At 34.7% G+C, this 115343-nt stretch carries 111 protein-coding genes and 1 other RNA gene (2 of these 112 only partly in view); 42 read left to right on the top strand and 70 right to left on the bottom strand.

The features are described from left to right. A protein-coding gene (locus NO995_RS02645) for a hypothetical protein (RefSeq protein WP_258226171.1) crosses the window boundary here: on the top strand, positions 1-628 show its 3' portion. It extends 101 nt beyond the left edge of the window; 628 of the gene's 729 nt are visible here — the last part of the coding sequence; its start codon lies off the left edge, out of view; the stop codon is at positions 626-628. A 6-nt stretch (positions 629-634) separates the two neighbouring features. Here NO995_RS02645 and NO995_RS02640 read toward each other — a convergent pair whose 3' ends face one another. Then, a complete protein-coding gene (locus NO995_RS02640; RefSeq protein ID WP_240571807.1) occupies positions 635-769 on the bottom strand; it encodes a 30S ribosomal protein THX in 135 nt (44 codons plus the stop codon). A 177-nt stretch (positions 770-946) separates the two neighbouring features. Between NO995_RS02640 and NO995_RS02635 the strand changes: the two genes are divergently transcribed. Together NO995_RS02635 and NO995_RS02630 are read left to right on the top strand one after the other, a co-directional pair. Further along, positions 947-1540: a hypothetical protein gene (locus NO995_RS02635; protein WP_258226170.1), complete on the top strand. Its 594-nt coding sequence runs from the start codon at positions 947-949 to the stop codon at positions 1538-1540. 52 nt (positions 1541-1592) lie between these two features. Beyond that, positions 1593-2150 (top strand): hypothetical protein, encoded by a 558-nt coding sequence (locus tag NO995_RS02630; RefSeq protein WP_258226169.1) that lies wholly within the window; start codon positions 1593-1595, stop codon positions 2148-2150. A gap of 75 nt (positions 2151-2225) precedes the next feature. Here the strand turns inward: NO995_RS02630 and NO995_RS02625 are convergent, their stop codons facing one another. Both NO995_RS02625 and NO995_RS02620 read right to left on the bottom strand, forming a co-directional pair. Then, positions 2226-3032, bottom strand: coding sequence for a hypothetical protein (locus NO995_RS02625; RefSeq protein ID WP_258226168.1), 807 nt, complete (start codon positions 3030-3032; stop codon positions 2226-2228). A 78-nt stretch (positions 3033-3110) separates the two neighbouring features. Beyond that, positions 3111-3461 carry a potassium channel family protein gene (locus NO995_RS02620; protein WP_258226167.1) on the bottom strand — a complete coding sequence of 117 codons (351 nt, stop codon included), beginning with the start codon at positions 3459-3461 and terminating at the stop codon, positions 3111-3113. Between the two features lie 399 nt (positions 3462-3860). On the opposite strand from NO995_RS02620, the gene NO995_RS02615 reads away from it, so the two are divergent. From NO995_RS02615 to katG, 12 genes are all read left to right on the top strand, one after another. Beyond that, complete coding sequence (locus NO995_RS02615) at positions 3861-4418, top strand: RNA polymerase sigma factor (protein WP_258226166.1); 558 nt, start codon at positions 3861-3863, stop codon at positions 4416-4418. A gap of 85 nt (positions 4419-4503) precedes the next feature. Then, complete coding sequence (locus tag NO995_RS02610; protein WP_258226165.1) at positions 4504-5703, top strand: FecR family protein; 1200 nt, start codon at positions 4504-4506, stop codon at positions 5701-5703. A 148-nt stretch (positions 5704-5851) separates the two neighbouring features. Beyond that, the gene (locus tag NO995_RS02605; RefSeq protein ID WP_258226164.1) at positions 5852-9460 is read left to right on the top strand and encodes a SusC/RagA family TonB-linked outer membrane protein; all 3609 of its coding nucleotides are present in this window, start codon (positions 5852-5854) and stop codon (positions 9458-9460) included. Between the two features lie 13 nt (positions 9461-9473). Further along, positions 9474-10910, top strand: a complete 1437-nt coding sequence (locus tag NO995_RS02600; RefSeq protein WP_258226163.1) for a RagB/SusD family nutrient uptake outer membrane protein — start codon at positions 9474-9476, stop codon at positions 10908-10910. A 12-nt stretch (positions 10911-10922) separates the two neighbouring features. After that, positions 10923-12050, top strand: a complete 1128-nt coding sequence (locus tag NO995_RS02595) for a hypothetical protein (RefSeq protein WP_258226162.1) — start codon at positions 10923-10925, stop codon at positions 12048-12050. Between the two features lie 15 nt (positions 12051-12065). Continuing rightward, the gene (locus tag NO995_RS02590) at positions 12066-13553 is read left to right on the top strand and encodes a hypothetical protein (protein ID WP_258226161.1); all 1488 of its coding nucleotides are present in this window, start codon (positions 12066-12068) and stop codon (positions 13551-13553) included. Between the two features lie 118 nt (positions 13554-13671). Beyond that, the gene (locus tag NO995_RS02585) at positions 13672-16329 is read left to right on the top strand and encodes a M16 family metallopeptidase (RefSeq protein ID WP_258226160.1); all 2658 of its coding nucleotides are present in this window, start codon (positions 13672-13674) and stop codon (positions 16327-16329) included. 168 nt (positions 16330-16497) lie between these two features. Further along, positions 16498-17742, top strand: a complete 1245-nt coding sequence (locus NO995_RS02580; protein WP_258226159.1) for a thioredoxin family protein — start codon at positions 16498-16500, stop codon at positions 17740-17742. 19 nt (positions 17743-17761) lie between these two features. After that, positions 17762-19102 (top strand): thioredoxin domain-containing protein, encoded by a 1341-nt coding sequence (locus NO995_RS02575; RefSeq protein ID WP_258226158.1) that lies wholly within the window; start codon positions 17762-17764, stop codon positions 19100-19102. Positions 19103-19120: 18 nt separating this feature from the next. Then, entirely contained in the window at positions 19121-20452 is a 1332-nt protein-coding gene (locus NO995_RS02570) for a thioredoxin fold domain-containing protein (protein WP_258226157.1), read from the top strand. An 86-nt stretch (positions 20453-20538) separates the two neighbouring features. After that, on the top strand, positions 20539-23343 hold the full coding sequence (locus NO995_RS02565) for a pitrilysin family protein (RefSeq protein WP_258226156.1): 2805 nt from the start codon (positions 20539-20541) through the stop codon (positions 23341-23343). A 250-nt stretch (positions 23344-23593) separates the two neighbouring features. Next, positions 23594-25861, top strand: coding sequence for a catalase/peroxidase HPI (katG, locus tag NO995_RS02560; RefSeq protein ID WP_258226155.1), 2268 nt, complete (start codon positions 23594-23596; stop codon positions 25859-25861). A 61-nt stretch (positions 25862-25922) separates the two neighbouring features. Here the strand turns inward: katG and NO995_RS02555 are convergent, their stop codons facing one another. From NO995_RS02555 to NO995_RS02440, 24 genes are all read right to left on the bottom strand, one after another. Beyond that, complete coding sequence (locus NO995_RS02555; RefSeq protein ID WP_258226154.1) at positions 25923-26309, bottom strand: hypothetical protein; 387 nt, start codon at positions 26307-26309, stop codon at positions 25923-25925. Between the two features lie 91 nt (positions 26310-26400). Further along, positions 26401-26826 carry a hypothetical protein gene (locus NO995_RS02550; RefSeq protein ID WP_258226153.1) on the bottom strand — a complete coding sequence of 142 codons (426 nt, stop codon included), beginning with the start codon at positions 26824-26826 and terminating at the stop codon, positions 26401-26403. Positions 26827-26975: 149 nt separating this feature from the next. After that, positions 26976-27593 (bottom strand): alpha-ketoglutarate-dependent dioxygenase AlkB, encoded by a 618-nt coding sequence (locus tag NO995_RS02545; RefSeq protein ID WP_258226152.1) that lies wholly within the window; start codon positions 27591-27593, stop codon positions 26976-26978. A 3-nt stretch (positions 27594-27596) separates the two neighbouring features. Beyond that, on the bottom strand, positions 27597-28100 hold the full coding sequence (locus tag NO995_RS02540) for a GNAT family N-acetyltransferase (protein WP_258226151.1): 504 nt from the start codon (positions 28098-28100) through the stop codon (positions 27597-27599). 8 nt (positions 28101-28108) lie between these two features. Continuing rightward, positions 28109-28507: a hypothetical protein gene (locus NO995_RS02535; RefSeq protein WP_240571786.1), complete on the bottom strand. Its 399-nt coding sequence runs from the start codon at positions 28505-28507 to the stop codon at positions 28109-28111. Positions 28508-28667: 160 nt separating this feature from the next. Further along, positions 28668-29207, bottom strand: coding sequence for a dihydrofolate reductase family protein (locus tag NO995_RS02530; RefSeq protein ID WP_258226150.1), 540 nt, complete (start codon positions 29205-29207; stop codon positions 28668-28670). Next, the gene (locus tag NO995_RS02525; RefSeq protein ID WP_258226149.1) at positions 29200-30498 is read right to left on the bottom strand and encodes an APC family permease; all 1299 of its coding nucleotides are present in this window, start codon (positions 30496-30498) and stop codon (positions 29200-29202) included. Before NO995_RS02525 ends, NO995_RS02530 begins: the two co-directional genes overlap by 8 nt. A 3-nt stretch (positions 30499-30501) precedes the next feature. Then, the gene (locus tag NO995_RS02520) at positions 30502-31539 is read right to left on the bottom strand and encodes an HAD family phosphatase (protein ID WP_258226148.1); all 1038 of its coding nucleotides are present in this window, start codon (positions 31537-31539) and stop codon (positions 30502-30504) included. An 88-nt stretch (positions 31540-31627) separates the two neighbouring features. After that, the gene (locus NO995_RS02515) at positions 31628-31978 is read right to left on the bottom strand and encodes a DUF2200 domain-containing protein (RefSeq protein ID WP_258226147.1); all 351 of its coding nucleotides are present in this window, start codon (positions 31976-31978) and stop codon (positions 31628-31630) included. A 4-nt stretch (positions 31979-31982) separates the two neighbouring features. Beyond that, a complete protein-coding gene (locus tag NO995_RS02510; RefSeq protein WP_258226146.1) occupies positions 31983-32624 on the bottom strand; it encodes a YdeI family protein in 642 nt (213 codons plus the stop codon). Between the two features lie 90 nt (positions 32625-32714). Next, positions 32715-33335 carry a hypothetical protein gene (locus tag NO995_RS02505; RefSeq protein ID WP_258226145.1) on the bottom strand — a complete coding sequence of 207 codons (621 nt, stop codon included), beginning with the start codon at positions 33333-33335 and terminating at the stop codon, positions 32715-32717. A gap of 268 nt (positions 33336-33603) precedes the next feature. Beyond that, positions 33604-33948: a hypothetical protein gene (locus NO995_RS02500; RefSeq protein WP_258226144.1), complete on the bottom strand. Its 345-nt coding sequence runs from the start codon at positions 33946-33948 to the stop codon at positions 33604-33606. A gap of 119 nt (positions 33949-34067) precedes the next feature. Then, complete coding sequence (locus NO995_RS02495) at positions 34068-34934, bottom strand: alpha/beta fold hydrolase (protein WP_258226143.1); 867 nt, start codon at positions 34932-34934, stop codon at positions 34068-34070. 123 nt (positions 34935-35057) lie between these two features. Then, entirely contained in the window at positions 35058-35486 is a 429-nt protein-coding gene (locus NO995_RS02490; protein WP_258226142.1) for a lipocalin family protein, read from the bottom strand. Positions 35487-35579: 93 nt separating this feature from the next. Next, the gene (locus tag NO995_RS02485) at positions 35580-36206 is read right to left on the bottom strand and encodes a hypothetical protein (RefSeq protein ID WP_258226141.1); all 627 of its coding nucleotides are present in this window, start codon (positions 36204-36206) and stop codon (positions 35580-35582) included. Positions 36207-36470: 264 nt separating this feature from the next. Next, a complete protein-coding gene (locus NO995_RS02480) occupies positions 36471-36995 on the bottom strand; it encodes a porin family protein (RefSeq protein ID WP_258226140.1) in 525 nt (174 codons plus the stop codon). A 116-nt stretch (positions 36996-37111) separates the two neighbouring features. Next, positions 37112-39475, bottom strand: a complete 2364-nt coding sequence (locus tag NO995_RS02475) for a PDZ domain-containing protein (protein WP_258226139.1) — start codon at positions 39473-39475, stop codon at positions 37112-37114. Between the two features lie 157 nt (positions 39476-39632). Further along, positions 39633-40478, bottom strand: coding sequence for an endonuclease/exonuclease/phosphatase family protein (locus tag NO995_RS02470; protein WP_258226138.1), 846 nt, complete (start codon positions 40476-40478; stop codon positions 39633-39635). After that, positions 40469-41782, bottom strand: a complete 1314-nt coding sequence (locus tag NO995_RS02465; RefSeq protein ID WP_258226137.1) for a sulfatase-like hydrolase/transferase — start codon at positions 41780-41782, stop codon at positions 40469-40471. The genes NO995_RS02470 and NO995_RS02465 overlap by 10 nt, the downstream gene beginning before the upstream one ends. Before the next feature lie 87 nt (positions 41783-41869). Further along, positions 41870-42220, bottom strand: a complete 351-nt coding sequence (locus NO995_RS02460) for a hypothetical protein (RefSeq protein ID WP_258226136.1) — start codon at positions 42218-42220, stop codon at positions 41870-41872. A 5-nt stretch (positions 42221-42225) separates the two neighbouring features. Continuing rightward, on the bottom strand, positions 42226-42453 hold the full coding sequence (locus tag NO995_RS02455) for a hypothetical protein (RefSeq protein WP_258226135.1): 228 nt from the start codon (positions 42451-42453) through the stop codon (positions 42226-42228). A gap of 22 nt (positions 42454-42475) precedes the next feature. Then, entirely contained in the window at positions 42476-42916 is a 441-nt protein-coding gene (locus tag NO995_RS02450) for a hypothetical protein (protein ID WP_258226134.1), read from the bottom strand. Between the two features lie 146 nt (positions 42917-43062). Beyond that, positions 43063-43455 carry a DUF302 domain-containing protein gene (locus NO995_RS02445; RefSeq protein ID WP_258226133.1) on the bottom strand — a complete coding sequence of 131 codons (393 nt, stop codon included), beginning with the start codon at positions 43453-43455 and terminating at the stop codon, positions 43063-43065. Between the two features lie 43 nt (positions 43456-43498). Continuing rightward, positions 43499-44065 carry a hypothetical protein gene (locus NO995_RS02440; RefSeq protein WP_258226132.1) on the bottom strand — a complete coding sequence of 189 codons (567 nt, stop codon included), beginning with the start codon at positions 44063-44065 and terminating at the stop codon, positions 43499-43501. 330 nt (positions 44066-44395) lie between these two features. Here NO995_RS02440 and NO995_RS02435 point away from each other — a divergent pair, with 330 nt between their 5' ends. Together NO995_RS02435 and NO995_RS02430 are read left to right on the top strand one after the other, a co-directional pair. Next, the gene (locus NO995_RS02435) at positions 44396-45712 is read left to right on the top strand and encodes a hypothetical protein (protein WP_258226131.1); all 1317 of its coding nucleotides are present in this window, start codon (positions 44396-44398) and stop codon (positions 45710-45712) included. Beyond that, complete coding sequence (locus tag NO995_RS02430) at positions 45705-46340, top strand: CPBP family intramembrane glutamic endopeptidase (RefSeq protein WP_258226130.1); 636 nt, start codon at positions 45705-45707, stop codon at positions 46338-46340. Before NO995_RS02435 ends, NO995_RS02430 begins: the two co-directional genes overlap by 8 nt. Positions 46341-46465: 125 nt before the next feature. Here NO995_RS02430 and NO995_RS02425 read toward each other — a convergent pair whose 3' ends face one another. From NO995_RS02425 to NO995_RS02400, 6 genes are all read right to left on the bottom strand, one after another. After that, on the bottom strand, positions 46466-47512 hold the full coding sequence (locus NO995_RS02425) for a hypothetical protein (RefSeq protein WP_258226129.1): 1047 nt from the start codon (positions 47510-47512) through the stop codon (positions 46466-46468). A gap of 146 nt (positions 47513-47658) precedes the next feature. Beyond that, entirely contained in the window at positions 47659-48963 is a 1305-nt protein-coding gene (nhaA, locus tag NO995_RS02420; protein WP_258226128.1) for a Na+/H+ antiporter NhaA, read from the bottom strand. Between the two features lie 192 nt (positions 48964-49155). Then, positions 49156-49347 (bottom strand): hypothetical protein, encoded by a 192-nt coding sequence (locus NO995_RS02415; protein WP_258226127.1) that lies wholly within the window; start codon positions 49345-49347, stop codon positions 49156-49158. Positions 49348-49652: 305 nt separating this feature from the next. Then, a complete protein-coding gene (locus NO995_RS02410) occupies positions 49653-50303 on the bottom strand; it encodes a DUF2238 domain-containing protein (protein WP_258226126.1) in 651 nt (216 codons plus the stop codon). 212 nt (positions 50304-50515) lie between these two features. Further along, on the bottom strand, positions 50516-51247 hold the full coding sequence (locus NO995_RS02405; protein WP_258226125.1) for a DUF2846 domain-containing protein: 732 nt from the start codon (positions 51245-51247) through the stop codon (positions 50516-50518). A gap of 705 nt (positions 51248-51952) precedes the next feature. After that, positions 51953-52474 carry a hypothetical protein gene (locus tag NO995_RS02400; protein WP_258226124.1) on the bottom strand — a complete coding sequence of 174 codons (522 nt, stop codon included), beginning with the start codon at positions 52472-52474 and terminating at the stop codon, positions 51953-51955. A gap of 433 nt (positions 52475-52907) precedes the next feature. Between NO995_RS02400 and NO995_RS02395 the strand changes: the two genes are divergently transcribed. Continuing rightward, positions 52908-53552 (top strand): DUF6266 family protein, encoded by a 645-nt coding sequence (locus NO995_RS02395; RefSeq protein WP_258226123.1) that lies wholly within the window; start codon positions 52908-52910, stop codon positions 53550-53552. 281 nt (positions 53553-53833) lie between these two features. Here NO995_RS02395 and NO995_RS02390 read toward each other — a convergent pair whose 3' ends face one another. The 6 genes from NO995_RS02390 to NO995_RS02365 all read right to left on the bottom strand — a co-directional run bounded on the left by NO995_RS02390 (position 53834) and on the right by NO995_RS02365 (position 61904). Next, on the bottom strand, positions 53834-54166 hold the full coding sequence (locus NO995_RS02390; protein WP_258226122.1) for a GIY-YIG nuclease family protein: 333 nt from the start codon (positions 54164-54166) through the stop codon (positions 53834-53836). A 286-nt stretch (positions 54167-54452) separates the two neighbouring features. Beyond that, complete coding sequence (locus NO995_RS02385) at positions 54453-54668, bottom strand: helix-turn-helix domain-containing protein (protein ID WP_240571758.1); 216 nt, start codon at positions 54666-54668, stop codon at positions 54453-54455. 204 nt (positions 54669-54872) lie between these two features. Beyond that, entirely contained in the window at positions 54873-56387 is a 1515-nt protein-coding gene (locus tag NO995_RS02380; protein WP_258226121.1) for an arylsulfatase, read from the bottom strand. 347 nt (positions 56388-56734) lie between these two features. Then, a complete protein-coding gene (locus NO995_RS02375) occupies positions 56735-58306 on the bottom strand; it encodes an arylsulfatase (protein ID WP_258226120.1) in 1572 nt (523 codons plus the stop codon). 250 nt (positions 58307-58556) lie between these two features. Beyond that, the gene (locus NO995_RS02370; protein WP_258226119.1) at positions 58557-60110 is read right to left on the bottom strand and encodes an arylsulfatase; all 1554 of its coding nucleotides are present in this window, start codon (positions 60108-60110) and stop codon (positions 58557-58559) included. A 255-nt stretch (positions 60111-60365) separates the two neighbouring features. Beyond that, positions 60366-61904 carry an arylsulfatase gene (locus NO995_RS02365; RefSeq protein ID WP_258226118.1) on the bottom strand — a complete coding sequence of 513 codons (1539 nt, stop codon included), beginning with the start codon at positions 61902-61904 and terminating at the stop codon, positions 60366-60368. Positions 61905-62229: 325 nt separating this feature from the next. On the opposite strand from NO995_RS02365, the gene NO995_RS02360 reads away from it, so the two are divergent. Together NO995_RS02360 and NO995_RS02355 are read left to right on the top strand one after the other, a co-directional pair. Further along, positions 62230-63504: a DEAD/DEAH box helicase gene (locus NO995_RS02360; RefSeq protein ID WP_258226117.1), complete on the top strand. Its 1275-nt coding sequence runs from the start codon at positions 62230-62232 to the stop codon at positions 63502-63504. Between the two features lie 6 nt (positions 63505-63510). After that, a complete protein-coding gene (locus NO995_RS02355) occupies positions 63511-63738 on the top strand; it encodes a VF530 family DNA-binding protein (RefSeq protein ID WP_240571753.1) in 228 nt (75 codons plus the stop codon). 55 nt (positions 63739-63793) lie between these two features. Here NO995_RS02355 and NO995_RS02350 read toward each other — a convergent pair whose 3' ends face one another. The 12 genes from NO995_RS02350 to NO995_RS02295 all read right to left on the bottom strand — a co-directional run bounded on the left by NO995_RS02350 (position 63794) and on the right by NO995_RS02295 (position 74326). Next, on the bottom strand, positions 63794-64204 hold the full coding sequence (locus NO995_RS02350; RefSeq protein WP_258226116.1) for a DUF805 domain-containing protein: 411 nt from the start codon (positions 64202-64204) through the stop codon (positions 63794-63796). Between the two features lie 102 nt (positions 64205-64306). Then, the gene (locus NO995_RS02345; RefSeq protein WP_240571751.1) at positions 64307-64714 is read right to left on the bottom strand and encodes a DUF805 domain-containing protein; all 408 of its coding nucleotides are present in this window, start codon (positions 64712-64714) and stop codon (positions 64307-64309) included. Positions 64715-64821: 107 nt separating this feature from the next. Continuing rightward, positions 64822-66345: a carbon-nitrogen hydrolase family protein gene (locus NO995_RS02340; protein WP_240571750.1), complete on the bottom strand. Its 1524-nt coding sequence runs from the start codon at positions 66343-66345 to the stop codon at positions 64822-64824. 177 nt (positions 66346-66522) lie between these two features. After that, entirely contained in the window at positions 66523-67254 is a 732-nt protein-coding gene (locus NO995_RS02335; RefSeq protein ID WP_258226115.1) for an SIMPL domain-containing protein, read from the bottom strand. Between the two features lie 157 nt (positions 67255-67411). Continuing rightward, the gene (gene trpA / locus NO995_RS02330; protein ID WP_258226114.1) at positions 67412-68176 is read right to left on the bottom strand and encodes a tryptophan synthase subunit alpha; all 765 of its coding nucleotides are present in this window, start codon (positions 68174-68176) and stop codon (positions 67412-67414) included. Positions 68177-68217: 41 nt separating this feature from the next. Further along, entirely contained in the window at positions 68218-68502 is a 285-nt protein-coding gene (locus NO995_RS02325) for a GIY-YIG nuclease family protein (RefSeq protein WP_258226113.1), read from the bottom strand. Positions 68503-68542: 40 nt separating this feature from the next. Then, positions 68543-69724 (bottom strand): tryptophan synthase subunit beta, encoded by a 1182-nt coding sequence (gene trpB / locus NO995_RS02320; RefSeq protein WP_258226112.1) that lies wholly within the window; start codon positions 69722-69724, stop codon positions 68543-68545. Positions 69725-69807: 83 nt separating this feature from the next. Next, on the bottom strand, positions 69808-70482 hold the full coding sequence (locus tag NO995_RS02315; RefSeq protein WP_258226111.1) for a phosphoribosylanthranilate isomerase: 675 nt from the start codon (positions 70480-70482) through the stop codon (positions 69808-69810). 30 nt (positions 70483-70512) lie between these two features. Next, the gene (trpC, locus tag NO995_RS02310) at positions 70513-71298 is read right to left on the bottom strand and encodes an indole-3-glycerol phosphate synthase TrpC (RefSeq protein WP_258226110.1); all 786 of its coding nucleotides are present in this window, start codon (positions 71296-71298) and stop codon (positions 70513-70515) included. Further along, positions 71298-72290: an anthranilate phosphoribosyltransferase gene (gene trpD, locus NO995_RS02305; RefSeq protein ID WP_258226109.1), complete on the bottom strand. Its 993-nt coding sequence runs from the start codon at positions 72288-72290 to the stop codon at positions 71298-71300. Before trpD ends, trpC begins: the two co-directional genes overlap by 1 nt. A 23-nt stretch (positions 72291-72313) precedes the next feature. After that, positions 72314-72880 carry an aminodeoxychorismate/anthranilate synthase component II gene (locus tag NO995_RS02300; RefSeq protein WP_258226108.1) on the bottom strand — a complete coding sequence of 189 codons (567 nt, stop codon included), beginning with the start codon at positions 72878-72880 and terminating at the stop codon, positions 72314-72316. A gap of 42 nt (positions 72881-72922) precedes the next feature. Beyond that, the gene (locus tag NO995_RS02295; protein ID WP_258226107.1) at positions 72923-74326 is read right to left on the bottom strand and encodes an anthranilate synthase component I family protein; all 1404 of its coding nucleotides are present in this window, start codon (positions 74324-74326) and stop codon (positions 72923-72925) included. Between the two features lie 358 nt (positions 74327-74684). Here NO995_RS02295 and NO995_RS02290 point away from each other — a divergent pair, with 358 nt between their 5' ends. From NO995_RS02290 to NO995_RS02270, 5 genes are all read left to right on the top strand, one after another. Beyond that, the gene (locus NO995_RS02290; RefSeq protein WP_308813188.1) at positions 74685-75233 is read left to right on the top strand and encodes a TlpA disulfide reductase family protein; all 549 of its coding nucleotides are present in this window, start codon (positions 74685-74687) and stop codon (positions 75231-75233) included. A 6-nt stretch (positions 75234-75239) separates the two neighbouring features. Beyond that, positions 75240-75860: a thioredoxin family protein gene (locus tag NO995_RS02285; protein WP_258226106.1), complete on the top strand. Its 621-nt coding sequence runs from the start codon at positions 75240-75242 to the stop codon at positions 75858-75860. Between the two features lie 113 nt (positions 75861-75973). Continuing rightward, on the top strand, positions 75974-76291 hold the full coding sequence (locus NO995_RS02280; RefSeq protein WP_258226105.1) for a rhodanese-like domain-containing protein: 318 nt from the start codon (positions 75974-75976) through the stop codon (positions 76289-76291). A 16-nt stretch (positions 76292-76307) separates the two neighbouring features. After that, positions 76308-76703 carry a rhodanese-like domain-containing protein gene (locus tag NO995_RS02275; RefSeq protein WP_258226104.1) on the top strand — a complete coding sequence of 132 codons (396 nt, stop codon included), beginning with the start codon at positions 76308-76310 and terminating at the stop codon, positions 76701-76703. A gap of 183 nt (positions 76704-76886) precedes the next feature. Next, positions 76887-77153, top strand: coding sequence for a hypothetical protein (locus tag NO995_RS02270; RefSeq protein WP_240571738.1), 267 nt, complete (start codon positions 76887-76889; stop codon positions 77151-77153). Between the two features lie 18 nt (positions 77154-77171). Here the strand turns inward: NO995_RS02270 and NO995_RS02265 are convergent, their stop codons facing one another. Further along, positions 77172-78056: a carbohydrate kinase family protein gene (locus NO995_RS02265; RefSeq protein WP_258226103.1), complete on the bottom strand. Its 885-nt coding sequence runs from the start codon at positions 78054-78056 to the stop codon at positions 77172-77174. Between the two features lie 240 nt (positions 78057-78296). Here NO995_RS02265 and NO995_RS02260 point away from each other — a divergent pair, with 240 nt between their 5' ends. Then, positions 78297-79745, top strand: a complete 1449-nt coding sequence (locus tag NO995_RS02260; RefSeq protein WP_258226102.1) for a sulfatase-like hydrolase/transferase — start codon at positions 78297-78299, stop codon at positions 79743-79745. Between the two features lie 12 nt (positions 79746-79757). Here NO995_RS02260 and NO995_RS02255 read toward each other — a convergent pair whose 3' ends face one another. Continuing rightward, complete coding sequence (locus NO995_RS02255; RefSeq protein WP_258226101.1) at positions 79758-80117, bottom strand: hypothetical protein; 360 nt, start codon at positions 80115-80117, stop codon at positions 79758-79760. A 30-nt stretch (positions 80118-80147) separates the two neighbouring features. Continuing rightward, positions 80148-81191 (bottom strand): LacI family DNA-binding transcriptional regulator, encoded by a 1044-nt coding sequence (locus NO995_RS02250; protein WP_258226100.1) that lies wholly within the window; start codon positions 81189-81191, stop codon positions 80148-80150. A 217-nt stretch (positions 81192-81408) separates the two neighbouring features. Here NO995_RS02250 and NO995_RS02245 point away from each other — a divergent pair, with 217 nt between their 5' ends. The 6 genes from NO995_RS02245 to glmM all read left to right on the top strand — a co-directional run bounded on the left by NO995_RS02245 (position 81409) and on the right by glmM (position 88983). Further along, a complete protein-coding gene (locus tag NO995_RS02245) occupies positions 81409-82326 on the top strand; it encodes a sugar phosphate nucleotidyltransferase (protein ID WP_258226099.1) in 918 nt (305 codons plus the stop codon). Further along, positions 82301-83416, top strand: coding sequence for a phosphotransferase enzyme family protein (locus NO995_RS02240; RefSeq protein ID WP_258226098.1), 1116 nt, complete (start codon positions 82301-82303; stop codon positions 83414-83416). The genes NO995_RS02245 and NO995_RS02240 overlap by 26 nt, the downstream gene beginning before the upstream one ends. A gap of 47 nt (positions 83417-83463) precedes the next feature. Continuing rightward, a complete protein-coding gene (locus NO995_RS02235) occupies positions 83464-85278 on the top strand; it encodes a sodium:solute symporter family protein (protein ID WP_258226097.1) in 1815 nt (604 codons plus the stop codon). A gap of 31 nt (positions 85279-85309) precedes the next feature. Beyond that, a complete protein-coding gene (gene nagB / locus NO995_RS02230) occupies positions 85310-87238 on the top strand; it encodes a glucosamine-6-phosphate deaminase (RefSeq protein ID WP_240571730.1) in 1929 nt (642 codons plus the stop codon). A 71-nt stretch (positions 87239-87309) separates the two neighbouring features. After that, the gene (locus NO995_RS02225; protein WP_258226096.1) at positions 87310-87582 is read left to right on the top strand and encodes a hypothetical protein; all 273 of its coding nucleotides are present in this window, start codon (positions 87310-87312) and stop codon (positions 87580-87582) included. A gap of 15 nt (positions 87583-87597) precedes the next feature. Then, positions 87598-88983, top strand: a complete 1386-nt coding sequence (glmM, locus tag NO995_RS02220; protein ID WP_258226095.1) for a phosphoglucosamine mutase — start codon at positions 87598-87600, stop codon at positions 88981-88983. Between the two features lie 332 nt (positions 88984-89315). Here glmM and NO995_RS02215 read toward each other — a convergent pair whose 3' ends face one another. From NO995_RS02215 to ssrA, 4 genes are all read right to left on the bottom strand, one after another. Further along, positions 89316-92549, bottom strand: a complete 3234-nt coding sequence (locus NO995_RS02215) for a glycoside hydrolase family 2 TIM barrel-domain containing protein (RefSeq protein WP_258226094.1) — start codon at positions 92547-92549, stop codon at positions 89316-89318. A gap of 62 nt (positions 92550-92611) precedes the next feature. Then, positions 92612-93253 (bottom strand): class I SAM-dependent methyltransferase, encoded by a 642-nt coding sequence (locus NO995_RS02210; RefSeq protein ID WP_258226093.1) that lies wholly within the window; start codon positions 93251-93253, stop codon positions 92612-92614. A 4-nt stretch (positions 93254-93257) separates the two neighbouring features. Further along, positions 93258-93578: an antibiotic biosynthesis monooxygenase gene (locus NO995_RS02205; RefSeq protein WP_258226092.1), complete on the bottom strand. Its 321-nt coding sequence runs from the start codon at positions 93576-93578 to the stop codon at positions 93258-93260. A 57-nt stretch (positions 93579-93635) separates the two neighbouring features. After that, positions 93636-94031: a transfer-messenger RNA gene (gene ssrA / locus NO995_RS02200) on the bottom strand. Positions 94032-94247: 216 nt separating this feature from the next. On the opposite strand from ssrA, the gene NO995_RS02195 reads away from it, so the two are divergent. Then, a complete protein-coding gene (locus tag NO995_RS02195) occupies positions 94248-95453 on the top strand; it encodes an NAD(P)-dependent oxidoreductase (protein ID WP_258226887.1) in 1206 nt (401 codons plus the stop codon). Positions 95454-95491: 38 nt separating this feature from the next. Beyond that, positions 95492-96277, top strand: a complete 786-nt coding sequence (locus tag NO995_RS02190) for an SDR family oxidoreductase (RefSeq protein ID WP_258226091.1) — start codon at positions 95492-95494, stop codon at positions 96275-96277. Here NO995_RS02190 and NO995_RS02185 read toward each other — a convergent pair. From NO995_RS02185 to NO995_RS02150, 8 genes are all read right to left on the bottom strand, one after another. Then, on the bottom strand, positions 96274-96942 hold the full coding sequence (locus NO995_RS02185) for a DUF1361 domain-containing protein (RefSeq protein ID WP_258226090.1): 669 nt from the start codon (positions 96940-96942) through the stop codon (positions 96274-96276). The two genes, NO995_RS02190 and NO995_RS02185, sit on opposite strands and share 4 nt — an antisense overlap. Before the next feature lie 84 nt (positions 96943-97026). Then, a complete protein-coding gene (locus NO995_RS02180) occupies positions 97027-97470 on the bottom strand; it encodes a hypothetical protein (RefSeq protein WP_258226089.1) in 444 nt (147 codons plus the stop codon). 109 nt (positions 97471-97579) lie between these two features. Then, positions 97580-97873 (bottom strand): transcriptional regulator, encoded by a 294-nt coding sequence (locus NO995_RS02175; protein WP_258226088.1) that lies wholly within the window; start codon positions 97871-97873, stop codon positions 97580-97582. Positions 97874-97904: 31 nt separating this feature from the next. After that, entirely contained in the window at positions 97905-98195 is a 291-nt protein-coding gene (locus NO995_RS02170; RefSeq protein ID WP_258226087.1) for a hypothetical protein, read from the bottom strand. Between the two features lie 17 nt (positions 98196-98212). After that, a complete protein-coding gene (locus tag NO995_RS02165) occupies positions 98213-98821 on the bottom strand; it encodes a hypothetical protein (RefSeq protein WP_258226086.1) in 609 nt (202 codons plus the stop codon). 181 nt (positions 98822-99002) lie between these two features. Next, positions 99003-99866 carry a hypothetical protein gene (locus NO995_RS02160; RefSeq protein WP_258226085.1) on the bottom strand — a complete coding sequence of 288 codons (864 nt, stop codon included), beginning with the start codon at positions 99864-99866 and terminating at the stop codon, positions 99003-99005. 15 nt (positions 99867-99881) lie between these two features. Beyond that, complete coding sequence (gene kdsA, locus NO995_RS02155; RefSeq protein ID WP_258226084.1) at positions 99882-100700, bottom strand: 3-deoxy-8-phosphooctulonate synthase; 819 nt, start codon at positions 100698-100700, stop codon at positions 99882-99884. 43 nt (positions 100701-100743) lie between these two features. Continuing rightward, on the bottom strand, positions 100744-101103 hold the full coding sequence (locus NO995_RS02150) for a hypothetical protein (protein ID WP_240571703.1): 360 nt from the start codon (positions 101101-101103) through the stop codon (positions 100744-100746). Between the two features lie 186 nt (positions 101104-101289). Here NO995_RS02150 and typA point away from each other — a divergent pair, with 186 nt between their 5' ends. From typA to NO995_RS02120, 6 genes are all read left to right on the top strand, one after another. Next, positions 101290-103089: a translational GTPase TypA gene (typA, locus tag NO995_RS02145; protein WP_240571702.1), complete on the top strand. Its 1800-nt coding sequence runs from the start codon at positions 101290-101292 to the stop codon at positions 103087-103089. A 130-nt stretch (positions 103090-103219) separates the two neighbouring features. Beyond that, complete coding sequence (locus NO995_RS02140; RefSeq protein ID WP_258226083.1) at positions 103220-103447, top strand: uroporphyrinogen decarboxylase; 228 nt, start codon at positions 103220-103222, stop codon at positions 103445-103447. An 85-nt stretch (positions 103448-103532) separates the two neighbouring features. Continuing rightward, positions 103533-104843 (top strand): O-antigen translocase, encoded by a 1311-nt coding sequence (locus tag NO995_RS02135; protein ID WP_258226082.1) that lies wholly within the window; start codon positions 103533-103535, stop codon positions 104841-104843. After that, positions 104844-106133, top strand: a complete 1290-nt coding sequence (locus NO995_RS02130) for an O-antigen translocase (protein WP_258226081.1) — start codon at positions 104844-104846, stop codon at positions 106131-106133. Positions 106134-106386: 253 nt separating this feature from the next. Beyond that, complete coding sequence (locus tag NO995_RS02125; RefSeq protein WP_258226080.1) at positions 106387-107649, top strand: phosphoethanolamine transferase; 1263 nt, start codon at positions 106387-106389, stop codon at positions 107647-107649. A gap of 7 nt (positions 107650-107656) precedes the next feature. Further along, positions 107657-108718 (top strand): glycosyltransferase, encoded by a 1062-nt coding sequence (locus tag NO995_RS02120; protein ID WP_258226079.1) that lies wholly within the window; start codon positions 107657-107659, stop codon positions 108716-108718. On the opposite strand, the gene NO995_RS02115 is transcribed toward NO995_RS02120, so the two are convergent. Genes NO995_RS02115 through NO995_RS02100 form a run of 4 tightly spaced genes read right to left on the bottom strand, consistent with a single transcriptional unit; the run spans position 108682 to position 111911 of the window. Continuing rightward, on the bottom strand, positions 108682-109596 hold the full coding sequence (locus tag NO995_RS02115; RefSeq protein ID WP_258226078.1) for a glycosyltransferase family A protein: 915 nt from the start codon (positions 109594-109596) through the stop codon (positions 108682-108684). The genes NO995_RS02120 and NO995_RS02115 overlap by 37 nt on opposite strands. Further along, positions 109596-110486 carry a glycosyltransferase gene (locus NO995_RS02110; protein ID WP_258226077.1) on the bottom strand — a complete coding sequence of 297 codons (891 nt, stop codon included), beginning with the start codon at positions 110484-110486 and terminating at the stop codon, positions 109596-109598. The genes NO995_RS02115 and NO995_RS02110 overlap by 1 nt, the downstream gene beginning before the upstream one ends. Next, positions 110487-111224, bottom strand: a complete 738-nt coding sequence (locus NO995_RS02105; protein WP_258226076.1) for a methyltransferase domain-containing protein — start codon at positions 111222-111224, stop codon at positions 110487-110489. It lies immediately after the preceding gene. 3 nt (positions 111225-111227) lie between these two features. Next, positions 111228-111911, bottom strand: a complete 684-nt coding sequence (locus NO995_RS02100) for a cell division ATP-binding protein FtsE (protein ID WP_258226075.1) — start codon at positions 111909-111911, stop codon at positions 111228-111230. Between the two features lie 220 nt (positions 111912-112131). On the opposite strand from NO995_RS02100, the gene NO995_RS02095 reads away from it, so the two are divergent. Beyond that, positions 112132-115158, top strand: coding sequence for a tetratricopeptide repeat protein (locus NO995_RS02095; protein ID WP_258226074.1), 3027 nt, complete (start codon positions 112132-112134; stop codon positions 115156-115158). A 32-nt stretch (positions 115159-115190) separates the two neighbouring features. Next, positions 115191-115343, top strand: partial view of a TonB-dependent receptor gene (locus NO995_RS02090; RefSeq protein ID WP_258226073.1) — the start only. 1578 nt of this gene lie beyond the right edge of the window; only the first 153 of its 1731 coding nucleotides appear in the window; its start codon is at positions 115191-115193; its stop codon lies off the right edge, out of view.

Below are 115343 nucleotides of genomic sequence, written 5' to 3'. Positions count from 1 at the left end.
GGTGTTGGGGAGCATAATTTATTTGGTTACCCAAGTGTATAACAGGAGGGATGCCGAAAAAATTCAGGATGGTATTGTGTCGATTATCAATCCAACCAAAAAAATAAAAGATTTAGAGAAACGGCTTCGTTTTTCAGAAACATATCAGAATCGGGTAAATCTTGCAGATGCTTATTTAGCAAACAAAGATTTTTATAGTGCCATAGCACAATATGAAGAAGCTTTAAAAGATAAATCTCAAAATCACTTTTATATCATTACTAAGCTTATAGATGCTTATTTTAAAGTTGAAGATTATAATAAAGTTATTGCTTACGCCAAAATGATAAAAGATAAGCATGAGTTTGATAAGTCGAGAGCACAGTTTGTATTTGGTTTGGCCCAGGACAAATTGGGGAATTTTGAAGCTGCAGAAGCTAGCTTGAAACAAATAGATATTCGATATTCGTTTTATGAAGAACGATTGCAGCTGGCTAAACTTTTAATAGAACGTCAAAAGGCAGATGAAGCCAAAGAGATACTTCAGGATATTGTTAACGAATCTCAGAACATGACAGCTCCCAACAAACGCATGTATAGAAATACGGTGAGTGAAGCCACCAAAGTTTTATCTGAAATAGAAGTTTAATAAATTTTATTTAGCAATCGCCTTTTTGTTGATGTCTATTTTAGTTTCAACCGAAGGTTTCTTTTTTATTCGAGGGCGTCTTGCTCCAAAAGTGCCTCGGTTAATTTTGCCACGTTTTGTTTTTTTATCCCCTTTTCCCATAATATTATTTTTTTTCGATAATTTATAATACAAAAATTAACCTTAATTTCCAAAGTAGATTTGTATGCAGTTGTAATAAAAGTTTTATTTGTGTGTGATTAGATGTTATATAATGTGTATATTTAATACAGATAATTTGTTGCAAATTAAATTAATACATTAGTCGAGTTACATCTTATGGCAAAATTTAAACCACCTTCCAGTTCGCTTATAGTAGGAGGACTTTTTTTCTTAACTCCCGTATTATTTATTATTCTTTTAGGGTCAAAAGCCATTGCCTTATTAACACCAATCGCAGTTAAAATATCTGAAGCGTTTGGTTTACATTCTGTATTTGGCGGAGCCGCCGTTTTAATTGTATGCGTATTAATTATTGTTGTAATCTGTTTAATTAGTGGCTATTTTATTCAGCGGGGTGTTTTTAGTAAATGGAGTAATAATATAGAAGAAAAACTCTTTGTGCATTTCCCGTCTATTCAAATTTTAAAATACCGGATGATTGGTGATCAGGAAACGGTAATTAATGAATTTTGGGAGGCCATTATTTTAGAGGAAGAAAAGGATCGATATAATATTGCCTTTATAACAGAACGAACTAATGAATTTATCACGCTATTTATTCCTGATGCGCCAAGACTTGATGCGGGAGAGGTGAGGTATGTGCCTAAAGAATCAATAACTTATTATCCGATAAGTATGAAGCAGGCCATGTCTGGTTTATATAGTTTTGGTAAAGGTATGGGGATTGAAAATATTGTTCATAAGAAGTAGTTTATAGCTCTGTTTTTTTATTGAAAAGTATAACCACTTAAAATGAAATAGTATGAAAAGAATATTACTTTTTTTAAGCTTAGCCCTTTTCTTGTCTACTTGTGTTTTTGCTCAAGAGGAATCATTTGAAGGCGAATCAGAAGAAACATTAAAACATCAGGTTGGTTTTTTGTTGGGACATGCACATGTGCCAAGTGTCTATGCTGAAGGAAAAAAGGAATGGAAAGCGTTACCATCATTTACACTTTACTATAACTATTGGTTGAATGAAAAATGGGCTGTAGGGTTACATACCGATATTATCATAGAGAATTTTGTTGTTGAAAAAAACCTGTCATCAGAGGAGGGTGAAGCAGCATTTTTAGAAAGAGAAAAGCCGGTTGCTCCGGCATTAATGGCGGTTTATAAACCTGGAGAGCATTTTAGTTACTTGTTGGGTGTTGGAGAAGAGTTTGCTAAGGGTGAAAATTTATTTCTAATTCGAGCTGAAGCTGAGTATGCTATTGAGATGCCAAAGGAGTGGGAATTTGAAGTGTCTTTAGGTCATGATTTTAGATGGGATGCATATAATACCATTAATTTAGGATTAGGGGTTTCAAAGAAGTTTTAGTATTTTAGGTAAGTATAATATAAAAAAAGCACCTGATTTTGTCAGGTGCTTTTTTAATAGATGAAAGTCTATAATTTATGATTTTGTAGGGAATAATAAAGTGATTCCTGCGCGAATTCCCCATTCAGCGGCATTACCACTTCCGTAGTGTATTCTTGGCCCTGCAAATATTTGTGTCATTTGCGAACCAAATGAAACGACTTTAGAAGCAACTATATGAAATGTTCCCGAAGTTAAATCGTAATCCCAGTTTTGTGTTAACTCAGTATTAAATGTTAAAGCATATCCTCCGGAGAAGTTTTTAGCAACAAAAGGTTGAAAGAATGTAGCGTTAACGTCGGCGCGATCGTCCTTTCCTGCAACCGACCAAATATGATTTATTAGACATCCAACAGTAACGGAATTTATTTGTTTTAATGCTACAGCAGTCGGACCTAAACCAAATTTTTCAGAACCCAATTCGTCTTTAGTTGCTGTAGGAGCTAAAATTACAGGGCCAACACCCCAGATAAGTCCGCCCTTGGTAGGAGCTTTAGGGGAGAAAAAACCGCTAATTACGGCATCTCCTAATCCGCTTTGTTTTCCGCTATTTCCATTAACATCGCATTGCTTTATGATAGGGATAATGGCACGTCCAATTAAATTCCAGTTTTCACTTATGCTTATAGGAATAACTGGTTGTACGTTAGTTAAAAATTTTGTTCCGTCGTTTGGACCAACATTTAAATCGTAATTGGCTTGAAAAGGAACACTAATTAAATTAGCTACAGGATTTTGTAGTTGTTTTGCTAATGCATCAGCACCATCGCCATCTTGAGCGATTAAGTTTAGTGAGCATAATGAAAATGCAGCAATAGTTAAAATTTGGTAAAGACTTTTCATATGATTTAAAATTAAAAGTGTTTCTGGTTTTTGTAAATGGTTTATTACTAAGGTAATGAAAAAAAACGTTGTAAAATGTTAATGTGCAGCCTTCTCCTTTTTTTTACGTTTGTTATAAAACATAATGGTTACAATTTTAGCAGTAAAAGCAACAAAGGATCCAATGGCCATAAAGGAATAAATCATAGTGAAAATTTTTCCCATAGTTGTTGTTGGGGTAAGGTCGCCGTAGCCAACGGTAGACATAGTCATGACTGAAAAATATAAAGCATCTAAAATGTTCCAATGTTCCGTCTGGTTATAAAAAAGTGTTGCTCCAATTAGTAGAAGGAGGATGGTAAAAAGTAAAAATCTAAACTCCTGGTCGTGTTTTACACCTTTGTACAGAATTTTGCTTAACCGAAATATATTTACAAAGAAAGCTATCATAGATTTATGAATTAAATTAGAAGTAATACTGACGTATGTTAAATGATAATTACTTTAAATTTAATAAATTATTTTATTGAAATTTGAGGTTTATTCAGGAGGTTTTAGTTTAATAATTTTTAAATTTTTGTTGGGATATTAATATTTTGTAAACTTGTGTTTGTAAGATTTTTTATTTGTTTAAATAGGATTATTCGGAATGATTAAAAGTGTTGTTTTTGAGTGATTTAGTTTTAAGATAAACTTCACAAATTGTCATGATATTCTATATAACTTTGCTAAACTTGCAATAATTTTACACAGAGATAATAAAGAAATAAAGAAATAAAACAAAGAATGAAGTTAAGTTTTTGTTTTTGAGTGGTTTAGGTCTGTGTAAATTGTTGGAAAAGAACAATAATGAGGGTTTCAGGTATAACGATTCAGTATAACAGTAAGGAGTTCAAAGCTATTTTTGAGCGTCTTTTTCCGTCAATGTATATGTTGGCCTCTCGTATTTTGAAGAGCGAGGAGAAGGGAAAGGATGTTGCTCAAGAGGCTTTTGTGAAACTTTGGCAAAAGGATACTGAAGAATTTGCCAGTGAAAAGGCCCTGCAAGCTTATTTGTATGTTTTGGTAAAAAACGCTTGTATAAGTGTGTTACGAAAAGAGAAAAATATCAGTAATACTTCCCTGGATGAAGGTCTAACAATTGCTCAAAAATCATTTTTAAACGAAATTTTAAGAGAAGAAACCTACAAATTATTACACGAAGCCATTAAAGAATTGTCTCCCCAGGCGGAACGTGTTGTCATGCTAACTTTAGAAGGTTATCGGAATCAAGATATCGCTTCGGAATTAGAAATAACTATAAATTCTGTTAAAACTGTAAAAAAAAGAGCATATAATAAACTTCGTAATATGCTTGGAAATCAATTTGTTGCAATTCTTCTTGGGAATTTTATTCAATTTTTTTAGTTTTTTTTAACAAAACTGTCACTCTCCTTTAAAAAAACAGCGTCCTTACTATATACAACACCTTCTTTGTTGTAAATTTAAGGATATGGACGATATAAATAAACAAATAGAGCACTCTAAACTTTTAGCTAGTAAAGTTTTAAATTCTTTATCTGAGGAACAAAAAGAGATTTTGCTGGATTGGGAGCAGCAAGATGATAATAAGAATATTACTGAAGATATTTTGAATGCATATTCCTTCAAGGAGTGGCAGGAAAAGTTAAAATCTATTGACACGAAGGAGGAGTGGGCGTCTTTTTTAGAAGTCATGGAGAATACTTCCGAAAAGACAAGTAAAGTTATAAGACTAAAGTATGTTAAGTGGATGTCTGCTGTAGCAGCTGTTTTGGTTGTAGGTTTTTCTGTTTTAACTTTTATGAATTCCGATAATGATCGTTTAAAAGCTGTAGATGCCTCTAGTATTGCTCCTGGGACCTCCCATGCTGAGTTGGTATTGTCAAATGGAGAAGTAATAGACTTAGAAAATTCAAAAGATAGTAAAATGCAGGAAGGAACGCTTAATGTAGAGAACGTTAAGGGTGTACTTCAATATAAAGATGCTAAGTCTAGAAGAGGAAGTGGTAATAAAGTAAAAACTAATACCTTAAAAGTGCCTAGAGGTGCCGAATACCAGTTGGTGTTGTCTGATGGAACCAAGGTGTGGTTGAATTCGGATACAGAATTAACTTATACGGTTCCTTTTGTTGGGACTGAGCGTCGTGTGGCTTTAAAAGGAGAGGCCTATTTTGATGTAACACCTAATAAAGAGTTACCTTTTATTGTTATGACGGGTAATCAGGAGGTTCAGGTTCTAGGTACAGAGTTTAACGTGTCTGCCTATCGCGATGATGAAACCATTACCACAACTTTAGTAGAGGGTAAGGTGCAGGTAACCGATAATATTTCAAACGAGGAAAAATTCTTGCTTCCAAACGAGCAATCTGTTCTAAACAAAAAAAACGATGCTATAAAGAAAAGCGAAGTCGACGTGTATCCATACATAGCATGGAAAGAAGGTCGTTTTGTATTTAATAATGTAACATTAGAAGAATTTTTGTATAAGGTATCTAGATGGTATGATGTTGAGGTGTTTTATGATAGTGAAAGTTTAAAAGCCTTAAGCTTTACTGGTGACCTTCCTAGGTATAGCGATATGACAAGTATTTTAAAAATTATTGAAGCAGAAATGTCTGTTCGAATAAAAATTGAAGATAACAAAAAGATTTACGTATATAAGAAAAATTAGCAATACTGTTAGTATTGTTTTAACCGGCTCAAGTTCGCTACTAGGGCCTTTGGGATTAATTAATCAACTTGAAATTATTATGAAAAAAACGATTTTATTAACTAATGCTTATCAGTTTACTGAGGCTCAAAAAAAACAATGGTAAAATATGAGGTTATCCATTATTTTAATTTTTAGTGCCGTATTATCAATTAACGCGGCCACTTATTCACAGTCGAAACGTGTGAGTTTAAGTTTAACTAACGTTAGTTTTTCAAAGTTATTTGAGGAAATAAGAAAACAAACTGATTATAGTTTCTTTTTTAATGACGAAAAAATTAATGCTTTAGCAGATATATCTGTTAAAAAAACAAATGCTCCAGTTGAGGAGATTTTAGACGAGGTTTTAAAGGGGACAGACCTGTCTTATAAAGTAGTAGATGGCGTTATTGTTATTGTAGAAAATGGGAAAGTTGCTCCAATTCAAAGTATTACTGTTGATGGAGTAGTACTTGATGAAGCCACCAATGAAGCTATTTTAGGAGCCAATGTTTTGGTAAAAAATAGTGTACTTGGAGTAGTTACAGATTTTGACGGTAAATTTAAAATTGTTTTACCACAAAGTTCAACTTTAGTTGTGTCATATTTAGGGTACGAAACTCAGGAAATTACAGTCGAGAGTTCAACGACCTTAAAAATTAAATTGAAACCAACTGTAGAGAACCTTGACGAGGTGGTTATCAATACAGGTTATACTAAAATTGATAGAACAGAAAATACCAGTTCTGTAGCTACAATACAAAATGAAGAGTTAGAAATTCAAGGGGCTATCACCATCGATAAAATGATAGATGGTAAAGCAACAGGGCTTTCTGTTACAAACTTAAGTTCTACACCTGGTGCTGCAGCAAAAATTAGAGTACGTGGCGGTAGTACCTTTACAGGAAACCAAAGTCCGCTATGGGTTGTAGATGGTGTTATTTATGAAGATCCAGTGCCATTATCGGCGAGCGAGATTAACAGTTTCGATAATGTAAATATTATTGGTAATGCGTTAACGGGAATTAATCCAACAGATATAGCCAAAATTGATATTTTAAAAGATGCATCGGCAACTGCTATTTATGGTACGCGTGCTGCAAATGGGGTAATTGTTATTACAACAAAACGAGGTAAACAAGGTAAGCCTCAACTAAATTATTCTACAGGACTTAGTTTTGTACAGGCACCTCAATATTCAGACTTAAATTTGATGAACTCTCAAGAACGTATTGATGTTTCTAGAGAAATGTATCACAGAAATTTAGGGTATGGACAGTCTTACGATAATATCGATCGTATTGGTTATGAAGGAGCATTATTAAACTTATGGGATGGTACTTATACACAACAAGAGTTTCAAAACCAGGTAAGTTATTTAGAAACGTTAAATACCGATTGGTTTGGTGAATTATATCGAGATTCTTTTGTGCAAACACATGCTTTAAGTGCTTCAGGTGGTAGCGAAAATGCAAAATACTACTTCTCTTTAGGATATGATGATCAAAATGGAGCTGAAAATAATGTGGGATTAAATCGTATTACTGCACGTTCTAATATCGACTTAGATGTTAGAGATAATGTAAAATTATCTTTTAGAATGAATGGGTCAGTTCAGGAAGCAACGTATAACCATGGTTCTATAAATACATTTAATACAGCCTATTATACAGCTAGAACGATTCCTATTTATAACGAAGATGGAAGCTATTTTAAGCAAAGTCAAAATATTGCAGTTTATAATGGTGAGCGTATATATGCAGGATATAATGTGTTAAACGAAATGAACGAATCTGAAAGAAATATCACAAATAAAGGATTAACGCTGGCAGCGGCCTTAAATTGGGAATTTTTAAATGATTTTAGATTTAATAGCCAGGTAAGTTATAGAAATACGACGAATTTAACTGAAGAGTGGATTACGGAAAATACATTCTATGCAGCAAATTTACGTACTTATGATGCTTTTGAAGACTTAATAGAAGGATTACAAACAGGATCTGGTCTGTTACCTTTTGGTGGTGTTTATAATGGAGGTATGGTAAGCCAGGATACATATTCGATTACCAACCAGTTAAACTATAACAAAAAGTTAGGTAAGCATCAGTTTAACATTAATTTATCTCAAGAGGCACGTTCTATAAATTATTGGGGTGCCACTGGTTTTAATGTGCCAGGTTATAATCATTATCAAGGTAGAGGTTTCGTGGCATTGCCAAGAGCAACTTCTTTTGTTGGTCAAGAAAATACTTATGATTATGGAAATATGATTAATTGGTTGACAACCAGTGATGGTGTAAGTGTATATCCAAACATAACTGACAGAGTAAGTAATTCTATGTCCTATTTTGGAATTTTTAATTACGTATACGATTCTCGTTATATTCTTAATTTTAATATGCGTAGTGATGGTTCTAACCAGTTTGGACAATACGAACGTTATAAATTTAAGCCAACATATTCGGTTTCTGGACGTTGGAATATGCATAATGAGAAATTTTTAAGAAACTCTAAAAGTTTAGACGAATTAGCTCTTAGAGCCTCTTATGGTGTACGTGGTACCATGCCAAATACAAGCCCGTATTTAATTATTTCTAATTACGGAAAGAATAATGCTATCTATTATCCAGAAACTACAGCAAGTTTAAGCGCGTTTCCTAATGCAAATTTACGTTGGGAAAAAACAACGACAACCGATCTTGGACTTAACTTTAGTTTTTGGGGAGGTCGTTTAAGTGGAGCATTAGATTATTCGTATTCTAAGAGTGAGGACTTGTTACAAAACAGACCAATTTCATTAGTTAATGGTTCAGCTACTCAGTTGTTTAATTCAGGAAGTAAGGATGTTAGTAACTACGAGTTAAGCTTAAGAGGGGTATTACTAAAACAAAAAGATTTAGGAATAAGTGCTAACTTAAACTTTTCTTACAGTAAAGATCGCGTGTTAGAAGGTTTTGAAGATGGAGCTCGTTTAGCACTTACTGTTAACGATTATTTAAACGGAAGTATATACAGATCAGGGTTTCCAACTAATGGATTCTTCGCATACCAGTTTGATGGTTTAAACGAAAACGGATTACCAACCTTTAAGAATTTAGTTATGGAAGGTGCTTCTCCAGAAAAACAACTGGAAGCTGCTTTATCATACCAAGGTAGTCGTATACCTCTATACTATGGTGGTTTTGGAACACAAATTAGATCGGGAAGCTTTACACTATCAGCGAGTTTTACTTATAAGTTAGGTTATAAAACCAGATTATTAAGTTTATATAATGGTAACCAAAACTTACCGTTACCATACGAAAATATGTCTGGCGAGTTTAATAATCGTTGGAGACAACCTGGAGATGAATTAACTACAAACATCCCTGCAATATCAAACTATAATCAATCATTTAGCAATGTTGCATCTTCAGATGGTTTAGACGATGTTTATGTAACAAATTATGGCTATGTGGTGCCAACAGGAACCAACGCTTGGTGGATGTACGATAGAAGTGATGCCAGAATTGTAAATGCTGACCATATTCGTTTTCAATCTTTAACATTATCATATAATTTACCTAAAGTTATCTTAGAACCAATAGGTATTAAATATGTAAATGTTGGTGTTCAGGGTAGTAATTTAGGCTTTATAGCTTTCGATAAAGATCTTAAGGGGCAAGATCCAGAGCAAGTTTCTGGAATTGGTATGCCAACCTTACCTACATATAGTTTAAGTCTAAATGTTAGTTTCTAATTAAAAAATAGATATGAAAAAAATAATATATACATTATTACTAATCCCAATTTTTGGATGTAGTGATTTTTTAGATGAAGTCGATCAGGATAAACTTATTCCAGAAACGACCGATCATTATGCGGCCTTATTACTAAATGAGTTTAACTACAATTATCCTATTTTTAGTTCTATTGACCACATGACCGACAATATGACTGAAGATCCAAAGGCGAAGTCTACATTAAAATGGAATAGAAAGCCAACTTACACTTGGCAACGTGAAGTAGAGATCGATGAAAATGGAAACGAATTAGGTTCCATTAATAATGCTTGGGAGAATACTTATGAAGATATTGCTATTGCGAATTATGTAATTGAGTTAATCGATGAGGCGTCGGGAGACCAAAGTGAAATTGATAATATTAAAGGAGAAGCCTATTTTATTCGAGCTCTTAGTTATTTTAACCTTGTTAACTTATATGGTAAACCTTATAATGCGACATCTGCCGATGTAGATTTAGGAGTGCCGCTTAGAGATGATATTGGAGTTGAAACTACGTATAATAGAAATACAGTAGCAGAAGCCTATGCTTTAATAGAGAGTGATTTATTAAAAGCTATCGAACATATGGAAGCAAGTGGAATTACAAAAAGTAAATGGCACCCTAATGCTGCAACTTGTAATTTATTAATGTCGAGAGTTAAATTATATGAGCAAAAATGGGATGAGGCTATAGCCTATTCAGATAAAGTTATCGAAGCTGGATCATTAACTAAAATATCTACTACGGTACCTTTTGTAAGAGATAGTAATAAGGAAATTCTTTATTCGTATTATGCCTTAAGCCCGATTCATAGATTATATAATATCGGAACTACTTTACAGGATGCATATTATAGAGCAAGTAAGGAATTAATTGATCTTTATGATGACAACGACCTTAGGAAAGACGTATTCTTTTTAGGAATTGATGATGGAACAGGGAAACCTTATTATAGAACGAAAAAATACGCAACAGATGTGTATACCGATTTAGGTTTTGCTAACTTTAGAGTAGGAGAAGCTTATTTAAACAGAGCTGAGGCTTATGCTCATAAACAAGAGTATGGTAATGCTTTAAATGATGTTAAAACTTTACATAATAATCGTTATAGTAATGTTTCAGGTATTGTTTACCCAAGCGACGATAGCCAGGTTTTAGCTTATGTTTTAAACGAAAGACGTAAAGAACTTTGTTTTGAAGATCACCACCGTTGGTTCGATTTAAGACGTATGGAAAATCGTCCGGAAATTAAGCACGTATATACAGTGATTGAAGACGATAATACAGTAACTTCAGTAGAAACCTACACGTTATTATCAGACGATTTAAACTATACATTGCCTATTCCATTAAAGGAAAGAGAGAACAATCCGCTGATTTATAATAATGAGCGTTACGAAAAAATACCTACAATAGAAGACTAAAAAATTAAGTATATGAAAAATAATATATTAGTATACCTTGCCCTTATAGTGTGTTCTGTAGTGGCTTGCGATGTTGATGAGTATGTAAAAGCATCAAATGCAGATGAGGATAGAGTCTTGTCTCAAATAGACTTTTCTAATTCCGATATAAAAATGTTATACGACGATTATAACATGGGATTATTGTTTGAATACGATCAAATCTTAGATTTCGCTTACGATGCTGGTTCTGAAGACCGAACTAGTCTATGGGGAAGTATAGATATGCCTCAAATTCAAACTAAATTTGAGGTAGATAGTGTTTTAACAGCCGAAGGGAAAGTTGAATACGAAGCTTACAAACAAGAGGTAACCACCTTTTTAGTAGAGAATTTATTTAATTACTTTAAACCTAATACGACTATAGCTACGTTAATGCCATATAAAGTGTTAGTAAGTAATAGTCTTTTTAGCGAAAGAAATGTTCCAGATGATGCCGGTGATGTGTTAACCGAAAGTGAAGAAAGATTATCAAGTTCTGCTCGATATAATTTACGTACTGTCTTCAATAAACACTCTATTGTATTTTCTATCGATTTAGATGAGCTTACTACATCATCAAGAAAAGAAGAGTTTACAAAAGATAATTTCTATATTTTATTGAGTAGAATTATGGGGATGCATAATCTTTACGACCAAGTACCAGAGGAGTTTTATGGAGATAAAGCAGACTATTATGGTTTGGAAATGGAGGAACCTTTCATTACAGAAACAGGAAAAGAGGATTATGAAAGAATAGATTTTATTGATAAGGACTGGTTCTATGAGAAAGGATTTATTGATGCCAGATATTTTTATGGGTCTTCATCTGGATTAGGGAATTATACGCAGCGTTACGACCAGGAAACTGGAGAAAGATTTTCTTCTAGTTCAGAATATGTATATCATAAAAAAACTCTATTACCTTATTACGATTTTGTAGCAAGTAAAGAATACGATGTTAGAGCGTATGTAAATGAATTAATTTTTAGAGATGCAGATGAGCTTTTAGCGTTTCCACAAAATATTCAAGATAACTTGAAAATTATTTTCGACCTGTTAACCGAATGGGGTGTAGATATTTTAGCTATAAACCCAGATTTGGAAGTGTTAAATCAATAATTAATTAAAAAGTAAATGATGACAAAGAATTTATTATACACGGTATTGATGGGTGTGTTTGGACTTTTAATGTTTCAAGCCTGTCAAGATGATCCATCCTTTCCAGATCCAGGTTTCGAAATTTCAGAGCAACGTGTTGAGGTACGTCGTGATACTATAGATTACTATAATGTACACATGCGAATGACGGTACCTAATAAAGTAAAAGAAATCCTGATTTTAGATGGCCTAGATTATAGTGTAGTGGAGACTATTACAGACTATAACGGTCAAACTAATTTTGATTTTGACTATGTAGTTGACTTAACAGAAATTACCGAAGAAACTATTTTAAATTATATTATAAAAGTAACTGATGAAGACGGTCGTAGTTTTAACAGAGGTGTTAGAATTCATGTACAACCATTCTCGTTTCCTGAAATAGATTTAGTAGGAGGTAGTAACGTGGCAATTGTGGCGCCAGCGTATTATGTAAAAGGTGATATTTCTACAGGATTGAATACCATTGCCTTAGTTCAGGTGATTTATAATGGCGAAGTTAGGTATGAATACAAGCCAATCTCTGGAGAAGAGCTTAATGAGATGTCATTAAAAGCCTTAGTTTTAATGGGAGAGTTAGAAGCAGGTCAGGAATACCCTATCGAAATTTATATCAAAGATAGTGAAGGGCAAGAATCTACTACAGTTGTAACAGTAACAAAAACAGATGTTCTTAAAAAGCCTACAAGAATAAATTACATTAATTATTTAGGAACTATTTTTTATATTATTCCAACCTATGATGCAGATGGTAATATTATCGAATTAGATTATCATTCGCCTTCTAAATCTGTATGGAATGTATGGGAGTTCACGTATAATGATATGGGTATGGTTGAAACAATTGTTCAAAATCCGTTGTATAGCGATGGAAGCCCTCGTGATTATAAAAACTTTACCTACATTAATTATGTGCCAGCGAGTTCACAAATTAGTTCTATTCAATCCAGAAGTAATGATTATGACGAAAACGGGGAGTTAGTTACTGAAGGCGATCTTGAAGATGAACGTTTCAATATTGTTTACAATACATCTAATGAAATAGAATCATTTGGTTATAGTCGCTATAGTGTAGATGAAGTGGTATACGATGATCCATTTGGTTTAGGAGAAAGTGTATTTGCTATGTATTGGCAGTCAGAAACCTATATGAGATATAGTAATAGAAGACAAAAAGTAAAATCGTTCGATCCTGTATTGATGCCAACATATATGGCTGGTTTCCCGCCATTATGTAACCATATTAGTTTAGATGATATAGCTAACGATATTTTATGGTATAAATATGTGCCTTCAACAGTCGTATCTACAGATGATGAAGAAAATCCTTATCAGTACCTAAATTTACCGAAATATACCTACGAGACAGATGAAGAAGGTAATGTTATAGAAATAACAAAAGTATTTACTGGTTATAATGAAGGAAGATTAGATACTTACTTATTCTTTTACGACGAAGAATAACGAATTAAATTTTTAAAACAATAAGAAAGTGAAAAAAGGTGTTTTTACCTTAAAACGATTAGTAAACTTTCTAAGCATTATTATAATTTCTGCCCATTCTTATGGGCAGAATTTTTTTATGCCAGAAGGAATTACATATAAACAATTACCAAACGGGTTTAGATATTACATTATTCCAAATGGTGAACCAGGGAAAATTGGGGTATATCTGCTATCTGATACTGGTTGTTTTGTAGAGAAAAAGGAAGAGCGTGGCGTAGCACACTTTTTAGAACATATGGTTTTTAAAGGGAGCAAAAACTACCCTGGTAATGAAACTTCAGAAGCTCTAGAACGTATGGGGTTACGAATTGGGCGGGATTATAACGGCTCTGTAAATGATACCCATACCGAGTACCGTATTTTTATTCCGGAAAACAATGATGCTACTCTAAAAGAAACACTGCGATTAATGAACGATTGGTGTTATAATCTTCAAATGGATTCCACCGATTTAGAAGTAGAGAAGAAAGTAGTTATCGAAGAAATTAAACTTCGAAAAGGAGGAGGCACACCCTTTGTTATTGGTACGTATTTAGAAGGGCATAATGGTTTGGGGTCTGAAGAACAGATAAGAAGTGTCACCTCAAAAGATGTAAAAGATTTTTATAATAAGTATTACACTCCAGACCAATTAGCACTTGTTGTTTATGGTAAAGTAGATGAGAAAAAAGTATCGAAATACATTGATAAATTATATGGTAAACTTCCTCAGGCAACTGATAAAAGCGATAACAAATATTTAGACCTAAGCCAGGAAACTATTGTTAATTGTGATTACGAAAATAAAAACTCCGAAATGCTGGTTTTAGGGTTTAAAACCAGAGATTTTCCTGTTGTCGATTTTGATTCGTATAAAAGAGATTTGATTTATAAAGTGTTTTGCGAAATGCTTCAAAATAGATTAAATCAATTACCTGATTCAAATATTGAGAAAGTTACTGCTAATGTGGCTTATCCTTTTACAGGAAATTTGTGGTTTAATTTCAGGCTTGAAGCCAAAGACAATGCTTCATATAAAACCATGCTTAATAACTTTAATTATGTTGTGGGGCAGGCAAGGCGTTTTGGGTTTCTACAGGAGGAAATTAATTTTTTTGTAGATAAATTATTAAAACGTTATCAAAGTAATCTGGGTAATCCTGATAATTATTTTGCGGCAGTACAAATGCATTTCTTTAAAGGAGAAATGCCTTTATCTACATCAGATAAGGTAAAATACATGCAGGAAATTACTAATACCATTACCCCTAATGATTTTACTGAAGTTCTTAATGGCTTCACAGATTTAAACAAAACCATTTTGTTTGATAAAAAAGCCAAAGCTTTTGATGCAGGATTTAATGAAACTTATATTTTAGGAGCCATTAAGCTTATTAACAAAAATGCGAAGGTTGTACCGTATAAATTTTCAGAACCATCTAATCAATTTGAAATTAGAAGTAATGCAAACTTACCTGAAGTTAGAATTCAGAATTTAAATCCGAAATCAATTAAAAAGAAGGTAAAGCTGGGTGATTATTTATACTTGTTAAAGTATGATAACGGCATTAAAGTTGTTGTAAATAATGCTCCAAATTCAGATACTCAGATAAAGATTGTAAGTAAACATGGTTTAAACAATATTCCTGAAAAGGATAGAACTTTGTTTAAGTTTGTAGCCGATAATTTTGATGAGTCTTTTGGTGATTATTCAGAAAAAGAAGCCAAAGATTTATGCCGAAGCACTAGAGTATATAAAAGTGTTACTTTTAATAATTACGATTATGAGTTCCATCTGAAAGGGACTAATAACAACTTTTCAGAATTGGTGAAAATCTTTAACCTTATGGTTAATAATGAAACTTTACCAAAAGGAGACCGTATTTCTGAAAGTTATAAACGTTATTTAAAGCGATCAGGAAATTCTAAAGATGAGTATGCCGATTATGTAAATGAAATTTTAGGAAAAGGCTTAAATGTACCAACAGTTACAGATACAACTATTACCGAAGAAACTGTAAATCGATACTTCCACTATTATTCCATGTTTAAGCGTAGTTTTAGAGATTCATATATTTATGTTGGAGGTGCATTACCTGAGAATGTTGATGAGTTAATTTCAACATATATTGGTACTTTAAAACCAGTTGATTTTAATACATCTGTAAATGAAACCAGACCACCTTTATTAGCAAAATCAAATATTGTAGAGACAATTGACTGGGGGAAAAAGTCTTCAAAATCAAGCTTTATATTTTCAAGTGTAGATAATAAGGCAATTTCGTTTAAAGATAAATTGATTAGTGAAGGTATAGCAGAATATGGTTATAAACGCATGTTTCATATTTTGAGAAAGAAGTATGGTTATATTTATTCTTTAGGAGTCTCTGGATATGCCAATGTATCTCAAAATTTAAATGCAGTTAGTATTCGTTATATTGTGGAGGATCTGGCCAATGTAGAGGCAGCACAAAAGGCAATGCAGGAAGAGGTCTTGCCATCTATGAGTCAAGGTATTTTGACAGACGACCAGGCAATTGGAATTAAGGCCCTTTTGGAAAAAGATTATGTGGCTTCTTTTTACGAAACCGATCGTGTGAGTTCTGATTATTTAAAATGGGGATTAGATTATGGGAAATTATATACCATGAAGGATTTCCAAAAGATGATTCGTAAAATTTCAAAGGAAGATATCGAGCAACATATGAAACGCTTAATCAATCTGGATAAGTATTTTATTCTAATTCAGAATTAAAGCTTACCAATATGTAATAGCATACTAATCAAGTTTGTAAAGAAATCGAAAAGCTGTTATCTTTATAGGTAACAGCTTTTTTTGTTGTTCTGTCACTCTAAACGTTAAAAAATGCGTCTTTATAATATGTAGCCGGCTTTGGCTATTTCCTAAACTTAATGAAAAAATATGAAAAGAAATGTTTTAACCCTTGCTGTTATCTTCTTAATAGGGTTTTTAAATTTATCTGCACAAGGCATCGAATTTCAACACATATCTTTAGAAGAAGCGCTTGAAAAGGCTAAATCTGAAGATAAATTAGTGTTTATTGATTTTTACACCACTTGGTGCGCGCCTTGTAAATCAATGGCAAAAAATGTATTTACCTTGCCGGAAGTTGGTGCAGTATATAACAAAGAATACATTAACATTAAGCTTGATGCCGAAAAGGAAGGATTACCTGCGGCTAAAAAATATTTGGTAAATAGTTACCCTACTTACGTTTATTTAAATTCAAATGGTAATATAGTTTATAAGGAATCAGGAACACGTATGCCTGATGATTTTATTCAATTAGGACGTGATGCTGTAGCTTCAGAAAACAGTCAGTTTAGTCTGGAGAAATTACAGGCTAAATTTCCAAACAAACAAGATGATGCCGATTTTTTAAAAGTTTATTTTACTAAACTCTTAGAGTATGGGCAAAACCCAACTGAAGGCATTAATGCCTGGTTAAAAGTACAGAATGAAATAGAAGAGGCCGATGTAGACATGATGGAGTTTTTGTTAAAGTACAAAGACTATATTTTACTTAACTCTAGAGGTGCAGAAATCTTGATGGCTAATTTCGATGAATACATGGATATCGCAACCAGAAAAGAAGAAGAGGAATTAGAAGTTTTTAAGGAAGTTCGTTTAGCAAAAAATACAAGAGATTATGCTTTTCAAACTAAAAACCCCGAGTTGTGGTTAATCTTTATGGAAGCCTTCAATGAATTACCAGAAAAATATAAGAAAAGAGGGAATTACTTAGACTATAAAATAACCTATTATGCGTTACTTAAAGATTCTAAGTCTTATAAAAAAGAGGTTGAAAATTACGTAGATAGCTTAATGGTTGAAAACACTTCAGGTAAAACTAAATCAGGAGTAATTGTCCAAGACCTTAGCAGCAAAGGAGAAGCATATTTAAAATATGCCGATTCAAAAAGTGATTATAAAAAACTTGAAGGTTGGGTAGAATATGGTTACAAGTTGCAAAGCAGCCCATATTTAATGGATAATCTTACGAGTAATCTCTTTTATAAAAAAGGAAAAACAAAGAAGGCTATAGAGTACAAAGAAAAAGCCTTAGCTAATTGGCCTGCAGACGATAAAAAACTATCGGCTAAAAAGTACGAATTAGAGCAAATGAAAAAAGGTGAATTAATCTAAATACTTCATTGTACAGACTATGATAAACAAAAAAATATTAGTATTCATTCTTTTGCTGATGCCCTTTTTAGGGATTGCACAGGGAATGAATTTCGAACATATAACCTTAGAAGAGGCATTAACCAAAGCTAAAGCCGAAAACAAATTAGTGTTTATCGACTTTTATACGGTTTGGTGTGGCCCTTGTAAAAAAATGGCTCGAGATATATTTCCACTATCAACAGTAGGAGAGATGTATAACAAAAACTTTATAAACTTAAAGTTAGATGCCGAGAAAGAAGGCGAAGCTGTTGCCAAGCAATATAACGTAACAGGGTACCCCACTTTATTGTATTTAGATACAGACGGCAAAGTACTTCTTATGGATACGGCTTACAAACCAGAAGACGTTTTTTTAGATATGGCAGAAAGAGCGATATCATCTATAAATAGTGAGTATAGCTTAGAAAACCTTCAAGACATGTTTGTTGATAAGCAAAACGATGAACAGTTTCTTAAGATGTATATCAAAAAAATGGATGAATTCGGACAGGATATTTCAGTTGGAGTTGATGCTTGGTTAAAAGTGCAAACTGAAATTGACGAGTCGAGCCCTAAGATGTTAAAATATTTGCTTAAAAATTCGAGAAATATTTTAATAGGAGGAAAAGGTGAACAGATTCTTGATGAAAATTACGAAACATTTATGAAACAAGCTTCTTCTTTTGAAGCTAAGATGTTACCAAGAATTAAGACTCAAATTCTTAATGGAACCTTCGATACTGCTGTCCGTAACAAAGACCCTGAGTTAATGCAAACTTATATTGAAGCTTATAAAAGTCAGCCGGAAGATCGTATTCGCGAAGATTATTTAGTCGAAGCAGAATTAATATACTTTGATATGTTAGATGATGATCCATCATATAAAGCCACTACAGCGAATTATATTAACATGCTTATTACTAAAACCTCAATTGAAGACATTCATCAGGAAGATAAAAAAAGCTATGAAATGTATAAAAAAGCTTATGATAGAGATCCTAAACCTGAAAGAGTATCTATGTTAAATGCTTCAAAAGAAGGGTTAAAAGCTTCAAAACTTCTTAAGGAAATTGACGAAAAAGGTAAAGGATATTTAAAACGTGTAACTTCTAATTCAGAGTATAAAGATGTTAAAGTATGGATTAAATATGGTTACGAGTTAAAAGCAGATAATTGTTTTACAGACGATCTTAAAGCTGAAATGTATTATAAAAAAGGTAAGACTAAAAAAGCAATTCAGCTTAAAGAAAGGGCCATTAAAAACTGGCCAACTTCTGATAAAAAGTTTGTAAATAAGGCATACGAACTGGAACAAATGAAAAAAGGAGCATCAATTTAAACAACTAAAGACATATTCATGATTACTAAAAAATCAATCTTATATACCTTACTTCTATTACCTGTTTTAGCAATTGCACAGGGTATCCATTTCGAAAAAGGAAGTTTTCAACAAGCGTTCGATAAAGCAAAAAAAGAAAATAAAGTGTTGTTTGTAGATGGTTACGCCGATTGGTGTGCACCATGTAAAAAAATGGCAAAAACTGTTTTCATGGAAGAAGAGGTAGGCGCTTATTTCAACGAGCATTTTGTATCCTATAAATTAAACATTGAAAAAGGTAACGGACCAAAACTTAAGGAAAAATACGGAATTCAAGGTTTACCAAGTTATGTGTTTATAGATGCAAATGATGAGGTGGTATACAGATCTTCAAGTGCGATGCCTGCTGAAGAGTTTTTAAGTGAGGCAAAAGCAGCTATGGCTTCAGCTAATAATCCTAACAGTATAGCACGCTTATCAGAACTTTACAATAAAAATAAAGAAGACGAAGCTTTATTAGCAAAATATTTAGATAAGTTATTAGAAGTAAAAACAGATAAAAACTACACAGATATTCTGGAACAGTATTTAAAAGTTCAAACTTCTATTGCAGATTCAAGTCAGGCTATGGTAAACTTATTAGCTAACCATAATAAACAACTTGTGTTTGGAGGAGAGGCAGATCGTATTATTAACGAGAATTTAAAAACCAAAGCTTGGAAAAAGTACGTTAGAAAAGACATTAGAGAAATCTATCAGGGTTTGCCAAAAAAAATGATTACGGCAACCACAGAGTATGCTATTGTTAAACGTGATACAACGTACCTGGAGTTAACTTTTCAAAGAGCAGGTGAAGCTGGTTTTACTGCTAATGATGCGCAAAGAAAGCGAATGTATACGTACTATTATTTAAACTCTGGACAAGGCGAAAAATATAAAGCTTTAGTGCATGACGATATAGTAAAGTATGTAGCAGCAATAGATAAAGAAGGTTCCAGAGCCTTTTATTTAGATTGGTTGCAGAAACGGGCAGAAGGTGATCAGGAAGCCTTAAGAATGGTTAGACCAAATGCTGTTAAGTATAGCGAGGATCTTTACAGAATGTTAAAAGATTATGTCGGTTTTGTAAATACCCAAGAAGAGAAGAAAGAAGTGTTATCATGGATGGAAGTAGCTTATTATATTCGTCCTAATTCAGCTGAAAACACCAGTAACTATGCCAATATTCTTTATGTTGCTGGAGATAAAAATAAGGCAATAGAAGTTAAGGAGGAGGCCTTTAAATTAGGACAGGAAGAAAACCTTAAAAGATTATCGGCTATTAAAGGAGAATTAGACTTAATGAAGGCAGGCGAAGACATTTTGCTTTAAGCTTTTAAATTTATAGAATTATAAAAAATCAAAAGGCAATATGTTTATTTCAACCATAAACATGTTGCCTTATTTTATTCAAAAACATGCGTAAATTTTTAATATTCATTTTAACAGGATTCATTTCCTTTTCAGGGTTTTCACAAAACACTTTAGATTTAACTCAAGAGGTTCCGTTCGATAAAACGATTCGAACCGGAGTCCTTCCAAACGGATTGACGTATTACATTAAACATAACGAAATACCGAAAGATAAAACCAGTTTTTATTTGTATCAAAACGTAGGTGCTGTTTTAGAAAGTGATAAGCAAAACGGTTTGGCCCACTTTTTAGAGCATATGGCTTTTAACGGAACTACCCATTTTCAGGGGAATTCAGTAATAGACTGGTTAGAAAAAAAGGGAGTGAAGTTTGGTAAAGAAATTAATGCCTATACATCAACCAACGAAACGGTATATAACTTGAGTGAAGTGCCTTCAGAAAATGAAAAAGTTATCGATTCCTGCTTGTTGATTTTAAGCGACTGGTGTAACGAATTATCATTAACCGATGAAGAAATCGATGCCGAGCGTAACGTGATTCAGGAAGAATGGCGCCAGCGTTATAATGCCAATTACCGTTTAGAAAAACAGCTTAAAGGTGTTAAATACAACAACAGTGTGTATTCTAAACGTGATGCTTTAGGCAGTATGGATGTGGTTAAAAATTTCAAATATAGAGCATTAAGAGATTTTTATCACGATTGGTACCGTACCGATTTACAGGCAATTGGTATTGTGGGTGATTTTGATGTCGATATCATGGAAGAAAAAGTTAAAGCGTTGTTTTCTAAAATTTCAGCTATTAAAAATCCTAAGGAACGTAAATATGTAACTATTCCAGATAATGAAAAAACGCTGTATAAAGTCGCTACAGATAAGGAAGTTAAAAATGTAGGATTGACTTTAGAAATCAGACAGTTTTATAGAAAAGATAATTCACTGGCACAGCAAAGAGAAAATTTTGTGCATACTATTTTTAATAGTTTAATGAATGCGCGTTACAAAGAAGCTATAATGAAAGGTAAAACATCCTTTAAATCGGCTCGAGCATTGTATACCGATTTTGAGAAAAATTACAAGGCTTTTAATTTAAGTCTTTCAGCCAATGAAAGTGAAGTGGAAAATGCCTTTAAAGCAGTATATACCGAATTGCAGCGTGTAGTTCAGCATGGTTTCACTCAAGGAGAAATAGATCGTTTAAAATCTAAAATGCTTCAGAATAACGACATCTGGTTACAAAGAAGTAAAAACAGTAGCTCCGATAGTTATGCAAAGAGTATTAAAAGTGCGTATTTAGATGGTTTAGCTGTACCATCACATGAGTTTAGTTACAATTTTGCTAAGTCGGTTATTCCAACCATTAGCAAAGAAGAAGTATCGGCTTTAGCAAAACAATACTTAACTGAAAAGAACCGTGTATTTACAATTACAGCACCAGAAAAGGAAAATTTACAAGTACCTACGTTGAAACAAATTCAGTCTATTATGGCTGAGGTTGAAAAAAGTAAACTGGAGCCTTACGTCGATCAGTTTCCTGTTGATATGGCCCTATTAGATTCCATTCCTGAAGGTGGAAAAATTATTAGCGAGAAATTAATTAAAGATTTTAAAGCCGTAGAGTGGCAATTGTCTAACGGAGCTAAAGTGGTGTATAAATTCAGTAATGCACAAAAAGGACATCTTGAACTTAATGCGGTTAGTCAAGGAGGTGCTTCTGTGTACGATATTAAAGATATTCCGTCGCTACAGGCAGTAAGTTTGGTAAACAGGTTTGGTATAGGAGATTTAGATCCGTTAACCTACAGTAAGGTCATGGCCGATAATTCAGCAAAATCTAATGTGAGTTTAGAAACCTACAACGAGCGTATTACTGCCAGTGCATCAACTAAAGATATAGAATCGATGTTTCAATTAGTTTACATGCGTTTTGAAACTCCTAGATTTGATGAAGCTAAGTTTAATGAATTGATGACTGGTAATTACAACAGTTTGAACAATGCTGTTCAAAATCCGAATACGGTAATGAGTAATACCTATAAAACATTAGTGGCAAATGGAGATCCAAGATATTTTGAATTTGATAAAGCTTATCTCGATCAAATTAATTTCAACAGAATGAAAGAAATCTATGGTGAGCGATTCAGTAATGCCAGTGATTTTACATTTTATTTAATTGGAGATGTACCTTTCAATACGGTGAAGTCGATGGTTGAAAAATACATCGGTGCTCTTGAGGGTGAAGATGCAAAGGAAACCTATAACGCATTAGATGATTACTTTCCGAAAGGATTAAATAAACATCGTGTTGAGATACCAATGGAAGCGCCAAGAGCCATGGTAGTCATTAAAATGGAAGAGAATGTCGATTACAATCGAGAGACTATTGTACATCACAATATTTTAGGAGATATTCTTAACATTCGTTTTATTGAAAACATTCGTGAAAAAGAAGGTGGTGTATATACCATTTCTGTTAATGCGAGAGATGTGCGTGTACCAACCTCTAAATTAAATATGGATATATCATTTAGTTGCGACCCGAATAATGCCGAACATTTAAATGATTTGGTGTATAATGAATTAAAACAAATTCAAAAGGATGTAAAACAATCCGATTTAGCTAAGGTGGTCGAGAATTTAAAGAAAACCAGACCACTTATGACGCAGTCTAATTCGTATTGGATGGCGACTTTAGAAGCCTATTACAATTATGATGAAAACATGATGGCTCCGGAGTATTATGATGCCATTTTAGATAAAGTAACAACCGAAGATATAAAGAAAGCAGCGCAAAACTTTTTTAATAGTGCTAATACTTTAGACATTATTTTTCTTCCTAAAGCTAAATAATTCATACAAAGAAATTTAATAACAAAAGGGAGTGGTTTTTTAAATTACTCCCTTTTTTATTGGGGTTTCAACGACTTTTAGTTTCGTTTCTTTAAGTTGTTGTTTGTTAGATGCTTTCTATTGAAATACTTTTTTTAATTGATAAAATTTATGTTCGAATAAAAACTATCAATCCTGTTTCTGGATTTGGTTTCGCTTTATACGTTTTTTTTGCAGTCAAGATTTAAGATAATTAATCATATAAAAGACGATGAAAAAAACACTATCACTTTCTTTGCTTGTAGCCATATTAATGCTATCGGCATGTCAAAAAGGTAAAGAGCACGATGCTCAGGTAGATGCCAGTTCTGGTGCTACAAAAAGTAAATCAAACAAAGCAGCTACGAGTAACAGCGATTGGTGGCCAAACCAATTAAACTTAGCTATTCTGCGTCAGAATTCTTCATTATCAAACCCGATGCATGAAGACTTCAACTACATCGAAGAATTCAACAGCTTAGATTACGAAGCGCTTAAAAGTGATATTAGAAAAGTGTTAACCGAATCTCAGGACTGGTGGCCAGCAGATTTCGGTCACTATGGAGGTTTATTTATTAGAATGGCATGGCATAGTGCAGGTACGTATCGTTCTGCTGATGGTCGTGGTGGTTCGCGTGCCGGACAACAACGTTTTGCACCGCTTAACAGCTGGCCAGATAATGCTAATTTAGATAAGGCTAGACGTTTAATCTGGCCGATTAAACAGAAATACGGAAATAAAATTTCTTGGGCAGATTTAATGGTGTTAACCGGAAATGTTGCTTTAGAAGATATGGGCTTCGAAACGTTTGGTTTTGCCGGCGGTAGAGAAGACGTTTGGGAACCGGAAATAGATGTGTACTGGGGTGCTGAAAAAGAATGGTTATCTGACGAAAAGCGTTACTCAGGAGATCGCGAGTTAGAAAGACCTTTAGCTGCTGTACAAATGGGATTAATTTATGTAAATCCGGAAGGTCCAAACGGCGTTCCAGATCCATTATTAGCTGCCGATGATATTCGTGCAACCTTCGGAAGAATGGGAATGAATGAAGAAGAAACAGTTGCTTTAATTGCAGGAGGACACACGTTAGGAAAAGCACATGGTGCTGCTTCTGCCTCTCACGTAGGAGCAGATCCTGAGTCAGCGGGAATTGAAGAGCAAGGTTTCGGATGGAAAAGCAGCTACAAATCTGGTAAGGGTGCAGACGCTATTACTTCTGGTTTAGAAGTAACATGGACGGCAACACCAACACGTTGGAGTCACCAATTCTTCTTTAGTTTATTTGAAAACGAATGGGAATTAACAAAAAGCCCAGCAGGTGGTCACCAATGGGTAGCTAAAGGAGAACCAAAAATGTTAGTGCCTGATGCTTTCGATCCTGAAAAACACCACAAACCAAGTATGTTTACCACGGATTTATCGTTAAGAATGGATCCAAGTTTCGAGAAAATTTCAAGACGTTTTTATGAGAATCCAGAATTATTTAACGAAGCATTTGCTCGTGCATGGTTTAAGTTAACTCACCGTGATATGGGGCCTAAAACTACCTATTTAGGACCTGAAGCTCCAACTGAAGATTTAATCTGGCAAGATCCTATTCCAGCGGTAAATCACGCATTAATTAATGCTAATGATGTAGCTTCACTTAAAGCAAAATTATTAAACTCAGGTTTAACCATTAGTGAAATGGTAACAACGGCTTGGGCATCGGCTTCAACCTACCGTCATTCAGACAGAAGAGGAGGAGCAAACGGATCAAGAATTAGATTAGCACCACAAAAAGACTGGGAAGTTAACAATCCTGCTCAGTTAGCAAAAGTGTTAGCGGTTTATGAAACGATTCAGAATGATTTCAACAGTAAATCTGGAGCTAAAAAAGTATCATTAGCAGATATCATCGTGTTAGCAGGTAATGCAGCAGTAGAAAAAGCAGCAGCTAATGCTGGATACTCTGTAAATGTACCATTCACGCCTGGTCGTATGGATGCTACACAAGAGCAAACTGATGTTGAGTCTTTCGGATTGTTAGAGCCAATGGCTGATGGTTTCAGAAACTATTTAAAAACACAATATACGATTCCAACGGAAGAGTTGTTAATTGATAAAGCACAGTTATTAACACTTACAGCACCAGAAATGACTGTTTTAGTAGGAGGTATGCGTGCTTTAGGAGCAAATTACAACGGTTCTAAACACGGTATTTTCTCTGATGCTACAGATGAGTTAAACAACGATTTCTTCGTTAACTTATTAGATATGAGTACTGAGTGGAAAGCGACTTCAGATACTAAAGAAGAGTTTCAAGGTTTAGACAGAACTACTGGAGAAGTAAAATACACTGCTACTCGTGCGGACTTAATCTTCGGATCGAATTCAGAATTAAGAGCACTTGCTGAGTTATATGCGAGTTCAGATTCTAAGGAGAAATTTGTCCAGGATTTCGTTAAGGCCTGGGAGAAAGTAATGAAATTAGATAGATTCGATTTAATCTATAAATAAATCGTTTAATTGTAGTCGACAAAAAAAGCCAGTGTATTTGCACTGGCTTTTTTTTTATTTGTTATTCAGCCGAAATGCTTTCTTTTTTCAAGGCTTTATTTGCTGCTTTGAAACTTAATCCAACAAATATTAAAATAACTCCAAAAGTTAAATAATCCCAGTTAGCAGGTAAACGCTTTCTTCCCATTTCTAAAAATAATACGTTTAAAACATTTCCTATGATAAATCCAAACCCGGAAATAAAAAACAACTTATTTAATAGTATTAGTAGCAAATTGATTTCTACTTTCTGAGAGTTATCGACTTTGTTTATAAACTTATCTTTTAAGAAGTTGATTATAAGAATAATGGTGTAAATTAAAATTACGGTAATAACAAGTTTTACAAAAAGTAGAGAATAGTTGTTTAAGATATTACTGCTTAGATTGAATGTTTCCGTGGTTTTCATTAGTTGTATTAAAATTTCATGATTGGTTAAACCATCTAATATATAATAATTTTAAGATGTGAGAAATATTTGTCTTGTAGAAAGAGAAAACCTATTTCTTAAAAAGACTTTTAATGATATTTATTGGGTAGACTATTTGACTAAAAAGTACAATAAATGAAACCAGATAAATGGCATTAGTTAAATGGTCACTGGTATTGTATTGCATAATGGAAACTCTAAGGCAAATGGATATAATCCAAACGGTAAATATGCCTCCAAATGTTAAAGTTATGTGCAGAATACTTAAGGGTTGACACAAGCATTTTTCAGCTTTATGCATAATCCAGTAACCTAAACCCATAAAGGCAAAAGTCACAGTTATTGATAGAAATAAATGAAAGCGACTAAAAATGTAATAGGTGTCGTATACATTAAATTGCATAGTATCGTTTCTACTATATGCTGCATTTAGTATTATGATAGGGATAGAAATCCAAAATATCAGATAGGGTCTGTCTAATAGTTTGTACAACATGTCAAGTAAGTTTTGGTTTAAGTTAGGGGCGTGTATGATTTTACGCATTCACAAACCAAAAATAGAAAATGCGACAGTATTTTCGTATAGCACGTTAACTTTTTCGTTAAACGGTAGATAGTTAAATCGTTAAGATGTAATTTGTAGAATTACTTCTGGTTTTCAACAATGGTACGAAAGGTTAAATTAACTCTGGGTGTTTTAATGAGTTTAGTCGGTGGAAGTCGGTGCAACCAGTGAGTTTGGGTTTCATCTTTCATAATGAGTAAGCTACCATGTTCTAAAGCCAATTCAACCTTTTCTTTAGTGTCCTTGTGTTTAAACGCAAATTTACGTTCGGCTCCAAAACTTAGTGAGGCTATGGCACCGTTTTTTTTTAAATCTTTTTCACCATCGCTGTGCCATGCCATGCCTTCGCTGCCATCATGATAGAGGTTAAGCAGGCAGGAATTAAAGGTTTCGCCTGTTTTTTGTTCGATTAGATTTTTTAAGTCTAATAAACTTTTAGTCCAAGGTAAGGCATGTTTGGTGGTATTCGAATACGTGTACGAGAATGTTTTTTCACCGTACCAGGCCACTTTCCGTTTGGTAATAATTAGTTTTCCGAAGATAATTGCTTCATCGTTACGCCATTCAATTTCATTCAGAAGGTTGTTAAAATAAAAATCTGCCTCTTTTTTATTGAATAACTTTCCATAATAATTAACTGTACCATCATACGGAAGCCAGTTTTTCAAAGGGTCGATTTCGGGTTCAAAAAGATTCATGTGTTATAAGATTTCCTTTTGATAGAGATTGTAAGTTGAGATTGTTAATGTTTTTTCTCCTACTTTTTTAAATCCTAAACTTTCGTAGTAATTACAAAGTCTAGGGTTTTTAGAATCGGCATCAAGTCTTAAATACTCACATTGCTTCATTTTAGCCTGATGTTCTATGGTGTCGAGAATTAATTTACCAATACCCTGACCGTTATACTCTTCCTTAACTGTTAATGAATGCACATATAAGGCAGACGCTTGCTGTTGGCCCCAGTATAAAATATCTTCATTTAAAATACGAACCATGCCAATTGTAGCATGGTTCGTATTTTTTATAAAGAAATATTCGTTATTGTTAATACCGTCTTTAACCCACTTAATTTTATCTGCCGGTGGATTTTTCCAATATTGCCAATGGTCAATTTTCATTTTAGCAATCTTTTCGGCAGCTTCTTTAAATAAGCTTAAAACGGTTGGTAAATCATCGTTATGAATTTGATGAAAAGTTAAAGTCATTAAATCTATTATTTCTTATTGCCTTTTCCGGGATTATTTTTTTTGTCGTTTCCTGAGCTGCTTTTAAACTTTTTACCTTTATATTTTACCATATGGTCGTTGTTGTATTTCTGTGGCGAATCGCTATTTAAGTCCAGTTCTATTTTTGCAGCTCTTCCTAAATCGAAACTCGCATAGATAGAAGGGAGCTTAGCACTTACTTGCCACCTGTCTCCACTTAAATAAATATATGAACTCTTTTGAAGATCGTAATAGAAATTACGGTCTGGGAAATATATGTGTCTTGTTTTAGCATTATAGCCGTGTGCCGGAGCCCATTTTGGTGGCTGGCTGTATCCTTCAAACGAGAAGGAGAGGGTTAAAGCTAAAAAGAAGAAAATTGTAAGTAATCCGTGTTTTGTTTTCATTGTCTGTTAATTTATGGGTTAAAATGATTTTTGTGGTTGTAATACTGCGCTATTACTTTACCTAAACATCTAAATTTGGGGCTTTAAATGAAAAAACTAAGATAATCATTTTAGAAGGATTTTATTAATGCTTCAGGAAATATCAAATTAGTTTATTGTATTATATACGTACAAAATGATTCTGAACGATGTAATCGAGATATATTTTTGTATCGATACATTTAAAATGAAGTTGTTGTGAAGTATTCGAAAACAGTGGGATGCCTTTACCCAAGAGCACTGGAATGGTAGTGATAATCATCTGGTCTATTAAATCGTCATTTAAAAAACTTTGAATCACTTTACCACCGTCAATATATAATTGATAGTGCCCCTGGCTATGTATATAATTCAGGATCTTTTTCAAATCACCTTTTAACAGAAATGCTTTACCCTTATAGATTTCAGGAATCGAATTCAGACTATTACTTAACACAAACACAGGTTTATCGTATGGCCATTCTATGTCAAAACTCATAACAGTTTCAAATGTGTTTCTACCCATAACCAAAGCATCGATTCCTGTCATAAAAGTCAGGTAACCCATATCGTCCTGATCAGGGTTTGGGATTGATGTTAACCAGTCGATACCATTTTGTTCGTCGGCTATATATCCGTCCAGGCTAGTGGCAATAAATACTTTGTTTTGTTTTTTATCCATCGATCTGTGCCCTTTCAGTTTTTTTATAGATATATTCCATGATAAAGCACATGATTATTATTCCGATGGCAATAACAACACCTGCAAGATTGGATTGGTATTGTTGGCTGATTAAGATAAATAAGGCAATTAGGCATAAAATAAAGCCAGCATACGGAATAACTTTATTTCCATTAATGTCTTTTGAAAGTTTATAACCTACAAAATTAACCACACCGAATATAAGCAGAAAACCGACACTTCCAGCAGTTGATATGCTTTCCAGTTTTAACAGGTTTACTAAAACTAAAGTGCTTATAGAGGTAATTAATAACCCTATAGGTTGATTCCAGAATTTTGATAAAAAGTGATGCGGTAATTCGTCGTCTTCAGCAATTTCATAATTCACTCGGCTACCCCCATAAAGCGATGCATTAATTGCAGAAAACGTAGAAATTAATGCCGCTACGGTAATAATACTAAACCCAAGTTTTCCAAGCATAGGTTTTGCTGCTTCGGCTAAAGCATAATCCTGGGCGTCTGCAATTTGTTTAAACGGTAACGAGCCTACTGTTACAAACGCAATAATGATGTATAAGATAATTACAAAAACTACAGAGTAATAATAAGCTTTAGGTATGTTTTTAATGGGATTGACAATGTCTGGTGCTGCATTGGCAATAAGTTCAAAACCTTCGTAGGCTACAAAAATAACCATCCCGCCAGCAAATAATTTGACTGGAGTTTCCCATTCATTTATGGCTAATTGTTCCATGTTAGGGTTTCCGAACAAACCATAAGCACCGATGCCAATAAAACTAAGAAGAATTATTAGTTTTATAATAACTGCATAAGATTCTATTTTTCCAACTATGGTAATGCTGTAATAATTAATTGCTGTCGCAATAACAATAATGGCACTGGCATAAATATGAAAATCGATAGTTTTGTTACCTGTTAACACGATGAGGTTTGGCGCATACGAACCAAATGCCGAAGCGTATAACGATAACATAATAATATAACTAACCCAGAGCAAATTATTTATGGCGCCACTAAAAACTGATTTGCCAAAACCTTGATTAATAAATTTAACGGTTCCACCTCGGTCAGGATAAGATTTTGAAAGGTTTACATAACTATACGAAGTGATTAAGGCTAACAGTCCGGCGAGTAAAAAAGCAACAGGAGTACCACCTTTAGCTAAAGATACAGCTAAACCTAATACTGCGAAAATACCACCTCCTACCATGCCTCCAATACCTATGGAAATAGCTTCCTTAAGTCCAATGCTTGCCTTAGATTTACCCATTAATTACTCGTTAGGGTAAACTTTGTTCCATTCTGTTTTCATGTCAATAATGGTCCACCCACGTCTAAGTGCAACATCCATTCCTTTTTTTAGAGTTCCCATGGCGGTATGTTCATCGTATAAAAACTCACGGTCACTATCGGTATGGTTTACATAAATGAGTAGATGAGGTAGGGGATTGTTAGTATCGCAATATTGCATCATTTCTAAATCTCCGTCAGAGTTTCCTCCAATAAGAATAGGTTTTTTGCCAATAAATTTACTAATAGCAAGTACCTTTCCTTCATGATCGTCATTAAAGTCAAATTCTGTATTTTGAGTAATCGTAATTGAATCGCCCTGGATAATCACTTCTCTTTTAAATGTAGAGCCAATGATTTGTTCTTTGGGAATCCCATAGACCTCAGGAGCCCAGGCTCTCATAAATTCCTGACTTCCTCCGGAAACAATGTAGATTTTAAATTGGTGTGCTCGTAAATAATCTAGTAGTTCAAGCATGGGTTGATAAACCAATTCGAGATATGGCTTTTTCATGACCGGATGTTTTGCCGTTGCCAGCCAGTCTGTAACTACACTGTCAAACTGGTCGACATTTTCAGAGGCTTGAGCTGTACCCACCAGTTTAAGGATATCTCCAGTATGAAGGGTTTTGATAGTTTCTAAGTCATCTTCAATAACCGCTTTAAAAGGCATCTCATTAGCCCACTCCGGGTGGTCTTTAGCCAAGCTTTTTATTCTTTCGAACACAAAAAATATCTGTGAAGGTAAAGGTTGTTCTACCCAAAGGGTGCCATCGTTATCAAAGCAGGCTATGCGATCTTCTGGTTTTACGAAACTATTACTTGTAGAGTCTGAAATGGTTTCAACGAATGTAATAATATCGGTTTTAGAAGTCCCTTCGTTAAATGATGGTAATACATCAATTTTTTCTGTTACTCCAGTTGTTTGCTGGTTTTTGGCTTGTTCTTTACAAGACCAATAAAGATGTGACGTCGTTAATAAAATGAAAAGTAATATGGCATTTTTAGAAAATGATTTCATGACTTTTATAGTTTAGGTATTCTATAAAGATAATAGAAAAATAAGAATTAACCTATACACTTTGAGGACTATACATTGTATACTTGGATTAAGATCTTAATATTTTTTCCATAGACTTTCCTTTAGCCAGTTCATCAATAAGTTTATCTAAATATCTGATTTTTTGCATCAGGGGATCTTCGATGTTTTCTACGCGGTAACCACAAATAACTCCGGTGATTTTAGAAACATTAGGGTTAAGCTGAGGAGCTTCATTAAAGAATGTTTCAAAGTCGGTTTTGTTATCTAATATTTCTTGAAACTGTAATGCGTTGTATCCCGTTAACCAAAAAATAATAGTATCAACTTCCGTTTTGGTACGTCCTTTTTTCTCAGCCTTATTTATGTAATGTGGGTATACGCTGGAAAAAGCCATAGAGAATATTTTATGCTTGTTCATGGTTTTATCTTTTTTTTGAAGAGTATTTTTCGTGTAGACCAATACCATTTAGAATGTTATCGGTACATTTTTCTATGCGGGATAATCTGGTTTTCGACTGCTTAGGTGCTGAAAAAAACAGAATATAACCACGTTGTCTTCCAGGTGTTAGCGCTTCGAATGCCGATTTTAAAACCGGATCTTCATTAAATTTTTGTTCTAGCTCTTCGGGTAGTGGTTCCAGTTGTTTCTTAGCAGGAAGGCTTAAACCTTGTTTTTCAATTTCAATGGCTTCAAATATGCAGGCTTTAATATCAGAAATCAGGGGTTTTATGTCTTTCGTATTGGTGAATTTCAATTGACGCACAGCTTGAGAGTTTGCTCCTGGAGCTACCAAAAGTCCTTTATTATTACTGAGTAATACACCTTTAAAAAAGTTTAGTGAGCAGTAGTTTTTAAAAGCACTAAGCATAAGGATATTGCTGTTGTTGTAGGTGTAGCAGGGCACGCCCCATTTGCAGGTTTCTGTTAAGCCGCATTCCAGGATGATGGTCCGTAAGATGTGTAGTGCTTCATCCCAGTTATGCACTTTGCAATCGGCTGTGCCTCCAAGGGAACAGCGACCACAGCCTTCTAAAAAATAGGTTTCTACATTGGTAGTCATCATGATTTGTAGTCTTAATAATACTAAGATACTAACTTAATTAAAAAGAAAAACACCCTAATTAGGGTGTTAGGAATATATGGTAATAGTTATTTATTTAACGTTTAATTTTAAGGCATCATGATGAAAGGTTTTTATGCCTGTTAATCCATATTTAGATTCTCCCTGCTTTATAACTTGTCCGTTGAGATTGTATTGTTCTAATTCTGTTTTAAATTTTTTGTTAGCTGAGCCAGATTGAATCATATTTCCTATGGCAAGACCTGGGCCGACAACTAATCCTATTGGGGTAGAACTGGTTTGTTCTTCAACACCATACGAATTGGTTGTAGAGGTGTAAAAGTTTAAAGGCGTTAATAATAAGTATAATAAGTAAAGTGGTGTTTGTTGTTTTAATGTTTTAAAGGTCTGTTCTGGTCGTAGAACGTTAACCGCTTCACTATTGGCATAGTTTAATGTTACATCGTCACCAAAAACAATGTCTTTGTCTGAATTGTTGGTAATCTTAAACGAAACTACTTTTACACCTTTTTTAGTTTCCTTTTTAGCGTATTTCTTTTCCAGTAAACTGTATTGATATTCTAACTTAATATTGTTTTTTTCGGTTTGTGAAACATACTTTACAGAAGTAGGATTAATGTTATTATAGCGCGATGCACAGTTTGTTAAGCTTAATGTGGTTAATAGAATTAAGGAAAATTTGAATAATTTCATTTTGAAAGGTTAGTGATTATTATAATGTTGATTTTGTAATTAGACTTTTGTGTTATTTATTTAAAGGAATAGCAACGCCTATGGCCATGGCACCAGAAAACTGTTCTTGATTAAAGTGGTCGTAAAAAAAGAAAGCAAAAGTTGTTTTACGGTCTTTCCCTAGTTCTAAACCTAATGTAATCGGGATATGAAAGCTTAGTCCGGTATGATTAATATCGGTATAAGGGGTGTAGGTTCTGAATTTTCCAATCGATGTTCCAATCCCTAATTAAATAAAAGGAGCGAAATAAGGAATAGGAATGGTTAGTCTGGCTTTACCTCCAAGCAAAAGTGCTTTTGTTGAAGAGGTATATATGCTCCGGTTTCCATCTAAATCGGTTGCTTTATTTCCAGTTATAAACAAGCCGGCATAAGGACGTACATCAAACCATTTAGAGGCTTCAAGAACATATTCGCCTTGCGCATAAAATCCTTTAGTTGAAATATCGATGTCGTCGTATGGAATGGTTGAAGCATAGCCAATTTTAGCATCGATAGCCGTAGGTTTAAAAAATTGAGCATGCAATTCTACTGTGGTTATTATAACCAAAAGAGCAAAAAGTCGTTTTTTCATGAGTCGTTTAGTGGTAAGATTGTATGATATTTTTCGGACTCAAATATAGATGATATTCTTTCGGAATTAATGAGGGTTTTCCGTAAAATTTTATTGAAAAAACTATTTATTTTTTTAGGTTAATCCCATTCTGAGGTTGGACGTGTAAAGGGTTCTGACAGAAACTTTTCAATGATAGCATTAAAATAGTTTGGATTAGAACCAGGTGTATAATGCGTTTCGCCTGGCATGATGCAAAGTTGGGCTTTTGGGATATTCTGATATATTTCAACTGCATGTTCATTTTTTATAATGTCGCTATCGCCATTTACAACCAAAACGGCGGCTTCTATTTGTTGTAGTTCTTCATGACTAATATTAGGCTGAAACAATACTAATTCATCTAATTGTTTAAATTTTTCCCAGTCTCTGGATTTATCATTTAAAGAAATCATACGCTTTACATAATCTAAATCTTCCCTAACACTTTTTGGTGCCCAGCTATTCACAGCAGTGGTATCTGGTCGCAAATTAGCACCCATGGTTATAATTTTTTTAATGTTGGCTTGTCGGTTAATGCCCATTTTTAAACTTATAATACCACCGTCGCTCCATCCAAGAATATTTATAGAATCTAATTTTAAATACCGAACCAAGCCTTCCCAGTCTTTTGTCATCTGGTCATAGGTTAGTGAGTCTGTTTTTAATTCCGATTTTCCTTGGCCTCGGCTGTCGGCAACAATCACATGGTATTTATTTTTAAAATATTCAATCTGGTTTTCCATAGATTTTATGTTCGCACCACAACCATGAATAAGAAGTAATGGTTCTCCAGTGCCATAGGTTTCGTAGTATATATTGGCTCCATTAATTTCAGCAAACTTTCCGGTAGTTGTGTTGTTGCCATAAGGTGTATCGAAATTGGGTTGCATCATGGTTTGAGCATCCATAAAACCCAATGATAGACTTATACATGTAAGGAACAGTGTTTGAAAAACTTGTTTCATAGATTGACTTCGTTAGTCATAAGCAGGGAGCTAGAAAGGGCTTTACAATATAATGATAATCTGTTGATTTTTAAGAATAAAAAACGCCCTTATTAGAGCGTTAAAATGTAGATTGATAAGAAACTATAATTTATTAAATGTTCTAACAATCTTTTCACCTTCGATGGATTCTTCGGTTAATTTTAATTGTGTTTCGTTTATGCTGTTTATTATCCAGTGTTCATCTTCTAAATCCATAGATGCATCGTACTTTAGAATAAGTACATTTTCTTCTTCAGACCAATCTCCATATTCATTCCCATCTTCATTACAAGTATCATTATTGAAATAAAATCCGTAGGAATTGAAAGTTCCAGATGCTGTAATGTTTAAAATGTCACCACCACAGCTACCGTATTCTGTAGCTAAACCATCAACAGTTTCAGATTCAATTTTCCATTGTCCAATAAGTAACAGAGGGTCTTCAGTAGTTGTTTTTTCGTCATCAGAACATGATGAACCAAATAATGAAATTAAGGTTGCTAAAGTTAATAATGTTTTTTGTTTTTTCATTTTTGTAAGATTTGGGTTATTTCTAATTTAAAATAATTTCTTACAAAAAAAAACATTTTTTTTTTTAAAAGCAAACCTTAAATAATAAAAATGCTATTTATGATATATTTGAGATAACAAACTATCTATAAACTGTTGTTCTATATGCTTTTGTTCTGTTGGCGAAAAAGTTTTAGAAATATAAAGGTAGGGTATAGAATCATTATCAAAGTGGTATTTACCGATATTTTGAAATCCGCCTTTCCAGCTTTTTGGTGGAAGAATACGAATGTCATCGTCAAGGTAAAGAGATGGATTTAAATGTATCACATTTTCGTTTAGTTTTAATTCCTTACTAAAGAGGTCGGTTTTCTTAAAGTTATTCATAGAATTCTCTTTAGCATTGTAGATTACTAAAATATAATCTTCGTTAGTGTTAACATGAATATCGTTGGTGCCATTCATGTATTTAAAACCAACATATCCACCTGTGGATAATATTAATTCTATGACAAAGATGATGTAGTAAGGCGTGCTTTTAATAAAGAATCGATCTAAAACATACATAACAAAAATAAAGACCACAATGGGTATAACCATAATGGGATAAAGAATCATCGGACTTTCATAAGTGAGTCCGATGTAAATGGATTGTATGGCGATTACAATGCCTAAGATGGTAACGATGGTAAATGGGGTAACCGGGTAAAACCAGGATTTGAGTTTTTTCAAAGTTGCCATGATTTCTAAACTTAGTATTCAGTCAACCCCATTTATAAAGGTACGAAATAGGAAGGTATTTATATGTGAATGAATGAAATATTTATTAGGTATAAATTATTATAAAAATATTCTATTGGGAGTGTTTTTTTATAATTTGTCAAATACCTTCTGTACAGAGATTTCAGTTTCTTTAGGTTTGTTGTACAATAGTTATTAGAGTTTATGTCTTCGCATGTTTGGTGTAATTGGGGTAGTATTTAGGGGCTATTTTTAAAGTTTTGGCTAGAACCAGAAATTTACACCTAAACTTAAGGAAGCTGCTTTGTAATTTTTTTGGTTGATATGTGTATAGGAGGCTATCAAGGCTAGTTTTTCCTTGAAATAGTAGCCGACCACTGGTCGCAAATAAATACCTCCGGTACTATCTTCTTCAAACCCGCTCCCAAAATAAGTTCCAAGATTACCGTCTATAGCGTAGCCCAAATCGAAACCAGCTGCCCAGTTTGTATTTAGTTTAACCCTTCCACTGGCAGCAATTGGAATATAAAAAGCCGGTAAGGAATCAAAAGATCCAGTCGTGTCCTCTTCAAATAAATACATAATACCGACTGTTGGTCCTATATAAACCTTATCAGATACCTTCCAGGAATAGTAGAAGTTACCCTGAAGAGCAAATGAGTAAAAATCGCCGGAATCGGCTAAAGGAACCCCAACATTAGCTTCAAATCGAAAGCCTTCTTGTGCGTTAAGGCTTGGTGAAGAACAAATCAGGAAAAAGACAGCAAGAAATAGCCACTTACTTTTCATTATAGTCGTTTTAAAAGTAAGAAGTCATACAGTTAAGGCTAGTTTAAAGATACGATAAAAAAGATTATAATAAAAAACGCCCTCTGTAGGGAGTTTTGTTTTAAGGTTTTATAAGTTTATTGTATGTTTATTATTAGATCTGTTGGTTTTTGATTGCGAACAATACGTAGCTTAATCTTTCCGTTTAAATTTTTGCTGTTGTATTTGTTCAGGAAATCTGCAATATGCTTCACTTTTTCTTCTTCCATTCCAACAATAACATCACCTTCTTTTAATCCGGAATGAATCAGTTTACTATCGCTATTTACTTTTAAAACAATTACACCATTCATGTCAAATAATCCTGATGCCGATTGCTCCTCTGGCGTTTCAATATTTTTAAGTGTAGCCCCAAGCCATTCTTGAGTTTTACTGTTTGTTTTGTAAATTGATTTAATCTTTAATTGAGGAATATTCGGTTGCTTAGCCAGGGCTTTTAGTTTTGGTTTTTGAACTCCAAACTGATCCATAGGAAAGTTTTTGAAGCCTACTTGTAATGCAATTGAGTTCTGTGACACGTTAAAGTCTCCCTGTCCGGGATTCATAAACATGGGATTACCATAAACACTATGTTCGTCGGTGTGGTTTTGCTTAGCTAAAGCCAAGGCTGTACTATCAGGAAACACATTGTAATCAACTTCTTTTCCCCAGCCTTTAAGGCGAATCGGGAAATGTTTGGTCATAGAAATGTTGTGTTTAAATACGTCTTCACTGTTATCAAACCAAACGTGAGGATGAAATCCGTTATTTACCATGATATTGTTTTCTACTACTCGATAAAAACCTTCACGAAGTTTTATACCTCCGTTTAAACACAGGTTGTTGTATATGTGATAGTTTGAAGAACCATCATCTAAGTCAATATCCCAGCCATGGTCACAGCGAAAACGGTTGTTTCGAATTACAGTCGTATACATCGCGTCCCAGTAGGGAATTTCAGGATTGGCATGTACAAGGCTATCAATAACGTTATAGGTAGGATGCCAGAAACGGTCACGTCCCCAAGAGTTAAATGCGCCATGATCACTGGTTTCTAAAACGGTATTAAATACATCGTTGTACTCAATAATGTGTCCTCCCCATGTGCCTTCATTAGCATTTATTCCGGCACGCGGTACATCATAGATACTATTATTTTTAATATGAATTTTCATTGACATAGACAATTGTACCCCAGCAACTTGTTTTTCTATTGTGCCTATATCATGAATAAGATTGTTTTCAACAATGCATTTTGAAGGATATAAGTTGTTGGCAGGTCCTTTAATAGTATCTATGTCTTTTGCAGGAACAAATTCCTCATATTTAAAAGAAGGTGATCGTACTGCCGAAGCATCGCCGACAAAACTTATTGCCGAAGCCCCGCAATTATAGATGTGGTTCCCACTGAAATTATTCGACAGGTTATAACCATTCACGAAAATAACATTACCACCAAGGTTCGTAAATGTGCGATCTTCGATGCTGCAATGTTCGGTGCCGTTCATTGTTATAGCCCCACCACGATAAATCGTCCAGTCACTGCGGAGTAAGGGTTCGTACTCTTCCATAAAAGTACGTTTGGCATGTTGAAAGGTAATATCAGAAATAAGAATGTTTTTGACAGGATGTTCTAAACTTCCTTTTATGTCAATCAAGTGTTTTAGAACAGAAACTTCAACTTGGGCAGTATTTAAATCTATATCTGGTTGAATCCATAAGTAAAGTTTTTTATCTTGTTTGCTATAGTACCATTCATTTTCACTATCTAATTCCTCGAATATATTTTCAACCATGCGCAATTTTTGATGCATGGCAGAAGGGCGATTGTTTTGGTGGCCGCCGGTAAGTTGTAGGTCTCCATCCTCAGATATACTGGTAATTTCATAATGGAATCCACCCCATCGTCCGTTGTGCATGGCATGTACAAAACCGCCAATAGGATTACTCCAACCATTTACACGTTCTTTAGAAATAGCATCGGCCGCATGACCTTGCCATGCACCACCTTGTTTATTGTAATTAGGATATCGAGCTAAAATCTGCTGTTTACCATTAATGAAAAGTTGGTTAAATTCAATGTTTTCATTGAGCTCGGTTACCCAGATATTATCTTTATAAATACTCCATTTGGTTTTTATAATTTTCGAACCTTTAACATTAACCTTATTAGTGCCTTCTCCAATAATTTCAAGATTATTTAATTCTGGAGTTATGGTTAAAGGTTCAGTTAAGTAATAATCACCAGCTAATAATTTAATAGTAACTTTATCATCAGCACGAGTTTTGGCTGCTTTTGCTAAATCAAGTGCTTTTTGTATAGTTTGTATAGGAGATTGTTTAGAGCCTCGATTAGTGTCATTTCCGTTAGGACTGACGAAAATTTCATTGGGTTGTTTATGACAACTAGTTAAGGTAAGTAGACATAGAATAAATAACGGTGTAATGTGTTTTTTAATCATTTGGTAATATTGCAGTGTGCTGGAGCACATATTTGTTTAGGTGATTTTAATTTGGCACAAGATATCATGTTTTTTACAACTTCAAAATACTTTTATATTTAATAATAGGTATAAAAAACGCCCTTTTTAGGGCGTTTTTTTATTGTAATTAAGAGTCTTATTTCAACTTGACAAAAACAGGGAGATGATCTGAAACACAAAGTCCGTTGATGCGTCGGTCGTCTATGTGTCGGTAGCGAAGCACTGTGGCGTTTTTGGTAAAAATATAATCGATACGTTTGTTTAACTCAGCCATAGGGTCGAAATTATTAAAGGTACCCAAAGGTCCATAAAACGGACTTGAGGTTGTTTCTAAACCATCGTTCAGTTTTGTTTTTAAGGTTTGTATCGGAGGGCTTTTAGGTTCACTGTTTAAATCGCCCATAACCACCAGCTTTTCTTTAGTAATACCTAATTGTTCAATAGTTTTTAAAATAAGTTTTGAAGATTCTTCCTGAGCTTTAGGACCAATATGGTCAAAATGCGTATTGAATATATAAACAACCTCTCCGGTATTTCTGTTTTTAAATAACCCGTAGGTGCAGATGCGTTCCATAGAAGCATCCCATCCTACAGATATTTGTTCAGGCGTTTCCGAAAGCCAGAACGTATCCTGTTTTAATACGTCGTATTTACTACTATCGTAGAACAACGCTGAATATTCGCCTTTGGTTTTTCCATCGTCGCGCCCAACGCCAATAAAGTCGTAATTTGTCATGTGGTCTTTTATAAAAGTAACCTGATGGTGCAACCCTTCCTGAATACCTAAAAAGTCAGGATGGTAGTAGTCTATAAGTTTAGCGACTTCCGTTTTACGGTATTCCCACCAGTTGGCTTTATCGCTAGCGTTGTCGTAACGAATATTAAACGACATTACGGTAGTTTGTGCCTGTATTGCCAGACTTGAAAACACAATGCTTAAAAGAAGGTATTTAAAATCTGAAAACATATTGTTTATTTCCATTTTGGATGTTTCTCTAATTCTTTTTCTAAGGTGTTTTTAATGTCTTGCTCGCTGCTGTCAAGGGAATCTAATGCTAACGGATGTTGTTCCAGTTTATCGTTATTGAGATTATAGAAGTTGTTATTAGGGTATAATTTATAATCTAAAGAACGTACAAACTGGTTTCTATACTTACTAACATTAGCTCCCCATTGCGGATCGTAATGCACAAAAGCGGTTTCTCTTGGTTGATACTCTTTACCTGTTAGCAGGGGATAGAAACTTTTACCATCTGATACAGCTTTCGATTCTGTTAATTCGGCCAGAGTAGGGAAGAAGTCACTGAATTCAATAAGGTGATTGTAAACCGATTTTTCCTTTATTTGTTCCGGCCAGTATACGATAAGTGGAACATGGGTTCCGGCATCAATGGTGTTACCTTTTCCACCAACAATAAGTTCATTGTTAATATGCGATTGAATAGTAGGGTGGGTACCGTTATCACCGGTAAAGATTAAAATAGTGTTATCTGTCAATTTTAACTCTTCCAGTTTATGGGTTATTTTACCGACTATTTTATCGGTATAGGCTACCATATCTTTAAAGTAGGTTGTGTCGTTTTTATAACGGTTTTCTCGGTCATTCCAGGTGTTAGAATCTGGTGTTGGTACAAACGGATCGTGAACTAAAACCATAGGGTAATACACAAAAAATGGCTGGTCTTTTTTTCGCTCTATAAAATCTAAAATATAATCTGAAAAAATATCAGGGCCATAATCGTCTGCGTTTCGTTTCAGGAATTCACCATTCTGTTCAATTAACGGGTCACTGTATCGGCCACCATCGGCTCTGGTTTTGGTAAGTTGCCATAAACAATACTCGTCGAAACCAAATTTGTTGGGACGGGTATTGTCATTCCAATCGCTAATACTGTCTTTAAAAGACAACCCGTTTAATTGCCATTTGCCGGCAATACAGGTTTCGTATCCTGCATCCTGCATCAGGTTCCCAAAGGTGTATTCCGAATTGTTTAAATGCCCGAAATAATCATAGTTTCGGTAGTTGTATTTCCCTGTCATGATTTTTACTCGCGATGGGGTACATAAGGGTTGTGATACACAGTTTCCAAACAACATACCCTTTTCTGCTAATTTATCAATATTAGGCGTGTTATAAGAAGTGGAACCGTATGCACTCAGACATTCATAGCCCATATCGTCAACCATAATAAGTACGACATTGGGCTGTTTTTTTTCTTCTTGTTTTACACAGGAAAAACTAAGGGAAGCTAAAAGTAGTAGTAGCGTTTTTTTTATAAGTTTCATCTAATTTGGTTTGCAGTAAATTTGAAATATCGATAAAACTACATATAAAATTTAAATCTCTAGTTAAATTATTATTAGGCGAAATGCTTAGTTAACCATGTTTAGTTCTTTTTCCAATTCTAATTTTCTGGTGTGTAATTGTTTTAACTTTTTTCCATCCTGGTATTTTATACTGTAATGGGTAAGAACGCAAATTACGGTGAACACAATGGCTGTAAGTAAAACCAATTCATAATAACTCAGGTTACTAATATCTAAAGCCGATTTACGTCTGCTTAAAGAATGACGATTAGAATATGTAGGTGCCCATAAAGACACTATTATTCCAAATCCTATAACCTTCCAGATGTTTTTTTGAATGAAGTTAGATTCTCTTATTATGGTTTCTATTTTACCATTAACTGCACTCAGCTCTTTTTCTTTGTAATAATGGGGCATGCTAATTAATCGTTTCTGAAAAGCTTAAATCCAAATTTTAATAAAAAATAATCCAGAATACCAATGGGAACATATATGGTTAGTAACCCTGCAAAGGACCCCCAGTCGCCACCTTGTTGATTTATCATGGCCTTGCTAAAAGCAGAAATGATTAAAGGGATTTTTGGAATTAATGAGATCAGAAGGCTTATGCCTATAAAGATTAATACAACACTTAATAGTTTTTTTAACATGTTCGTTATTATGAAGGTTAAACTACAAATTCTGATAATATATTTTAGCAGATTCTGCTAGTTCTTCCGAGATGTTTGTATCAAAACTAAAAGAGTAAATAACCCATTTATCTTTTGGTTTATAAAACTGAAAAACAAAGCGAATGGGTTGACGGTCGTACTTTGCCATATAGCTCAAGTGTACAAAGCTACTTCCTAAAGATTTACTATTTATTTTTTCATAACCATAATATTCACCAACATAATCAATATTCAAGCCTTCCATTTGGCTTTTTAAATTAGTAATAGCGTCAGCATTTCTCGAAATCCAAGAGTTACTTGAGTATAATTCATCAAGCGCTTTTGAAGCACCTTCTTTTTGAAAGGTGTTAAAAAATACATCTGTCAATTCTTGAGGTGTATTTTGTGCAAATGCAAATGTCATTGATGTTAAGAAAAGTAATGCGCTTAAGTAAGTTTTCATAAATATTGGTTTTTTTGGGTTGTAATTTTTCTCACAATATAAATTGCTTTTTTCGAACTTCAAAACGGAAATCTTAACAAAGTTTAATTCATAAAAAAAACACCCTAAAAGGGTGTTGAGGTTATTCATATTTTTCACTTTTAGCTTTAATCCAGATGTTTAATAACACGTTTAAGCTTTTGCTGAATCTCGATAGCCACGCTGCCAAGATTTTCATTTTTTACAGCCATCATAGACGCGACCGGATCGACTGCTGCCACTTCAATATCGCCGTGGTCATTCTCCATAACCACGACATTACAGGGTAAGAAGAGCCCTATTTTATCTTCATTACTTAATGCCTGATAGGCGTATGGCGGATTGCAGGCGCCCAGTATGCGGTACTTCTTAAAATCGACATCCAGTTTGTTTTTCAAGGTTTGGGTTATATCTATCTCGGTAAGGACGCCAAAACCTTCTGTTTTTAAGGCGGCCGCTACTTGTTCAATAGCTTTATCGAAGTCTTTTTCTTTTAAAACGGTACTAAAATAATAACTCATAAGTCGCTTAATTTATAGATGGTTATTTGCCTCTATAAGATACTTATTTTTTAACATATATCAAGTCCGATGCTTCAACCGTCATGGAAGGGAGAAGTATTGGAATGTTTTTTCCCTTTTCTTTCAGTTCATTATATTTTTCAAATCCTCTTACAATAACATCGGCCATTTCTAATTGTAGAGCGTCTAATTCATCCTTTTCAAATATTTCGGCATCCTTTTTTTCTAAAAGTTTTTGAATAGGCTTTAATTTATAATTGTTTTTATCAACAGGAGTTAATATAACACTTGCTTTTAATCCTCCTAAGGTTGGTATAACATCAATGATGTATGTTTTTCCACCTAACAGTTCTGCTTCAACAAATGATTTGTTTTCTGATCTTGCCCAAAACAGATGCTTGCCTGGTTCGCATTCATACTTCATATACTTCGAACCATTAAACTTCCCTATGACTTTTTTGCCGTCAAAGTAAGTGAAGTTTACTAAGCCTCCCAATCCACTTGATCTGGTGAAATAAACTGCTGCCCGCCCTTCAGAAATAGAATCTGTTTGCGAAAATAAAAGAGTGGTCTGTGCCAATAACAATAATAAAAAGACGCGTTTCTTCATGAGTTGATTTTTTAATTGGTTAATGCCTTTAGGGGCGCATACTTTAGTGTTAAGTTAATAAAAAGATAGGTGTAAAAACGATAAATTTATTAAGATAAGAATTTTTAAAAAGTAGGCGAGAAAGAGTTATGAGTTAAGGCTATTGTTAATAATAAGTATTAAGTTGTTGGTAAAACCATAAATGGTATTTCGTATGCCACATGGTTTATTTAATAAATCAAGCTAAGGCTTTATTTCGTATCTTTAATAGGATCAAGGAAAAAATCCTGAGAAGACGTTATGTTATTTAGAAAAAGCATTAGTCGATTTGTTCTTTTAATTGTCATAATCATGTTTTGGCAATGCAAGGAACAGGAGAATGAGGACATCCGGTTGATGTCTTTTCAAGGCTCCAAGATAGGACGTTTCATAGACATCAGGACGCGTTTTTCTGCCTTAGATAGTCTTGATTATATTAATCTTTTAACTTACAATGGCGACTGGCTTAATACAGACGAATTTTTATTCTCTGTTCACAGGGATTTCGAAGATACCCTGCACATCCGTGAATTAGATTCAGTCATGTATATCAACGGAAATTTAGTCGCAATTTCCATCTCAAAAGACAGTCCGTCAATTCCCTTTTTTGATCAACTGACTTCAGAAGACATTTCCCGACTTCGAACCATTCAATTTAAGGAGCCTATTGCAGATGCCATTAAACCTTATTTAGAAAACATTGGTCGTATAAATCCTGGGCTTGACATCGTTTTTTTTCCTGAAATAGACTCCGTAAATCTATTAAATAGAGATTTGCGCTGGCTTTCACAATATTTTCAACCCAGAGCCTTAGTCTTTCAGAATGAAATAGATTCTGTTTCTGTATCCAGTCTTGCAAATTTCCCTTCCTTAGAAACGCTCTTTGTTGGCTTGCCTGTACATGGAGCAGGTGCTTTTCCTCATCTCCCGCATTTAAAAGAAATCATTCTGTATAATGAAGAAGATAGTACTTTTATTGGTGATGCGTTTTTTGCGCAAAATCCTAATATAGAATCTTTAACCATACTTAATGAAAGTGAAGCACATGTAGACTGGACTGCTTTGAATACCTTGAAAAAGCTTCAAAATCTTTATATCGAGTCAGATAGTATAATTCTAAACGATTTATATGTACATCATCCTGATTTGAAAGCTCTGCACTTAGGATTCAATGAGAATAAAGTAGCTTCCATTTCAGATGTTTTTAAGAAAAATAAACTTAAAAGGCTTTCTCTTTATTCAATTGGAGACTCCCTTATGGGGTTAAATTCTAAAGTGGTACCGGATGCTTTTCCTGAACTGGAATCTCTTGAGTTTAAAAATAATGACAGCCTGCTGGATTACAGTGATATTAAAAACTTTAAAAAATTAAAGTATCTCACGGTCTTTGGTAAAGTAGGATTAGATTCAACGCTTTATCATTTAAAGCAGCTTCGTTACCTTTCGCTTTCTGAGGAATTTTTAAAGGATTCTATCAATGTGTTGAAATTACAGAAGGCATTGCCCAATACGGTTATTGCTCCAAATTCAGGCGCTTGTCTGGGGTCAGGCTGGTTGTTGCTCATCATGCCTTTGGCGGGTCTCTGGTTTTATTTTTTAAAGTCCAAAAAGGCTAGGGGTAATGATTGAAAAGTCTAATAATGTCTTATTAAAACCGCTTGCCCTTACCGGAACCTTATGGCTTTTTTCGTTGCTTATCAATTTTGAATTTCCTTTAAAAGCAGTTGCCTTATTGGCTTTAATTCTGGCAGGTTACTGGATGAGTGCAATACATAGAGATATACCAGAGTCTGTTTTTACTCCTGACTTATGGCGTTTTAAGAAATCGCGGAACTGGATTGTTATAGCCTTTGTTTTTTCTTTGGCTCTTTCGGTTTATTCACGAATAGAGGATGGCTTGCCGGCCATACCATCTAAAATAGGCGTATTTGTAATCGTTGCTGTTTTTATAGGTTTTGTAGAAGAAGTTGTCTTTAGAGGATTTGTGCAGGGAGCTGCGCAACGATGGAGTACAACAGGAGCTGTTGTATTGGCTTCCGTGTCGCATGCCGGTTATAAAGGACTGTTGTTTGTATTCCCTTCGCAACTTCTTAATAATAGCGCTTTAGAGTTATTTGGATATACTTTTCTGGCAGGACTGATTTTGGGTTATTCCCGCAAAGCAACAGGATCGTTATGGCCTGCTATTTTAGCACATTGTTTTTTTGACTTTTGGTTATACATGGAACAATCTTCTGCTCCCTGGTGGGTATGGTAAATTCGTTGGCATAATTTTATCGAACTGTCTAGGTTATGTATGCCATGATAATTTGAATTCTGGTTCAATTCAAAAACGAAGTTACGCACAGTTTTTCAGAGTTATTAACAAAAGGAGTTACCCTTTTATTTAATATTTACCAGCTTAAAACTATGCCACACCCAAAGCAAACGATCCTGCAGGGTAGAGAAGTTATGCAACTCGTTAGGTAGGCCACGTTCAGACAGGTACATACTAGCTGTGTTGCCTTTGCCTTTTTCGTCGGTCCAGAAGAATACAATATGAACAGAGCGCATAAGTAGTTCAGTAGTTTCAGGCAGCATGGCACTCGTATTCTTGTTTTCAATAGCCAGCATTCGGGCATAGCTTATACCCTTTGGTAAAGATACCGGCGTTAGAGTGATGCCGGTTAAGGTGTCGTGTTGTTTGTCTAAAATGGTTTTTATAAATGTTGTGTTGCAGTAGTTATCGAAGGCTTCAATAGTTGCGCATTTTTTTAAGGATAAACTCGTAATACCACCAGCTTCAGAATAGGTGTTTGAAATTAAAGGGTTTCTGAATGCAAATGCCGTATTTGGGCTATCCTGACCCAGTATTTCCCAGGAAGGTAAAGGTCTAAAAAGGTAGTTGTGTGTTTTGTCGGCATACCAGGGTATGGTATCGTTGTATATATTTTCACGGAAGTCATAATTACCAGTCATAGGAACAATGCAATACCGGTCTTGAATATGGCCGGTGTAGGCCTGTAGTCTGGCCTTTCCTTCGGCGTTATCCAATAGTTTTAAAGATCCTAATAGTCCCTGAGTGTTTTGTTCAGGCTTTAGCGAGACGTAGTAGTCATTACCAGGTTGCAGGATAAGATTTAATTCGATGTATGCATTCTTAATTTTTGTGTGCAGTTTTGTCGTGTCTGTTAGTTTGGTATGAACCCGATACACGTGATTCATTTTAGCTTTTACACAAAATCCGGCATCATCATTAAGTATTACGGCTAACCAGTTATCGGGGAAATCATCATCCTGTTCTCTCAAAAAATAAATATGCGCAAAAGTGTCGGGGTTCAGGTTTGCAGGACCTGGTGTATAGACCAAAGGTTTTTCCTGTGCTATTAGTATTGGTATAGCAAAAAGGTAAAAGAATATGAGGGTTATATGCGTTGAATTCGGCTTCATATTCGTTGGAAGGCACACTTGAATGCACTACTTTAAATTACGCATTTTTTTGTCAATAAGCTAAAAGGGGGAGGTAATTTGTAATAATAAACCAAGGGATATTGAGCCATCCTTCATTTAAAAATAGTGTTACCATGTCATTTTGTTTAGGCTTTTCTTAAAGTTAAATACCCGGCAATACCACACAAAAGTGAAGCTGCAAAAATGCCTATTTTGGCTTGCAGAATATAGGCTGGATCGGCAAATGCCAGATCTGTTATAAATAAAGACATGGTAAAACCAATACCTGCCAGTAAAGCTGTTCCATAAATTTGCCTCCAGTTAACACCTTCGGGAAGTGTTGCTAATTTCAGTTTTATTAAGATTTTAGAAAAACCGACCACTCCAATAAATTTCCCAAACGCCAGGCCAAATATGACACCCAGGCTAACATGACTACCCAAATTATCGAAAAAACTTCCGGAAAACGTTATACCAGCATTGGCAAGCGCAAATATGGGCATAACCACATAACTAACCAATGGGTGCATACCGTGTTCAAGACGTTGAAGCGGAGTCATAGCTCCTTTCGAGTAACGACTTATTTTTTCTAAAATATGAAGCTGGTCTGACGTAATAAGAGAAACATTGTTAGGCGCACTTCTTTCAAACTCATTAGTAAGTTCATTCATTTTTTTTACAAATAAAGTGTCTCCAATTTTAACATTTCCAGGAATTGTAAGAGCTGCAATTACACCAGCAATGGTAGCATGAATTCCAGAGAGCAAAAAAGCCATCCATAAGCCACCAATGCCAACAACTCCATAAAATACAGTGCTTCTAACCCCTAAAATATTAGCTAATAAAAGCACAGCAAAAAAACCGGCCCCTATCAATAGGCTAATTGTGGAAATATCGGAAGTGTAGAAAAAGGCTATAACCAATACTGCTCCCAAATCGTCAACAATAGCCAAAGCCGTTAAGAATATCTTAAGTGATATGGGTACTCTATCTCCTAACAAGTAGAGGATACCTAATGCAAAAGCAATATCTGTTGCCATTGGAATCCCCCATCCATTGGAAGCTTCGCCTGATGAATTCCATAACCAGTATAGTAATGCAGGAACCACCATACCGCCTAAGGCTGAAAAAATAGGTAGCATTGCATTTTTAGGTTTCGAAAGTTCGCCAGCCATAATCTCTCTCTTTAGTTCTAAACCCACTACAAAAAAGAATATCGACATCAACCCGTCATTAATCCAGTGATGCAAAGATTTAGAGACTTTAAAATCACTAAAACCAATAGTAAATGTATGCTCCCAAAAATGATGGTAGGCATCTTTAAGAGGCGAATTTGCAAGTATTAATGCCAGTATAGCAGATGCAAATAACAGAATGCCACTGGTTGTTGAATTGCTAATAAACCGATTTATTGGAATTAACAAATACTTATCTATGGGATCTAGTCTCATTAAGGCCGTTTTTTATTTTGAATTATTCAATTAAATATGAGTTGGTAAGCATAGTGATTAACAGCTTATAAGGTCGGGTTACATGAATATCCAATAGGATATCTGGTTTATTAACTAAGATAGTGAAATTGCGAGGATTTTCCGAGAAGAAAATTAGAAGTCATGAACTTTATGGGGCGTTACAAATCGTTTTTATTTCATTTTATTCCTGGCAATTGGTATAACTATCCCTATTAATATCGCTAAGAAAAATGATGTTCCCCAATCAACTATTGCTCCATTTTTTTCGATTAACAAATTCCATAACAATGTAACTAGGCTAGCCGCCACAAAGGCAATTAGAAATGCAATCACTACTTTAAAAAACATGCCGTTTGTTTTCATACTTGCCGGGTTTAGTTTAGTGAATGTTTACTTTTATATAGCTTTATCATTAGTTATTTAGTGCTTATCATTTTTTGGGTAAAGGTTCTAAATTTCTTCAATGTTATGCTTCACCCTTACACTCCTTTCAATGGTGCTCTACCTTTGTGATATTAGGTCGAGGCAATCATTCGATTAGCCTGAATGTCAATCTGTAGTACGGAAATTTAATTGCGATACTTACAAGCGATAAAGATTGTGGTTATGCCTTTTACCACGTGTTGTCGTACGCTTTTTTTCTTTTTTTTTGATTCGTCTTAAACGTTCTATGTTTTGCTTAACGGATAGTTATTATCATTTTTATTAAGATAATATCCCAATATTATAAACACTGATATCGCACCAAGAATATCTAAAAACATATCTTTTTGTGCATCCCATATATCTCCCTGTGATCCAAGGAAAGCAGCACCAGAGTTACCTCCTTTTAATACTGCGTAATACATTTCTATTACCTCATATAGAGCACCCCAGAATCCCATAGCAAGAATTCCAAGAATAATAGCAGTCGTTTTATTATTAACCCAACCTTTTCTTAAAAAAAGTTCGGCAATAGGATAGGCAAGAATACCAACTAAAAAATGGCCAACTCTGTCAAAATTATTTCGATCACTTGGAAATAAGAAATCCATATTGAGATTAGCTAATATTTTATTTCCTAAATTGAAGGGAGCTAGTTCAAAAGTGTAATGGCCCCCATATGTATGAAACATGAAGAATAAAGTTATTAAGAAGTATGATAAATTCGAAAACCTAAATTTCTTAAAAGTAAAAACCAAGAGCACTACAGGTACTATAATGGGTAAATTTTCAGCAAACCATACGGCTCTGTCAATTGGGTTTATTGCTAATGCAATAAATTCGATAATGTAGACTAATAATAAAACATATGGGAGATACTGCTTCAGTTTCGTCATATTATAGATGTATTATAGTTTGTTCCGATTTAATTTTCCTTTAAATGTATTTATCCTCCTTTTCTAAAATACACTACAGCCGTTTTGCTTACGTTTGTTGCATGAAAATCCGATAGGATTCTCAGATTGCATAACTAATATAATAAAATTGCGAGGACTTTCCGAGAAGAAAATCCGATTCAACAAAACTTATATAATACAAGGAAAAGTTTTTATTTTATTTGTTCATACTCTCGAATCCCTATCTTATTATCAATTAAATACATATCTGGTCTTCCAATAGCTATACCCATATTTATTCCGCATTTTACAAAATATTCCTGACCTTTTTTAATGTTTATAACTACAGAGTCTTTTGCTTCAGTAACTCCCCAGAAGGTATGTTTACCATAATTTGATGTTCTATATTCAAATTTTTCACCACTACGAACTCTTCCAATTATGGAATCGTTATTAAGTTTAATTTTATATCCGATTAATGAACCATTAAATTTCTTTGGTCTATAAAAATAGACAACCGAATAGTTTACACTGTCAGGTAATCTGGATTTATTTCTCCTTTCATCTTCATTAATTAAATCTATTAGTTTTTCGGTTTGTATATTTCTGTACATTTTGGCTTTTATGCGATAACATGTGCTTTCAAAACCTGGTTTTTTAATCTCAACTAATTGTACCAAATTAGCTCCGGATTTTTTGGCTGTTAGCTTGGCATTTTCAATAACCGTTTCGTATCCACAATCTGTAGTAAACCCAGAATCTCCAATTTTTAAATCACCAACAAATAGTGAGTTTTCTGGAATATCATCCTCACGGCCTAAAAGAAAAACCTGTTCGGTATCTTCTAATTGGGGGAATTTAGTATCGGTTAAGCTACTTCTAATTTTAGGAGAGCATGAATGTAGAAAAAGTGCAATTAATAAAATAATTGGAGTTTTATTCATTTTTAAGTTTTTAATGGTTTTTATAACCGTAGGTTATCGGTTTGGTTTAATTAGTTTTTTTGTTAACAATTAACACACTCAAGCAATAAGCTTTATATGGTGTTGGATTTTTGTTTTATAAATTTATATTTCTTTTCGGCGTTATTGTATCAGGGATATTAAAATTTCTTAATACTTCTCTTAATAATTTATTTACCAAAGTACCTCCAGAGTAAAAGCAAAATTACACTTATGATTAAGTGAAATATTGGAAGAATTGAAATAATTAGATTTTTCTTTTTTCTATTTGTCCAGCTATATAGAAAAGTCAATGGGTAAAGAGTTGAAAAAATTAAGAAAGAATATGGTAAAAGAATTTCTGAAAATGACGCATTTCCAGATCTGTGTCCAGCGAGCGACATTAGATTTACTAAAAGTAAAATAGGATAAATTCCAAGTGGAATAATTGATAAAACAATTAAAATTGTGTGCGGTAAATTGGATTTATTCAAAAATTGAAATTTCATTCTTAATTTAATTTATTTCGATTACTTTTTTCAATCATTTTAAAGCTTAACTAAGAAACAGAAGGTTGATTTTTAAAGGCTTCGACAAATGAAACGGTTTGTGTATGGCTTGTTGCGGGGAATCCGAGAGGATTTTCCGCCGTAGCCGAAAGATATCAAACTACAAGGAATTTTCGGAAGAAAATTCAGCTGCAATGAGCTATACATGGTGTTCGGCACTGGCTTTTATTTTTTCTAGTATCTTTTTTCCTTTTTTATTCAAATTCAATATAGCGGCTCCAGAATTATGGCTCCAAGGATGCTGTATTAAATTCCACTGTATTTCTTTTTTTTTGAATCTCAAGATTAGCATATCAGAGCTAAATAATTTTCCTTGAGATGAAGCAACTATGAAATTCTGATTATCATTTTCAATTCGCCAATTATTTTCCGTCAAAATAGTTCGAGCATTTTCCTTAAAATCCTCTAGTTTTTGAGCAAGTTCAAATGATTTGAAATTCAGTCTTTTTAACTGCAATAGGTATGTCGAAATTCCAATTAGTAAGGTTGAAACTGATACAATTAGAAAATCTGTTGCTTTAAATGAATTCATATCTTTTAGATAGAAAAATCCGCTTATTAGTCCATTAGCTATCAATGCTATCGGAATTCCAAAGAAAGTAAGCCATTCCAATGAACCAATTTTGAAGTGTATTTTGTTTGGCTTAATATTTTCTTTCATTGTTTTTTTAGCTTGTGCCTAACTTGTTTATATGCGTTATTATTTGTTTGATAATATCCTAACGGGGTAGGATAACAACATATTTCAGATTTTAAATATAACGCTTATTCTTACATTTTTAAACGGAAGTTACGCACAGTTATAACGACTTATTAACAGTTGTGTATAGTGTGTATCCCTGTTTAACAGCAGTCTTATACCACCCATGTTCAGCTAAAGTCGATTTTAAAAAAATAACCCTGAGCGAGAGCTGAACAAACCTCGAACAAAACTGCAACAAAACCCCTGTTTTTTTGGCTTCAGTCTCAAATCGTCCCAAACCGTCTCAAATGGTCTCATGCTGTGTCAATGTGTGTCAAATGGTGTCATAGATTTGTAATTCAGTGTGTTGTGTGCTAGTTTCGAACTGTTTAACCCCTAAAAATCATATATCATGGGAAAATTTAGTAAAGGCATCCTTGGAGGGTTCTCCGGAAAAGTAGGTAACGTGGTGGGTGCACGTTGGCGCGGACAAGATATTATGCGCAGTTTACCGCAACGCGGTAATTATGTGCCAACAACGGCACAGCTCGATCAGCGTGTGCGGTTTAAAACGGCTATAGGTTTTGTAACGCCTATAAAAAATATCTTGTCGTCGTATTATGGAAAACAGCAGGGAGACAAAAGTGCTTTTAATCTGGCTACGGGTTATGTGTTAAAAGAAGCTTTGTTACCCGATGGGTTGGGCGACTATACCATAGATTACCCGAAGGTACTTATTGCCAAAGGTGATTTACGCGGACTGGCGAATGGGGCCGTGGTAGCTGCTGCCAGTCAGGAACTCACCATCACCTGGGATGATAACAGTGGGCAGGGTAATGCCGCCACTACCGACGAGCTGGTGGTGGTCGTGTATTGCGAGGCGCTCGATTTGTTTGAAACAGCTAACCCGGCAGGAACCAGAGACCTTACCACGGTACAAATGCCACTGCCAGCATACTGGGCAGGCCAGCAGGTTCAGGTATGGGCGACTTTCGTAACAGCCGATAAGCAACTGGCTGCGACGAGTACGTTTTTAGGTGCGGTTACGGTATCGTAAGGTGTAAGGCGTATGTCGTGAGACGTGAGTTTTAAATAGTGAGGGGTGTTGTGCTTCTCACTTTTTTTGTGATATGCCTGTTCAAAAGAGATGAACTTTGTCACCCTGAACTTGATTCAGGGTCTGGCCACAAGAGGTAGAGATGCTGAAATCAAAGATTCAGCGAAGCTAAATAAATTCAGTATGACAGTTGTAGTGGTGTCACCCTGAACTTGATTCAGGGTCTAGCTGCAAAGGGGGTATAGATGCTGAATCAAGTTCAGCATGACAGGGAGATTTTGTCATTCCGAACTTGTTTCGGAATCTCCATCTTCAGTGCCCAAGGGTACCCATAAATCTTCCCAATTCGGATTGTTTTGTTCTATTAAGTTAATCTTCCATTGTCGATGCCAATTCTTCAATTGCTTTTCTCGTTTTATAGCATCATTTATAAATTGAAACTCCTCGAAATAAACCAGTCGTTTTAGTTTATATTTCTTAGTAAATGCTGAACCTTTTCCTAAAACATGTCGTTCCATTCTATCATCGATACCACCGGTTACACCTATATAAAGTGTACCTCGAGGTTTGTTGGTTATGATATAAACCCAGTAGTTGTGATATGTACGTTTCATAGTTAATTAGTTTAATTTTGCGTGAGATATGAGATGCTGAAATCGAAGATTCAGCGAAGCTAAATAAGTTCAGCATGACAATAGGGAGTTTGTCATTCCGAACTGGTTTCGGAATCTATTAGATAAAGCACTATGTGTTTGCTAACTAATGCGGTTATTTTGCTTGGTTCGGGGGCTGGGTTCTGTAGATGCTGAAACAAGTTCAGCATGACAGGATAAATATGATAAACAAATATTGTCATTCCGAATTGGTTTCGGAATCTCCATCTTTAGTTTCCACAGCTACCTACAAATCTTCCCAACGCATATTATGCTGCATCAAATTCAGGGTAAAATACTTCGGGTAGTAGCGCGTGCCTCCCATAGTGGTGTAGGGCAGTTGTTTTTGTTTGCACCAGCGGTACAGGGTGCTTCGACTAATTTTAAAGAAACGTTGTACTTCGTCGGCGGTCATCCAGTGCTCATCTTTAAAGGCACTACTTTTAGGGTGTTCAGGTTTCATAATAGAGGGGTTTGGGTGCTGTTATGTTGACGATTAGTTCATGGATACATGGATTAATAAATTGTAAATCACATAGTTAATAAAAATCTTACAGATAAAAAATACTTACTTCTACGTATTTTTTCATCTCATGTTTTAAGGATATAAAAAAAACACCCGAACCAAAAGGCCGGGTGTTTCGTAATTATTTGTGTGGTAAAGTGATTATTGCCTGGTGTCCGATTTTAAAATGGCATCAATAGCCTTGTTAATATCTAACGATGCAGCTGCCTGACGTGGCGGAAACTCTTTAAATGTTGCCAGATGCTCGCTTAATAAACCTATGGCAGGTTGCATAACCCAAGATTTCTCCATAATTAAATGGAAACCAGTAATATCGTCGTATTTTTCAAATGGATCTTTTCTTAAGTTAAACAACTGCGGCATGGTGTGACTAACCATATCGTCAAAATAACGCTCTTTGGTAGCAAAGTGCATTTTCCAAGGGCCTACACGCATTGCTGTTAAACCTGATTCGTAGTAATAAAAGAAATAGTTTCTGGAAGATTCATCTGTTTTACCAGTCCAGTAGTCTAAATTCTGGAAGCCGTCTACATAAACTTTATAAGTCATATCGCCGGCTTTATAGCCTTTCTTTAAGTCGTCTTTAATGTTTTCTTTTCCAACGGCAGCCATAAGGGTTGGTAACACATCTTCGTGAGCTGAGATACCATTTCTAACTAAACCAGCAGGAATGTTTTTAGGCCAGCGTACCATAAAAGGCGAACGTACACCGCCTTCGTAAGTGGTCATTTTTTCGCCTCTAAACATCGTTACACCAGCGTGTGGGAAGGTACTTTGTTCCGGGCCGTTATCGGTGGTGTAAATTACAATGGTATTTTCATCGATACCTAAATCTTCCATATAATCTAACAGTTGCCCTACATGCCCATCATGCTCCATTAAACCAGAACCAAATAAGTCCATATCGGTACTAATAGGTGTAGCCAGATTTCTTGATGCTTCTTTTAAGTGGGTGTACACGTGCATACGGCTGGTGGCGTGCCAGATAAAAAACGGCTTTTTAGCATCTTTAGCACGTTTCATGAAGTCTTTGGTTTTAGCTACCAATTCTTCATCGAAGGTTTCCATTCGCTTAGACGTTAGTTTACCAATATCGGTAACTTTTTGTTTTCCTATAACGCCAAAACGCGGATCTTCGGTGCTGTCATATTTGTCTGTTGCGTAAGACTCAATAATACCACGAGGCCCATATTTTTCGTAGAAGGCTTCGCTTTTTGGGTAATCTTCCTGTTCTTCTTCTTCCGATACGTTTAAGTGATACAGGTTACCAAAGAACTCATCGAACCCGTGAACCGTAGGTAAATGCTCATTACGGTCTCCTAAGTGGTTTTTACCATACTGAGCCGTCATGTAGCCCATAGGTTTCAATAATTCCGCCAGGGTAGGGTCTTCTTTTTTAAGTCCCAGAGGATTACCTGGTTGCCCTACAGTGGTTAATCCGGTACGTACTGGTTTTTGTCCGGTAATAAAGGCGGCACGCCCGGCGGTACAACTGGGTTGTGAGTAGTGGTCGGTAAATATGGCACCTTCTTTAGCGATGCGGTCGATATTTGGCGTTGGATATTGCATACCTAAACTATAGCACCCTAAGGAGTTAGGCGCCACGTCATCCACCATAATAACTAAAATATTGGGTTTGTCTTGAGCGAGTGCCAAGAAAGGGAATACGAATGCTGAAACAATATTCGTTTAAATAGTGGTTTGGTTTTAATCATAATTATAGAAATTAAAGTTTAATATTTAAGTGTTACTCTATACTTGTAAGATAATGCTTTGAAAATACGTAAAAGAATATTTATCGACAAAGTAAATTAGGCGTCTATTTTGTTAAAATTCAGGATACTTTGTAACCGATTGTATGACCTGATTAGCTTAAAAATGTAGGGTTTCTTTTAATTATTATGTTTTGCAGGGAGTGAAAACTGATATTAAATTGGTGCCATTAGCAAACAAAAAGGTCCGGATTATATCCAGACCTTTTTAACTTGTTTATGTGTGTTGTGTTACTGATGGCCTTTTTTAACTACAGCATCCATAACATTCGACATATCAAAACTTTTACCACCTTGTACCGGAGGATAGTCGAGTAAGGTTTTAATATGCTTGTTCATTTGTTCTCCCATTGGAGCCATAAGCCAGGATACTTTTTGCATTAAGTGACCGTAAGCGTCTTCAGATTTATAGCTTTCAAATGGATCCATTCGAAGATTAAAGATAATTGGCGCTGTTCTTGGTTCTATATTACTATAATACGTTTCTTTCCAGTTAAAATGGAATTTCCAAGGCCCCATACGAACCGCATTTAATTTGCTTTCGTAATAGTAGTAGAACATATCTCTCTCAGATTCCTGAGTTTCGTTTTTCCAGTATGGTAAGTTGTTAACCCCGTCTATATATTGTTTTTTCTCTTTCATCATTTTGTCTGCAACGTTATCAACACCCGCAGCAGCTGCTAAAGAAGTAAACATGTCCATATGTGCCTGAATACCATTTTTAACCTGGTTAGGTTCGATAACGCCAGGCCATTTTACCATACTTACAACACGAACACCACCTTCGGTAGTTCCCATCTTTTCACCACGGAATGGTGTAGTACCACCATGAGGCCATGAATTGTGTTCTGGTCCATTATCGGTAGAATACCAGATAATCGTGTTTTTATCTAAGCCTTGATCTTTTAACCATTTTAATACGGTTCCTATATCGTAATCGTGCTGTAACATACCACTGCCGTAATAATCGGCTTCTGAAGTGAAGTTTTCTGCCGCATAGCGCCATTTATCATTTAAACGGGTGTATAAGTGCATTCTTGACGTATTTAACCAAACAAAGAAGGGTTTCTTATCGTCCTTGGCTTTTTTCATGAACTTTTCTGCCATAGGGATAACTTCAGAACCGTCAAAATCTTTCATGCGTTCCTGTGTTAACGGACCTGTGTCTTCAATACGTTGTTTCCCTACTTTGCCAAAACGCGGATCATCTGTACTGTCTTCTGAATTGGTTGCCCAGGAGTGGATCACACCGCGCGTACCAAATTTCTTTTCGTACGCTTCTAAATCACCAGAATAAAGCTTTGCAAAATTCTGATAGTCACGTTGTTCTGATTCTTCCTGAGTATTTAAATGATAAAGATTGCCGTAGAATTCATCGAAACCATGAGCGGTTGGAAGGTGCTCGTTACGGTCGCCCAGGTGGTTTTTACCAAAGTGTCCGGTGGCGTAGCCTTCTTCTTTTAATACTTCGGCTAAACAAGGTGATGCGGCCTGAAGTCCTAAAGCATCTCCGGGTTGTCCTACGGTAGTCATACCACTTCTTATAGGGTATTGCCCGGTAATAAACGAAGCTCTACCAGCAGTACAGCTGGGTTGTGCGTAATGATCGGTAAATCGGATACCGTCGTAGCCAATCTGGTCAATGTTAGGTGTGGTGTAACCCATGGTACCCATACCATAAGCACTTACATTTTGCCAGCCAATGTCGTCACCCCAAATAACTAAAATATTGGGTTTGTCCTGAGCGAATGCGCCCATAGTCACACTTAAAATTAGTGTAGTAGCAATAGTTTTTAAATTCATAATTTAAAACAAGTTAAAGGTTAATAAATAAATTAAAAAGTGACTAACTTATATTTAAAACCAGAGTGTAGGTTTGTTTTGTTGGTTTTTCCTAAAGATACAAATAATTGTGTAAATAATTGTAAGCTAATGTTTTGTTTGTGTTATGATAATATAAAGTTGAAAAGTCTCCGGTACTTGTTAGTTTAAAATATGCGAATAAAAAAAGCCCGAGCATTGCCCGGGCTTTTTTATGATTTATATAAAAGGGTTATTGCTTACCTGCCTGTAAACCTTTCATTAACTCAGAAAAGTCTAGTGTAGCTGCTTTTTGTACAGGCGGATATTCCTGAAGTGATTTAATATGTTCTCCAAGAATTTCCTGAACAGGTTCATTTAAGAATTGTTTCTTTTGTACGATATCGGAACGATCTGTCAGGTTATCAAAACTTTCGTAAGGGTCGAAATGGATGTTGTACATAATAGGAAACTTTTGTTTTTCATAAGGCGCGTAATAGTTTTCGCTGGTTTCAAAATGTAATTTCCATTGGTTAATTCTAATCGCTCTTATTGTAGATTCGTGATAATAAATGAAATTATTACGTTCACTTTTGTCGCTTTTGCCTAACCAATAATCTAGGTTGTTAACCCCGTCGATATATTGTTTTTTCTCTTTCATCATTTTATCAGCAACATCTGGCACACCTGCTGCGGCTGCTACGGTTGAGAAGATGTCCATGTGCGATTGAATACCTTTTAGTACTTGTCCTTTAGGGATATGATCCTTCCACATCACCATCATAGGTACACGAACACCACCTTCGTAGGTGGTCATTTTTTCACCTCTAAACGGTGTGGTACCACCATGTAAGCGTGCGCTATGTTCCGGACCGTTATCGGTAGAATAGATAACTATAGTGTTCTCTAAAGCACCCATTTTTTCAAGTTTATCTAACATGTCGCCTATCATCATATCATGCTCCATCATACCGCTGCCATAAAAGTCGTGCTCGGTAGTATGCTCAAGTGCTAAATAGCGACTCTCAGGTTTTAAATGTGTATACATGTGCATTCTACTTGGGTTAAACCAAACAAAATACGGTTTGTCATCTTTTTGAGCACGTTTAATGAAATCTAAAGAAGCTTCTAGAAACTCTTCGTCTACAGTTTCCATGCGTTCTCTTGAAAGTTGCCCTGTATCTTCAATACGTTGTTTACCAACTTTACCAAAACGCGGATCTTCAGTCGTATCATCTTTATCTGTAGCCCAGGTATGTAAAACACCGCGGGTACCATATTTTTTAAAGAATTCAGGATCCTGAGGGTAGTCTTTTTGTTGGTATTCTTCCTGAGTGTTTAAGTGATATAAATTTCCGAAGAACTCATCAAAACCATGAACGGTTGGTAAATGCGAATTAAGATCACCTAAATGGTTTTTACCAAATTGCCCTGTGGCGTAACCTTGCTCTTTAAGAACTTCGGCAAGGGTTGGAGATTCCTTTTTTAATCCTAACGGACCACCAGGTCTACCAACGGTGGTCATACCACTTCTAATAGGGTATTGTCCGGTAATTAATGCGGCACGCCCGGCTGTACAGCTTGGTTGCGCGTAGTGTTCTGTAAACATGGCACCTTCTTTAGCAATGCGGTCTATATTAGGTGTTGTATAACCCATAACGCCATTGCCATAGGCGCTTACGTTACTCCAACCCACATCATCCGGAAAGATGATTAAAATGTTGGGCTTGTCTTGTGCCAGTGTAGCCAGTGGTAATACAAATACCGCAAATAGTATTCGTTTAATTAAGTGTTTAGTTTTAATCATAATATTGAAATTAGAGTTTAAAAATCAATTGTTAATCGTAATTTGTAGACTAATTCTTAAAAATACAAATAAAAATAAATCCAGACAACAGCATATTGATTGTTAAATTGTTAAAGTTTAACAGGGATATTAAGGATAACAGAAATCTTTGAAAGACTTAAAAGGATGGAATAAAAAACGCCTGAGAAAAATACCCAGGCGTTCTTTGTTCATTTTGTTTTTACGTATTATAATTAATAATGTTTTTACAATGTTCTAGTTTTTACTAGTCGGTGTTAATTTTCTTAACTCTTCATCAATATCGAACTCCATACTTTTCATTCGCGGCGGATATTCTTTTAGAGATTCCATAAATACACTTATTTTTCCAAATGCAGGGGCATATGTCCAAGCTCTGTCTTCCAACCACTCGTTATAGCCTCTGGATTCAATAAAGCGCTCAAACGGATCTAATTTAAGGTTAACAACAATAGGAGTTACCATATCTTGTTGCACACCATTAAACCATTTGTCTTGTTTTTTGAATAAAAACTTATAATCCCCATAACGAACACCATGTAAAGTGGTTTCTGTAAAATAGAAGAATTCTTTACGTTTGGAAGGTCCTTTTTTGGTGATAAGATCGGTTTGATCGTAGCCATCCAAATGGATTTTTTCGTAGCTTCTTTTTCCTGCTTTATAGCTGTCAAGCATTTTTTCTTTAAGGTCAGGCTCTCCTAACTGAGACATAATAGTGGGTAACCAGTCTTCCATAGTCATAAATTCTCCGGTAGTTGTTCCTTCAGGAATTACGCCAGGCCATTTTACCATCATAGGAACTTTAAAGCCACCTTCATAGCCACCTACGCCTTTTTCACCACGAAACGGATGGTTACCACCATCAGGCCATACAAAAGAGTAAGCACCGTTATCAGTAGAGAACATAACAATGGTATTGTCGTCAACATCTAATTCTTCAAGTAAACTTAAAAGCTCGCCAACAATATCGTCCATTTCCTTAACACCATCGGCATACAAACCATAGCCAGTAACGCCATCGTATTTTTCAGAAAGGTGCGTATGCATGTGCATACGGGTTAAGTTATGCCAAACAAAAAACGGCTTATCGTCTTTTACGGCATCGGTTATAAAACGTTTAGATTCTTTTAAAATCTCCCAGTCCAATGTTTTTTGACGTTCAGCACCAAAGCCACCTTTATCTTCTATTTTCTGACTACCATCTGCTTGTGCCCAGGAATGAATAACTCCACGTTGCGCAAATTGTTTTGCTACTTCAGGGTCTTTAGGAAAATCGTAAAGCTCTGTATATTCACCAGCATTTAAGTGGTATAAAATTCCGAAGAACTCATCAAACCCATGATTGGTAGGTAAATGCTCGTCGCGATCGCCTAAATGGTTTTTACCAAATTGTCCGGTAGCATAGCCCATTGGTTTTAATAGTGTTGCTAATGTTGGGTCTTTTTCACTCATACCTTGAGGAGCGCCAGGTAAACCTACGGTTGCTAACCCTACACGTATAGGGTATTGTCCAGTAATAAATGCGGCACGACCAGCCGTACAGGACGGTTGTGCATAATGGTCCATAAATAACATACCTTCATCGGCAATTTTATCGATGTTAGGTGTAGAGCCTCCCATCATGCCACGGTGGTAGGCACTTAAGTTCCACATACCAACATCGTCACCCCATATAATAAGAATGTTTGGTTTTTTCTTGCTTTGAGCAGAGGCGAATAAAGGAAGCACCAATGCCATGAGAAGTATTCGTTTTAATAAAAGTTTGGTTTTAATCATAAGTATAGAAATTAAAGTTTAAAAATCAAGTGTTAATCGTAATTTGTAGAGTAATTCTTAAAAATACGTATAAAAATGAATCCAGACAATAGCATATTGATTGTTAAATTGTTAAAGTTTATTGGAGCTTGTTAGGTGAGATGTTCAAGCATACATAAGAAAACCCCCGTTTTTATAAATTGTTACAGGCTTCATATTGGTGTTTTTTAAATAAATCCTGTGAAGCCATAAATTAGCTGTACCTTTGTGCCTTAACAAAAGGAGGTGGTCTACAAGAATGCATGTTCATCTCAACAACCCGAAAAGGGTTTACTAAATTATTTTTATGTCATTTACCACCTTAGGCTTATCTGATGCCTTGCTAAAAGCGATTAGCGAAAAAGGATACACAACCCCAAGCCCGATTCAACAAAAAGCCATTCCACCAATATTAGAAGGGCATGATGTGTTGGCTTCGGCACAAACCGGAACCGGTAAAACCGCCGGATTTACGTTACCGTTATTACATACCTTATCGGAAAACCCAAAACAAAAGTTTCGTCCTATTCGTGCCTTAATACTCACACCAACTCGTGAGTTGGCTGCGCAGGTTTACGAGAACGTTAAAGAATACAGTACTTATTTGAATTTGCGCAGTGCCGTTATTTTTGGTGGCGTGAATCAAAAACCACAGGCCGCAACCATCCGTCAGGGTATTGATGTATTGGTGGCTACACCAGGACGTTTGTTAGATTTGCAGCGTCAGGGCTTAGCGTCTTTAAAACGCGTGGAAATTTTTGTGCTTGATGAAGCCGACCGTATGTTGGATATGGGGTTTTTACGCGATATAGAACGCGTCATTAGTATCATGCCTGAAAAGCGCCAGAACTTAATGTTTTCGGCAACCTTTTCACCAGAAATAAAAAAGCTGGCACATGGAATTTTAAGACATCCTGTGCAGGTAGAAGCTACACCCGAGAACACAACAGTCGATGCCATTAACCAAAAGGTATATCGTGTAGCAAAAGGCTTAAAAACCGGATTGCTTACCAAACTGATTGCCGACGGGAACTGGAAACAGGTACTGGTATTTACGCGCACCAAACATGGCGCCAATAAGCTAAGTGAAAAACTAGGGAAAGCAGGTATTACTTCTGCTGCTATTCACGGAAATAAAAGTCAGGGGGCAAGAACTAAAGCCCTGGCTGGATTTAAAAACGGAAGCGTACGCGTACTGGTAGCAACCGATATCGCGGCTCGCGGACTGGATATTCCTTTATTACCTCATGTTATTAATTTTGAGTTGCCTAATGTGTCTGAAGATTATGTGCATCGTATTGGTCGTACCGGTAGAGCGGGAGCCAGCGGTGAAGCTTTATCTTTAGTAAGTGCCGATGAAACCACCTATTTACGTGATATTGAAAAACTGGTAGGGATAAAGTTGCCTGTTGAAATTATGGAAGGTTTTGAACCAGATCCGAATGCCTCAACCAAACCCGAGAAACGTCAGCAAGGGCAACGTGGCAACCGTCAGCCTAAAACAGAAGCAAAGGCCAATGCCGGTAATACCGATAAAAGTCAGGCGCGTGGCAGACGTACGCGGAACAGAAGAAGAAATTAAGAAACCATGGAAGCACAACCCAATAATCCGATGCATGGCGTTAAGTTGGAGCAAATTATTAATGATTTAGTAGCGCATTATGGATGGGAGTATATGGGGCATACTATAAACATTAATTGTTTTAAAAGTAACCCAACGGTTAAATCCAGTTTGAAATTTTTAAGACGTACGCCCTGGGCAAGAGCTAAGGTTGAAGCGATGTATTTGAATATGCTGAAACAAAAAAAGCGATAAAAAATAAAACCCCATACTATTTAGCATGGGGTTTTTATTTACTTTGAGTTAAAGTTTAGTCTACCTGAACCTGACCAATCTGGTCAATTTCTTCTGCAGTTATATTTTTAGGGTCTGGACCGTAGGTGTTAGAACCTTTTTCGCCTTCAGTAATTAATAAAAATAATAACCAGAAAGTTCCAATAAAAGGAATAAAAGCTACTAGATAATACCATCCGCTTTTACCAATGTCGTGTAAACGTCTAACACTTACAGCAAGGCTAGGTATAATCATCGCTAAAATGTAAATGAAATAAAGCGACAGAAATCCGAAAGCATCAGAAGTTAGAGTAATAGCAACCGATATAGCGATGAGACCAAACAGAATAAGAGAATTAATCAGTGTAAACATCCAATACTCTTTACGGCGCGCACGACCATCAAAATTTGCGTAATTATCTTTTACGACTTTTAAATACCAATTCATAAAATTTGGGGTTAGTTAATAATACGTTTTGAAAGTAAATATATTCAAATTACCATTTAATATACAACTTATCTGTCGTCATTTGTATTAAAAAACTTTAATTTATGATTGTTGCTCGCGTAATTCAATAATGTCGTTAATATAGTCTTTTATGGTTTCGTGGCATTCCTTTTTAGGGTCCTCGCCATATTTGTTGGTTCCGGTTTCTCCAGCCGATACAGCTAGTATAAAGCTATAAACCGGGATGAGTAAAAACCAGCCAGGTTTACCTACATCGTGCATTCGGCGTACACCAACAGCAATAGTTGGGATAGTGACTGCGATTAAGTAAATAATAGGTAACCACATAAAATAGACGAAGTCTGTAAGTTCAACCAGTATACTTGCTATATAAGCAATACTGTACGTAAAGAGTAGATTAAAAGCGAAGAAAATCCAGTAGGCTTTACGACGGGCTCTGCCATGAAAATTGGCGTAATTGTCTAGAATGACTTTTAGATACCATTTCATAATGTTAGGAGTTGGTTAATACATAGATTTGGATTAACAAGATAATCAATTTATTTTTAACTCTATGTATTAACCTTCTTTTATTGTAGTAAAATACACTGAAAGTCTTACGGTTGCTTGCGTAATTCGAAGATGTCTTTACGGCGGTCTTTCAGGTTTTTTACGCTACCAAACTGGTTAAGTTCTCGCAGCAAATCGATATCCACATCGGCAATAAGAATCATTTCGGTGTTGGGTGTCGCCTCAGCTTTAATGCCATTGGTAGGGAAGGCAAAATCGCAAGGTGTAAACACCATGGACTGTGCGTATTGAATATCCATATTTTCAACGTTAGGAAGGTTCCCCACGCTACCGGCAATGGCAACATAGCACTCGTTTTCTATAGCGCGTGCCTGAGCACAATGGCGAACGCGCGAGTATCCGTTCTGCGTGTCGGTTAAGAAAGGAACAAACAGGATATCCATACCTTCGTCGGCCAGTAATCGGCTCAACTCCGGAAACTCTGAGTCGTAGCAGATTAATATACCTATTTTACCACAGTCGGTGTCGAAGGTTTGCAGCTTGCTGCCACCTACCATACCCCAAACCTTAGCTTCATCAGGGGTAACGTGTAGTTTTTCGTAACGCTCACTTGTACCATCACGTCGACATAAATAGCCCACATTATATAGTTTGTCATTGACCATCTCCGGCATACTTCCGGTGATGATGTTAATGTTATAAGAAATGGCAAGTTTTGAAAAGCGACTCACAATTTCGGCCGTATGCTTTGCCAGTTCCCGAATAGCATCGGGTGTAGACATGTGGTTGTTTTCAGCCATTAGCGGAGCATTAAAAAACTCAGGAAACAAGGCGAAATCGCTGCGATACCCGGAAACGGCATCGACAAAAAATTCCGCCTGATGCATCAGCTCATCCAGATCTTTATACAAACGCATTTGCCATTGTATTAAGCCTAATCGCACAATCTTTTTAATGATGGCGGCCTGCTTGGTTTGCTTTTCATAATAGATGTTATCCCACTCCAGAAGCACTGCATAGTCTTTGGAGTCGGCATCGCCTTCCAGATAATTTTTAATGATTCGCGTTGGGTGAAAGTCGTTTGAGATTTGAAAGTTCAGTACCGGATCGTTAATCTCTTTACTTCTTACTTTTCCAATATATTCTTTCGGACTTAAGGTGTCGGCATATTTTTTATAATTCGGAATACGTCCGCCAAAAGCCAGTCCTCTTAAATTAAGACGTTCACAAAGTTCTTTGCGATAGTCATACAAACGACGGCCTAAACGCAGACCACGAAATTCCGGCTTGATAAATATTTCAATACCATAAATAATATCGCCATTAGGGGTATGGGTATTAAAAGTGTAGTTTCCGGTAATATCCTTATATGTGTGATTGTCGTCAAATTTATCGTAGTCAACAATAATACTTAAAGCACATCCGGCAATCTGGTTATTCACTTTTATAACCACCTGACCTTCGGGAAACATGTCGATAAGTTTCTTAATTTGAAACTCACGCCAGTACGCATCGGGCATGGAGGCGTAGGAAGCAATCATGGCTTCTTTCAATTCGTCGTAATCGTCTAAACTCAGGTAGGCTAATTCAATGTTTTCTATCTCTTCCATAAAATTTTAGGTATGCATTAAATAACTAGATATGCTATGAAATGGTCTTTATTAGTTGATTTTAAACCAATCGAAAATGATAATAAAGGCATTCCTTCTGACTATTTAAAATAAAAATAACAGATGAAATTTAATGAAATTATAGTGAAGAATCAGGACTTTAGCTAAAATTTAATATTAGTCAATAAGATAGGTGAGCTTCATGGTAATCGATGCGGTCTTTTCTTTTGATGCTGTATTGAAAGCACCACCCCAGGAGTAGTCTTCGGTAGAGTTTTGTCCTGTAATCTGGAAGATACCCATTTGGGCTGTAGATAATTCGCCAAGTCTGGCGCCTGAATTTTCCGCAATACTTTTTGCGCGAAGTCGGGCATTCTCTGTAGCCTTAGAAACCATTTCTATTTTTAGGTCTTCGAGCTTGGTATAATAGTAACGCGGAGCTACCGAATACAGCTGAATACCTTTGTTTAAAAGTTCGGTAACTTCTCTGGATAATTTTTCTACTTTCTCAACATCTTTAGAGTTTATTTGCAATGTCTGGCTTAGTGTATAACCTGTAAATTCCTGTCCCATATATTTGCCTTCTGAAGAGTAGTTCTGTTTCATGTTTTTATTGGTTTCCACAGCACTAAAGATAATGGCATCTTCAGTAATGCCTTTGGACTTAAAATAAGAAACAATAGCTTCCTTGTCTTTTTTGAGGTCGGCGTAGGCTTGTTTTAAATCGGCATTAACCTGTGAAAAACGGGCTTCCCATACAATAAGATCTGAAGTGAAATCTGTTTTACCTAATCCGGTGACCGAAATGGTTCCAGCTTTTTTATTCCGATTGATGACAGCATTCCCGAAAATAATGGATGCGATAACGATGGCGATAGCAAAAACAAGGGCACTTAGATGCTTTTTCATGAGAAGGGAATTTATGGTTTATGTGTTTGAATTTAAGTTGACTAACACAATAAACATGCCAACTAATTTAAATAAATAGGAGTATTTGTCCTATTAAATAAAAACCGATAAGATTTTATGTCTTATCGGTTCTTGTTATGTGTATTTTGGTGACATTTTATTGAAGAATGCCGCTTACGAAATCTGGAATAGTGTCTAATTTTTCTGAAGACACATGTTTTATAAATGCGCTTCCAATGATGGCGCCTTTTGCGTAAGTGGTAGCCTGATTGAAGGTTTCGTTGTTGTTAATTCCGAAGCCAACAATTTGTGGATTCTTTAAGTTCATATCGGAAATACGTTTGAAATATGCCGTTTGCTCATCTCCAAAGCCTGACTGACTTCCGGTAACGCTGGCGCTACTTACCATATAGATAAATCCGTTGGAAATAGAATCGATATAACGAATGCGCTCTTCGCTGGTTTGTGGTGTAATTAGGAATACATTAACCAATCCGTACGTGTCGAAAATAGCCTTGTATTCGTCATGATAAACATCCACTGGTAAATCCGGAATAATTAATCCATCGATACCTATGGCCTGACATTGTTTACAAAAGGCTTCTACACCATATTGTAACATGGGATTGAAATAGCCCATAATTATTAATGGAATATTCACCGTTTTACGAATATCTTTCAACTGATTGAATAAAATTTCGGTAGTCATACCATTTTTAAGCGCTTGAGTAGAACTCGCCTGAATGGTAGGGCCATCGGCTAAGGGGTCGCTAAATGGTAATCCGATTTCAATTAAATCGACACCGCTTTTTTCTAAGTCTTCAATAATACTTACGGTATCGTTTAAACTCGGATAACCGGCTGTAAAATATATAGATAGTAACTTTTTATCTTCCTGTAGTTTTTGCTGTAATCTGTTCATAAATTAATTTGTTTTATCATTCCCTCGAAGGAGGGAATCCTTTAAACATACTCTGAAAGGTCTTTCCAATCGGGATTTAATCCATTAATTAGATTTATCTTCCATTGGCGATTCCATTTCTTTATTTGTTTTTCACGTTTAATGGCATTATTAACATATTTAGTTGTTTCAAAATAAACCAGTTTGTGAACATTGTATCTTCCTGTGAATGTTTTTTGACTATTGTTTCTATGTTGTTTTAGTCTAATATTTAATTGTTTTGTACGGCCCACATAAAGAACAGTATGATTTTTATTTGTTAATATGTACACGTAATAAACATCCATAAATATTAAATAGATTTCCGCCTACGCGGAAATAAAAAAACTAAATCTCAAAATAATCGATGTAGTTCTGTAAATCTTTATCACCACGCCCTGATAGACTCACCACAACAATGTCGTCTGGTTTAAAGGGTTTTTGTTCAAAGATGGCTAAGGCATGAGAGCTTTCTATAGCAGGGATAATACCTTCTAATTTACAAAGTTCTAATCCGGCATTCATGGCATCATCATCGGTGATGGCCATAAATTCCGCACGTCCGGTTTTGCATAAATGTGCATGCATTGGGCCAACACCAGGATAGTCTAAACCAGCAGATATTGAATAAGGTTCTGTGATTTGTCCGTCTTTGGTTTGCATTAATAAGGTTTTACAACCATGGATAACACCTTCTTTACCTAATACTGAAGTTGCAGCACTTTCGCCTGAATCGACCCCATGTCCGGCAGCTTCAACAGCGATAATGTTAACGTCTTCTTCATGTAGAAAGTGATAATAAGTTCCGGCAGCATTACTACCGCCACCAATACAAGCAACCACGTAGTCTGGTTTTTCGCGACCTTCATGTTCTTTTAACTGCCATTTAATTTCTTCTGAAATTACCGCTTGAAAACGGGTAACCATATCCGGATAAGGATGTGGGCCAATGGCTGAGCCGATAATATAATGGGTGTTTACCGGGTTGTTAATCCAGTCACGGATTGCTTCGTTAGTGGCGTCTTTAAGTGTACGACTTCCTGATTTTGCAGGAACCACACTGGCACCCAGCATTTTCATTCTTGCTACGTTTGGTGCTTGTCTGGCAATGTCAATTTCACCCATATACACAATACATTCCAGTCCCATTAAGGCACAAACCGTAGCAGTGGCTACACCGTGTTGACCAGCACCGGTTTCAGCAATAATACGAGTTTTACCAAGGCGTTTTGCCATTAGGATTTGCCCGATGGTATTGTTGATTTTGTGTGCACCTGTATGATTCAGATCTTCACGTTTTAAGTATATTTTAGTGTTGTATTTTTCTGAAAGACGCTTGGCGAAATATAAAGGCGATGGGCGCCCCACATAGTCTTTTAGTAATTGGTTGAATTCCTCCTGAAACGAAGGCTCAGCCATCACTTTTAAATAATTCTGGCGTAATTCTTCTACATTCGGGTAAAGCATTTCTGGAATAAATGCACCTCCAAATTCGCCGTAGTACCCTTTTTCGTTGACGTTATAGTTCATTTTTTTATTGTCATCCTGAATTTATTTCAGGATCTTTTTATTTTAGTTATTAGTTTATAATAGATTCCGTATCAGGTGCGGAATTACAGATTTGTTTTAAATTGCTTTAGTTGTTCAATATCTTTTAATCCGGGTTCTATTTCAAATTTACTGTTTACATCAATAGCATAACAATATTTTGATGCAGGACTTTGTGTAAAAGCATTCAGTTTGTCGGCTTCATCTAGACCAATACCACCGCTTAAAAAGAAGGGTTTGGTTGATGGATAATCGTTTAATACATTCCAATCGAAAGTATAACCGTTGCCTCCCGGAAGTTTTCCTTTGGTATCAAATAAGAAGTAATCACAAACCGTTTCGTAAGGTTTTAAAACCTCGAAATTGAATTCGTCTTTTATAGAAAAGACTTTAATGATTTCTAATGATTTGTCAACCTGAAGGTGTTTCGGGTTCTTATCGAGAGATGCTGAAACAAGTTCAGCATGACAGTTTTTTAACTGCTCGCAATATTCCGTAGATTCTTCACCATGTAATTGGACAGCCTGTAAGTTATGAGTCTGAATTTGTTCAAGTACAAACTCTACAGTTTCATTTACAAAAACACCTGTCTTTTTAATGCTTTTAGAAATATCTGGAATAGTGGTGTTGAAACATCTTGCTGATTTCTCGTAGAAGATAAAACCTAGGTAATCTGGTTTCAAATCTGCCACCGCCTGAATGTTATCCTGATATTTCATACCACAAACTTTTAACTTCATCTTTTTGTCAACCTGAACTTGTTTCAGGTTCTATTTATTTAATTGTTCTATAAATGTTTTAGCACTGTCACCGGCATTATCGGTTTTCATAAAGTTTTCACCAATTAAGAAACCTTGGTAACCAAATGGCTGTAAAGATTTAATAGCTTCAATATTACTGATGCCACTTTCTGATACTTTAACGAAATCATCAGGAATTAATGCACTTAACGATTTACTGGTGTCTAAACTAACATCGAAAGTTTTTAAATTTCGGTTATTAACACCTAACATATCTAAACTAGGCATGATGCTTTTGTTTAATTCTTCTTCATTGTGTACTTCTAATAAAACGTCTAAATTCAGGCTTTTAGCAAATTCTGAAAACTGCTTGATTTCATCACGTGTTAAGATGGCTGCGATAAGCAGAATCACATCTGCACCATAAGCTTTAGCTTCCAGTAACTGGTATTCGTCGATAATGAATTCTTTGCGTAATAATGGTAAATTACAGGAAGCGCGAGCCAGTAGTAAGTCGTCTAGCGAGCCTCCAAAATACTTACCGTCAGTTAAAACAGACATGCCACAAACACCGGCATCTTCGTAACCTTTAGCAACATCATTAACATTGAGGTTATGGTTGATAACCGATTTAGAAGGCGAACGACGTTTATGTTCAGCTATAATACCAGTGTTGCTGGTTCTTAATTTTTCAGCTAAAGACACTGTTGGTCTTTCGAATAACACCGATTGTTCTAACTGTGAAATCGGAATCAAAGATTTTCTTAAAGCGACTTCGGTTCGTTTATCGGCTGTAATTTTATCTAATATATTCATTACTTACTTAATGCTACTAATTTATCTAAACTCGCTTTGGCTTTTCCAGAGAATAAAGATTCTTTGGCCAATTCAAAACCTTCCTTGTGACCAATTTGTTTGGTGGTTGCAATGGCTAATCCTGCATTGGCGCACACCACATTGTTTTGCTGTTCAGTACCTTTTCCGTTAATGACATTCACAAATATTTTAGCTGCATCTTCGATAGTATCTCCACCGTAAATAGATTCCTGGGTGATTTGAGCAATGCCTAAATCTTCCGGCGTGAACATGGTTTCTTTATTATTTGAAATGACTTTCGTTCCTCCGGTTAAAGAGATTTCGTCGTAACCATCTAAAGCATGAACCACGCTATAATTTTTATCGGTACTTTGATATAGATATCCATACAGGCGCAATAATTCCAAATTGAAAACCCCAACCATTTGATTTTTAGGAAACGACGGATTTACCATAGGCCCCAACATATTAAAAAAGGTTTTAACACCTAATTCACGACGAATTGGGGCTACGTTTTTCATGGCCGGGTGGAACAGTGGCGCGTGAAGTACACAAATTCCCGTCTGATCGATACATTTCTTTAAGAAATCTTCATCGTTTGAAAACTTAATGCCCAAGTATTCCATAACATTTGATGACCCGCATGCCGATGATACCCCATAGTTACCATGCTTTGCTACATGAACACCGGCACCGGCTGTTACAAATGAAGCAAGCGTTGAAATATTGAAGGTGTTTTTGCCGTCACCACCAGTACCACATAAATCAATCGCGTTGAATTCTTTTAAATCAATTGGTATACATAATTCTAAAAGGGCATCCCTAAAGCCTTTCAATTCGTCTAAAGTGATGCTACGCATCATATAAACTGTTAGAAATGCCGCAATCTGACTTTGGTTATAATCTCCTTTGGAAATATTAACCAAGACTTGTTTGGCTTCGTCGGTAGAGATGCTTTCGTGATTTATAAGTCTGTTTAAAATGTCTTTCATAATTTAATGTCTTAAATCTTGGTTTAGTTCTCTATCCAGTTTTTAAGTATTTGTTTACCTTGTGGAGTTAATACCGATTCTGGGTGGTATTGTACACCTTTAACATCGTAAACTCTGTGACGTAAAGACATGATTTGTCCGTTATGGTCTACTGAGGTGGCTTCTAATACTTCGGGTAAGTTGGAGTTGACAACCCAGGAATGGTAGCGACCAACTTCAATTTCCTTGTCTAAACCTTTAAAAAGGGTTTCGTCGTCTACCGTTATGTTTACTTTCGTGGCTACACCATGATAAACGTCTTCTAAGTTTTCCAGAGTGCCACCAAAGACTTCTCCAATGGCTTGCTGACCCAAGCACACGCCTAAAATGCTTTTTGTTGGTGCATAGGTTTTAATAATTTGTTTTAATAAACCCGCTTCGTCTGGGATTCCTGGACCGGGCGATAGTACAATTTTATCGAAGGCTTCAACATCTTCTAAGGTAAGTTTATCGTTTCGTAAAACGGTAACATCACAGTTTAAATCTTCTAAATAATGAACAAGGTTGTAAGTGAAGCTGTCGTAATTATCTATAACTAATATTTTTTTCATTTTTATATAGTCCTGTTTAACAGGTGGTTTTTTCTTTGTAGTTTATATGGTTTCAGCTAATTCAATGGCCTTTGTTAAAGCGCCTAATTTGTTATACACTTCCTGTAATTCGCTTTCTGCGCTTGATTTGGAAACAATTCCGGCACCAGCACGCCAATGTAGTTCATGATTTTTGCTTAAAAAAGTTCTAATCATAATGGCGTGATTAAAGTTGCCATTAAAATCCATAAACCCGATGGCGCCACCGTAGAACGATCGGCTTGTTTTTTCGTAATCTTCGATAAGTTGCATGGCACGGTGTTTAGGCGCACCACTTAAGGTTCCGGCAGGGAAGGTGTCGGCCACCACTTGCATGGTTGGGGTGTTGGTGTGTTTTTTACCGGTGACCTTGCTCACTAAGTGAATAACGTGAGAGAAGAACTGCACCTCACGATAGGTGTTTACGGTTACGCTGCTACCATGACGACTTAAATCGTTTCGGGCTAAGTCTACCAGCATGACGTGTTCAGCATTTTCCTTATCGTCGGCAACCAGTTTTTGAGCCAGTTCGGCATCTTTGGTGTCGTTTCCGGTACGCTTAAAAGTTCCGGCAATAGGGTGAATTTCGGCTACGCCTTCGCTAACAATAAGTTGCGCTTCTGGCGAGCTACCAAATATTTTAAAGTTACCATAATCGAAATAGAATAAATATGGAGATGGATTAATGCTGCGTAAAGCGCGGTATACATTAAACTCATCGCCTTTAAATTCCTGAGTAAAACTTTTTGAAAGGACTAACTGAAAAACATCACCTCGGGCGCAGTGTTTTTTGGCTAACTCAACGTGTGTTTTGTATTCGTCGTCGCTTAAATTGGATGTAATATCTCCGTTTGAAGCAAAGTTGTAAGACGCAAAGCTTCGTACTTTAATAAGGTGATCGATTTCTTCAATGTTACTTTCGGTATTGTGACAATGCGCAAAAATATAAGCCTCATTTTTATGATGATTAATCGCAATGATATTCTGGTAAACCGCATAATACACATCGGGAATTGTGATGGAATTATCTTTTTTAGCAATGTCGACGTCCTCAAAATAACGTACGGCATCGTAAGCGATATATCCAAAAATACCATTGTTAATAAACTTGAATTCTTCGTCTGAACTTACTTCAAATCGTTTGGTGAACTTATGAATTTCTTCAGCGACATCGGTACTTTCAGTAATAGTTTCTGTAGAATTGCTTCCATCGGGAAACGTTTGTGAAATAGTTTCGTTTTCTACTTTTATGGAAGCAATCGGGTTAAAACAGATATACGAAAAACTATTATCGTTAGCGTGATAATCACTACTCTCCAGTAATATGCTGTTTGGATATTTGTCTCTTATTTTTAGGTAAATACTAACAGGTGTAATAGTGTCTGCCAGAATTTTTTTGTAATGCGTGTATAAGTTATAAGTTGTCATTTATGCTGAAATTTGTTCAGTGTTTAATTGTTTTCAATTTTTTTGATACTAAAAAAGGCTTGTCGTGAATGACAAGCCTTTTTCTAATATTTTAATTTAAATATATAAGGGGTCTACTTCACGAACGTAAGTTTGTAAAGCTCCACCACCAAATAGTATTTAAAGTTGTAAACATGTTTTTGTTATTGTTTGCCTCAAATATAGAAATGAAAATAAAATTACACAATACTTCCGGATGATTTTTACATAAAAGATTGTTAAACTGATTTCTAACTACAAAGTATTAATTAATTTTAGGATTCTATTAACAGATTATTAAACCATTTCATTAATGGTTGGTCTAACACATAAATTTTAAATGATGAAATTTAATATTTTACTTGTTACTTTCTTGCTGATTATAAGTTGTAAATCAGATGGAAAAAAAAACAAAACGGCCTTAGCGGATAACAGGGAAACTGAATTTGTTGTTCAGAAGGAATTTGATACAGATTTAAAAGTTTATGATTTTGATGGGTTAGAACCATTGCTGAACAAGAAAGACGGGAAAGTACATGTTATAAATTTCTGGGCGACATGGTGTGTACCTTGTGTAAAGGAGTTACCTTATTTTGAGCAGTTACAAAATGCATATGCCGATAAGAATGTTGAGGTATTGTTAGTAAGTTTAGATTTTCCACATCAATACGATACCAAACTGAAACCTTTTATAAAAGAAAGAAAAATAAAATCTGAAGTCGTAGCATTGGATGATGCCGATATGAATAGCTGGATTCCGAAAGTTGATGAATCATGGTCTGGCTCTATTCCGGCAACTATTATATATAAAAATGATGAGCGTCAGTTCTTTGAACAGTCGTTTACTTTTGAAGAGTTAGAAAACCAAGTTAAACCATTTTTAAATTAATTCCGTATGAAAAAACTAATGAAATTTATGCCGCTTGTACTACTTGTACTTGCTGTTAGTGCGTTTACTGTTAAGAAAACGACTGTTGAACCCGGGTACAAGGTAGGGGATATAGCAGAAGATTTTTCCCTTAAAAATATAGATGGAAAGATGGTGTCTTTAGCCGATTATAAAGATGCCAAAGGTTTTATAGTTACGTTTACCTGTAATACCTGTCCGTTTGCAGTAGCTTACGAAGATCGTATCATTGCTTTAGATAAAAAATATGCTTCAAAGGGGTATCCGGTAATTGCTATTATGCCAAACAATACGGATATAAAACCGGGTGATAATTTAGATGCTATGAAAGCACGCGCAAAAGAAAAAGGATTTACGTTTCCGTATTTAATAGATAGTGAGCAAACTGTTTTTCCTAAGTACGGCGCAACAAAAACGCCACATATGTTTGTTTTGGAAAAAACTAAAAAGGGAAATGTGGTTAAATACATTGGTGCCATTGATGATAATTATAAAGATGCTGAAGCCGTGACTACAAAATATGTAGAAGATGCCGTTGATGCGTTATTAAAAGGAAAAGAAGTAGAGCAAAAAGAAACTAAGGCTATTGGTTGCTCAATTAAAGTTTAAGATTGAGAAATATATCGTTTTAATAAGTAAAAATCTAAGGTGTAATACTTTAGATTTTTTTTCGTCTATAAAGGTTATAAATATTAATTTTGTGATACACTAAATACATTATAATGGAAGATTTAACACAAGAAGAGTGGGCAGAACAATTGGCTAATGATGATAACGCAGTGGTTTTAGATGTAAGAACCGAAGGCGAAGTAGCCGAAGGCGTTATTCCCAATGCTATACATATCGATATTTTTAAAGGGCAAGGATTTATTTACGCGCTTGAAGAATTAGATAAGAGCAAAAATTACTATGTGTATTGCCGTTCAGGAAACCGCAGCGGACAGGCGTGTTCTATTATGGAACAACTAGGTTTTGAAAATGCTTACAACCTAGAAGGTGGTATTATGGCCTGGACAGGCGATATTGTTGATTTCAAATAATTAAAAATTAAATACTATGAGAAGGATAATTGTTTTAGTAAGTGTAATACTTATCAGTTTTTTTGGCTGTAAAGGATTATCGACTCAGAAGGATATTGCAAATGTCCCGGTATCTTCAGCTATTGAGCTGGTTGATAACACCAGTAAGTTACAGCTCATAGATGTAAGAACACCAGAAGAGTATGAGGCTGGGCATTTGGAACGAGCTGCAAATATTGATTTCTTCTCTGATAGTTTTAGGGCGGAAATTGAAAAGTTAGATAAACATAAGCCAGTACTTGTATACTGTAAATCTGGAGGAAGAAGCAGTAAAAGCGCAGCCATTTTTAAAGAGCTTGGTTTTACTAAAATTTATAACATGGAAGGTGGTATTACCAGTTGGAAAGAAGCGGGGTATAAAACCGTTAAGTAGCTGTTTTTTGTTGTTCAACGAGTGGGAGTTTAGTGCTTTATGATTTTATCTTTTTTTTAAGCACTTTAACTTGTTTATTTTTTAACAACCTGTCTTTTTGATAATTTTGAGGTAGTAAAGATGTTACTTTTAGATAGTTGCATCTATTTGTTTAACTCCCTTTTTAATTAGTAAATAAGACTTATGGAAAATGGTTATGTCATTTTAGGTATCATTGCTCTGTTATTTCTTTCTATGTATGGGTTCTCTTATTATTCTGTGTTTAAGGAAAGAGCTCAGCAGAAAAAGGAACAGCAATTAGAAGCTGAAGCCGAAGCACAACGCGTAATAAGACGCCAGAAAATGCAAGCGGAAATTGATGCCAGAGTAGAAAAATTCAATAAACGCAAAGAAGAGATTCAACACGAATTAGAGCTTCTTAAAAAAATTAAAGAACAGCAAGTAGGTTAATCTATTTGCTGTTTTTGTTTATAAAGGGTTTATAAAAGTTTCTATATCGGAATCCGATAGTTTGGGATTTGCACCTTCACTTTGAGCAACTAAAGCACCAACAGCACAGGCAAAATCAATAGCTTCCTGCGGATTGGTATTAGTTAGTAGTTTGCTGATTAAAGACCCTAAAAAGGAATCACCGGCTCCAACAGTATCCTTTACATTAATTAAATACCCGCTATTGTAATATAATTTATCACCGTAAAGTAATACTGCACCATGTGAGCCTTTAGTTACGCAAACATGCTTGGTGTTGGTTTGTTCGGCTACATACATAAGGTTTTGTTCTAAAGAATTATATTTTGAACCTAAGTATTTGCTAACCTCAAAAAGTTCATCGTCATTAAACTTTATAAAATCAGCCTTATTCATTAAGTAGACGAGAATGTCTTTGGTGTAATAGGGGCGGCGTAAATTAAGATCGAATATTTTGTATTTGGCAACATCAATTAGTTTATATAAGGTGTTTTTAGAAGTGTAATCTCTAGCGACTAAACTTCCAAAAACAAAAGCATCGGCATTTTTTACGAGATTTTCGGCATCATCATGTAAATCGATTTTATCCCAGGCACAAGGATATTTTATGTCGTAACTAGCCGAACCTTTTTCATTCAGACTAACATGCACTTCGCTGGTAGGGTATTCTTTTATGGTTTGTATACAGCTTGTGTTTATTTCGTTAGAGTTTAAATACTCTAGTAATTCTTTTCCGGGTACATCATCGCCAATAGCGCTAATCATAGCAACTTTATTGCTAAAGGATTTTAATCGGCTGGCCACGTTTAATGGTGCGCCACCAATTTTTCGATGCTCAGGAAAAACATCCCATAAAATTTCACCATAACAAACAATATTTGCCATATCTATAAAGTAATATTTAAGTCTTTAAAAAATAAAACTACTAAAATAGTATGTAATAACGAAATGATACAGGTGTATTAAATCGCGGTATATACACTATATTAGAATAATGCTCTAGATGGAGTTGTGAAAAGGTTTTTTATTACTAAAATATGATAAAGTCATACGCTTTTGCAAAGTATGCCTACCATAGTTTTTTTAGATTAGTCTATTTTTACTGAAGACAATATTTAAACAGATATGAAAAAACTATTGAAGCGAACTCTAATATTCTTGATGTCTTTAATTTTGGTGTCATGCCTGCAGGTTAAGAATAGTGAAAAACAAAATGTCAATATTAAAACTAGGCAAAAAACATCACCTAATTTAATAGTGATTTTAGCTGACGATTTAGGTTATGCTGATGTTGGTTTTAATGGGTGTAAAGATATTCCAACTCCAAATATTGATAAAATTGCAAATCAAGGGGTTAAATTTACTAATGGTTATGTAAGTTATGCGGTTTGTGGGCCTAGTCGAGCAGGATTAATAACAGGCCGTTATCAGGATCGGTTTGGTTTTTCAAGAAATCCTTTATTTACTCCTAATGATCCTGAAATGGGTTTGCCTTTAACAGAGGAAACTTTAGCTGAAGCTTTGAAAAAGGCGGATTATAAGTCTGTAGCTTTAGGGAAATGGCATTTGGGAGCTCATGAATCTTTAAAGCCATTGAAGCGAGGTTTTGATGATTTTTATGGTTTTTTAACTGGAGGGCATCATTACTTCCCTCAAAAATGGATATTAAATGATGAGTTTGATGTGAAATCTCAGTATGATGCCTATAAAACAAAACTTTTAAGAAATAATCAAAGAGTTGAGGAAAAAGAATATTTAACCGATGCCCTTTCTCGTGAAGCTGTTCACTATATCGATAAACATAAAGATCATCCGTTTTTTATGTACTTGGCATATAATGCACCGCATACGCCACTTCAGGCTACTGAAAAATATTTAAGCAGAGTTGATACCATTCAGGATAAAAAACGGAGAACTTATGCCGCAATGGTTAGTTCTGTAGACGATGGAGTGGGGTTAGTTTTAGACCAGTTGGATGCTTTAAATTTAACGGAAAATACAATTGTTGTATTCTTATCTGATAATGGAGGGCCTGAACCTCACAATGGGTCAGATAATGGTGTTCTAAGAGGGATGAAAAGCGATTTGTTTGAAGGAGGCGTACGAGTACCTTTTGCTATGCAATGGCCTGGAACAATTCCCGCAGGAATGGTATATAATAAACCAGTTATTTCTTTAGATATTTTTGGAACAATAGTTAATCAAACTAAAAAAGAGATTAAAACTAAAAACAAAATTGATGGAGTAGATTTAATTCCTTTTTTATTAGGAAGTAATAAGGGGCTGCCGCATGATTTTCTATTTTGGAGTAAGTTTGATGAGCAAATTTATGCAACGCGTCATGCTAACGGCGATAAATTTTTAGTGAAAGATCAAGATACGATGCTCTTTAATTTGGATGTGGATATTTCTGAAACTGAAAATATAGCAGGAACTAATCCTCTTGCTTTAGATAGCTTAGCAAGAACATTTAATAATTGGAACGCAAAAAATATAGACCCTGTTTTTATGGGGTTATTTCAGGATAAGGAATACAGTGAGTTACATCCAGATCGATTCGAAAGATTGGAATGATACAACAAACAATTAATTTAAAAGTTCGTTAGATTCGGTAACTCTGAAGCATTGTTCTTCGCCTAAACAAAGTGGGTTACCGTGTTTTTCAGACCAAAAACCATCTAACAGATTCTTGTTTATACATCTGTAAACAACTACGCCTTTGTATGTGTTGTAATCGTTGCCTTTATAGTTAAAGTTAATAACCAAGATGTTATCTTTAAAAAAACCAGAGCCTATTTGTTCCTGTTCGTCATTAATAAGCCATTTAGCTTTAATTCTATAATTCATGTCAAGAGACAGGGTAAGGGTGCCGGTATAAGGCGAGGCCTCCTCGTCCTGATTGCTGCCGATAATATTATAAGTGCCTACAAGGTCTTCAATAGTCATTTTACAAAAAGTTTGTCTTGCAAAAATACGTTATTGATTTAAGTAGGAGTTGTAGTTTTCAGAATTTATAATGTCTATAGGTAACAGTAATTCTTCTGTAATTGGTTTGTCAAACAGAAAATGTTCTGCTAACTGACTTAAACCAAGGTAGATTTGTTGTTTTGGATTTTGATGAATCAGAAAATCAATATTACCACTGTTTAAGTAGTTAAGGTTTTTTTCAAGTAAATCGTAACCAATTATTTTGATGGATAAATTAGGGAAGTCTTCCAGCATTTTGGCAACTTTATAAGTTTTGGAAGTTGTAACGAAAATACCAGAAATATTTTTTGAGTTATTTATGGCGTCGTATAAGGTTTTATAGTGATTAGATTCTATTGAATTACAGGTTGTAAGAGTGTAGTCGCTTGTTAAGGAATTTTCGAAATAGTCTCTAAATCCTTTCTCTTTTTGCTGCATAAACGATGCGTTATGAAAAAATTCATCAAGGTGAGCAATAATAATTTCAGAGTCTTTTGGAGTAATCATTTCCATCAGGCGTGCTGCAATACGTCCACTTTGAACTAGGTCCTGACCCACAAAATTGTTAATGTCATCAGAACCTATTCGGTTATTTATGATGCTAACCAAAATATTGGCCTCACTATATGTAGATATCGATTTTTTAGCTTCGTTATAAAATAAAGGAGCTATAATTACCGCGTCAGGATTTAGTTTTAAAACCTTAGCATTGACTTCCAGAAAAGATTCGGTATCGGTAGGATCGAACAGATGTGTGTCAATGGTAATTCCAAGGGATTTATATTCATTGTAAGCCTGGTCTATACCTTTTTTACAAGGTTTCCAATACGGATCAATATCGGGATTTGGCAATAGGGCGCAAATAACATAGTCCTTGTTGTTTTTTAGACTTCTAGCCATTAGGTTGGGTTGATAGTCTATTTCAGCAAGTATTTTATTTACTTTTTCTAGAGCTTTTTCCGATACTTTCCCTCGTTTATGAATAACGCGATCTACAGTTCCTTTTGATACGCCTGCTAATTGAGCAATATCTTTGATGGTATATTTTTTCATTACTACAAATATAATATAAAAGTTGTATTGAATTACAAAAAATGTGCTCGAACACATTTTAAAATGTTGTCGAGCACATTTTTTTGTGATTTTTCTTTTTTTTGTAAAACTTAATACATACTTTCGCAAAGTTGACAGTTGAAAATGCCTTGTGATGGATTTAAAAAGTGTTGATTTTTAACTGTTTGACGACTTGTTTGAAGTCTTGAAAATTTAAATGATTAAAACAGATATGGAAAAACCAACGTTAGTAGTTTTAGCGGCAGGAATGGGGAGTCGATATGGAGGCTTGAAGCAGATGGATTCGTTTACTCCGCAGGGAGATACAATTATTGATTTTTCAATTTACGATGCTTTGCAGGCTGGTTTCGGGAAGTTTGTTTTTATTATTAGAAAAAGTTTTGAGGCAGAATTTAAGGAAATCTTTAATAAGAAATTAGAAGGTAAGGCTGAGGTAGCTTATGTTTATCAGGAGTTGGATTGTGTACCTGAAGCTTATGTTAATTCGGAGCGTACAAAACCTTGGGGAACCGGTCATGCTTTGCTAATGGCTAAAGATGCTGTAAAGGAAAATTTTGCCATTATTAATGCTGATGATTTTTACAGTAGAGAGGCTTTTGAGAGTATGGCGAAGGCTTTAAAGGAAACGGATAAGGAATCTTATGACTTCAAGACTATGGCTTATTTGTTGAAAAATACCGTTTCAGATCATGGTTTTGTGTCAAGAGGAGAATGTCAAGTTGATGAAAACGGGTTTTTATTAGATGTGACGGAACGAACCCATATTGAAAAAGTTAATGGAGAGTTGATGCGTAAGGATGATGATGGTGAGTTTGTATCTATTAAACCGGATACCGTAGTTTCTATGAACTTTTGGGGTTTTACACCTAAATGCTTTGAATTTGGAGAGGAGCTATTTTTGCAGTTTTTAGAAGAGAACAAAGCTAATTTAAAGGCGGAATTTTATTTGCCATCCATTGTTAATGAGATATTGAAGTCCGGTAAAGCAACGGTCGAGGTGTTAAAGTCTGACGCTAAATGGTTTGGTGTTACTTATCAGGAAGATAAGGCTATCGTTCAAAAAGCGATAGAAGAGTTGAAAGAAGCAAATGTCTATCCTGAATATTTATGGTAATATGAATCAGGAAACATTAAAATATATTTTTGATCAATTTCAACATGAAAGTCAGTTCGAATCATTTTCCGAATTGGCTTCTGGACATATTAATGATACCTATTTAATAAAAACTGAAGATAAACCCAATTATGTGCTACAGCGTATTAATCATGGTGTTTTTCCTGATGTACCGGGTTTAATTAATAATAAGGTAAGTGTCAGTAATCATTTAAAAATGAAGTTGTCACATTTGCCGAAAGGAGAACAGGAACGTCGTGTTTTGTCTTTTATTTCTACTGTTGAAGGTCAATCATTTTATGAAGATAAGTCAACGGGATACTGGAATTTAACACAATTTATAGATGATAGTGTCACTTTCGAACGAGTTGTAGATGATGAAATTGCGTATGAAGGCGGAAAGTTATTTGGAGAATTTTTAAATCAAACCAGCGATTTTAAAGTGGATGATTTGATAGAAGTGATTCCAAATTTTCATGATATGTCGTTTCGCTATAAACAGTTTGATGAGGCTTTAAAAGGAGCATCTCAACAGCGAAAAGAGGAGGCAATAGCTTGCATAGAACTGGTTGAATCGTCAAGAGAAGAAATGCATATTCTTCAAACGTTAAAAGAGTCTGGAGCAGTTCCAACAAGAGTGACGCATAACGATACAAAAATATCAAACGCTTTGTTTGACACAAACAATAAAGGACTTTGCGTTATTGATACAGATACGGTTATGCCTGGAATTATTCATTATGATTTTGGTGATGCAATCAGAACGATTTGTAATACAGCAGCCGAAGATGAACAAGATTTAGATCAGGTGAATTTCAATATTGACTATTATAAATCTTATGTGAAAGGGTTTTTAGAAACGGTAGGGGAATCTTTAACGTCAACCGAATTGGAGTATCTCCCATTAGGAGCTAAAAGCATTATATTTATTATGGGATTAAGGTTTTTAACCGATTTCCTAAACAACGATATTTATTATAAAGCGGCTTACAGTCATCATAATTTAGACCGGGCCAAAAATCAGTTTAAACTATTAGAAAGTTATTCAAAGCAGTATGAAGAAGTAAAGCAGATTACGAAATTGACATAACGAACAAATACTAACAAAACGAAAATATTAACTAATAACACACGTATATGGTATCATTAAGTCCATTAGATTACACGTTAATCATCATTTTCTTCTCGTTAACCTTGGGTATCGGGATTTGGGTGTCAAAAAAGTCAGGAAAAAACTCATCAGAATTCTTTTTATCAGGGCGAAGTATGCCGTGGTGGTTATTAGGGGTGTCTATGGTAGCCACTACCTTTTCAACCGATACACCTAACTTAGTAACTGATATTGTAAGAACTCATGGTGTTTCAGGAAACTGGGTTTGGTGGGCCTTTTTGCTTACCGGGTTATTAACGGTGTTTGTGTATGCAAAGCTGTGGCGAAAATCTAATGTGAATACCGATTTAGAGTTTTATGAATTACGTTACGGTGGAAAACCAGCCTCTTTTTTAAGAAAGTTCAGAGCGGTGTATTTAGGGGTGATTTTTAATGTCATTACCATGTCGGCAGTAACCTTGGCAGCCATCAAGATTGGTGGAATTATGTTAGGTTTAGAGCCTTGGCAGACGGTAATTAGTGCCGGCATCATTACGGTGACTTTTAGTGCACTTGGTGGTTTTAAAGGTGTTATTTATACCGATTTCTTATTGTTCTTCGTGGCGATGGGTGGTGCGATTGGTGCTGCATATTATTTAGTGAACCTGCCGGAAGTAGGTGGTGTTGCGGCTTTAATTACTAATGAGCATGTGGCAGATAAATTATCAATCTTACCGGATTTTAGTGATACAGAATCTTTAATCACGTTATTAATTATTCCTTTAGCAGTACAGTGGTGGAGCTCGTGGTATCCTGGTGCAGAGCCAGGTGGTGGTGGTTACATCGCACAGCGTATGTTAGCAGCTAAAGATGAGAATCATGCTATTGGAGCAACATTCTTTTTTAATATCATGCATTATGCTTTACGTCCTTGGCCATGGATTTTAGTAGCCTTGGCATCGTTAGTGGTGTTCCCGGATTTAGCAAGTATTCAAGAGGCGTTTCCTAGTATTGCAGATGATAAATTAGGTCATGATTTAGCCTATTCAGCTATGTTGACCAAATTACCTAGTGGGTTATTAGGATTGGTTTTAGCATCATTAATTGCAGCATATATGAGTACCATTTCAACGCAGTTAAACTGGGGGTCATCATATATTGTTTTCGATTTTTATAAAGAACAAATCAACCCGGAAGCTTCAGAAAAGCGTCTGGTAGCCGTAGGTAGAATATCAACAATTGTATTAATGGTGTTTAGTGCATTGTTAGCATTGTTGCTTCAAAATGCATTGCAACTATTCGAGGTATTATTAGTATTTGGTGCAGGTACAGGACTTATTTTTATTTTACGTTGGTTCTGGTGGCGTATAAACGCTTGGAGTGAAATAGCAGCGATGTTTGCTTCAGGAATCATTTCAATCATTTTAAAATTAACACCTGCGGGAGCATTTTTCTTTGCTAAGGAAACTGGAGTGTTTGCAAGTTATTTAGAATATCCTTTTGTAGTGTTGATAACCACCGTTATTTGGTTAGCGGCAACGTATATGACTCAGCCAGAAAGTAAGGCGGTATTACAAAGTTTTTATAAAAAGATTCAACCAGGAGGACCAGGATGGTCTCATGTGTTAAGTGAAGCTGAAGCAGATGGTGTGGTTTTAGAAGATAACAAACAACCTTGGTCAGTGCCTGCTGGTATTATGGCTATGGTGTTAGGATGTGCCTTAATCTACAGTGCCATGTTCGCTACAGGATACTGGATTTACGGAAAAACAACATTGGCGCTCGTAATGACTATTATCGCTCTAATATCAGGAGTGTTATTAGTGCGCATTTGGAAAAAGATTAAAGCAAACATATTGTAAGGATTAAACTAGATTAAAAAGGAGATAGGTTATGATTAAAAGTAGTGCAGATAAGGCCACAGGTTTTGAAAAACGTTTTGAAAACGCAGATACTGTAGTTTTTGAAGATTCGTTAGCAGCATCGAAAGCAGTTGCAAAAGAAATAGCAGAACTTATAAAACAAAAGCAATCGAAAAATGAAAATTGTATTTTAGGATTAGCAACAGGATCAACCCCAAAGGGTTTATATGCTGAACTGGTACGATTACACAAGGAGGAGGGCTTAAGTTTTAAGAATGTAATCAGTTTTAATCTGGATGAGTATTATCCGATGGAGCCGGATTCAGTATTTAGTTATGTGCGCTTCATGAAGGAATTACTGTTTAATCAGGTTGATATGTTACCTGAGAATATTCATATTCCAGATGGTACCTTATCTAAGGAAGAAATATCAGCATATTGTAATGCTTACGAAGCTAAAATTGAAGCTTTAGGAGGTATCGATTTACAAATATTAGGTATTGGAGGTAACGGACATATCGGGTTTAACGAATCAGGATCGTTACAAAATTCAAAAACCAGATTGGTAGCTTTAGATCATATTACCCGTGTGGCTGCAAGTAAAGATTTTGGTGGGCTAGATAAAACTCCAAGAACAGCAATTACGCTTGGAGTTAAGAAAATTATGGAAGCTAAGCGCGTGGTATTAATGGCTTGGGGGGAAGGAAAATCGAACATCATAAAAGCTTCGGTAGAAGGACCTGTAACCAATCAGGTACCGGCGTCATTCTTACAAGAGCATAGAAATGCAACCTTTGTTATTGATAAAAGTGCAGCTTCAAAATTAACCCGTATTGATACGCCATGGTTGGTAGAGAAAGTAGAGTGGACCGATAAAATGGCAAGAAAGGCTGTATTAGGTTTAGCCTTAAGCTTGAAGAAACCTATTTTAATGCTTACCGATGCTGATTATATCGAGAACGGAATGAGTGATTTGTTGGCCGATTCAGGACCTGCTTACGATATAAATATTAACATCTTCAATAAAGTTCAGCAAACCATTACCGGATGGCCGGGAGGAAAACCAAATGCTGATGATACAAACCGTCCTGAACGTGCTGAGCCAGCTAAAAAACGTGCCTTAATCTTCTCGCCACACCCAGATGATGATATCATTAGTATGGGAGGAACATTCAAACGTCTGCAAGAGCAAGGTCACGACGTTCATGTCGCATACCAGACTTCGGGAAATATTGCTGTTGCTGATGATGAAGCGTTACGTTTTGCTGCTTTCGTTTGTGATTACAATGAGAAATTCGGAATTGAAAGTCCGGAGGCTAAGGCGATTTATGAAAAAGCAATTGACTTTTTAAAGAATAAAAAGGATAGTGAAATCGATATTCCCGAAGTACGTTACATAAAAGGAATTATTAGAAAGGGTGAGGCAAGAGCTACCGCTCAATTTGTTGGTTTACCAGATGAAAATATCCATTTCATGGAATTGCCATTCTACGAAACCGGTACCATTGAAAAGAAACCGATTGGTGAAGAAGATATTAAAATCACCATGGCTCTTATCGAGAAGGTTCAACCACATCAAATTTATGCAGCAGGTGATTTAGCCGATCCGCACGGAACTCATAAAGTGTGTTTAGATGCTATTTTTGAATCGGTAAAACGCTTAAAAGAAAAACCATTCATGGCAGATTGTTGGGTGTGGTTATACCGTGGCGCATGGCAGGAATGGGGAATCGACGAAATCGAAATGGCGGTTCCAATGAGTCCGGGTCAGGTGTTAGAAAAACGTCACGGCATCTTTAAACACCAATCGCAAAAAGATGGTGTAGTATTTCAAGGAAGTGATAGTCGAGAGTTCTGGCAACGTGCAGAGGATAGAAACAGAGAAACAGCAGAATTATATCATCAGTTAGGTTTAGCGCACTACGCAGCTATGGAAGCCTTTGTAAGATGGATATTCTAATCATATAAATTTAAATGTTAGCATTAAATACAAACACTAAAACTAAGCCATCCAATTTCCAAATACAGGAAATGGCATCATTAGATAGTAAAATAGCCTATTGTCGGTTTTTAAATTGGGTTATTGGTGAATTTGATTTATTCCTTAAGAACGAAGAATCAGAAGCATTGAAAGTGTTTTTTCCTAATGGATGGTTTAGTATTAGTTGTTTTCAGAATACTGAAAATAAAATTAATGTAACATTAGAAGTAGAAGGTAAGAGTGAAGCGACTTGCCAAAATATGATGAAACATTTAATGCGTATACATAAACATGTGTGCGAGTTTCATGAGAACCAAGCTTAATATGTATAAAATACAATGACATTAATAAAATCAATCTCAGGGATTCGTGGAACCATTGGTGGAAACGTAGGCGATAATTTAACCCCTGTAGATGCTGTGAAATTTGCCGCTGCTTATGGTATGTGGTTAAAGGAGCAAAATCCAGATAAAAAACTAACCGTTGTTATAGGGCGAGATGCCCGAATTTCGGGAGCAATGATAAGCACATTAGTGAGTCAGACCTTAATTGGTTTGGGTATTAATGTGAAAAACTTAGGCTTGTCTACAACCCCAACCGTTGAAGTCGCTGTGCCTTTAGAAGGTGCAGATGGTGGAATTATCATCACGGCAAGTCATAACCCAAAACAGTGGAATGCCTTAAAATTATTAAATAATAAAGGTGAATTTTTAGATGGTGTTGAAGGCGCTAAAATTTTAAAAATAGCCGAAAATGATGCATATGCTTTTGCAGAAGTTGACCATTTAGGAGTTTATACTGAGGTTGAAGGTTATATAGAAAAACATACAGAAGAAGTTTTAAAACTGAAATTAGTCGATGCAGAAGCTGTAAAGCGAGCAGGTTTTAAAGTGGTAGTTGATGCGGTAAATTCAACCGGAGGCCTTGCTATTCCGGCATTTTTGGAGCGTTTAGGTGTAGAGTGTGTTAAGTTGTATTGTGAGCCTAACGGACATTTTCCTCATAACCCAGAACCCTTGAAAGAACATTTAACCGATATCTCAAAATTGGTTGTAGATGAACAAGCGGATTTTGGTATTGTGGTCGATCCAGATGTTGACCGATTAGCGCTTATTTGTGAAGATGGTTCTATGTTTGGCGAAGAGTACACCCTTGTTGCTTGTGCCGATTATGTTTTAGGAAGGCTGAAAGGTGGTAATACAGTGTCTAACTTATCATCATCAAGAGCTTTAAGAGATATCACTGTAAAGCATGGCGGAACCTATACGGCTAGTGCTGTTGGTGAAGTAAACGTAGTTATTGAAATGAAAGCCGCTCATGCCGTAATAGGCGGTGAAGGTAATGGCGGAATTATTTATCCGGATTCACATTACGGAAGAGATTCTCTGGTGGGTGTGGCTTTATTTTTATCGCATTTAGCGCATCAAAAAATATCATGTAAAGCATTACGTGACTCTTACCCAAATTATTTTATGAGTAAGAAGAAAATAGAGTTAACGCCAGAAATAAATGTTGATATTATTTTAGATCAAATAGCTGAACATTTTAAAAATGAAGCCGTGAATACGATTGATGGCGTGAAGATTGATTTTGAAACCGAATGGGTACACCTTCGTAAATCAAACACCGAACCGATTGTCAGAATTTATACAGAAAGCGCATCTCAGGAAAGTGCAGATGCGTTAGCTGATACTATAATTGAAAAGATAAAAACGTTAATCTAAAGTTTTTATTAAGTGTTATTAATTAAAGGTCTGTTTTTACAGGCCTTTTTTTATTGTTTCAAATTAAGGTATAAAACCATGTAATTTCATTGCAGCACTTTAGTTTGTGTAAATTTTTAAGATTACTTTGTTATTTTGATAGAGTGAGGAACGAGTGACGAGAAATCTAATACTATTGAGATCCTTCACTGCGTTCAGAATGACAAGTTAATTCTTAAAAAGAATTTCATTCTTTTATTTAAATATTTTCACATCATTTGTAAAAAAAAAGAAACCCCTAAAACTAATAAAAGTAGAAGGGGTTAAGGTTGTAGTTTGTTTAGAGCATTGGTTTATTCGCTCTCTAAAACAATTTGGCGAATCATTAAATTTTTACCTTTAGTAGCCTTGGTTTGTAAAATAAGTTTTCCATCGTTACTGTCTTCACGCATCACGTGGAATTTTACCCATTTACCACCTTCGGTTTTGTGTCTGTCTAAATGTACTTTTCTGCCTTCAAATTCAACGTAACCTTCGCGGTTTTGTTTGTTCCAGTCGTCAAACAATACATAAAAACTACCAAGCATACCTTCAGGGCAATTAAGCGTAATCGTCATTTCTTCACCATGCCATGCGTTACCATCTTTATCTTTCCATGCACCATCGCTTTTTACGCTGTATTTCACCCCTTTTTGGACAAGAATTTTATCCTGATCGGTTTTCCATGCTACATTTTCATTTTCAACCGTTACATTTTCAGCAGCTTTAACTTGTAAAATAGCATTTTCAAAATCGCCTTCAACAGTAATGTTTTCCGCTTTAGGAATATACGGAAGCATATCTTTTAAAGTATTAATATCTACTGAAAGGTTTGGGTTAAAATCTTTTGAATTTATATATTCCGTAAGGCTGTACTTTAATTGCTTGGCCACCGGTAAATCGCTGTCGGCAATATTAAATCCGCAAACTAAAAGTTTTCCTTTACCAACTTTTAATTCAAAAATGGCGCCTTCTTTATTGTTACGGTGAAAATCGTCTACTACCTGAGCAATTGGTTTGTAATCTGTAGGCGTATTATTTAAAATAAAACCTTTCGACCCTTTTGTAATGCTTTCCCATTGCCAGTCGCTGTGATAATTGGTCGAGAAATGTTTAAATGCCGGATGTTTGTCTTTTAAAAGCATACCAATATTAGTTTTTCCTTGACCAGGGAAGAACGTTAACGACCAGTAAAGCGGCGTGAAATTTAAATTTACACTGTTTTCTTCGGTTCCTAAATTGTTGGCAATTAATAAAACATTTTTCCCAGCTTCGAGTTCTTTAATGGTGTTTTCATCCAGAAGATTGCTTACTACAATATTTTTAGAATTGGTTTCCGGAAGGTTTGAAGGATAAACCCATACATTCCATTCGTTTTTAAAATCGGTATTTTCTAAAGCGACAGAAATGATTAAGCGTTGTGCATTATCAATAGTATTTAGTGGTAATGAAATAGAACCAACATTGGTTAAACTTCCAACAGGTAGATTATTTAAAGGCCATGTTTCTTTTTTAAGAACCTGGCCAGATTCTGTTTTAATCTCGCTAATTATGTTTCCTGATTTTATAGGAAATTGACCAAAATGCGAAAGCTGAAAATCGGCCTTTAAAGTTTCATTATTTGTCCATACAAATTTTTCTAAACGCAGTAAAGGCGTGGTTTCGTTAAAATGCGATTTAAATTGCTCAGGAGTTGTAATGCCTTTGCTTTCCCAGTGGGCATCAAGCCAGCCAATTAAAGCTTCACCTTGGCCTTGGTAATCTTGCATGCTTAAAAGTTGAACCCCCGCACAGCTTTGGGTTCTTAAAAACGATTCGGTTTCATATTTATACATAATTTGGTTTAGAGCCCCCGACGCCATTTTAAAATCATCGGCTTGGTCTACAATACCATTTTTTTCGGCCATAGCTTTAAACTCTTCAAAGTTTCTGGCTTTAAGAACGCCTGAATATTTATCAATTTCACTCCACGATGGATATACTGGCCACTGACCAATTTCGTGCGCAATAATTGGGATGTTCATTTGTTTGTAAGTGTCTTCAAAATCCCAGTCGGTATGCGCACCATTTAATCCGCGTGTGCGTCCAACGCCTTGTATATAGTGGGTTGCCATATAATCGTCTACTTCGGTAACTTTTCGTGCGGTCGACACCGAATACAGTCGTCTGTTATCTTTTTCTTTTAAATCTTTAACCCATAGTTTCATGACATCGAAATCTGAATTGCCAAGTTCGTTACCTATACAAAACATGGTAAATGAAGGGTTGTTGCCGTAAAAATCTACAATACGATTCATTTCATCAATGGCAAATTGGTCCCTTTCAGGATCCTTGCCTAAGCCTTGCGGGAAGCCTTTTGTGTTCATTTCCGGGCGGCCACGTTCGGTATTGTCAACGCTCATCCACCAGTCAATCCAGATAGAAGCTTCAGCTTGTAAATAAATACCAACGCGATTTGCAGCTTTAAATGCTGCTTCTGGCGGACACCACGAATGAAACCTGGCATGGTTTAATCCATAAGATTTATAAGCTTTAAATATCTTTTCCCAGTCTTCAACTTTTGTTGAAGGATAGCCTGTTAAAGGGAAATGTACACAGTCTAAATTTCCGCGTAAAAAAACCGGAGAGTTATTTATGAGTATATGCGTGCCGTCGTGTCCAATTTTTAAATACCCAAATTCGGTAAGTTGGGTGTCTTGGTATTTTTTAGTTTTTATGGTTGTAGATAATATGTAAACCGTAGGATCGAATTCATTCCATTGTTTTAGAGCTTGATTTAAATTAATCGTAAATTCTTTTTTATGCTCACCAGCATCAGAGTTAAAGGTGGTTTCAAAAGATTTAACAACGTTTGATTTTCCTAGCTCGCTAATGTTGAAAGTAATGGTTGTTTTTTCATTTTTAGCTGAAATAAAACGAGTTTCAATTCGTAATTTATCGTTATCAATATCTGAAAAAGTTCTAATACTTTCAATATGCGTAGGGTCTTTAGCTGTTAATTCCATTCGGCCAACAATACCATTCCAGATGCTTTGAGTGTATTCGCCGTAAGCATGACCTTTGTCGCCAATGTTATGAATCATATCATTGTTAATTTCAATGGTAACTTTATGTTTTCCGGGCGTAAGATGACCAAGATGATGAATATGAGGAGAGCCTAAAGCATCTTTAGTGCTTAATTCTATGCCATCAATAAATACTTTAGATTCCCATAAAACACGTTCCAGAAATAGTTGCAGGTCTTTGTTTTTCCAATGGTTGGGAATAGTGATTTCCTTTTCAAACGAAGCTATACCTAAGTATTTATATTCCGGAGTTAATACACCAAAATCAGCCCCCGTTGTTTTAAGTCCGTAACCTTGCTGTGCTAATGAGGAAGGTAAATTTATAGAACCTTCCCTTTTATAGGATGTGGTTTTTTCAATTTCTGGTCTTTCTTTGCTAAGAGATATATTCCATGTCCCTGATAGATCGATAATGTTTTCTTGAGCATTAAGTATTGTTATGTTCAGAAATACGATAACAATAAGTAATAAAAGTTTTTGCATTTTTTGTTCTTAAATTTGGGTTAATTCTGGTGTAAGATAAGTTAGTGTATTTTGTAATCCAATTAATAATTAACGTTTTTTTGGGAGATTAAAATACTGTGGGTTTCTTCAGATCCGTCTCTTTTTGTGTAAGATTTTAAAATAAGTTTAGGAGATTCAAAACCGTGAATAGTTAATTCGTTTTTAAGGTCTTTTAGGTTATGATAATAGAAATACATACGGTCTCCTGTACTTCCGGAAATATATCCTGAATTTTTGGTGTCACCTTCAACAAAACTTAGATATAGAATGCCGTTTTTATTTAGTAATAGATTACAGTCTGAAATGAGTTTGGAGAAGTCTTTTTTAGATAAATAAGGGAGACAAAAACCGCAAATAATACCGTCGAAGCTGTCTTGTAGTGAATCTAAATTTCTAATGTCCATGATTTTAAATTCAGCTGATTTGTTATTCTTTTGAGCTAAAGCAATCATGTTTTCTGAAATATCTATGCCTTTAATTTTTAGGTTTGGACTTTTGTTTAACAGGTAGTTCGTAATATTTCCAGGTCCGCAGCCCACATCTAAAATTTTTGATTCTTTATCTGGTAGATTGTCTAAAAAGAAATCGTAAGTGTCGTTATATAAATCCAGGTCAAAAAACGCTTCCTTATAGCGGTTGGCTATGCTATTCCAGGTGTTAAATGTCTCCTGATATTTATTCATAGTTTTATTTTTCAAATCCGTAATCCCGATCCACTTTAGCAATTCTCGTTTTGTAGGCTTTATACCAATATTGCTGGCCTTTCTTTTGAGCAATTTGATGATCGACGTTGTTTTTCCAGTTTCGAATAGATTCCAAATCTTTCCAATACGATACGGTAATACCTATTTCGTTTCTGGCGCTTTCAATACCTAAAAAACCGTCTTGTTGCTTGGCAAGAGCAACCATTAGTTCTGCCATTTCTTCATAACCTTCGTCATTACTGGTTTTAATAGAGGTAAATATTACAGCGTAATACGGTGGTTTGGGGGTGTAAACAATTGTCATGATATAAATTTAAGAAAAAATAAAGCCTCGAAAAATTTTAATTTTTTCGAGGCTTAAAAGTGGAGTCGGAGAGAATCGAACTCTCGTCCAAACAAGTAACCAAAGGGCTTTCTACACGTTTATTCTTTTCTTAAGTTTTCGACTAAAAGCTGGTTAAAGACAACCTACTTATTAGCTTAGCTTCTTAAGTTTCGAAAGGGCATCGAAGCAGGACCCAATCTATGTCAACATTTACGATGCCTCTAAAAGGAACGCCGTTAACCAAGGCTTTCCGGAGACATTTAGCTTGCGCACCTTGTGCGCCTAGGCAATCTTACTATAATTCAGAATTAAGCAGCTAAAGCGTAGTTATTCTCGCCGTTTAAAGTTTGATTTAGCCTTTAACGTGTTTCAAAATCATTACACGACGTGCTTACCGTTCAATTAATCTCGCTGTCAAAACCAGTCGACCCCAATATTAATTTCATAAGTATGGCGTTACCCTGTCGGGTCAGGCTTTCGGCAGTCGCTCTTTTCAAGGAGCTCCAACAATGCCTTAATCCTTAACGCGAACGCAAAGTTATCAAAAACTTTGTAATTCAATAATAATCCACCTATTTTAGAGCAAGAATTATTCCAAATTCATTTTCAACTAAACTTAAATACCAAATAAACCAGTAGTTTATGCCTATATCATTTGCTATTATTAAAGAACGCAAAAATCCGCCAGACCGTCGTGTTGTTTTTTCTCCAACCGAATTAGCTAAAGCTAGAGATAAATTCCCTGATGCCACCTTTAAAGTCGAAGCTTCCGATATACGCGTGTTTCCAGATTCAGAATATGAAGCTCAAGGATTTGAGGTTATTAATGATGTGTCTGACTGCGATGTTTTTATAGGTGTCAAAGAAGTACCAATTGAAGCATTGGTACCTGACAAAAAGTACTTTTTCTTTTCGCATACCATAAAAAAGCAACCCTATAACCGAAAACTGCTTCAGGCCATTTTAGAAAAAAATATAGAATTGTACGATCACGAAACTATAGTTAATGAGAAAGGCTTTAGATTAATTGGTTTTGGTCGCTATGCAGGAATTGTGGGGACCTACAATGGATTTAGAACCTGGGGATTGAAATATAATTCATGGGAACTGCCTAAAGCTGGGACCTTGACAAATCAGGAAGAACTCATTCAACAATTAAAAACATTAAAACTTCCTAATATAAAAATACTGTTAACGGGTAGTGGAAAAGTAGCAAACGGATCTCAGGAAATGTTGGAAGCTATGGAAATTGAGCAGGTTTCAGTAGAAGACTACTTAAATAAGACGTTTTCTAAACCCGTTTACTGTAAAATTGATGTTCTAGATTATAATAAACGTAAGGACGGACAAGTGATTGATAATTTCGATTTCTTTAATCATCCGGAGGATTATCAGTCAGACTTTATGCGCTTTGCTAAGGTAACTAATTTTTACATAGCTGGTCATTTTTATGGCGATGGAGCACCTTATTTATACACACGAGACGATGTTAAGTCACTCGATTTCAATATAAAAGTAGTGGCAGATATTAGCTGTGATGTCGATGGACCCGTAGCAACCACTTTACGAGCGTCAACCATTGCTGATCCTATTTATGGTTACGATCCACAAACAGAATCTGAAACCGATTATACTAAATCAGATGCTATTGCCGTTATGGCCGTAGATAATTTGCCTTGTGAATTGCCAAAAGATGCGAGCGAAGGCTTCGGAGACATGTTTTTGCAACATGTTATTCCTGCATTTTTTAACGATGACAATGATGGTGTTTTATACCGCGCGAAAATTACAGAAAAAGGCAAATTAACCAAACGTTTTATGTATTTGCAGGATTATGTGGAAGGAAAACATTAGATTTAGCCTTTTAACGCCCCAATTATTTTAAAAAATTTATGACAAAAACAGCATTAATAACCGGAGCCGCTTCAGGTTTGGGTTACGAACTTTCATTACTATTAGCTAACGATGGGTATCAATTAATTTTAATTGATATTGACAAAAATAATCTTGAGAAAGCACAGTATCATATACAAGAAACCTTTAATTGTAAGGTTGATATTCTGGCAAAAGATTTGAGTCAGTCGAATGTAGCCGCTGAGATAATGGAAGATATTAATGGTGATAATGTCGATGTTTTAGTTAATAATGCTGGTTTCGGACTTTTCGGCTCGTTCACAGATACCGACTGGGAACGTGAGCAGGCTATGCTAAATGTGCATATAATGACCACAACTCATTTAACTAAGCTTATACTAGAGGGTATGGTAAAGCGTGGCTTTGGTAGAATATTAAATATGTCTTCGTTGGCAGCGTTTCAGCCTGGACCATTAATGTCAATTTATTACGCTTCAAAAGGCTATATGCTATCCTTTTCTGAAGCTATTGCTAACGAATTAAAAGATACAGGAGTAACTGTAACTGCACTGTGTCCCGGACCTACAAAAACAAAGTTTCAGCAAACCGTTTCAGCAGACAGCTGCGATAATAAAATTAGTTTTAATATGGGCTGTGCTAAAGCTGTAGCTGAATATGGATATAAAGCTATGCTGAACGGTAAGAGTTATGCTATTCCAGGTAAATTCAATAAGTTTCTAGCTGTTTTACCGAGATTTATGTCACGTCGAGCAGCGACTTCCATAGTTAGGAAAATTCAGGAAAAGAATAGGAAGGTAGTTTAGTTTTTAGAATCTGTTTTGTAAAAGATATTTTGCGTCCGGTATATAAATGCCAAGAATATACCAAAAATAAAAGTAAAAATCCAGGCTTCATAATGAAGCATTGGATGAATAACTATATCTAGTATGTCTTGAAATAATTCGAATGGATTTTGAATAATTTCCCAGGAATTGTAACGTAAAAACCGACCTAAATAAATACCGAATGCGGTTAAAGGAAAAACAGATATTATGATGTAGCTAGACATATTATCACTAAAATGTTGAAGGAGTATATGTTTCATCTCTTTTACAGATAGAAGAAATAGTAAAACCCCGTTTCCAGAGAAAGAAGCTAACATTAAAACATCTAACCATAACAAGCTGTGATCTCCGAATCTCAAATGTAGAAAATCAGTAATGATATAAGGCGCATTAGGTAAAAAGGCAAGCCATGTGAAAAAGTATAAACCAAAAGAAACTTTGTGTTGTTTTGGTCTTGTTGATAAGTAGCTTGTTAAAGCAAATGGGATACATGCTAAAAATAAATTCCAGATTAAAAACAGATAGAAAAAAGATTGATTCAGTTTGATTCTAATCATTAACAACACGATACTAAAAAGCACGGATAAACTGATTAAGACTAAAATATTAAATTGATTATAGATATAGGTTTTGAGATTATTCATGGTTAAAAACTTTTATTTTGTTGATGATTAATTGAATTAAAAATAGAATAGTGCCATACTAAAAAGGTAAGGGCAATTTTAAGGCTAAAATGTAACTTGTTCATAAGATGAGATTTTATGTTGGAAATAGGATTTAGAAAAAATAACTTCTCTAAAGTCATGGATATTGACAAGCAGTAATTTTTTATAATCGTAATGATGAAAGGAATTTGCGGTGCGGCCTAATTTGTATGATTTGTAATAATAAGGTAAGTAATCAGGTAAAATGATAATGCCTACAATCATGGCGCCATATAAATAAATACTTCGTTTACCATTTCCAAAACAAAGGCACTGTAAAGCAATTTCATCTTCTACGCGAGTACCATATCCGGTTATGGTATGATAAGCATCATGGCGTTCGACTTTGGCAATTAATTCAAAATTATTTTGATCTAAAAAAAGCCCAAGATGTTTACCGATACTTTCTGCCGGGTAGGTAAGAAGGTCATGTTTGGTTATTCCCCAAGGTTTATGATGTTTAAACATATCAGTGTATACTTTCTGAGATATATTGAACAACCATTCAATAAGTTTTTTTCTTAAATTCATTTTAAAAGTACTTTGTTTTTCAAAGTTAATATGTAAAAAAATAGAGCTATTGTTTGTGTAGTAGTTTTTCAAGAGCATCAATATGCTTTTTAAATTCGATTTCACCCAATTGCGTTGTGCTATATCTTGTATTGGGTTTTTTTCCTATAAATTGTTTCTCTATGGTAATATATTCAGCTTTTTCAAGAGCTTTCGTGTGGCTAGCCAAGTTGCCATCGGTGGCCCCCAGCAACTCCTTCAACGTATTAAAATCGGCATATTCATTCACCATTAAAATAGACATAATGCCTAAGCGAATACGATGATCGAAAACTTTATTTATGTTATTAATAATACTCATAGTGTATTTTTAAAGGCTCATACTTGTGGGGTTAACTTCCGGCGAATGGTGTTCCAAAAATGCCAACGGCCAATTCGGCCCATGTTAACAGAAAGAGCAAAAATAGTATAACTATTAGAACTATCTTAACAGATGGCCTTCGGAATGTTCGTAGAATTAATTCAAGGAAAAGTCCGACGGTTAATAATAACCCCCCCATAACAATAAAATCGAAAAGACTCCAGTTTACCTCATTGCTAAATTGCATGGCAATAAACGGAATTACAAGCAATACAGAAATAACACCTAAAATGATAAGCACTCTCTTGTAATTAGTTAGCATAGTATTCATATTTAATGTTAATTTTTGTCGTATTTAAAATGCATCCACGTTCCGTAAACAATGTGCATGATTCCAAAGCCTAAGACCCAAAACCAAAAGCCGTAACCCGGTAATAGGGCAGCAATTAGTCCTAAAATAATTTCAATTATGCCCAGATATCTGATATCGCCAATGCTGTATTTTGAAGCATTAATTAATGCTAATCCATAAAAAATAAGCATTAATGCTCCAGTTTGACCGTATTTCTGATTTCCTAAAATAATAAGAATGTAAAGACCTCCTGAAACTAGTGGAATTAAAAAATTTATAAGCAGACGTTTTGACGAAGCATCCCAGATTTTAGAACCGTTTTTCTTTGCTTTTCGAGTGGTTAATATAACAGCCGTGATAATACTGAATAGGGCAACCAAAAATAAATCCAGAAGTACCAATGTAAAAATAGTACCATCTAAAATTAAATACTCATGTTTTGAGTTGCTCACCAACCAATACGCATAAGCTGCGCCAATAAGGGCATAAATTCCGGCCATAACACCAGACAAACCACTAAGTGAAATAAATCGAGAGGATTTATTCATTAAATTTTTAATTTCACTAATGTCTTTTAAATAGACTTTCGGTTCCATATTAAAGTACTTTGAATTACAAAGTAAATGAATTAATTTTAATATTTCCAAAAAAAATATAATTAAGATTAAACGATTTTTTTGTGGCGTTTTCTTCGTTTAACAATTGTTAATATGAATAATAATAAAAAAAAAGTCCCCAAATTGGAGACTTTATAAGGTGTATATGTTATCCAGGAAATTAAATTCTAAACATTCCCCCAATAGAGATGACATTTTGAATAAACATAAAGTGTTGCGAAGCACTTTCGGCAGTATTGCTTGTCGTTCTAATATCTGGCATATTAATATAACCACCTCTTAAATCGGTTTGAATAAAGAAATGCTTAAAGAATAATAAATTCAATCCGGCAGTTGCCGAAATACCATAACCCGATAAATGAAACTCATCATAACGATCTTTCTGTAATAAAGTCGTATTGGTTTTCGGGACTAATGCTCCTGCAGCTAATCCTTCAGTAAAATTAATCTGAAATTTATCGGTATTGTTAATGCCAAAAATAGAGGAAATATCATCAAATCGAGCAATTTCGGCATATACATAATTTAAACCGTTTGTGTGCTCGAATTTCAAAAAGTCTTCAGAAACTAAAAAAGCATCGTTGTTATAGTTGCCGTTATATATCGATCCTGGTTCGCTTTCCGGTAAATCGATATACCCATCTAATCGCCTGGATTCATTTCTATCCATAACATATTTCATATGGTCAATACCCAACGAAACGGTGTATTTATCAGAGATGAAATAACCCACTTTTACATTGGTTTGCGGAATAGTAATGCGCGTAGGGTTGATATAATCGATATGCCAGCCTTTAGGTTTGTCGTGCGCTGTGGCATTATTAATGGTGAAGTTGTAGTCTTCGCCTTTAAAGGTGATATCTGATTTTGAATAACGTTCACGGTTACCTCCCCAGCTAATAAAGAATTTTCCTTTGTTGTTTGTAGTGTATTTTATTGGCGTGCTTTCTTGAGCATTAATTTTGAAACCAGACAATAAAAATATTGCACCTAAGAGAATAGGTTTTATGATGTTTTTCGTCATTTTTATGACTTTAAATTATAGGTTGTTAATGGTTTTTCTAATGGCAACTAAATTGCTCAATAGTTTTTCAAGGTTATCTAAATGAAGCATGTTGGCTCCGTCACTTTTAGCATTGGCCGGGTCGAAATGGGTTTCTATAAATAAACCATCAACATTGTTAACCACACCAGCTCTGGCAATGGTTTCAATCATATCAGGTCTGCCGCCTGTAACACCGTGACTTTGGTTAGGTTGTTGTAACGAGTGAGTCACGTCTAAAACCGTAGGTGCGTATTCACGCATGGTTGGAATACCACGGAAATCGACAATCATATCCTGGTAACCAAACATAGTACCTCTGTCGGTAATCCAGGCTTTGTCGTTTCCTGAATCTTTTACTTTTTGTACGGCATGTTTCATCGCTTCCGGACTCATGAATTGTCCTTTTTTCAAGTTAACCACTTTCCCTGTTTTAGCAGCTGCAACAACTAAATCGGTTTGGCGAACTAGAAACGCCGGAATTTGTAGTACATCAACATACTGTGCCGCAAATGCAGCATCAGATATTTCGTGAATATCGGTAACGGTTGGAACATCAAAGGTTTCAGAAACTTTTTGAAGAATTTTTAAAGCCTTTTCATCACCAATACCAGTAAAACTGTCAACACGGCTTCGGTTGGCTTTTTTAAAACTTCCTTTAAATACATAAGGAATCTCTAATTTGTCTGTAATCGATACAACTTTTTCAGCAATACGTAACGCCATATCTTCTCCTTCAATGGCACATGGACCACAAAGCAGGAAAAAGTTGTTAGCATCTACGTGTTTTATTTTTGGGATCTCTTGAAGATTCATCTGCTTAATATTTCATAAAATTAAGCGACAAAGATAGTTATTTTTAGAACGCTCTATTTAAACTATTTCTAATAATCCATAAGGCCATTAATAGGTTACAAACTATAAAACCAATACCATTAAATATAAAAGTTTGCGAATGTTGAAAATAACTAATTATACCAGATATGTCTAATAAGTAGCCGACAATTAAATACGATGACAGACACACAAAGGTAATACCTAATGTAAAATTTAAGCTTTTGTTAGGTTTTATAAGTTGCCATAAAAATGGAATGCCTAAAAGTAAAATAGGATAAGCTGTTATACCTTGAGTTCTGTTAATTAATGTGAACCAATAGGCAGTAGCAGCTAAAAAGTATAGATAGGGTACAAACTTTGAATATTTGTTTAACGTTTTCATTTTTGTGAGAGATGTTAATTATAAACTGTATAAGATTATACGTGTGGTTTTTGATTTTGGATCTCTAATATACAGTTAGTTAACGTTAAAAGGGCGTTAAAATTATAACTGATTTTAATTGTAACATTTTATTAACTAAATCAAAAAAATAGACGTACCTTTGCAGCCTTAAATTCAGGCACTACTATGGCTAATATTAAAAACATTGCAATTATTGCACACGTTGACCACGGAAAAACGACTTTGGTTGATAAAATTATGTATCACTGTCAGTTATTCAGAGAAAATGAGAATACAGGTGATTTAATTCTAGATAATAACGATTTAGAGCGTGAAAGAGGTATTACTATTACATCTAAAAACGTATCTGTAATTTATAAAGACACAAAAATCAATATTATTGATACTCCTGGTCACGCCGATTTTGGTGGAGAAGTAGAACGTGTACTTAATATGGCTGATGGTGTATTGCTGTTAGTTGATGCTTTTGAAGGGCCAATGCCTCAAACCCGTTTCGTATTGCAAAAAGCAATCGATTTAGGATTGAAGCCATGTGTGGTTGTAAATAAAGTAGATAAAGAAAACTGTACGCCTGATGAGGTTCATGAGAAAGTATTCGATTTAATGTTCGAATTAGGAGCAGAAGAATGGCAGTTAGATTTCCCAACCGTTTACGGTTCTGCGAAGAATAACTGGATGAGCGAAGACTGGACTAAGCAAACGACCAATATTGAGCCATTATTAGATATGGTTATCGAGCATATCCCAGCACCAAAAATCGAGGAAGGATCTACTCAAATGTTAATCACTTCTTTAGATTATTCGTCATTTACAGGTCGTATTGCTATTGGACGTTTAACACGTGGGGAGCTTAAAGTAGGGCAAAACATTTCGTTAGTAAAACGTGACGGAGCTGTTGTAAAAAATAAAATTAAAGAACTTCACATTTTTGAAGGTGTAGGCCGTAAGAAAGTAGATGAAGTACAAGCTGGAGATATATGTGCTGTTGTGGGGCTTGAAGGTTTTGAAATTGGTGATACTATTGCCGATTTTGAAAATCCGGAAGGATTAAAAACCATCGCTATTGATGAGCCTACAATGAGTATGTTATTTACTATTAACGATTCACCTTTCTTTGGTAAAGATGGTAAATTTGTAACATCTCGTCACATTAAAGACCGTTTAACTAAAGAGCTTGAGAAAAACTTAGCATTAAGAGTAAACGAAACCGACAGTGCCGATAAATTTATGGTATTTGGTCGTGGGGTACTTCACTTATCGGTTTTAATCGAAACTATGCGTCGTGAAGGTTACGAACTTCAAATTGGTCAGCCACAGGTAATCATTAAAGAAATTGATGGTGTAAAATGTGAGCCGGTTGAGGAAATGACTATCGATTTACCAGAAAACGTTTCAGGAAAGGCTGTAGAAATGGTAACCTTACGTAAAGGGGAAATGTTAAGTATGGAAGCCAAAGGTGATCGTATGGTTTGTGAATTCATTATCCCATCTCGTGGTATTATCGGATTAAGAAACCAGTTATTAACAGCAACTGCAGGTGAGGCTATTATGGCACACCGTTTTAAAGAATATCAACCGTTAAAAGGAGGTATTCCTGAGCGTCAAAATGGATCTTTAGTATCTATGGAAAAAGGTACAGCTATTCCTTATTCGATTGATAAATTACAAGAGAGAGGTAAGTTTTTTATCGATCCGGGAGAAGATATTTATGAAGGTCAGGTAATTGGAGAGAACTCTCGTGGAGATGATATGACGGTTAATGTTACAAAGACTAAGAAATTGAGTAACGTACGTTCGTCAGGAGCAGACGATAAGGCTAAAATTGTACCTGCAATCAAATTCAGTTTAGAGGAAGCTTTAGAATACATTCAGAAAGATGAGTATGTAGAAGTTACACCAAACTTTTTACGTATTCGTAAAATCTTTTTAACTGAAGTTGAGCGTAAGCGAAACAAAACAGTTTAAGCTTAAATAAGAAATATAAAAGGGGATTACTAAATTGGTAATCCTCTTTTTTTTATGTTCTCAGGGGTTATTAAATATTGAAATAAAAATCCTTAAATTGCAATAAGGCACTAAAAAATATAAATTAATTATGGATTTTCTTGGAATTTCATTTACAGAATGGGTTGGATACGCAGCGATGGCCATGCTATTGCTTTCGTTTACAATGAAAGCTGTTACAAAATTAAGGATAGTAAATTCAATAGGCTGTTTACTTTTCGTTATTTATGGTTTTATGTTAGATCCTATAGCAAAGCCCATTATTATTACTAATGGGGCTATTCTTTGCGTAAATTTATATTACCTTTTAAAAAAGTAAATCGTTTGTTTGTTGTTAACCGATAGTGTTTGTACATTTAAACTAAATTGCTACATTAACAAACCAGTTAACTTATTTCGATTAATTGAAAAAATTAATAGATTACATAAACGATAACGTTTTAATTAAAGTTACTTCGTTACAAACGACTTCTGTTGTTACCCGATTAATAGCTGGGATATTAACATCTAAAGCTATTGCGGTGTTTATTGGTCCAGTGGGATTGGCCTTAATTGGAAATCTTCAGAATTTTGTAAGTGCATTTCAAACGGTGTCTGTTGCAGGTTTGTATAACGGCACTGTTAAATATATTTCAGAATTAAAAGAAAGTGTTACCGAATTAAGTAAGGTGGTTTCCACTGTATTTTATGTGGGTTTTATTTCTACGGTGTTGGTTTCCTTCTTTTGTTATTTCAACGCCGATTTAATAAACAATCTCATATTTCCTTCCTATAATAATTACGCATTTGTTATAAAAGTATTTGCTTTTGTTTTGCCGTTTTATACGTTGAATATGTTTTCATTTTCTATAATGAATGGGTTTTCGAAGTATAAAATTCTTATTGTTATAAATATTATAGGGCAGATATTAAGCATGTCCGTTGCATTGTTGTTAATTTATCAAAATGCGATAAAAGGGGCTTTAATATCAGTAGCGATTGCTGAATCTTTGATATTCTTGATAACCTTAGTTGGAATTATAAACAGAAGAAGCTTAATACCTCTTATAAAGGTAAAAAGTGTGAGTTTTAGGTTTTTAAAGCAAATGAGTTCATACTCGTTAATGGCATTGTTTTCAGCTGTTCTTCTGCCTTTAGTTGCCATTGCTATACGAATGTATATCATGGAACATGTCGGATACAAAGACGCTGGGTTTTGGGAAGCCATGACAAGAATATCGAAGTACTATTTAATGATGGTTACATCTCTAATGGCACTTTATATTTTGCCTCGTTTTTCAGAAATTGAAGATGTGAAGGAATTTAGAAAAGAAGTTTTTGGTTTTTATAAGCTTATAATTCCTGTTTTGGTTGTCGGATTTATAGCTATTTATTTCCTAAAGGGTATTATTGTAAATGTAATTTTAACAGAAGAATTCCGCCCGGTAGAAGACTTGTTTTTATGGCAGTTGTTAGGTGATTTCTTAAAAGTGTTATCAACTGTTATTGCCTATCAGTTTCTTGCAAAGAAAATGTTCTGGCATTATATTTTAACGGAAGCTTTTTTAATTATAGCGCTGTATACAACCAGTATATTTTTTATCGATTTGTTCGATAGTGTTGAAGGAGCTGTTGTAGCACATTTTGTTACTTACACAATGTATTATGGTATCATTTTACTCATATTTGGAAGTTCGTTGTTTGGGGTTGATGGTGGAAATGAAAAACAAATTTAATTGTTCAAGCAAATTAAAAATAATCAGTTTTATAAAACAATTACATATAATGGATTAATTGTTTTTATTAAGGTTTTCTCTTCATTTGTCGTTTCAAAGGTTAGTGCAATGTATTTAGGACCTTCGGGATATGCATTGGTAGGTAATTTAAAAAATATAATTCAAGGTCTTTTAGGTTTTACAATTACAGGGTTTGAAAGTGGAACGATAAAATATATATCAGAAAACTCGTCAAATAGGAATCGGCTAAATGAAGTAATTATTAATATTATTGTTTTTAGTTTTATAATTAGTTTAATTTTTTCTTTAATTACATTTTTCTTTTCTGAAGATTTGGCTATATACTCATTAAAGGAAAATCAATATGCTGTCTTTTTTAAACTTTTAGCTGTTTTATTGCCAATAATTTCTTTTAGTTGGTTAATTCAGTATATAATAAATGGATTACAAAATATAAGGCTTTATAGCATTTTATTGATAATATTTAACGTATTGAATGCATTAATAACTTTTATATTAATTTATACTTTTGGATTAGAAGGAGCAATTTTAGCTAGTTTTTCTGTACCTGCTATAAATTTTTTAATGTCTTTATTTTTTAAAGAGATTAGGTTGTTTTTTATTTCAGCTTTTAAAAATTTAAAAAAGGTTTCGTTAAAGTTTTTTAGATCCATTTCAGTTTATCTTTTAATGGCAATATATTCATCTTTGTTGATAAGTGTATGTTATTTGCTCATTAGAAATAGAATAATTTTTTCAATAGATACAAGGAATGCAGGCCTATGGGAGGCTATGAATAAAATATCAAGTTTTTATATGATGTTTTTTTCTTCAATATTTACTTTGTATTTACTTCCTAGGCTTTCTAAAAATATTTCTGTAGAAGGATATTATAAAATAATGAAAGAGTATTTTATGATGTTAATTCCTGTTTTGATTGTTTTTTTTATAGTAATATTTTTATTAAGGTTCTTTATAATCAAGTTGTTTTTAACTAACGATTTTGTTGAGATTAGTCAGTATTTTTATTTGCAATTATTTGGTGATATTTTTAAAATTTTAGGTTTTTCTTTAGCATATCAATTTCATGCAAAAAAAATGGTGAAAGCCTATCTAATATCAGATATGATATTATATGGTTTTTTTTGTTGTGTCAGTTTCTTTTTAATCGACAGGTATGGTTTACAAGGAGCCTTTTATTCTTATATATTAAGTACAGGTTTATACTTTATAACAGTAGCCCTTTTATTAGTTAATGTTAAAAATAAATATTTAGTAAATGAGAAATAAACTTAGGTTTAATATGATTTTGTTGTTGCCATTTGTTTTGAAATACTTTTTTGTGTTGGTTTTTGGTAACTATCAAGGATTGAGTTTTATTGATTTATTTGAAGATTGCATTTTTGTTTTAGTGGTGTTTTTACTTTTCAATTTATCAAATAATAAGTATTATCATTTAACTGTTATTCTTGCAAATGTAATTTACTTTTTATTAGAAGGAGCATCTTATTTAACGGTTTCGTCAAACTTTTCATCATCTTATATGTATGTGCTTATTGAGTCTTCAAAAGGTGAGTTAAAAGAATTTTTAAGTTCATATAATAGTTTATTTGTAATATTTTTTGTTGGTTCAATAATAACTCCATTTTTTCTTTTTAAGAAACGCTTTTTTGTCCAGAATAGACTTAAAAGTTTTTATTCAGTTGTTATAATTATAATATTAGTTTTAGGTTTAAAACTAACAGGTTATATAGAAAATAACGTATACCATAACGTCGTAAGAGGGGTTTATGGGTATCACCAACTTCAGAATAATTTTAAATTGAATAATTCGGTAAAGAAGGGTGATATTAAATTATTAAAAAATAATGATGTTTTGGTTATTGTTTTGGGTGAATCTACAACAAGGCAACATATGCAGTTGTATGGTTATAAAAGAGAAACGACCCCATTTTTAAATGCTTTTAAGGATAGTTTACTTGTTTACAGCGACGTCATTTCTTCTGATGTAATAACAACAAAATCCTTACCTAAAATGTTAACTTCTTTGGATTGCAATCTTAAAGAAGATAATTTGCAAAGTAGCATTATAAATATTTTTAAAGTATTAGGGATTAAAACCTATTGGTTGTCTAACCAAAGACCCATAGGTTATTTCGATAATCGTATTAGTAAGATTGCTTCAAATACACAATATTTTAAATTTTTCAATCATGTTGATGAAGTTAACACCTTAAGTTATGATGAAGTGATTATACCTGAGTATGAACGTATATTGCATGAAAAAGGAAAGAAGGTTATTTTTTTACATTTAATTGGAACTCATTTTGATTATCAAAATAGATATACCAAAAAATATGAGAAATTTGGAAAATTGAAACAATCGGAAAAACAAGAAATAATAAATCATTACGATAACGCTGTTTTGTACAATGATTTTGTGGTTAAATCAATAATGGAAAGTTTAAAAAATATCAAAGGGAAACGAGCTTTGATTTATGTTTCGGATCATGGAGAAAATGTATACGACGAAGGAGATTTTTTTGGTCGTACTGAAACCAATTTAAAAAAAGTAATGTTTGATATACCTTTTTTGGTCTGGACGTCAAAAGATTTTGAACTACCAGATGATTTTGAGTATGTGCCTAATAGAAAGTTTATGGCAGATCACTTATATGAAAGTTTAGGGCATTTATTGGGAGTGAAACATAAAGACATGGATTTTAGCAAGAGTATATTTAGCAATACATTTAAAGAACGAAAACGAATTGTAGTTAATGGAATTGATTATGACGATGTTTTTTGAAAAAAAAATGAATAAGGAACTTTGTATTTTAGCAGATAGTTTAAGTAATGGTGGGGCAGAACGAGTAGCTTCAAATATGTCTGTATCTTTAGTTAATAAGGGATATAATATTACTGTAGTTTCTATGCAAAATAATATATCATATGCCTATGAAGGTAAACTATATAATTTTGGAAAAGTAAAAGAGACAAATAACAAACTAAAAGCTTTTTTTAAGTTTAGGGCTTTTTTTAAAAATAAAAATTTTGATGTCATTATAGATCATAGAGTTAGAAATAATTTTTTTAAGGAGTTACTTTTTTCAAAGTTGATTTTTAATAAGTCTAAAGTCATATATTGTATTCATAGTTATTTGCTTTCGTATTCATTTTCTTACATGTGTTTCCCTCGCTTGGCTAGATTACCACATGTAAAAAATAGGATTTTTGTTTCTGTATGCAATGAGGTTAATAGGCATCTTGAGCAAAAATTGGGTATAAAGAGTAAAACAATTTATAATTATTTAAAACTAGGAAGAGATATTGATTTTGAAAAGGAAAATTATATAATCGGTGTTGGAAGATTAACTAAAATAAAGCAATTTGATAAATTAATATTGGCTTATAATGAATCAGAATTACCAAAAAAAAGTATCGGACTAAGAATCTTAGGCAACGGTGAAGAAAAGGAAAATTTAGAAAAATTGATTAATAATCTGGAATTAAACAAAAAAGTAAAGCTTATTTCGTTTAAAAACGACCCTAAGACATTGGTTTCTAGGTCGATGTGTTTAGTTCTGGTTAGTGAATTTGAAGGTTTTCCAATGGTATTATTAGAGGCTTTAAATTTAGGAACACCAGTTATAGCTTTTAATTGTAAAAGTGGCCCTAGTGAAATTATTCAACATGAAATAAATGGGCTTTTAGTAGAAAATAGGAATAAAGAAGAGTTAATAAAAGCTATGAATAAATTAGTATTAGATGAAGAATTTTATAATCAAATTAAGTTAAATACAAGTTGTGGATTAGAAAAGTTTTCAGAAGAACAGGTGATTCAGCAATGGGTGAACATTTTAGAAAACCACAAGTAAGCTAGTTTGATATGATAAAATAGAGGTGTTGGTAAATGAAATTTTATTTTTTGAGCTAATGTAAGATTTTTACTAAATATCTTTTTCTTATAAAATAATACTTTTTCTTCATTTCTTTCCATTTTATAAAGCACAACAATTCTGAAATAGACAAAATCTAAAAATTTTTTTAAATCAGGATGATTATATTTTTTTAAATAGGTTTCGTAATTGGGGATTTTACGATTGAAATTTTTGTTTGGTGCCGTTAGTTGGTTTTTTATGCACGTTCTGTAATATGATTTAATCTCGTCGTAATAAACTAGATCGAAAGTATTAAAACAACGTATATAAAAGTCATCTTCTTCTCCATAATTAATTTTCTCATCAAAATATCCTACTTTTTTAAATACAGTTTTATTTATAACCAAAGAACTTGGTCCCATGATATTGCGACCCAGTTTAAAATAGTTTGTAATTATTTTTTGTTGTCTTGTTAAGAATGTCTTTTTAGTTAAAGACGCATTTGTATTTGGAAATAATAATTTAACATTGGTAGCGAAAACTTTATAATTTTGGTAGTTAGAAATTAAATTGTGAATGGTTTCTAAATAATCTTCAGTCCATAAATCATCAGCATCTAATAAAGCAATATATTTTCCCTTGGCTAATTCAATGCCTAAGTTTCTGCTTGCACAAAGCCCCTTGTTTTCTTGAGTTATTACCCTTATTCTTTTATCTCTAATTTCTTTAGCTCTACTTAAACTAAAATCTGTAGAACCATCATTAATAATGATAACTTCAAAATCATTAAAAGATTGATTAATAGCACTATTTAAAGTGTCTTTGATGTAATTTTCCTTGTTAAATAAAGGTATGACAATTGAGAAAAAAGGCATTATTTTTTAAGATTAATATACGAAAAGAAGCTTATTCTAAAAAGATCAAAAACAAAAAGATATGGCCGGTTTGATTTCAAATTATATTTAAATAAACTGTGAAGGAGTAAATAACATCCGGCAAATGGGTAATTGAGTTTATAGGTTTTTAAAGTTTTAAAGAGTTTTAAAAAAGTAACAAAATCTGGATTAATAATTTTATTTTGATAAATTACATTTAAATTTTTCAGCGCTTGTTGGGTTTTTAAAAAGTAGACAGAATTCAAATCGACATCGTTGTGTAATACAGGATTATCAATATGAAGTATTGAGGCATTTAGTACTTTTAACTTGTACGCGAAAATAGTGTCTTCATGACCATATTCTTTTATGCTTTTTTCGAACCTGATTTTATTAAAAATCTCTTTTTTTATTAAAGTGTTATTAAAAAGTGTAGATTTATAAATGTTTTTATTTCTTAGGGTAGAGGTTGTGTCTTCCCTGTATATCCCATATTTCCATCGCAGTTTTCTTGATGAGGATACTGTTTTTGGATGAATTCTTCCACCGTACACAACATCTGTATCTTTTTTTATAGCTTCAATATAATTTGAAATATAATTGATATTTGGAATTATGGAGTCTCCATCTATGAATAAAAGCAAATTGTATTTTGAAGCATCGGCAAGTATATTTCGATTATTACTTAAGCCAACATTTTTAGAAAGAGTTTTAAATCTTGAATTATGTAGTTGGTTGATTTTGTCATTGTCTTTATCCAGTTCAGATTGAGAGCCATCATCAATACATATTATTTCGAACTCTATTTTGCGCTCAAGAGCTTGTTTTTCCAATTGACAAGCAAGGGGATATACATTGTAATTATATGTAGGGATTAAAATAGATAGCATTTACTTTGTTACGATTAGAGTTGTTTCAGGAGAAAGAAAGCCGTAAATAACGTCATCATCAGTTTTTAAGAAATTAACAACTTTAACTTTAAAACCTGTTTGTTCCAATCTTAATTTAAGCCCCTTAATTGAATAAACTCTTACATGATCATGTTGTCCGAAGTGAATATTTCTTTCTTCAGGAGTAACAACGGATTCGTCTTCATATATATCGCCCTCTTTAAATGGGGTTTGAATATAAATTGTTCCTTTTGAATTTAAAACTCTGTAGAGCTCTTTCATGGCTTTTAGATCATCAACGATATGTTCTAAAATGTGATAACATATAACGGTGTCAAATTTAGAGTTTTCTTGGTTGATATCTGTAATATCAAATTTATATTCAGCTAAAAATTCATCTTCATAATCTGTGCTGAAATATGAAAGGGATTCAATTTTTTTAAGGTTTCTATACAGGCTTCTTGATGGTGAAAAATGAAGAATATTACCTGTTATGTGGTGGTTGTCATTTAATAGTTTCCATAAGCGTCGGTTTCGTGACAAACTACCGCAAGACGGACATAGCAAATCTCCATTCTTTAGTCTAATAAATTTACGTAGTTTATAATTGCAAATATTACATGTATGGTTATTGCCTAAATATAATAAACTATAAACCGATCTAAAAAACAATTCATTTTCAAAAAGTAATTTTTTTGGAATTAAAGCTGCAATGCTGTTTTTAATGAAGTCATACATAAACTACCCCTTCCTTTGCACCACTTCATACACCTGATTCTCGTCACATTTTAAGGTCTTGCTTGGGTATTTCAATAACAACGCATAATCGTGGGTAGCCATTAAAATAGTGTTGCCATTTTTATTAATATCCTGAAGCACTTCCATCACCTCAATACTGGTTTGCGGGTCCAAATTCCCAGTAGGCTCATCGGCTAGGATAAGCTCAGGGTTGTTCAATAAGGCTCTGGCAATGGCAATACGTTGTTGTTCTCCGCCAGAAAGTTCATGAGGAAATTTAAAACCTTTAGTACTCATGCCTACTTTCGTTAAAACCTCTTCAATTCTGGTAGTCATCGCTTCTTTGTCTTTCCAGCCGGTAGCTTTCAAAACAAATAATAAATTTTCATTTATCGTGCGATCGGTAAGGAGTTTAAAATCCTGAAAAACGACACCAAGTTTTCTACGTAAATAAGGGATGTCTTTCTCTTTTAAACCATTCAGGTTAAAATCTACAATATGTCCTTCTCCTTTGGTAAGTGGTAAATCTCCATATAGTGTTTTCATAAAACTACTTTTACCAGTTCCTGTTTTTCCAATTAAGTAAACAAAATCTCCTTTATTTATTTCAACGTTTATGTTAGATAGTACTAAACTTTCTCCCTGAAATATAGAGGCATCTTTTAATTGTAAAATAGGATTTGACATAGGTTTTGAATGAAAAGTTTTTATGTGTTGTAAATGTATTATTTATAAGTTGAAACTTAAAAATTAATGTTTAAAAAGTTTTTTGGCTATAAGTTAAAACGCTGATTATCTCTCGTTATTTTTCAATTTTTAATAAGTCGGTTTATAATTATAGCACGATTATTGCGTTATACCTTTTATATAAATTATCTTTGATTTTAAATTAAAAAACGAATCGTTAATGATTAAAATAAATAGTGTTTCTCTTTTGATGGCCCTCGGAATAAGCTATCAGATTTCAGCACAACAATCGGCTGTGTATACCAGCGATTTAGTAGATTATCAAAAGGCTTTGTCGCTTTATAATAATCAACAGTATATGGCAGCTCAGGCATTATTTAGTAATGTTAAAAAGCAGCATAAAGAAGAAGGTTTACAGTCTGATTGTACCTATTACATCGCCAATTGTGCTGTGCGTTTAAATCAGCAAAATGCCGATAAACTTGTAGAGCGTTTTGTTGAAGACTACCCAACAAGTACCAAAAGAAATACCGCCTATTTAGATGTAGCCGATTATTATTTTGCCAACGGAAAATATGCTTATGCCAGGAAGTGGTATGATAAAGTAGATGAAGGTGGTCTTGCTTACAGCGATAAAGAAAAGTTTTATTTTAATAACGGATATTCAGCTTTTGCAGCAAAGCAATATGGTGATGCCAGAAAGTATTTGTCGCGTGTAGAAAGCTCTAAAGAATATGGCTCTCAGGCTAAATATTACATTGGGTATATGGCTTATGAAGGAGACGATTATAAACAAGCGAATCAGTACTTCGATCAGGTTAGTGACCAGGAGCGTTACAAAGAAAAGCTATCGTATTATCAGGCCGATTTAAATTTTAAACTTGGGAATTTTCAGAAGGCTATCGATTTAGCTAAAGCCCAGTTGAAAAAGAGTAATCGCGATGAGGTTTCCGAACTTTCAAAAATTATAGGAGAGAGTTATTTCAACCTTGAACAATATGCAGAAGCAATTCCTTATTTAAAAGCCTATAAGGGTAAAAAAGGGAAGTGGAATAATACCGATTTTTATCAGTTAGGTTACGCGTATTATAAGCAAGGGGATTACGAAAATGCGGTTTCAGAATTCAATAAAATTATTGGCGGAACCAACAGCATTGCCCAAAATGCATATTATCATTTAGGAGAAAGCTACATAAAATTAGATAAAAAACAGGAGGCATTAAATGCTTTTAGAAACGCGTCACAAATGGATTTCGATTTAAAAATTCAGGAAGATGCCTATTTAAATTATGCCAAAATTAGCTACGAGATTGGTAATGCGTATCAGTCGGCACCTCAGGTGTTAACCGGGTATTTAGACAAATATCCGAAATCGACACAACGTGAAGAAATAGAAACTTTATTGATCGATTCTTATATTACTTCTAAAAATTATCAGGAAGCTCTGCGTTTATTAGAAGGAAAAAATAGTTTTGAAAATAAAGTGGCATATCAAAAAGTAGCATTTTATCGTGGTTTGGAATTGTATAACGAGAATCAGTTTTTAGAAGCTCAGAAGATGTTTGAATCATCTCTAAAAGAACCACGTGATGCCAATTACACAGCCAGAGCAACATTCTGGAAAGCCGAAACCGATTATAATTTAACAAATTATGATCATGCTTTGGTGGGTTTTCAGCAGTTTAAACAACAAAGTGGCGCAACGGCAACACCTGAGTATGAAAATATTGATTACAATTTAGCTTATACCTATTTTAAACTTAAAAATTACGATCAGTCTACGAAGTTTTTCAGTTCCTTTATTGCTGCAACAAAGCAGCGCGATAATGTAAGGTTGAATGATGCATATCTACGTTTGGGAGATGCGTTTTTTGTGTCAAGTAGCTATCAGAATGCTATTAACGCCTACGAAAGTGCCATTAAATTAAACGCTATTGAATCGGATTACGCCTTCTTTCAAAAAGCGATTAGTGCCGGATATATAGGTAAAGATTCTAAAAAGATTAGCGAACTTGAAGAATTTATTTCAGCTTATCCAAAGTCTAAATTACGTGACGATGCCATGTACGAATTAGGTAATACTTTGGTTAAGGTGAATCAATCGGATAACGCGATGCGTACTTACGATCGATTAAATTCGGAATACCGAATGAGCTCGTTTGTGCCAAAATCATTATTGCGCCAAGGGTTAGTTTATTATAATGGAAACCAAAACGAACAGGCTTTAACTAAGTTTAAAAAAGTGGCAGCGGAATATGAAGGGACACCTGAAGCCGTTCAGGCGGTAGCGACAGCACGACTTATTTACATAGATATGGGACGTGTTGATGAATACGCAAGTTGGGTAAAAACCTTAAATTATGTAGAGGTTACCGATGCCGATTTAGACAATGCAACCTATGAGGCAGCCGAAAAACAATATTTAGATAATAATGCCGATAAGGCTATTAAACAATTCAATGGGTATTTAAATCAGTTCCCCAACGGATTACATGTGTTGCAATCGCATTTTTATGTGGCTCAGTTGTACTACAAACAAAATTTATCGGCTAATGCAGCACCTCATTACGAGTATGTTGTTGGTGTGCCACAAAATGAATTTACAGAAGTTGCACTTTCTAGATTATCACAATATTATTTAGAACAAAAAGATTGGAACAAGGCCATGCCTTTACTTGAGCGTTTAGAGAGTGAGGCCAGCTTGCCTCAAAATGTCGTGTTTGCGCAATCGAATTTAATGAAAGCTAATTACCAGTTAGAGCATTATAATGAAGCCGTTTCTTATGCCGAAAAGGTATTGTCGAATTCTAAGATTGATAATAAAATTCAGGGTGATGCCCATATTATTATTGCACGATCAGCGATGAAAACGGGTAATGAAGCTAAGGCTAAAATGGCATATGCACAGGTTGAAGCTGTTGCCACCGGCGAAACAGCAGCCGAAGCTCTTTACTATAATGCTTACTTTAAAAATAAGTCAGGTAGTTATGAAGCTTCAAATGTTACGGTTCAAAAATTAGCTAAAGATTATTCAGGGTATAAGTATTATAGTGCCAAAGGTTTGGTGTTAATGGCAAAGAATTTTTATCAGCTAAACGATGCTTTTCAGGCGACTTATATTTTAGAAAGTGTGATTGAAAACTTTAAAGAGTTTGACGATGTGGCAGAAGAAGCAACCAATGAATTAAGGGCTATAAAGGCAAATGAGGCCAAGACCAATTCGTCTGTTCAACCTGAAGGTAATTAACCCCGGAATCTAAAAAACGAAAACAAGAACTTATGCGAAAGCAAATCAAACATATTTTAACTGCTGCGGTAACCTTTACAGGTGTGGCAGCATTTTCACAAAATAATCCGAAAGATACTTTAAACACAGGAGTTATTGATGTAGTTAAACCGTATACACCAACAATTTCCGATGCGTTTAAGGTG

This window comes from Aestuariibaculum sp. M13 (genome assembly GCF_024723255.1).
GTDB lineage: Bacteria > Bacteroidota > Bacteroidia > Flavobacteriales > Flavobacteriaceae > Aestuariibaculum > Aestuariibaculum lutulentum.
Note: the sequence above shows the minus strand (reverse complement) of the source record. Positions and strands in the feature narration are given on the sequence as shown.

What these genes read in the sequence shown, in the direction of transcription:
- NO995_RS02225 (WP_258226096.1), top strand. Translation starts at nt 87,310, where the DNA reads ATGGCATCATTAGATAGTAAAATAGCCTATTGTCGGTTTTTAAATTGG.
- NO995_RS02295 (WP_258226107.1), bottom strand. Translation starts at nt 74,326, where the DNA reads ATGACAACTTATAACTTATACACGCATTACAAAAAAATTCTGGCAGAC.
- NO995_RS02635 (WP_258226170.1), top strand. Translation starts at nt 947, where the DNA reads ATGGCAAAATTTAAACCACCTTCCAGTTCGCTTATAGTAGGAGGACTT.
- NO995_RS02435 (WP_258226131.1), top strand. Translation starts at nt 44,396, where the DNA reads ATGTTTTGGCAATGCAAGGAACAGGAGAATGAGGACATCCGGTTGATG.
- NO995_RS02345 (WP_240571751.1), bottom strand. Translation starts at nt 64,714, where the DNA reads ATGAAATGGTATCTAAAAGTCATTCTAGACAATTACGCCAATTTTCAT.
- NO995_RS02340 (WP_240571750.1), bottom strand. Translation starts at nt 66,345, where the DNA reads ATGGAAGAGATAGAAAACATTGAATTAGCCTACCTGAGTTTAGACGAT.
- NO995_RS02105 (WP_258226076.1), bottom strand. Translation starts at nt 111,224, where the DNA reads ATGTATGACTTCATTAAAAACAGCATTGCAGCTTTAATTCCAAAAAAA.
- NO995_RS02260 (WP_258226102.1), top strand. Translation starts at nt 78,297, where the DNA reads ATGAAAAAACTATTGAAGCGAACTCTAATATTCTTGATGTCTTTAATT.
- NO995_RS02440 (WP_258226132.1), bottom strand. Translation starts at nt 44,065, where the DNA reads ATGAAGAAACGCGTCTTTTTATTATTGTTATTGGCACAGACCACTCTT.
- NO995_RS02555 (WP_258226154.1), bottom strand. Translation starts at nt 26,309, where the DNA reads ATGAAAACCACGGAAACATTCAATCTAAGCAGTAATATCTTAAACAAC.
- NO995_RS02335 (WP_258226115.1), bottom strand. Translation starts at nt 67,254, where the DNA reads ATGAAAAAGCATCTAAGTGCCCTTGTTTTTGCTATCGCCATCGTTATC.
- NO995_RS02485 (WP_258226141.1), bottom strand. Translation starts at nt 36,206, where the DNA reads ATGGCAACTTTGAAAAAACTCAAATCCTGGTTTTACCCGGTTACCCCA.
- kdsA (WP_258226084.1), bottom strand. Translation starts at nt 100,700, where the DNA reads ATGAATCTTCAAGAGATCCCAAAAATAAAACACGTAGATGCTAACAAC.
- NO995_RS02565 (WP_258226156.1), top strand. Translation starts at nt 20,539, where the DNA reads ATGCGTAAATTTTTAATATTCATTTTAACAGGATTCATTTCCTTTTCA.
- NO995_RS02410 (WP_258226126.1), bottom strand. Translation starts at nt 50,303, where the DNA reads ATGACGAAACTGAAGCAGTATCTCCCATATGTTTTATTATTAGTCTAC.
- NO995_RS02510 (WP_258226146.1), bottom strand. Translation starts at nt 32,624, where the DNA reads ATGATGACTACCAATGTAGAAACCTATTTTTTAGAAGGCTGTGGTCGC.
- NO995_RS02215 (WP_258226094.1), bottom strand. Translation starts at nt 92,549, where the DNA reads ATGCAAAAACTTTTATTACTTATTGTTATCGTATTTCTGAACATAACA.
- NO995_RS02550 (WP_258226153.1), bottom strand. Translation starts at nt 26,826, where the DNA reads ATGTTGTACAAACTATTAGACAGACCCTATCTGATATTTTGGATTTCT.
- NO995_RS02640 (WP_240571807.1), bottom strand. Translation starts at nt 769, where the DNA reads ATGGGAAAAGGGGATAAAAAAACAAAACGTGGCAAAATTAACCGAGGC.
- NO995_RS02535 (WP_240571786.1), bottom strand. Translation starts at nt 28,507, where the DNA reads ATGAAAACAAAACACGGATTACTTACAATTTTCTTCTTTTTAGCTTTA.
- trpA (WP_258226114.1), bottom strand. Translation starts at nt 68,176, where the DNA reads ATGAACAGATTACAGCAAAAACTACAGGAAGATAAAAAGTTACTATCT.
- NO995_RS02600 (WP_258226163.1), top strand. Translation starts at nt 9,474, where the DNA reads ATGAAAAAAATAATATATACATTATTACTAATCCCAATTTTTGGATGT.
- NO995_RS02210 (WP_258226093.1), bottom strand. Translation starts at nt 93,253, where the DNA reads ATGAATAAATATCAGGAGACATTTAACACCTGGAATAGCATAGCCAAC.
- NO995_RS02390 (WP_258226122.1), bottom strand. Translation starts at nt 54,166, where the DNA reads ATGAAACGTACATATCACAACTACTGGGTTTATATCATAACCAACAAA.
- NO995_RS02160 (WP_258226085.1), bottom strand. Translation starts at nt 99,866, where the DNA reads ATGACGAAAAACATCATAAAACCTATTCTCTTAGGTGCAATATTTTTA.
- trpB (WP_258226112.1), bottom strand. Translation starts at nt 69,724, where the DNA reads ATGAACTATAACGTCAACGAAAAAGGGTACTACGGCGAATTTGGAGGT.
- NO995_RS02095 (WP_258226074.1), top strand. Translation starts at nt 112,132, where the DNA reads ATGATTAAAATAAATAGTGTTTCTCTTTTGATGGCCCTCGGAATAAGC.
- NO995_RS02610 (WP_258226165.1), top strand. Translation starts at nt 4,504, where the DNA reads ATGGACGATATAAATAAACAAATAGAGCACTCTAAACTTTTAGCTAGT.
- NO995_RS02430 (WP_258226130.1), top strand. Translation starts at nt 45,705, where the DNA reads ATGATTGAAAAGTCTAATAATGTCTTATTAAAACCGCTTGCCCTTACC.
- NO995_RS02325 (WP_258226113.1), bottom strand. Translation starts at nt 68,502, where the DNA reads ATGGATGTTTATTACGTGTACATATTAACAAATAAAAATCATACTGTT.
- NO995_RS02235 (WP_258226097.1), top strand. Translation starts at nt 83,464, where the DNA reads ATGGTATCATTAAGTCCATTAGATTACACGTTAATCATCATTTTCTTC.
- NO995_RS02625 (WP_258226168.1), bottom strand. Translation starts at nt 3,032, where the DNA reads ATGAAAAGTCTTTACCAAATTTTAACTATTGCTGCATTTTCATTATGC.
- NO995_RS02370 (WP_258226119.1), bottom strand. Translation starts at nt 60,110, where the DNA reads ATGATTAAAACTAAACACTTAATTAAACGAATACTATTTGCGGTATTT.
- NO995_RS02120 (WP_258226079.1), top strand. Translation starts at nt 107,657, where the DNA reads ATGAATAAGGAACTTTGTATTTTAGCAGATAGTTTAAGTAATGGTGGG.
- NO995_RS02475 (WP_258226139.1), bottom strand. Translation starts at nt 39,475, where the DNA reads ATGATTAAAAAACACATTACACCGTTATTTATTCTATGTCTACTTACC.
- NO995_RS02115 (WP_258226078.1), bottom strand. Translation starts at nt 109,596, where the DNA reads ATGCCTTTTTTCTCAATTGTCATACCTTTATTTAACAAGGAAAATTAC.
- NO995_RS02285 (WP_258226106.1), top strand. Translation starts at nt 75,240, where the DNA reads ATGAAAAAACTAATGAAATTTATGCCGCTTGTACTACTTGTACTTGCT.
- NO995_RS02595 (WP_258226162.1), top strand. Translation starts at nt 10,923, where the DNA reads ATGAAAAATAATATATTAGTATACCTTGCCCTTATAGTGTGTTCTGTA.
- NO995_RS02395 (WP_258226123.1), top strand. Translation starts at nt 52,908, where the DNA reads ATGGGAAAATTTAGTAAAGGCATCCTTGGAGGGTTCTCCGGAAAAGTA.
- NO995_RS02460 (WP_258226136.1), bottom strand. Translation starts at nt 42,220, where the DNA reads ATGCCCCATTATTACAAAGAAAAAGAGCTGAGTGCAGTTAATGGTAAA.
- NO995_RS02110 (WP_258226077.1), bottom strand. Translation starts at nt 110,486, where the DNA reads ATGCTATCTATTTTAATCCCTACATATAATTACAATGTATATCCCCTT.
- NO995_RS02590 (WP_258226161.1), top strand. Translation starts at nt 12,066, where the DNA reads ATGATGACAAAGAATTTATTATACACGGTATTGATGGGTGTGTTTGGA.
- trpD (WP_258226109.1), bottom strand. Translation starts at nt 72,290, where the DNA reads ATGAAAGACATTTTAAACAGACTTATAAATCACGAAAGCATCTCTACC.
- NO995_RS02530 (WP_258226150.1), bottom strand. Translation starts at nt 29,207, where the DNA reads ATGGATAAAAAACAAAACAAAGTATTTATTGCCACTAGCCTGGACGGA.
- NO995_RS02360 (WP_258226117.1), top strand. Translation starts at nt 62,230, where the DNA reads ATGTCATTTACCACCTTAGGCTTATCTGATGCCTTGCTAAAAGCGATT.
- NO995_RS02470 (WP_258226138.1), bottom strand. Translation starts at nt 40,478, where the DNA reads ATGGAAATAAACAATATGTTTTCAGATTTTAAATACCTTCTTTTAAGC.
- NO995_RS02290 (WP_308813188.1), top strand. Translation starts at nt 74,685, where the DNA reads ATGATGAAATTTAATATTTTACTTGTTACTTTCTTGCTGATTATAAGT.
- NO995_RS02620 (WP_258226167.1), bottom strand. Translation starts at nt 3,461, where the DNA reads ATGATAGCTTTCTTTGTAAATATATTTCGGTTAAGCAAAATTCTGTAC.
- katG (WP_258226155.1), top strand. Translation starts at nt 23,594, where the DNA reads ATGAAAAAAACACTATCACTTTCTTTGCTTGTAGCCATATTAATGCTA.
- NO995_RS02445 (WP_258226133.1), bottom strand. Translation starts at nt 43,455, where the DNA reads ATGAGTTATTATTTTAGTACCGTTTTAAAAGAAAAAGACTTCGATAAA.
- NO995_RS02615 (WP_258226166.1), top strand. Translation starts at nt 3,861, where the DNA reads ATGAGGGTTTCAGGTATAACGATTCAGTATAACAGTAAGGAGTTCAAA.
- nhaA (WP_258226128.1), bottom strand. Translation starts at nt 48,963, where the DNA reads ATGAGACTAGATCCCATAGATAAGTATTTGTTAATTCCAATAAATCGG.
- NO995_RS02265 (WP_258226103.1), bottom strand. Translation starts at nt 78,056, where the DNA reads ATGGCAAATATTGTTTGTTATGGTGAAATTTTATGGGATGTTTTTCCT.
- NO995_RS02630 (WP_258226169.1), top strand. Translation starts at nt 1,593, where the DNA reads ATGAAAAGAATATTACTTTTTTTAAGCTTAGCCCTTTTCTTGTCTACT.
- NO995_RS02525 (WP_258226149.1), bottom strand. Translation starts at nt 30,498, where the DNA reads ATGGGTAAATCTAAGGCAAGCATTGGACTTAAGGAAGCTATTTCCATA.
- NO995_RS02385 (WP_240571758.1), bottom strand. Translation starts at nt 54,668, where the DNA reads ATGAAACCTGAACACCCTAAAAGTAGTGCCTTTAAAGATGAGCACTGG.
- NO995_RS02405 (WP_258226125.1), bottom strand. Translation starts at nt 51,247, where the DNA reads ATGAATAAAACTCCAATTATTTTATTAATTGCACTTTTTCTACATTCA.
- NO995_RS02250 (WP_258226100.1), bottom strand. Translation starts at nt 81,191, where the DNA reads ATGAAAAAATATACCATCAAAGATATTGCTCAATTAGCAGGCGTATCA.
- NO995_RS02140 (WP_258226083.1), top strand. Translation starts at nt 103,220, where the DNA reads ATGGATTTTCTTGGAATTTCATTTACAGAATGGGTTGGATACGCAGCG.
- NO995_RS02170 (WP_258226087.1), bottom strand. Translation starts at nt 98,195, where the DNA reads ATGCTAACTAATTACAAGAGAGTGCTTATCATTTTAGGTGTTATTTCT.
- NO995_RS02150 (WP_240571703.1), bottom strand. Translation starts at nt 101,103, where the DNA reads ATGAAAACGTTAAACAAATATTCAAAGTTTGTACCCTATCTATACTTT.
- NO995_RS02185 (WP_258226090.1), bottom strand. Translation starts at nt 96,942, where the DNA reads ATGAATAATCTCAAAACCTATATCTATAATCAATTTAATATTTTAGTC.
- NO995_RS02585 (WP_258226160.1), top strand. Translation starts at nt 13,672, where the DNA reads ATGCCAGAAGGAATTACATATAAACAATTACCAAACGGGTTTAGATAT.
- NO995_RS02165 (WP_258226086.1), bottom strand. Translation starts at nt 98,821, where the DNA reads ATGGAACCGAAAGTCTATTTAAAAGACATTAGTGAAATTAAAAATTTA.
- NO995_RS02575 (WP_258226158.1), top strand. Translation starts at nt 17,762, where the DNA reads ATGATAAACAAAAAAATATTAGTATTCATTCTTTTGCTGATGCCCTTT.
- NO995_RS02240 (WP_258226098.1), top strand. Translation starts at nt 82,301, where the DNA reads ATGTCTATCCTGAATATTTATGGTAATATGAATCAGGAAACATTAAAA.
- trpC (WP_258226110.1), bottom strand. Translation starts at nt 71,298, where the DNA reads ATGAATATATTAGATAAAATTACAGCCGATAAACGAACCGAAGTCGCT.
- NO995_RS02275 (WP_258226104.1), top strand. Translation starts at nt 76,308, where the DNA reads ATGAGAAGGATAATTGTTTTAGTAAGTGTAATACTTATCAGTTTTTTT.
- NO995_RS02280 (WP_258226105.1), top strand. Translation starts at nt 75,974, where the DNA reads ATGGAAGATTTAACACAAGAAGAGTGGGCAGAACAATTGGCTAATGAT.
- NO995_RS02365 (WP_258226118.1), bottom strand. Translation starts at nt 61,904, where the DNA reads ATGATTAAAACCAAACTTTTATTAAAACGAATACTTCTCATGGCATTG.
- NO995_RS02180 (WP_258226089.1), bottom strand. Translation starts at nt 97,470, where the DNA reads ATGTTTAAACATCATAAACCTTGGGGAATAACCAAACATGACCTTCTT.
- NO995_RS02100 (WP_258226075.1), bottom strand. Translation starts at nt 111,911, where the DNA reads ATGTCAAATCCTATTTTACAATTAAAAGATGCCTCTATATTTCAGGGA.
- NO995_RS02190 (WP_258226091.1), top strand. Translation starts at nt 95,492, where the DNA reads ATGACAAAAACAGCATTAATAACCGGAGCCGCTTCAGGTTTGGGTTAC.
- NO995_RS02480 (WP_258226140.1), bottom strand. Translation starts at nt 36,995, where the DNA reads ATGAAAAGTAAGTGGCTATTTCTTGCTGTCTTTTTCCTGATTTGTTCT.
- NO995_RS02125 (WP_258226080.1), top strand. Translation starts at nt 106,387, where the DNA reads ATGTATGTGCTTATTGAGTCTTCAAAAGGTGAGTTAAAAGAATTTTTA.
- NO995_RS02450 (WP_258226134.1), bottom strand. Translation starts at nt 42,916, where the DNA reads ATGAAAACTTACTTAAGCGCATTACTTTTCTTAACATCAATGACATTT.
- NO995_RS02375 (WP_258226120.1), bottom strand. Translation starts at nt 58,306, where the DNA reads ATGAATTTAAAAACTATTGCTACTACACTAATTTTAAGTGTGACTATG.
- NO995_RS02580 (WP_258226159.1), top strand. Translation starts at nt 16,498, where the DNA reads ATGAAAAGAAATGTTTTAACCCTTGCTGTTATCTTCTTAATAGGGTTT.
- NO995_RS02245 (WP_258226099.1), top strand. Translation starts at nt 81,409, where the DNA reads ATGATTAAAACAGATATGGAAAAACCAACGTTAGTAGTTTTAGCGGCA.
- NO995_RS02570 (WP_258226157.1), top strand. Translation starts at nt 19,121, where the DNA reads ATGATTACTAAAAAATCAATCTTATATACCTTACTTCTATTACCTGTT.
- glmM (WP_258226095.1), top strand. Translation starts at nt 87,598, where the DNA reads ATGACATTAATAAAATCAATCTCAGGGATTCGTGGAACCATTGGTGGA.
- NO995_RS02505 (WP_258226145.1), bottom strand. Translation starts at nt 33,335, where the DNA reads ATGAAATTATTCAAATTTTCCTTAATTCTATTAACCACATTAAGCTTA.
- NO995_RS02415 (WP_258226127.1), bottom strand. Translation starts at nt 49,347, where the DNA reads ATGAAAACAAACGGCATGTTTTTTAAAGTAGTGATTGCATTTCTAATT.
- NO995_RS02520 (WP_258226148.1), bottom strand. Translation starts at nt 31,539, where the DNA reads ATGAAATCATTTTCTAAAAATGCCATATTACTTTTCATTTTATTAACG.
- NO995_RS02205 (WP_258226092.1), bottom strand. Translation starts at nt 93,578, where the DNA reads ATGACAATTGTTTACACCCCCAAACCACCGTATTACGCTGTAATATTT.
- NO995_RS02490 (WP_258226142.1), bottom strand. Translation starts at nt 35,486, where the DNA reads ATGAAAAAACAAAAAACATTATTAACTTTAGCAACCTTAATTTCATTA.
- NO995_RS02605 (WP_258226164.1), top strand. Translation starts at nt 5,852, where the DNA reads ATGAGGTTATCCATTATTTTAATTTTTAGTGCCGTATTATCAATTAAC.
- NO995_RS02175 (WP_258226088.1), bottom strand. Translation starts at nt 97,873, where the DNA reads ATGAGTATTATTAATAACATAAATAAAGTTTTCGATCATCGTATTCGC.
- NO995_RS02515 (WP_258226147.1), bottom strand. Translation starts at nt 31,978, where the DNA reads ATGAACAAGCATAAAATATTCTCTATGGCTTTTTCCAGCGTATACCCA.
- NO995_RS02495 (WP_258226143.1), bottom strand. Translation starts at nt 34,934, where the DNA reads ATGAAACAAGTTTTTCAAACACTGTTCCTTACATGTATAAGTCTATCA.
- NO995_RS02315 (WP_258226111.1), bottom strand. Translation starts at nt 70,482, where the DNA reads ATGAAGTTAAAAGTTTGTGGTATGAAATATCAGGATAACATTCAGGCG.
- NO995_RS02540 (WP_258226151.1), bottom strand. Translation starts at nt 28,100, where the DNA reads ATGACTTTAACTTTTCATCAAATTCATAACGATGATTTACCAACCGTT.
- NO995_RS02545 (WP_258226152.1), bottom strand. Translation starts at nt 27,593, where the DNA reads ATGAATCTTTTTGAACCCGAAATCGACCCTTTGAAAAACTGGCTTCCG.
- NO995_RS02400 (WP_258226124.1), bottom strand. Translation starts at nt 52,474, where the DNA reads ATGAAAGAAAATATTAAGCCAAACAAAATACACTTCAAAATTGGTTCA.
- NO995_RS02355 (WP_240571753.1), top strand. Translation starts at nt 63,511, where the DNA reads ATGGAAGCACAACCCAATAATCCGATGCATGGCGTTAAGTTGGAGCAA.
- NO995_RS02255 (WP_258226101.1), bottom strand. Translation starts at nt 80,117, where the DNA reads ATGACTATTGAAGACCTTGTAGGCACTTATAATATTATCGGCAGCAAT.
- NO995_RS02455 (WP_258226135.1), bottom strand. Translation starts at nt 42,453, where the DNA reads ATGTTAAAAAAACTATTAAGTGTTGTATTAATCTTTATAGGCATAAGC.
- NO995_RS02270 (WP_240571738.1), top strand. Translation starts at nt 76,887, where the DNA reads ATGGAAAATGGTTATGTCATTTTAGGTATCATTGCTCTGTTATTTCTT.
- NO995_RS02300 (WP_258226108.1), bottom strand. Translation starts at nt 72,880, where the DNA reads ATGAAAAAAATATTAGTTATAGATAATTACGACAGCTTCACTTACAAC.
- NO995_RS02425 (WP_258226129.1), bottom strand. Translation starts at nt 47,512, where the DNA reads ATGAAGCCGAATTCAACGCATATAACCCTCATATTCTTTTACCTTTTT.
- NO995_RS02465 (WP_258226137.1), bottom strand. Translation starts at nt 41,782, where the DNA reads ATGAAACTTATAAAAAAAACGCTACTACTACTTTTAGCTTCCCTTAGT.
- NO995_RS02350 (WP_258226116.1), bottom strand. Translation starts at nt 64,204, where the DNA reads ATGAATTGGTATTTAAAAGTCGTAAAAGATAATTACGCAAATTTTGAT.
- nagB (WP_240571730.1), top strand. Translation starts at nt 85,310, where the DNA reads ATGATTAAAAGTAGTGCAGATAAGGCCACAGGTTTTGAAAAACGTTTT.
- typA (WP_240571702.1), top strand. Translation starts at nt 101,290, where the DNA reads ATGGCTAATATTAAAAACATTGCAATTATTGCACACGTTGACCACGGA.
- NO995_RS02500 (WP_258226144.1), bottom strand. Translation starts at nt 33,948, where the DNA reads ATGAAAAAACGACTTTTTGCTCTTTTGGTTATAATAACCACAGTAGAA.